This is a genomic window from Paraplanobispora takensis (genome assembly GCF_016863195.1).
Classification (GTDB): Bacteria; Actinomycetota; Actinomycetes; order Streptosporangiales; family Streptosporangiaceae; genus Planobispora; species Planobispora takensis.
Map to the genome: position 1 here is coordinate 1 of NZ_BOOK01000038.1, position 112,331 is coordinate 112,331.

A 112,331-nucleotide genomic window follows, 5' to 3' on the forward strand; every position below is an offset into this window, starting at 1 on the left:
CTCCCCCGTCTTTCCCGACAGTGTCCTTGCGCTCGCGTCCCGGACCCCGAAAGTCCCGGTTCCCGCAGGACCTACGGCCCCAATCGGACGTTCGCGCGGCCGGGGGTCACGCCGGGCCGGCGTCCGGCGGCTGGCTCCCGTTCCTGCTCTCGAACGCCTCCACCGCCGTCGGCAGCGTGGGGAAGAGCAGATCCTCCCCGATCCTGTCGGCGATCCCGAAGGCCCGCAGATCGTCCAGGAGGTCCTGCTTGACCCGGGCGAGGGCGAACACCAGGCCCCTGCCGACGAGTTCGGCCCGCAGTTCCTCCAGGGCGTTCAGCGCGGTGATGTCGACCTCGACGTTGGCCTCGACGTTGAGGACGAACCATTCGACCCCGCCCTGCTGGTCGACGGCGTCCAGGGCCCTGCGCTTGAAGTCGTCGGCGTTGGCGAAGAACAGCGGCGAGTCGTAGCGGTAGACGACCAGCCCGGGGATCGTCTCGGCCTGCGGATAGTCGTCGACGTCGTGCATCCCGGCCAGGCCCGGCACCCGGCCGAGGATCGCGTCGTGCGGGCGGGCCACCCGGCGCAGCAGGTCGGCGATCGACAGGCCGATCGCCACGAGGATGCCCATCAGGATGTCGAACACCAGCACCCCGGCCAGCGCCGCGAGCGCCAGCAGCAGCTCGCTGCGGCGGAAGGCCGCCAGCCGGCGGAAGCCCGGGACGTCGATGAGCCGCACGGCCGCGTAGATGACGATGGCCCCCAGCACGGCCGACGGGAAGCGGGCCAGCAGGGGGTACAGGAAGAGCAGCACGCCCACCACGCAGGCCAGGGCGGTCAGCGAGTAGAGCTGGGTGCGGGCGCCCGACGCGACGCCGAGCGCGGTACGGCTGCCGCTGCTGCTCACCGGGAATCCGTGGACGACCCCGGCCCCGAGGTTCGCCGCGCCCAGCGCCAGCAGCTCCTGGTTGCCGTCGACCCGATAACCGCCGCGCGCGGCGAACGCGCGCGCGGTCAGCATGTTGTCGGTGTAGCCCACCAGGAGCACGCCGACCGCGGGCAGCACCAGCTGGGACAGGTCGTCCAGCGCGGGCAGCCCGAACGGCGGGAGTCCTGCCGGGACCTGCCCCACCACCTTGATCCCGATCCGCTCCAGGTCGAACAAGACGACCGCGGCGGTGCCCAGCAGCACCACCAGCAGCGGTCCGGGCAGGCGGGTCAGCCAGCGCTGGGCGGCGAACAGGAAGACGAGGCTCACCGCGGCCAGGATGAGCGTGGGCAGGTGGGCCTGGCCCAGCCCGCCGATGAAGGACATCAGCTCGGCGAAGAAGCCTTCGCCCTCGACGGGCACGCCGCTGATCTTCTCCAGCTGGCCGATCATCATGATGGCGGCCACCCCGGCCATGTAGCCGACGAGGATCGGCTGCGACAGCAGATCGGCCACGAACCCCAGCCGGGCGGCCCAGCCCGCGACGGCCAGCGCGCCGACCACCACGGCCAGAGTGGCGGCCAGCGTCGCGTAGCGCGCGGGGTCTCCCCCGGCGAGCGGCGCCACGACCGTCGCCGTCATCAGCGCGGTGGTCGACTCCGGGCCCACCGACAGCTGACGCGACGACCCGAGCAGGGCGTAGACCGCCAGCGCGGGCAGCATCGCCCACAACCCGGCCACCGGCTGCAGCCCGGCCAGCCCCGCGTAGGCCATCACCTGCGGCACCAGATAGGCGGCCACGGTGACCCCGGCGAGCAGGTCGCCTCCCAGCCACGACCGCCGATATTCGCGCGCCTGTCCCAGCCCGGGAAGGAAACGGGTCCAATCCGTCACGATCACTCACGTTTCCAGGCCACACCGTGCGGCGCAAGTCACGACCGCCCGCGTTTCCGGGCCACAGCGTACGGCGTGGGCCGAGGTCTCCGCACCGGGCCGCGCGGGCCGTACCGCCCCATGCCGGACCGCACCGCTCCGGTTCACACGCGGGCGAGCTCCCTCTCCGGGGGCCACGGCCCCGTCCCCGGGTCGCCCGGCGTCCGGTGGACCACCGCCACGGGGCAGGGCGCGTGGTGGACCATCGCGTGGCCGACCGAGCCGAGCAGCACACTCCGGAGCTCGCCCAGCCCGCGCGAGCCGACCACGAGCAGCAGCGCGTCCCGCGCCGCGTCCGACAGCGCCAGGTGCGGCGGGCGCTCGGTGAACTCGATGTGGATCCGCAGCCGGGGACGCCCGTGCGACCACGGGGCCAGTTCCGCCCGCAGCCGCCCTCCCATCTCCAGGCGCTCCATCTCGTGGCCGGGGAAGAGGTCGTGACCGCCCTCGCCTATGGCCGTCACCACTTTGAGCGGGGTCCCGCGCAGGCACGCCTCACGGGCGGCGAAGTCCAGTGCCGCGTGCGACCCGGGCGAGCCGTCGAACCCGACGACGACGGCCCGTGCCGTCTGCGGGCCGGGACGTCCGCGCACCACGACGACGGGGCCGTGGGCGTGCGCCGCCACCCGGGAGCCGACGGAGCCGGGGTGCAGGCCGGCGATCCCTCCCCGGCCCCGGGTCCCCACCACGAGCAGTTCGGCCGTACGGGTCAGCTCCGTCAGGACCTCCACCGGAGGACCCTCCGGCAGGAGCGTCCGGACGCTCAACCCTGGATGGCGCCGTCCGGCCCACGCCGCACAGCGGCCGAGCATCCGCAGGGCCGGGCGGCGGGCCAGACCCGTCGGCACCACCTCGCCCGGCCACTGGCGGTACGGCCGCCGCCAGGCGTGGCAGACGGTGAGCGCAACGCCCCTGACGGCCGCCTCGGCCGCGGCCCACTCCAGGGCCGTGCCGCCGCGGGCGGATTCGTCGACGCCGACCACCACACCGAGATCGTCCTGTGAACCGGCCATCACGGTCTCCTCAACTGGCCACCGGGACGGACGACGACCGGCGGCCCGGTAGAAGGGCGGGGTTCAGTAGAAGGGCGGGGTGACGATGTCGTCCCTGTCGTAGGTAACCTCCGAGACGGCGTCGACGACGCCCTCCACCATGCGCACCGCCTGGACCAGGTGAACGCTCTGGGAGCGGCGGGCGACGTGGCCGCCGATCGTCACGATCCCCGCGTCGAGGCCGACGGACAGGCTCGCGGGATCCAGCCCGACCTCCTCCCGGACGACCTGGGCGACCTCGGCGAGCAGTTCCCCCGCCGCGCGGGCGAAGACCTTCAGCAGGTCCTGCTGGTGGACCGTGCCGGTCATCCGGCCCGTGACGGGGTCGATCACCGGCAGCTGCCTGATCTTCTTGTCGTGCATCAGCCGGGCGGCCTCGCGCACCGGCGTGCCCGGGGTCACGGTGATCGCCGGGTGGGTCATGAGCTGGGCGGCGGTCAAGCCCGCGGCCTTGCCGCGTTCCTCCCGCTCCCTGGAGCCCTCGAAGAGCGTGGTGCCGTGCCGTACCGGACCGGTCTCCTTGAGGAGCAGATCGTCCCCGGAGACGATGCCGACCGGGTGCCGGTCGGCGTCGATCACCGTGACGGCGCCGACGGCGAAGCGCCTCATCGCGGTGACGATCTCCGCGAAGGGGGCCTCCTTCCGAACCGCGATGGCCACGCGTCCCATCACGTCACGTACCTGCAGCGACATGACCCACCTCCCTGTCCGGTGTCGCCGTGGTCTCCGGGCACCTCCGGCCGGCCGGCGGCGGACGTCCCCGGCCGTACGGGCTCAGGCACCCCGCGCCTCCGGCCGGGGCGAGCGGACCACGGCCACGGCGCCGCGGGCGTGGTGCAGCAGGCCGCGGCTGACCGAGCCCAGCGTGAGGGCGCCGACGACGCCCCGGCCGTGGGAGCCCACGACCACCAGGTCCGCCTGCTCCGACGCCTCGGCCAGGGCCTGGACCGGATGTCCGACGCGCACGTCCTCGACCACCTCCACCTGCGGATACGTCCGCCGCCATGGGGCGAGCTTCTCGACCGCCGCCTGGGTGTGGACCCGGTTGACCTCGTCCATGTCGTAGGCGATGTCCGGGGCGTAGGCGTGCACCGGCGCCTGCCAGGCGTGCAGCGCCCGCAGCCTGGCGCCGCGCAGACGGGCCTGCTCGAAGGCGTAGACGATGGCGGGGTCGCACTCGGGCGAGTCGTCGACGCCGACCACGATCTCTCCGCGGGCGGATCGCGGGCCGGAGCGCACGACGACCACCGGCCCGCGGGCGTGCCCGGCCACGTGGACGCTCACCGACCCCAGGACCGCGCCGGTGAAGCCGCCCAGGCCCCGGCTGCCGATCACGATCTCGGTGGCGTGCTCGGCCTGGTCGCGCAGGATCACGCCGGGCGTCCCCTCGATCGTCCGGGTGAGGACCTCCAGCTCCGGCCGGTCCTTGCGGGCGACGGCCTCGGCCTCGGCCAGGACCTTCTCCGCGCTGCGGGCCAGTGCGTCGCCCTCGTCGCGGGTGGGGAATCTGGCGATGTCGTACGGCGAGCGGTCGAGGGCGAAGACGATGTGCAGCGGGGCGCTCATGCGGGCCGCGTCCTCGGCGGCCCATTCCACGGCGGCGGAACCCGCGGCCGAACCGTCGGTTCCCACGACGACGGGAACGGACATGATTGTCTCCTTCGCTCCGTGACGGATGTCGATCCCATACGAGCCCGCCGGGCGCCCGGCGCACAGGGCCGAAGGTCCCGAGTCCACGGGCCTGTCGGGCCGGCGGCGGGACGGGCGACGGGGCCGCCGTCGGCCGATCGCGCGGGGCCGATCCGGAAGCACGCTCGGTGACGCCGTACGGGAACGTGACGCGCCGCCCGGCAAGGAGCCGGTATTCTCCGCACTTCGAGTGAAATGTTCAGAGGTCTGTGGGCCGAACGCCGTATGTGGAAACCACTGATCACGTATGACTCCCCATGGAGACCAGCTCATGTCCACCCTCCGTCCGCCCGTCCGCTGGCCGCGCCGCTGGCCTCTGGCCCTGCTGGCACTCCCGGCCGGGGTCGCCACCTGGTCCGGGTGGGTCGGGCTCGGCGAGATGACCGGATTCGGGCCGGTCAAGCTCCTGCCCGGCATCGCCGACACCTTCGTGATCAACAGTGCGGTCACCCTCCCGATCGGGGTGGAGGCCTACGCCGCGTTCGCGCTGTCGGCCTGGCTGACCAGCGCCCCGGTCTCCGCCGGCACCCGGCGCTTCGCGCGCGCCTCGGCCCTGGCGGCGCTCGGGCTCGGCATGTTCGGCCAGGTGGCCTTCCACCTGCTGGAGGTGGCGGGCGCGAGCAAGGCGCCGGCGGCGGTCACGGTGCTGGTCTCGTGCCTGCCGGTGCTGGTGCTGGGGCTGGGCGCGGCCCTGGCGCACATGCTGCACCGGGACCGGCTCGCGGCTCAGGCCTCCCCGTCTCCTGCCCCCGCGGCGGCCACCACGCCCGCGGGCGGACCCGGCCCCGGCCCTGATCCCCACCCCGCCGGACCCGGTCCCGGGCGCGGCGCCCCCCGCCCCGAGGCGGCGCCTCCGGATGCCGTCCCCGCCCCCGGTGGCCCGGGTCCGGCCCTCGGCCCCGCGCCGGTCCCGGCGCCCCAGCCCGAGTCTCCCCCGGCGCTGGTCCCGGTGGGTCGCGCCGGTGGCCCGCAGCTCCGGGCGGAGGCCGCTGCGACATCGGTCGCGCTCGTGTCCCTGCCGAGCGACGCCGACCGGATCCGGACGGCGCTGACCGTCCTCGGAGCGGACGCGGCCCCGGCCCAGGTGATCGACTGGCTCCGGAACCACGGGGTCAGCGTGGCTCCGGCGAACGTCAAGAGCGTGAGCCGGCGTGAACGGGTCCGGCGAGCCCAGGCGGAGTCACTGGGACGGGTGGTGTCGCTCACCACCCGCAGGACCGAGCCATGACCTGCGCCCGGCGCTGAGAGGGCGTGTCCCGCGTCCCTATCCGGCGGCGTCGAGCCGGGCCAGGACCTGGGTGGTCAGCTGTCGCAGGGCCTCGACCTGTTCGGGGCCGAGAGCGTCGAAGAACAGGGCGCGGACGGTCTCGACGTGGCCGGGGGCGGCGGTGGTGATCGCCTCGCGGCCGGCCTCGGTGAGGACGACGAAGGCGCCCCGGCCGTCGTCGGCGCACTCCTGGCGCTCGACCAGGCCGCGGCGCTGCATCCGGCTCAGGTGGTGCGACAGGCGGCTCTGCTCCCACTCCAGCGCGCGCTGCAGCTCGTAGGGGCGAAGCCGCCCGTCGGGCACGTCGGTGAGGTGCACCAGCACGTCATAATCGGCGAGGGACAGCCCGCAGGCCGCCTGCAGCTGCCGGTTGAGTGCGGCGCCCAGCTGGGCCTGCATGCGCAGATAGGCCCGCCAGGCACGCTGCTGATCGTCGTCGAGCCATCGCGGGGCGTCCATGCCGTCCATCGTACCCGACATAGATGACACGTCATTGAATTGACGGAATAGATGACACGTCATATAGGTTGGGAGCGATGCATGACACATCATCTTCTTCCCGGATCTCCTCGGAGGGCTGACATGACCGCCACCACCGGCCTCCACCTGACCCCGCAGATCGACGTCCGCCGCGCGAACGAGCGCTTCACCACCGGGATCGGCTGGCTGGACTCCAAGCACTCCTTCTCCTTCGGCCACCACTACGACGCGGCCAACACCCACCACGGCCTGCTGCTGGTCAACAACGACGACGTCGTCCGGCCCGGCTTCGGCTTCGACACCCATCCGCACCGGGACATGGAGATCGTCACCTGGGTGCTGCAGGGCTCCCTGGTCCACCAGGACTCCGAGGGCCACAACGGCCTCATCTACCCGGGCCTGGCCCAGCGCATGAGCGCCGGCACCGGCATCCTGCACTCCGAGAAGAACGACTCCTGGCGCCTTTCGGGCGACGTCCACGACGAGCCGGTGCACTTCGTTCAGATGTGGGTGCTGCCCGACGAGGCCGGCATCACCCCGGGCTACGAGCAGCTGGAGATCGACGCCGATCTGCTGGGCGGCGGCCTGGTGCCGGTGGCCTCCGGCATGGCCAAGCACGACGGGGCCGCGGCCATCCGCATCAAGAACCGCTACGCCGCGCTGTACGCCGCCCGCCTGCAGCCCGGCCAGAGCGTCGAGCTGCCCGAGGCGCCGTTCCTGCACCTGTTCGTACCGCGCGGCGAGGTCACCCTGGAGGGCGCCGGCGCGCTGGGCACCGGGGACGCCGTACGGTTCACCGCCACCGGCGGCCAGAAGGTCACCGCGGCCGAACCGGCCGAGATCCTGGTGTGGGAGATGCACGCCACCGCCGCCTGAGCCCCGTCCGCGGCAGCCGGCGGCCCCGGCCCCCGCGAAAACCACCCGCACGACCACCGTCGAGGACACCTGCACCGTGAACCTGGAAACGAACCCGGAAACGGGCCTGGAAACGGGCCCGGAAACGCACAAGACCGCCGCGACCTCGGTGCCGGTGCACCCGCTGCTGGCCCGGCGGTGGAGCCCGCGCGGCTTCGACGCCGCCCACACCGTCGGCGACGGGCAGCTGCGCGCGCTGCTGGAGGCCGCGCGCTGGGCGCCGTCGGCCAACAACAGCCAGCCCTGGCGCTTCCTGGTCGCCCGCCGCGGCGAGGAGGCCCGCGCCCGGCTGCTGGACCTCCTCAACCCGGGCAACCGGACCTGGGCGGAGGCGGCCGGCGCGCTGGTGCTGGTGGCCGCCGAGACCGCCGACGAGACCGGCCGGGCGCGCCCGTGGGCGCTGTACGACACCGGCCAGGCCGTCGCGGCCCTGGCCGTGCAGGCCCAGGCCGAGGGCCTGTCCGTCCACCAGATGGGCGGCTTCGACGCGGCGGCGGCCCGGGAGGGCTTCGGCCTCGGCGACGGCCTCACCCCCGTCGTCGTGATCGCCGTCGGACGGCTGGACACCGCCGCCGAGCTGCCCGAGCCGCTGGCCGCCCGCGAACGCGCCCCGCGCACCCGCCATCCGCTCGACACCCTGCTGCTGCCCGCCGTACCCGGCCCGGAGCGGCGGGCCGCCTGAGACCGGCGCGACGCCCGGCCGTCCCACCCGTGACCGGCCCCGGGGCGGCCGACGAGGAGACCTCACAGCGCTATCCGGGCACGCGGGGGTGTCCCGCCATCGCCTGCCGGAGATGGGCCGCGATGTGACGGTCGGCGGACGCGGCGCACAGCCGCAGGTGCGCCCGCTCCGGGCCGGTGATGTCGCGCCAGTGACCGCCGGGGCCCCACATGAGGGCGGCGATCACCAGATGGGCGTGCAGGCACGGCCGCGGCGGCATGCCCGCCGACCGGGGCGCGGTCAGATGCCAGGTGATCCACCCCAGCAGGCCTGCGCACCGGGACCCGCCGGTGATCCGCTGCTCGAGATGGGCGGCGCCCGCGGTCACGGCGGCGGCGAACCGGTCGGCGATGTCGGCGGCGCGGTGGCTGCGCGCGTAGAGGGCGTTGACGTCGGCGGGCGCGGCCAGGGCGAGGTCGAATCCACGGTTACGGGTGTGATCGCAGCCCTCCACCAGGGTCTGCCCGGTGCCGGGGTGGCGGCCGGCCATGAACGCCGCGGCCTGCACGTGCCGGTCCACGGTCAGCGGGGTGCCGGGGGTGATGGCGAAGCACGTCAGGGCGGAGCCGAACCAGACCGGGTCGCGGGCCCCCGGCAGGTCGTAGAGGATCTCCCGGTGGCCCCCCACGGGGGCGGCGTCTATCGGCCGCGGCGGGCCGTCGACGGAACGGCGGCGGTCGCACATCGCGCCGCCGCGCAGCCGGTAACGCACTTGCACGGCCGAGGGGCCGAGGTCGGTGATCCAGGCCATGAGGTCCCGCTCCGGATGACAGGGGAAGGGGCACGCCCGGCGCCGGCCCGCAGATCATCGCGGAGCGGCACGCCTCCCGGACATTACAAGCAATCTTTCTCTCCATCAATGTTCTTGTCAGGAAACTGCCATCACCGGTGGCCCGCCCCCAGCCGGTCCAGAGCCCATCGGCCCGTACGCATGAGGACCTCGGACCCTGTGCCCGCCGGCCGGGCGGAGGTGCGATGGAGACCGGCCGGACATCGAGGAGGACACGATGGGCATGACAGTCAGGACACTCGCCGGGACCGGCCTGCTGGGCGCCGGCCTGGCCGCTCTGGCCTACCCGCTGCTGTTGCGCAGGTGGTGCCTGACCTGGGGGGCCACGGAGGAGGAGGCGGCCCGCGCGCTGCCCGGGGACGACCTGTTGCCCGACGCCGGCCTGGTCGCCACCCGCGCGGTCACCGTCGGCGCGCCGCCCTCGGCGATCTGGCCGTGGCTGGTGCAGATGGGCAGCGGCCGCGGCGGCGCCTACACCTACGACTGGATCGAGAACCTCTTCGGCCTGGACATGCACAGCGCCGAGGAGATCCTGCCGCAGTTCCAGGACCTCAAGGCCGGTGACACGCTCCCCCTGGGAGGGGCGGGCCCGACCATGCGCGCGGAGATCGTGGAGCCCGAGCGGACGCTGGCCTTCCGTTCCGGCGACGGCGACTGGGTGTGGACGTTCGTCCTGGTCCCGCAGGGTGACACGACCCGGCTCATCAGCCGCAACCGCATCTCCGCCCCGGGCCCCACCCCGTTCGACCGGCTGGTCAACCTCCTGGTCATGGAGCCGGGCAGTCTGGTCATGGAGCGCAAGATGCTGCTCGGCATCAAGTCCCGGGCCGAGCGCCGCTCCCACGCCGTCGAGCGCCCCCGGCCGATCCCCGCCGGGGAGCCCGCCGGGAACGACTGAGGCGATCGACCGCATCCGATCGAGAAGAGATCAGATCATGGACGCCTGTCCCGTACGCGTGCAGGCCCGCCTGGATGAGCCGCTGAACCGGGGGCTGTGGCTGGTCAAACGGCTGCCGGCCATCCCGCACTACCTCGTCATGGCACCGCTGTGGATCGCCTTCGCCGTCCTGACGGTGATCGCCTTCTTCGCCGCGCCGCCCCCACCGGCTCCCCTCCCCGTCCCGCCGGTCCCCACCGGATCGGGAGACAGGCCGTGATCACACCCCGGGCGCGTCGTCCCCGGCCGTGATCGGGACGCTCCAGCACAGCCGGGTCCCGCCCTCCCCGGCGGTCTCCAGCTCCAGGGAGCCGCCCAGTCCGGCCGCCCGCTCCTCGATGTTGCGCAGCCCGCTGCGCCTGCCCTCCTCGGGCAGGCCGACGCCGTTGTCGTGCACGACCAGCGACAGCCGCCCGCCGGCCACCTCCACCGCCACCTCGGCCTTGCTCGCCTTGGCGTGGCGCACGATGTTGGACAGCGCCTCGCGCAGCACCGCCAGCAGGTGCTCGGCGACCCGTCCGGGCACCTGGTTGTCCAGCGGGCCCTCCATCCGCAGTCCCGGCATGAAGCCCAGGTGACCCCGCGCGCTCTCGACCAGGTCCACGACCTGCGCGCGCAGGCTGGCGGCGCCGTCCTCACGGGTGTTCTGCAGGGCGAAGATGGTCGAGCGGATCTGCCGGATGGTCTCGTCCAGCTCGTCCACCGCGTGCTGCACCCGGGCCGAGGCCGTCGGGTCGTCCACCATCCGGACCGTGCTCATCAGCGTCATCGCCACCGCGAACAGCCGCTGGATCACCACGTCGTGCAGGTCCTTGGCGATGCGGTCGCGATCTTCCAGCAGGCCCAGCCGCTCGGCGTCGCGGCGCGCCTCGGCCAGCTCCAAAGCGATGGCGGCCTGCCCGGAGAAGGCCTGCAGCATCCGCAGATCGGCGAGGGTGAACGGGCTGCGGCCGGCCTCCTTGGCCAGGACCAGCACCCCGCGCACGGCGTGGGCGGCCCCCAGCGGGACCAGCAGCCCGGGACCGAACCCGCTGGCCCGCAGCGGGGACTCGGGGTGGGGGATGTCCTGCAGGTCGCTGTACATCAGCGGCTCGCCCCGGGAGAAGACCGCCCCCACCGCGGAGGCGCCGACCGGGAACACCGTCTCGCGGAACTCCCCGGCCTCGGCGCCTTCGGCGATCTCCACCCTCAGCGCCTGCCCGTCGTCGCCGGGCAGCAGCACCCGGGTCATGTCGGCGCCGGTCATCTGCCGCCCCCGCCGGGCGATGAGGGTGAGCACCTCCTGCGGTCCCGCGCCCGACAGCAGGCTGGTGGTCACCTCCGAGGAGGCCTGCAGCCACGTCTCGCGGCGCCTGGTCTCCTCGTACAGCCGGGCGTTCTCGATCGCCACGCCCGCGGCGGTGGCCAGCGCCACCACCACGGCCTCGTCCTCCTCGTCGAACTCCAGCCCGCCGCGCTTCTCCGTCAGATAGAGGTTGCCGAACACCTCCTCGCGCACCCGCACCGGCACCCCGAGGAACGACCCCATCGGGGGGTGCCCCGGCGGGAACCCGTAGGACTCGGGATGGTCGGAGATGCGCGCCAGCCGCAGCGTCTGCGGTTCCTTGATCAGCAGCCCCAGCAGGCCCAGCCCGTGCGGCCAGTGCTCGATCCCGGCGATCTCCTCCTCGCTCAGCCCCACGGGGATGAACTGGACCAGCGTGCTCTCCTCTCCCACCACGCCCAGCGCGCCGTAGGAGGCGTCCACCAGCGTGGTGGCGGTCGCCACGATCCGCCGCAGCACCGTCTCCAGGTCCAGGTCGCTGCCGACCGACACCACGGCCTCCAGCAGCGCGTGCACCCGGTCCCGGGTGGCCAGTACCGCCTCGAGCCGCACCTGGAGCTCCGCCAAGAGCTCATCCAACCGCATGTGCGGAACGACGGAACGTGTCTCCCTACTGGTCATAGCCGGATTTTTTCAGTAAAAGTCCTGAATGCCCAGTCCAGCGGGAACATTTCAGGATCTTCATTCGATGTTCACGGCCGCTCGTCGAGCATCTCCTCCAGCGGCCGCCGTACGGTGCCCGCCTCCTCCTCGGTGAGGCCCATCCTCATGATCATCTGCGGGTGCTCCCCCGAACACAGCCCGTGACGGACGAACTCGCGCAGGTGGTACAGCTCCAGGGCCTGGGTGTGGAAGGCGGCGCGCACCCCGTAGGCCGAGGCGAACAGCAGCGCCCGCTGGAGCCCCTGTCCGGCCCTCAGCCAGTCCTCGCGTTCGTCGCCGGCGGTGGTGAGCACCGCCACGAGCTCCGGCGGCCCGGCCTCCGGCCGGTCCTGCGCCCGCTCCCGGTCCCAGGCCCGCTCATAGCCCCAGGGCCGGCCCCGGGCGTAGTCGCGCCGGGCGAACAGGGAGCCGTCGCCGGGGAATAGCCCGGAGTCGCCGTCCTGCGCGGAGGAGCGCGGGTAGGCGTCGGCGGGCACGCCGTCGCGGCGCCGGCTCTCCGGCGAGCGGGACCAGCGCAGCACCTCCAGGGAGAACCCGCTGTCCTGCGACTGCACCTCCTGGGCCGCCCGGGTGACGGCCGCGAGGGCGCGCACCGCCGGCCCGGACCTGACCGGCGTCAGCCGCACCCCCTCCGCCGCCGCCTCCCGGCACACCGCCTCGACGAACCTGTCCGGCAGGGGCTCGCCGGTGAAGTCGCCGCGGTGCGTACGGCGCCGCTCGATCTGCGCGTGCAGCAGACGGGTGTGCTCGTCGGGCTGCACCGCGCCGCCCGGCCGTACCAGCGCCAGCAGCACCGGGCGGTCCGGGTCCGGCAGGAGCCGCACGACGGGTTCGTGGCCGAGTCCGCGCAGCGCCAGCCGCACGTTGAACAGCGCGGCGCCGCAGCTGATGAGCATCTCCCTGCCGGCCGGGTCCTCCACCGGGAGGCGGCGGCCGGTGTCGGCCCGCACGCTGATCTCCTCGCCGGACACGACGAAGGACCAGGGCTGGGTGTTGTGCACCGACGGGGCCCACACCGCGGCCTCCACCGCGGCGTGCACGGCCTTGCCGATCTCTTCACTGTCGCGCATGTCTCACCTCGTGGTGCTCAGCTGTGCCGCCATATCGGCCGCAGAGCAGGGGGGTCCTGCGGGGGAACGGAGTCGTCGCGCTCGTAGGTCAGCTCGCCGACCACGTCCACGACGCCGTCGACGGCCATGACCAGCCGCTCGGCGAAGGGGATCAGGCTCTTGAGCTCGATCCGGCCGGTGAGGGTCACCACGCCGTCGCGCACGTCGACCGAGATCTTGCGCGGGTCCTCCCACAGGGTCCGGACGATGATCTCCTCGATCACCTCCCGGCGGATCCGCTCGTCGGGCCGCAGGAAGATCGTCAGGAGGTCGGCGCGGCTGACGACGCCCACCAGGCGCCCCGCCCCGTCGACCACCGGGAGGCGTTTGATCCCGTGCTTGGCCAGCAGCCGGGCCGCGGAGGGAAGCGTCGCGCCGGGGGCGACCGTCACGGCGGGGGCGCTCATCAGCTCGCCGGCCGTGCCGGCTCCGGACTTCGCCCGCGCGAGCCGGTCACGGCGGTGCCCGGCGATCCCGGGACGCCGCCCGCCGGCCTCCTTGGCCTCCTCCTTGCGCAGGAGGTCGGCCTCGGTCACGACGCCGGCGACGTGACCGGAGCCGTCCAGGACGGGGGCGCCGCTGACCCCCCGTTCGGCGAAGACCTCCACGACGTCCTTGAACGCCGTCTCCTCCGTCACGGTCAGCACGTCCCGCGTCATGACGTCGGCGACCGTCGGCCGGGCTGTCTTCCTCATCGCGGGCTCCTTCCTGTTCCTGCGCCCTGCGTCCAGTCAAGCCACGCTCACACGGCGGGGACAGGGCTGTTGGGCCATCGCCGCGCGGGACTTAGGGCCCGGACGGCGGTCGTTTCCGCGGAGATTTTGGGTCTTTGGGCTCGTTCGGCGGGACTAAAGACCCTGAGATCGGGATATGGCCCCCCGAGAGGATGAACGCGCCGGACGCCCGGCGCGGATGGCGCACCGGCCGCTTCCGGGGAGATCCGGGCGCGGCCGTATGCCCGTGCTCCGGAGAACGACTTGCGCGTGAGAATGAGGAGTTACGTCTATGGCGGGTATGGATGGGCCGGTCAGCGACGCCCTGCTGCGGCTGGGCAGGCATCTGCGTGCCGGAACGGTCTCCGACGACCTGCGGACGCTCCACCAGATCGGCGGCAGGCGCAGTGACGCCTTCTATCGCGACCGGTGGAGCCACGACAAGGTGGTGCGCTCCACACACGGGGTGAACTGCACCGGGTCGTGCTCGTGGAAGGTCTACGTCAAGGACGGGATCATCACCTGGGAGGCGCAGCAGACCGACTATCCCAGCGTGGGGGGCGACCGTCCGGAGTACGAGCCGCGCGGCTGCCCGCGCGGCGCCGCGTTCTCCTGGTACACCTACTCCCCCACCCGGGTGCGCTTCCCCTACGCCCGCGGCGTGCTGGTGGAGATGTACCGGGAGGCCAAGGCGCGCCTGGGCGACCCGGTCGCGGCCTGGGCCGAGATCACCTCCGACCCGGACAGCCGCCACCGCTACCAGTCGGCCCGCGGCAAGGGCGGCCTGGTGCGCGTCTCCTGGGAGGAGGCCACCGAGATCATCGCGGCCGCGCACGTGCACACCATCAAGGCCTACGGTCCCGACAGGGTCGCCGGCTTCTCCCCGATCCCGGCCATGTCGATGGCCTCCCACGCGGTCGGCGCCCGTTTCGTGTCGCTGCTGGGCGGCACCATGCTCTCGTTCTACGACTGGTACGCCGACCTGCCGGTGGCCTCCCCGCAGGTGTTCGGCGACCAGACCGACGTGCCGGAGTCGGCCGACTGGTGGGACGCGGCCTACCTGATGCTGTGGGGGTCCAACGTGCCGGTGACGCGCACGCCGGACGCCCACTACATGACCGAGGCCCGTTACCGGGGGCAGAAGGTCGTCGTGGTCGCCCCCGACTACAGCGACGCCGCCAAGTTCGCCGACGAGTGGCTGGCGCCCCACCCGGGCACCGACGGCGCGATGGCCATGGCGATGGGCCACGTGATCCTGCGGGAGTTCTTCGTCGAGCGGCAGGTGCCGTACTTCACCGACTACGTCAAGCGCCACACCGACCTGCCGTTCCTGGTGACCCTGGACGAGCGCGACGGCGGCTATGTGCCGGCCAAGTTCCTCACCGCCGCCGACCTGGGCCGGGACAAGGAGGCCGAGGCGGCGTTCAAGACGGTGCTGCTCGACTCGGCGACCGGCGAGCCGGTGGTGCCCAACGGCTCACTCGGCTTCCGCTACGCCGCCGCGGGCGAGGGGCGCTGGAACCTGGACCTGGAGGGCGTCGACCCGCTGCTGACGCTGGAGGGCGGGCGGAGCGTGACGGTCCTGCTGCCCCGCTTCGACCAGGAGGGCGGTGCGGGCGACGGGGTGCTGCGGCGCGGCGTCCCGGTGCGCGAGATCGGGGGCCGGCTGGTCACGACGGTCTTCGACCTCATGCTCGCCCAGTACGGCGTCGCCCGGCCCTCGGGCGGGTCGAGCGCGAGCGACTCGGCGCAGGAGGCGCGGGAGTGGCCGGCCTCCTACGACGACGCGGGCGCGCCGTACACGCCGGCCTGGCAGGAGACGATCACCGGGGTGCCGGCGGCGCAGGTGGTGCGGATCGCCAGGGAGTTCGCCCGCAACGCCGAGGACTCCCGCGGCCGATCGATGATCATCATGGGGGCGGGGGCCAACCACTGGTTCCACTCCGACACGATCTACCGCGCGATGCTGGCGCTGACCACGCTGACCGGCTGCCAGGGCGTCAACGGCGGCGGCTGGGCCCACTACGTGGGCCAGGAGAAGTGCCGCCCGATCACCGGCTGGGCGCACATGGCCTTCGCCACAGACTGGTCGCGCCCGCCCCGGCAGATGATCGGCACCGCCTACTGGTACCTGCACACCGACCAGTGGCGCTACGACACCTACAGCGCCGAGGTGGTCTCCTCCCCGCTGGGCGGCGGGGCCTTCACCGGCAAGGCCACGGCGGACCTGCTGTCGCAGTCGGCGCGCCTGGGCTGGATGCCGTCGCATCCGACCTTCGACCGCAACCCGCTGGACCTGGCCGACGAGGCGGCCGGCTCGGGGCAGGAGGCGGGGCCGTACATCGCCGCCAAGGTCGCCTCCGGGGAGCTGGGCTTCGCCTGCGAGGATCCCGACGCGCCGGCCAACTGGCCGCGGGTGCTGACGGTGTGGCGGGCCAACCTGCTGGGGTCCTCGGCCAAGGGCAACGAGTACTTCCTGCGGCACCTGCTGGGCGCCGACTCCTCGGTGCGCGCCGCCGAGGCCTCGCTCGGGCAGCGTCCGGACGACGTCACCTGGCAGCCGCAGGCGCCGCGGGGCAAGCTCGACCTGCTGCTGTCGCTGGACTTCCGGATGACCTCCACGACGCTGTTCTCCGACATCGTGCTGCCGGCCGCCACCTGGTACGAGAAGCACGATCTGTCCTCCACCGACATGCATCCGTTCGTGCACGCCTTCAGCCCGGCGATCGACCCGCCCTGGCAGACGCGCACCGACTTCGCGGCCTTCCACGCCATCGCCAAGGCCTTCAGCGCGCTGGCCGCCACCCATCTGGGCGTGCGCAAGGACCTGGTCGCGGTGCCGCTGCTGCACGACACGCCCGACGAGCTGGCCACCCCGCACGGGCACGTGAGCGACTGGCGGGTCACCGGCGAGACACCCGTGCCCGGCCGGAACTTCCCGAAGATCACGGTGATCGAGCGGGACTACGGCGCCGTCGCGGCGAAGATGGCCGCGATCGGCCCGCTGCTGGACAAGCTCGGCACCACCACCAAGGGCATCACCTACCAGGTCGGCGAGGAGATAGAACGGCTCGCCAGGATGAACGGCACCGTGCGCGGCGGGGTGGCCGACGGGCGGCCGTCGCTGGCCCGCGACGTCGACATGTGCGAGACGATCCTGGCGCTGTCGGGCACCACCAACGGGCATCTGGCCGCGCAGGGCTTCGCCACGCTGGGCCGCCGCACCGGGACCTCCTTCGACGGCCTGGCCGACGAGCACAAGAAGATCACCTTCGCGGACACGCAGTCGCGGCCGGTGCCGGTGACCACCTCGCCGGAGTGGTCGGGCAGCGAGACCGGCGGGCGCCGGTACTCGGCGTTCACCCTCAACGTCGAGCACCGCAAACCCTGGCACACCCTCACCGGGCGCCAGCACTTCTTCCTGGACCACGACTGGATCCACGAGGCCGGGGAGACGCTGCCGGTCTACCGGCCGCCGCTGAACATGACCGTGCTGTTCGGCGAGCCGGGCGTCGGCGAGGGCGGCGAGCAGGGGATCACGGTCCGCTATCTGACCCCGCACTCCAAGTGGTCGATCCACTCGGAGTACCAGGACAACCTGCTGATGCTGACCCTGTCGCGCGGCGGCCCGAACATCTGGATGAGCCCACTCGACGCCGCCCGGGCCGGGATCGCCGACAACGACTGGGTGGAGGCCGTCAACCGCAACGGCGTCGTGGTCGCCCGGGCGATCGTCTCGCACCGCATGCCCGCCGGGACGGTGTACATGTACCACGCCCAGGAGCGGGTGGTGGACGTGCCCAAGAGCGAGACCTCCGGCAGGCGCGGCGGCATCCACAACTCCCTGACCCGTCTGCTGATCAAACCCACCCATCTGATCGGCGGCTACGCCCAGCTGTCGTTCGCCTTCAACTATCTAGGGCCGACCGGTAACCAGCGTGACGAGGTCACCGTCATCCGCCGCCGCAGCCAGGAGGTCGACTACTGATGCACGAGGAGATCCGGTACGGCGGGGCGGAGGTCCGGCGATGAAGGTGATGGCGCAGCTCGCCATGGTGATGAACCTCGACAAGTGCATCGGATGCCACACCTGCTCGGTGACGTGCAAGCAGGCGTGGACCAACCGGGCCGGCACCGAGTACGTGTGGTTCAACAACGTCGAGACCCGGCCCGGGCAGGGCTACCCGCGCACCTACCAGGACCAGGAGCGCTGGAAGGGCGGCTGGGAGCTCAACTCGCTCGGCCGGCTGAAGCTCAAGGCCGGCGGGCGGATCAAGAAGCTGTTCTCCATCTTCGCCAACCCGCTGATGCCCTCGATCCAGGACTACTACGAGCCCTGGACCTACGACTACGACCGGTTGTTCTCCGCGCCCATGCAGGACGACACCCCGGTCGCCCGGCCCCGGTCCCTCATCACCGGCGAGCCGACGAAGATCAGCTGGAGTGCCAACTGGGACGACAACCTGGCCGGCGGCCCGGAGCTGGCGCCCGCCGACCCGGTGCTGCGCAAGGTGTCCGACCAGGTCACGCTCTCCTTCGAGCAGGCGTTCATGTTCTATCTGCCGCGCATCTGCGAGCACTGCCTCAACCCCTCGTGCGTGGCCTCCTGCCCGTCCGGTGCGATGTACAAGCGGTCGGAGGACGGCATCGTCCTGGTCGACCAGGACCGCTGCCGCGGCTGGCGGATGTGCGTGACCGGCTGCCCGTACAAGAAGGTGTACTTCAACCACCGCACCGGCAAGGCCGAGAAGTGCACCTTCTGCTTCCCCCGGGTCGAGGTGGGCATCCCGACCGTCTGCTCGGAGACCTGCGTGGGCCGGCTGCGCTACATCGGGATCATCCTCTACGACCCCGACCGGGTGGTCGAGGCGGCCTCCGTGCCCGACGACAAGGCCCTGTACGAGGCGCAGAAGAGCGTGATGCTCGACCCGGAGGATCCCGCCGTGATCGCCGCGGCCCGCGCCGGCGGCATCCCGGAGGACTGGCTGGAGGCGGCGCGCCGCTCCCCCATCCACAAGCTGATCTTCGAGTACGGGGTCGCGCTGCCGCTGCACCCGGAGTACCGCACCATGCCGATGGTCTGGTACATCCCGCCGCTGTCGCCGGTCGTCGACGTGCTGTCCGGTACCGGCCACGACGGCGAGGACGCCGGCAACCTGTTCGGCGCGATCGACGCGCTGCGCATCCCGATCGGCTACCTGGCCGAGCTGTTCACCGCCGGGGACCCCGCGCCGGTGCGCGCCGTACTGCGCCGCCTGGCCGCGATGCGCTCCTACATGCGCCGCATCAACCTCGGCCAGGAGCGCGACGAGTCGATCGCGGCGGAGGTCGGCATGACCGGCGAGCAGGTCGAGGGGATGCACCGGCTGCTGGCCCTGGCCCCCTACGGGGAGCGCTACGTCATCCCCAAGGCCCACGCCGAGCAGGGCGCGCAGCTGGAGGAGCTGGCGACCGGCTGCAGCCTCGACTACGAGGGCGGGCCCGGCATGAACGGCCCGTTCGGCGAGGCCTCCGGGATGCCCGCGCCGGTCGCGGTGGAGAACTTCCACGCGCTGCGGGAACGGCAGTCCGGCGACGACATCGACGAGGCCCATCGGCTGCGCGGCCGGGTCAACCTCCTCAACTGGGACGGCAAGGGCACGCCTGACGGCCTGTTCCCGAACGGAAACGGTGAGAAGCGATCATGACGACCCCTGACGACGGCCAGGTGCGCACCGCGCATCTGGTGGCCTCGGTGCTGCTCGGCTATCCCGACGAGCGGATGTACGGCGAGCTGCCGATCCTGGCCGAGGCGGTGGCCGGGCTCCCGCGCGGGGAGGTGCGCGCCCGGCTGGAGTCCTTCCTCGGCCACTGCGCCGCCACCCCGCGCAGCGACCTGGCGGCCCACTATGTGGCGACCTTCGACCTCAAGAGGCGCTGCTGCCCGTACCTGACCTACTACGCCTACGGCGACACCCGCAAGCGGGGCGCCGCCCTGCTGCGGTTCAAGCACGCCTTCCGCGAGGCGGGCTTCGAACTGGCCGACGGTGAGCTGCCCGACCATCTGTCGGTGGTGTGCGAGCTGTCGGGCCGCGGCGCCGTACGGCAGGCCCGGCGGCTGATGACCGAGAACCGGGCGGGCCTGGAGCTGCTGCGCACCGCCCTGGAGGCCGAGTCCTCGCCGTACGCCGACGTCGTGGCCGCGGTGCTGGCCACACTCCCGGCGGCCGGCCCGCGCCAGCTGGAGGCCGCGCTGCGCCTGGCGGCCCAGGGGCCGCCCGCCGAGGAGGTCGGACTCGAACCCTACGCCGTGATGGAGGCGGGCCGGTGAACGCGCTGGACGTGGTGCTGTGGGTGGTGGCCCCGTACGTGGCCCTGACGGTGTTCGCGCTCGGGCACGTGTGGCGCTACCGCTATGACAAGTTCGGCTGGACCACCCGGTCCTCGCAGATGTACGAGTCGCGGCTGCTGCGCATCGGCAGCCCGCTGTTCCACTTCGGCATCCTGGTCGTGGTGCTCGGCCACGTCGGCGGGCTGGTGATCCCCAAGAGCTGGACCGAGGCGGCCGGCGTCAGCGAGGAGCTCTACCACCTGGTCGCGGTCGTGCTGGGCACGATCGCGGGCGTGGCGACGCTGGGCGGCCTGGCGATCCTGATCTACCGGCGCCGCACCGTCGGCCCGGTGTTCAGCGCCACGACCCGCAACGACAAGCTCATGTACGCCGTCCTGGCCCTCACCATCGTGCTCGGCCTGGCCGCGACGGTCATGGCGAACATCGTCGGCGGCGGCTACGACTACCGCACCACCATCTCGCCCTGGTTCCGGTCGATCTTCTACTTCCAGCCGGACCCCTCACTGATGGCCGGGGCCCCGGTCCTGTTCCAGCTGCACGCGCTCAGCGCGCTGCTGCTGTTCGCGATCTGGCCGTTCACCCGGCTGGTGCACATGCTCACGGCCCCGGTCGGCTATCTCACCCGGCCCTACATCGTCTACCGAAGCCGTGAGGAGCACCGCACCGGTGCCCGCGCCCCGCAGCGCGGCTGGTAGCCGTCCTCGCGGTGGCCCGCGGTACGGGCACGTCGTCGCCGCCCCGGCCTGTCGTCACGGGCCGGGGCGGCGGCGCCCGATCACGTGATACCGGTGATGAGCCGTTCGCGGTCGACGACGGCCGAGGCCGCCCGCCACCCGAGGAAGTCCAGGAGCAGCAGGACCGGCCCGAGTGAGAGCGCCGTCTGCCCTGCAGCCGCTCGCCGAACACCGCGTACGCGGCCAGGGCGGCGGGGACCAGCACCGGGATGGCCGGCATGTAGAGCAGGGTGTGCTGGTGCCGCAGCGCCGTCGCGGCCTCGGCCGGCAGGGCGAAGAGCTGGATCAGCGGCTGGATGAGGAAGATCAGGGCAGGATCGCCGTCGTCCCTGCGATGGTGGTGTTGCGCCGGTACTCGTGCAGTTCCTTGCGGGTGACGGCGCGCACCCGCCGTCTGCTGACGGTCACGGCGGGCCTGCCGGGTCCTCCTGCTCGACGAGCTCCAGGTAGACGTCTTCGAGCGAGTGGCGCATCCGGCTGATCGACAGCACGTCGGCGCCCGCCGCCACCGGCGCGCGGGTCACCGCGGGCGCGGCCGCCTCCGGTTCGGACACCTCCAGGACGTAGCCGGACGTGCCGTCCGGGTGCCAGCCGCCGACGGCGGGCAGAGCGGAGAAGGCCTGAGCGGGGTCGGCGAGCGGAGCGACGGTGCGGACGACGAGGGCGCGGCCGAACAGCCGCTCACGCAGTTCGCCGGGCCGGCCGATCATGCGCAACGTCGTGTTCAGGATCGCGACCCGGTCGCACAATCGCTCGGCCTCCGCGAGGCGGCGCGTGGTCAGGAAGACGGTGACGCCGCGTCGGCGCAGCCCGCCGATCAGCTCGTGGACCTCGCGTGCGGCCGGCGGGGTCGGGGATCCCGTACAGGTCGGCGAAGCACCGCAGGTTCTCCAGCGCGCTCAGGCGCAGATACAGGCCCGGCGACTCGGGCATGATCGCGATCCTGCGGCGGATCCGCGCGCCGTTGGCCGGGGCCAGCCGGAGCCCGGCGACCGTCGCCGAGCCCGAGGTGGGGGCCAGCAGCGTGCCGAGCGTCCGCACGGTCGTCGTCTTGCCGGCCCCGTTCGGACCGAGGAAGCCGAACACCTCGCCGCGTTCCGCCCGGAAGCAGAGGTCCTCGAACGCGATCCGGTCGCCGAACCGCTTCGACAGGTGCCTGACCGACAGCGCCGGAGCACCCCGATCCGCCGACTCGGCCTCGGATCCGGGCTGCACCGGCGCCACCTCATCCCCGGGAAGTCCCCGCGAGGTCGCGCGGGATCCCCTCGGGATCCCCTCGGGATCCCCGACAAGCGCATCAATGCTCCCACCGCGAGCCGCCGGGCGCTGTCACCTCCCGGCGAGACTTGCGCCGGACGAAGCATCGGCGACCGCCGCTGCCGGCACGGTGTGCCGGGCGGGGTCGCCTGCCGCTTCGGGGCTCGTCCGGCTAGGCCGAGCGGACCCGCGAGGAGGGCACCGCCTGGCGCCGGGTCGAGGAGCGGACCGCGGTCACCGTCAGCACCAGGGTCAGCACCGAAACCGCCGACAGCAGGGCCAGGCCCACGCCGTAGGAGCCGAAGCGGCCGTAGACGAAGCCCATCACCAGCGGCGGGACGAACCCGCCCAGCCCGCCGGCGGCGCCGACCAGGCCGGTGACCGAGCCGACCTTGTCGGCCGGGGCCACCTGGGCGACCAGGGCGAAGGTGGCGCCGCTGCCGGCGCCGAGCGCGGCGGCCATGGTCAGGAAGGCGAGCGTGCCCAGGAACATCAGCGGCGGGGTGAAGGCCTGCACCGCCGCGCACAGCGCGACCACGGCGAACACCGCGGTCAGGACGGGAAGCGGCCCGATCCGGTCCGACAGCCAGCCGCCCACCGGCCGCATCACGACCGCCAGGATCACGAAGCCGGCCATCCGGTTGGCCGCGTCGGCCTGCTCCAGCCCGTAGGCGGTCTGCAGGTAGACCGGCAGGTAGACCGAGAAGGCGACGTAGCCGCCGAAGGCCACCGCGTACAGGATGCACGCCTGCCAGGTGATGGACAGCTTGGCGGTGGCCGCCAGGCGCGCCATCAGCGGCTGGGTCGGGATGATACGGCCCGGCGCGTCCCGCAGGACCAGCCAGGAGACGACGGCGTAGACGGCCAGCACGATCGCGGTGATCACGAACGGCGTCGCCGAGCCGCCGGCCTTCACCAGCTTGACCGTGGTCAGGGCGCTGATGGCGGTGCCGCCCATGCCCGCGCCGAAGATGCCCACGGCCAGCCCGCGCCGCTCCGGGGGGAACCAGGCGTTGACGAAGGGCACGCCCACGGCGAACGCCGTCCCGCCGATGCCCAGGAAGAAGCCGCCCACCAGCAGCGCCGCCAGCGAGCTCTGGCCGGCCAGGCCGATGAACAGGACGGGGACGATCGTGATGGCCGAGATCAGCGGGAACATGACCCGCCCGCCGAAGCGGTCGGTGAGCGCGCCGACCGGGATGCGGCCGAGCGAGCCGACGATCACCGGGACCGCCACCAGCAGCGCCTGCTGGGAGGCCGACAGCTCCAGTAGTTCCTTGAACCGCGGGCCCAGCGGGCTGAGCAGCGCCCACGCCCAGAAGTTCACCGCGAATCCCAGCGTCGCCACGGCCAGCATCAGCACCGGGCTGCGGCCGGTCCCCGGTCCATCCGTTCTGACGGTACTCATATCACCAGTCCTCATGCAGATTTCGGGTGGGCGGCCGCGGCTTGTCCTGCTCCCGCGACGCGCCTACCTGAGGTTTCTTCCCTGATAGGCGGTTTTTCACTAGGCGGCTGTGTCAATTCACGCCGCTCGCAACAGCTCCGGGACGGGGCGGCGGGGAGCACGCGGCACCGCGGCGCCGTACCCGAGACGGATGATCATCTGCGGGTGGCCGCCGGGGTGCCGGGGGTCGGTGCGGTGGCGCATGTCGCGCAGGTCCAGCGGCTGGTTCAGGAACGAGGCGGACACGCCGTGCAGCGTGGCCGCCAGCAGGACCCGCTGCAGCGCCTGGCCGGCGCGCAGCCAGTCCGCGGGGCCGTCTCCGCGGGTGGTCAGCACGGCCAGCCGGGGGTGCGGCTCGAAGCGGGCGCGCTCCCCGCGCGCCCGCGCGAAGTCGCGGACGGGCGCCGGATCGCCGACGGGGCGCGGCCCCTGGACGTAGGAGGGGATCCCGTCGGAGCGCGAGTTCCCGGCCGTCCACCGGGCCAGCTCGAGGCGGTAGTCGCGGTCGACGGTCAGCGCCTCGTCGGCCGCGGCGACCTCCTCCAGGAGTGCGGCGGCGGCCGTGCCGCCGACCTCGACCAGCGAGGCTCCCTCGATCCGGGCCGCCGCGGCCAGCTCGGCCATGACCTCCACCGGGACGGGGTCACCGGAGAACGGCAGTCGGTTGGTGCGCCGGACCTTGACGGCCTCGTACAGCTCGTACTCGGCGGCGGAGGCGGGGACGGCGTCCGCGGGCCAGACGGCGGCCAGCAGCGTGGGAGGCAGGTCGGAGGGCAGATCGGGGGACAGCGCCGACGGTCCGCTCCCGGCGGCGGACATCGGCTGGACGACGGGCCGCATGCCGGCCACCCGCATGGCCAGCCGCAGGTTGAACAGCGCCGCTCCGCAGCTGATGGACATCGACCGGCCGCGCGGGTCGGCCACGTGCAACCTGCGGTCCAGATCGGCGTGCAGCTCGATGTACCGTCCCCGGCGGACCTCGAAACGCCACGGCTGGGTGTTGTGCACCGAGGGCGCGGCACCCGCCGCGGTGATCAGACGACGGACGCCGGCGTGGGTGGCGAGAGGGTTCAACATGGTCTTCCTCCTTTCCTTCGAGGGTCCTGCACCACCCGCCACCTGGGGCAGGGCCGAAGGTCCCGGCGACAGGGGACGTCAGGCACACCTGTCACAGGAGTGGAGGAAGCGGAGAAGGAGGAACGTCATGAAGGAACACCGCGGAGGAACGCCTCGGCGCCGGCCGGACGCCGGCCTCGTGGGAGGAGCCCGGCGGCCGGGCGGCGCTCACGCGTGGCCGGCCCAGATCCGCGGGAGCCTGTCCCGCCACGGCACGGCCTCCTCCAGTCGGGCGGCGACCCGCAGCAGCAGGTCCTCGCGTCCGTGACCGGCCACCAGCTGCACCCCGATGGGCAGGCCGCTCCCGCTCCATCCCAGCGGCAGGCTGATCGCCGGGTGACCCGAGACGTTGAACACCATCGTGAACGGCCCGTACTCGAAGATCCTCGCCAGCCGTTCCTCCAGCGTGGGGTGGTCGTCGGCGTCGTATCGGAAGGTGCCGTGCGTCACCGGCGGCCACGCCAGCGTCGGCGTCACGAGCAGGTCGCACCCGGTGAAGAACGCGCTCACCGAGCGGGTGACCCGGTTCTGGGCGTGGAAGCCGAGGATCAGGCCGAGCGCGCTCGTCTCCTTCGCGTCCTGCAGCAGGTGCCGCGTCGAGATCTCCAGCAGGTCCGGGTCGGGCTCCCGGGGCGCCAGCAGCACGGTCGAGGCGATCGCGACGCGCTGGGCCTGCATCGCCCGCAGCGTGTCCTGCCAGTCGACGGCGGGGGCGCCCTCCTCGACGAGGTGGCCCATCTTCTCCAGCACGGTACCGGCGGCGACCGTCGCGGCGGCCACCTCCGGATCCACCGGCACGCCCGACCACGCCGCGGTGGTCACGGCGACGCGCAGCGTGCCGGGGTCGGCGCCCACCTCCGAGGCGTACGGCCGCGCCGGCGGGGGCGCGGTGTACTTGTCGCCCACGGCCGGCCCGTGCACGGCGTCGAGCAGGTGGGCGGCGTCCCTGACCGTCCGGGTCAGCGCGAACTCGTAGGCCATCCCGAACATCGGCTCGCCCATGTCCGGCCCGCTGGTGACGCGGCCCCTGCTCGGCTTGAGGCCGACCAGGCCGCAGCAGGAGGCGGGGATGCGGATCGAGCCCGCGCCGTCGCTCGCGTGGGCCAGCGGTACGGCGCCCGCCGCCACCAGGGCGGCCGCACCGCCGCTGGACCCGCCCGCGCTGCGGTCGGGGTCCCAGGGGTTGCGGGTGACGCCGTACCGGTCGGACTCGGTGACGAAGTCCACCACCATCTCGGGCACGGTGGTCACACCCAGGGTGGCCAGCCCGGCGGCCCTGAATCGCTTCATCAGGTCGGTGTCGTGGTCGGCCGTCATCGCCCGCAGGGCCCTGCTGCCGACGCTGAACGGCACGCCCTCGGCGACCGGGCCATGATCCTTTATCAGGAACGGCACCCCGGTGAACGGGCCGTGGCCGGAGTGGGCGAGCGCGGTGCCGAACACCGGCATGGTCAGGCCGTTGAGCCTGGAGTCGGCCCACTCCAGCGCCCGCCTGGCCGCCGTCTCGACCTCGGCGACGCCGGCCTCTCCGCTGCGGATCAGCTCGCTCAGGCCGAGGCCGTCGTAGCTCGCGTACTCGTACGGTTCCATGGTGTGCTCCTCGCGTGTGTCGGAGCACCCAGCGTGGCCGCGCGCGACGGCGGGGACATCAGGGCTGGTACTGAGATCCGGCCCTGAGGCGGCACGCCGCACCCGGACGGTGCCTCAGGCGGCGGCGCTGGACGGGCCGGGCTCGGTGGCGGCCAGCTCGACGCGGTTGCGGCCCGCGCCCTTGGCGACGTACAGGGCCTCGTCGGCCGAGTGCAGCAGCTCCGCGAGGTTCTGCCCGGGGACCCGCTCGGCCACGCCCGCGCTGAAGGTCACCGACAGGGTGTGCCCTCCGGCGGGGATCCGCCCGGCCGTCACCCACAGGCGCAGCTCGTTCATCCGGGCCAGGGCCTGCTCTCCCGTGGCGCCGGGGAGGGCGATGACGAACTCCTCGCCGCCGTAGCGGGCCACGATGTCGCCCTGGCGCACCTTGCCGCCCAGCAGCTTGGCGAAGCGGATGAGCACCTGGTCGCCGGCGCCGTGCCCGTACCGGTCGTTGATCTGCTTGAAGTGGTCGATGTCCAGCAGCGCCACGCTCAGGGGCGTGTCCTGCGCGACCGCCAGGCTCATCTCCCGGTCCAGGGCCGTCATCAGGAAGCGGCGGTTGTGCAGGCCGGTCAGGGTGTCGCGCACCGCCTGCTCGGCCAGGTTCGCGCGCAGCGCCTCGATGGTGGCGACCTGCTCGCGCAACTGCTCGTTGGCCTCCTGCAGGCCGCGCTGCTGCTCGCTGAGCTGGGCGTTGGCCTCCTCCAGCTGGCGGCGCTGGGCGTTGAGCGCGGTCACGTCCCGTCCCACGAGCACCCAGCCCACCCACTCGTTCCGGCTGTCGTGCAGGGCGCCGAGGCGGGCGCTCAGGTCGACCACGCACCCCTCGGCGTCGACGACGGTGCGGTCGATCTCCAGCCCCTCCTCCGCCTGGCCGGGCAGGAACGACTCGCCGAGAAGCTCGGTGATGGACAGTCCGGACAGCCGGGCGGGCAGGCCGGGCACGATGCGCCGGAACATCCGGTCGGCCGCCGGGTTGAGGTCCAGGATGCGGCCAGAGCGGTCGACCGTGGTGACCATGTCGCTGATCACGTCGAAGACGTGGGTGCGCTCCACCGCCACCAGCTCGTGCACCGAGCTGCGCATCAGGGACCAGTAGATCACGGTCGTGCTGACGCAGAACCCGATCGGGGTGATGTCCACTCCGTCGGCCACCCCCAGCAGGGTGAGGACGTCGGTCAGGGCGGGCGGCAGTGCGCCCAGCAGGGTCGCGGCGTACACCCGCCGCAGCGGGCGCGGGCCCCGCGACCACGCGTGGGCCATGCGGACCGCGCCGGAGACGAGCAGCAGATAGCTGTAGACGGCGTGCACCCAGAACAGGGGGCCGAAGGCCGGGACCTGGATGCCGGCGGAGGCCTGCGCGGCGTGGAACAGGTGGTGCGTGTCGTCGGTCAGCACCGTGACCAGCAGGAGCACGGGTTCCACGGCCAGCAGCGCGGCCGTACGGCGCGACAGGCGCCAGGCGCGGTCGACCACGGCCAGCGACAGGCAGAAGAAGCCCGCCACGACGCAGCTGACCGCGGCGAACTTGGCCGCCGCCGCGAGCGGGGCCGTCACCGGGACTCCGGTCAGCACCAGCACTGCGTCCGTCGTGGACCACCCGCCGATGCCCGCCGCCAGGAAGGCCAGCGTGCTGACCGCCGGTGTCACATGCCGCCGCCGCCAGCCGAGCGCGGCCACCGTGAAGGCCACCACTGCGGACAGCACGAAGATCAACGCCAGAAGGGAATCCCCCGCCACGATCATCTCCTCTCACTGCCGCGGTGGACCGGTACGAGCGCATCATCGGCACGACCACAGCGTGACTTGAGGATTCCTGAGAGTCACATCGGGAACCGGCGTCCGAGCGCGGGATCGCCGGGCCCGCACCCCGGCGGGGACGGCCGGCGGAGCCCCGGGCGCCGGCCGGAGCCGGGTCCCGCCGGTGCGGAGTCGGGTGGAGCCAGGCCGCGGCGGAGCGGGATCAGACGCCGGTGCGGGGTCCGGGGGTGAGAGGCCTCACACCAGTTGGAGCCGGGCGTGGGCGGCCCGGGCCAGCTGGGGGGCGGCGTCGGCGGTCACCGTCAGGACGGCGGTATCCGGCGTGCGCTCGCGGACGTCCTCGGCGCGGATCGCCAGCACCGCCGGCGGGCTGCCCAGGTCGCCGTAACAGGCGGTGACCGCGGCGGTGATCGCCGCGCGGGCGTCGGCGATCACCGTCTTGACCGAGGCGTCCGGGCCGTCGACGGAGGCGGACAGGAATCCCAGCGTCGCGGCGAAGCGCAACTGCTCGGCGGGCGGCGGGGCCGCGCCGGTCCCGGCCGGCGGCACCGGCCGGTCGAGCCAGAACGTCCGCCCGTGCAGATATCCCGGGTAGGGCTCACCGGAATCCGGATCGAGGACGACGACCGCGTCGGCCAGCAGTTGCCCGAACGCGGCCAGATCGGTCTCCGGCGGCAGGTCGGTGGTGACCAGCACAGGGATGATCAATGGATGGATCATGGCGGCCTCCTCGTCAGAGCGCTGATGCTACCGACGGTCACCGACATTATCCGGGCCCGCCGCCCCCGCGTCCGCGTAGTTCCCATTCCTGCCCGTCATCGCGAGCCCCCGCCGGCCCCACCCGGTCACCCCGGCAGCGTCTCGCCTCCGATCGGAGCGAGGATCTCGCCGGTGTAGTACGACGACAGCCGCCCGGCGGCGAAGAAGACGTACGAGGGCGCGATCTCGTCCGGGTCGGCGGCGCGTTTCATCGGCGCCTGCTCGCCGAACTTCTCGACCTTCTCCTCGGGGAAGGTCGAGGGGATCAGCGGCGTCCAGACCGGGCCCGGCGCCACGGCGTTGACCCTGATGCCCCGCTTGAGGAGGTTCTGCGCCATCGAGTAGGTGAAGGCGTTGATCGCGCCCTTGGTCGCGGCGTAGTCGATGAGCGTCTTGTTGCCGCGCAGCCCGTTGACGGACGAGGTGTTGATGATCACGCCGCCCTCGCGCATGTGCTGCAGCGCGGCCTTGGTGACCCGGTAGTAGCTGTGGATGTTGACCGCGAACGTGTGCTCCCACTGCTCGTCGCTCAGTTCCTCCAGCGACTCCACGGGGGCCTGGTAGGCCACGTTGTTCACCAGGATGTCCAGGCCGCCGAGCTCGGATACCGCCTGCTCGACGACCGAGCCGCAGTGGTCGCGGTCGGCCAGGTCGCCCGGGAGCAGCGCGCAGCGCCGTCCGGCCGCCTCCACCAGCTTCCTGGTGTGGTTGGCGTCCTCGTGCTCGTTGAGATAGGCGATCGCGATGTCGGCGCCCTCCTTGGCGAAGGCGATCGCGACGGCGCGGCCGATGCCCGAGTCGCCCCCGGTGATCAGGGCGCGCTTGCCGGCCAGCAGCTCCCTGCCGACGTAGTCGCGCATCTCGTCACGGGGCTCGGGCTCCATGTCCCCGCTGTGCCCGGGGTAGGGCTGGCTCTGCGGCGGCGGTGTGGTGTTCGGTTCCTCTGGCATGACCATCGCGTGCCCGTCGTCGTGCCCGCCTAACGCCCGTGGACGGCCAGGGTTTCCCCGGCGCCGGCGGGCTGCCCCGCGGCCGGACTTCTGCCAGGATGCCTGTCTGCCGCCCCTCGGACGGCACCGCGCGATCTCGATCTCCGACGCGTACGGGAGCGCTGTGATGAACGGTCATCGGATCCTCGTCGTCGACGACGATGCCTCGATCCTGCGCTCCCTGCGGCGCGGCCTGCTGCTGGAGGGCTTCGGGGTGGAGACGGCCGGCTCCGGTGAGCGGGCGCTGGAGCTGGCCGGCGGCGCCGCGCCGGACGCGATCGTCCTCGACGTCTCGATGCCGGGGCTGTCGGGGATCGAGGTGTGCACGCGGCTGCGGGCGGGCGGGGCGGAGGTGCCGGTCCTGATGTTGTCGGCCATGGACGAGGTCGCGGACCGGGTGGCCGGGCTGGCCGCGGGCGCCGACGACTACGTCGTCAAGCCGTTCGACCTGCACGAGCTGGTCCTGCGGCTGCGCGCGCTGCTGCGCCGGGCCGGGCGCCCGGCCGGCGGGGCGGTCAGGGCGGGGCCGCTGACGGTCGATCCGGCCACCCGCCGCGTCACGTTGAACGGCCGGGAGATCGAGCTGACCCGCAGGGAGTTCGACCTGCTGGAGGTGCTGGCGCGCAACGCCGGCATCGTGCTGTCCCGGCCGGTGCTGCTGGAGCGGGTCTGGGGTTACGACTTCGAGGTGACCGGCAACGCCGTCGACACCTTCGTCGGCTATCTGCGGCGCAAGCTGGAGGCGGGCGGTGAGCCCCGCATGGTGCACACGGTGCGGGGAGTGGGATTCGTCCTGCGATGAGGCCCTCGATGAGACTTCCGATGAGGCTGTCCACCCGGTTCGCGATCTGCCTGGCCGCGCTCGTCACGGCGCTGATGCTGCCGACCGGGGCGATCGTGCTGGGCGTGGTCTCCCACGACCTGCGCGCCGAGCGGGACCGGCAGCTGGTGCTGCGCTCGCGCGCGCTGGAGCCGATGGCGGCCTCCTACTCCTGGCGGGTCCGGCTGACGCCCGCCCTGCCGCCGGACTTCATGGAACAGCGGCTGACCGGGGCGGCCCTGGAGTCCGGCGGCCCCGGCGGGGTGCACCTGGAGGTGCCCGGCGCCGCCCCGCTCGTCGTCGGAGACGTGCCGGCCGTGATGCCCGCGGCCGGCCAGGACGGGCCCGCCACCTTCACCCGGGACGGCAGGCGGTGGCGGTTCGTGGCCACCGGCCTGGGACGGCGGGGGAACCTGGCCCGCCTGCGGGTGTTCGAATCCGAGGAGCATCTCGACCGGCAGATCGATCTGCTCGGCGAGCGGCTGGTGCTGATCACCCTGGCCGCGGCGGGGGCGGGCGCCGCGGCCGGGCTGCTCCTCGGCCGGTTCGCGGTGCGGCCGCTGACCGCGCTGCGCGCGCAGGCGCGCAGGATCGACCTCCCCTCCCCCGGTGCGGCCCGGCTGGCGACCGCCTCGGGAGTCACCGAGATCGACGAGCTCGCCGGCCGCATCAACGACCTGCTGGACCGGCGGGACGCCGCGGTGCGGCGCACCGGCGAGGCGCTGGAGACCGCCCGTTCCTTCACCGCCTCCGTGGCGCACGAGCTGCGGACCCCGCTGACCGGCATGGGGATCGACCTCACCCTGCTCGCCCGCCCGGACCTGGATCCGGCCGAGCGCGCCGAGATCGTCACGGACCTGGGCGCCGGGCACGCCCGGACGCAGCGGCTGATCACCATGCTGCGCCGGTTGGCCGACGGCGAGCTCGCCGACCCCGCGGCCTTCGCCGAGGCCGACCTGACCGAGATCGTCGCCGTCGCGGTCGAGGAGGCGCGGCGCCGTCACCCGCGCGCCGAGATCACCTTCACTCCGGCGGACGGCCTGCGGGTGCGGGTGCGGGGATGGGCCGAAGGGCTGAGGATGATCGCCGACAATCTCCTCGACAACGCCGCGGTCCACGGCGCCGGCGACGACGGCCGCGCCACCGTGGAGGTGACGCTGTCCGCCGATGAGGAGAGCGCCGTGCTCGCCGTCCGGGACGCCGGGGCGGGCATCCCCGAGGCCGAGCGCGAGCCGGTGTTCACCCGCTTCCACCGCCGGCCCGGCAGCCCCGGCTCCGGTCTCGGGCTCACCCTCGTACGCCAGCAGGCGCTGCTGCACGGCGGCGCGGTCGCGGTGACCGACCCGGGGCGGGGTCCCGGGACGCGCGTGGAGGTACGGCTGCCGGCGGCCGGCCGTACCGCCGGAGCCTGAGGCGGGAGAAGAGCGGGCTGCCAGAGATCTGCCAGGAAAGCGCGGCACGATTCCCGCCGTGCCCGCTCACCCGCCCGATCCGCCGGAGGGAACATGCCAAAGACCGTCATCGACCGCTGCCTGCGAACCGGCCTCGCCGTGGCCCTCGCCGCCCTGGCGGCGACGGCCGGAGCGGTCCCCGCGCGGGGGCTCCCCCGTACGGCGCCGCCGTCCCCCGCCTCCGGCGCGCCGCCGTCTCCCGCCTCCGCCTCCCCGGCCCGCGGCGAGCCGGGGCCGCCCGACGCCGTGAAGGCCTCGGCGTACCCCGTCAAGCTGCGGAGCGCCCCGCGCAGGCTCTCGGTGGGATACACCTACCGGGGACGGGAGCACACCCTTGAGGACTTCCTGTCACGCACGAAGACCAACGGCTTCGTCGTCCTGGACGGGCAGAGGATCGTCTACGAACGCTACGCCGGGGCGGACCGGGACACGCTCTTCCAGTCCTGGTCGGTGGCGAAGTCCTTCACCTCGGCCGCGGTCGGCATCGCCCTGCACGAGGGCCGCATCCGCTCGATCGACGACCCGGTGACCCGTTACCTGCCCCGGCTGCGCGGCTCGGGCTACGACGGCGTGTCCGTCCGCGACCTGCTGCGGATGTCGTCGGGGATCGCCTGGGACGAGCGCTCCGACGTGCCGCGGCTGCAGGCGGCCGTCAACCGGGGCGTGCCGGTCATGACGGCGGCGGCGCGGCAGGTGCGGGGCTGGGAGCCCGGCAGCAGGTTCGAGTACACCAGCGTGAACTCCACCGTGCTGGCCGGGGTCGTCTCCGCGGCCACGGGCATGCCGTACCACCGGTACGTGGAGAGGAAGATCTGGAAGCCCGCCGGCATGGCGTCCACGGCGTACATCGGCGCCGACTCCGGCGGCGACGGCCTGGGGTACTGCTGCTACTACGCCACGGACCGTGATCTCGCCCGTTTCGGTCTGCTCTATCTCCGTGGTGGGAAGGCCCACGGCCGGCAGGTGGTGCCGCGCTCCTGGGTCAGTCGGTCGACCAGGCCCTCGGCCGCCTTCAACCCCCGCTACGGCCTGCACTGGTGGCTCGGCGACGGCCGCGAGGGCGACTTCATGGCCGCGGGACTGGGCGGGCAGTACATCTACGTCTCTCCCCGGCACGGAGTGGTCATCGTCAAATCGGTCCGTTCCATTTCGGTCCCCGCCAGGCAGGAGACGCTGGTCGCGTTCCGCGCCGTGGCCGAGGAGGTCGCCGGGACCCGCTGAGCCGGGTGGCGCGACGGCGGCCGCGGGGGGAAGGCGGGCGGGAGGTGGTCGTGGGGATCGCCGGACGGTACTACCGCCAGGTGAACACTGTGTTACGGCGCGCGTTCACCCCTACCGCCGATCCCGCGCGCGCGGGAAGCTGGCCTCATCCCACACCTCTCGGGGAGGAACATCGACCATGCTCAGGCGTACGCCGCTGTTCGGCAGCAAGACCCGTGTCACCTTCACCCTGCCCGTCGACCGGCCGGGCGGCACCGTCAGCGTCGTCGGCGACTTCAACGGCTGGCAGCCCGGCCTGCACGAGCTGCGCCACCGCCGCAACGGGGTCCGCACCGTCTCCGTCATCCTGCCCCCGGGCGTCCACCGCTTCCGCTATCTGGCCACCGGCGGAGTGTGGTTCGACGACGAGACCGCCGACGGCGTCGACCAGCACAGCAGCATCATGCACCTGTAGCACCGCCCGCCCCCGGCGGGGCGGGTCTGGTCGCGACGACGACGGTGGCCTCCATCTCGGCGGATCCGATCACCTCGGGCAGGAGCCCGGCACCGGTGACGATCCCGACGGCCGCCGGAGCCTGGCGCTCGCTCGTCTCGAACAGCAGCCGGCCGCCCGGCGCCAGCCACGACGGCGCCGCGGCGGCCACCCTGCGCAGGACGTCGAGCCCGTCCGCGCCGCCGTCGAGCGCCACCCTGGCCTCGTGCAGGCGCGCCTCGGCGGGCAGCAGGTCGATCTCCCCGGTGGGCACGTAGGGCACGTTGGCCAGCAGGAAGCCGACGCGGCCCCGCAGCGCGCCGGGCAGCGGGTCGTAGAGATCGCCGTGATAGACCCGGCCGCCCACGGCGGCGACGTTGCGGCGGGCGCAGCGCACCGCGGCGGCGTCGATGTCGGCCGCGTGCAGCTCGGCCTCCCCCAGGGCGGTGGCCAGCGCGGCGCCCAGCGCGCCCGAGCCGCAGCACAGGTCGACGATGACGGGCCGGGACGGGCCGGTGGACCGGCGGGCGAGTTCGGCGGCCCGCCGGATGAGGAACTCGGTGCGGCGGCGGGGCACGAACACCCCGGGCTCCACGCGCACCCGCAGGCCGCAGAACCGGGCCCAGCCGACGACGTGTTCGAGCGGCAGGCCGGCGACCCGCCGTTCCACCATCGCGGCGAGGTCGGACGACGTGCGCGCCGTGGAGATGAGCAGCCGCGCCTCGTCCTCGGCGAAGACGCACCCGGCGTCCCTGAGCCTGGCGACGACCGCGGAGTGCGACGGTGAAGGACGGTGAACCGACATGGGGAACCCTTCGGAAGGGCCGAGGGCGCTCCCCACGCCACCCGCGCCGGGCCTACCGGCGGCTGTGAGGTGAGGGCACCCGAGCTGATCCAGCGGTGATGGGGCTCACCTCCTCGCGGTCGTTCGCTTCCGGGACGGCCACCCTACTACAGGCGGTGATCCTCGACCGGCTCAGGCCGACCTGTCGCGGCGCTCCTGCCCGAGACCGGGCCGTTCGCGGGGCACCAGGGTGGGGTTGACGTTGTCGAGCACGGTGTCGCGGTCGACCACGACCCGGGCCACGTCGTCGCGGCTGGGCACCTCGTACATCACGTTGAGCAGGACCTCCTCGAGGATCGCGCGGGTCGCGCGGGCGCCGGTGCGGCGCAGCAGCGCCTGCTCGGCGATCGCGCCGACGGCGTCCTCGGTGATCTCCAGCTCGACCCCGTCGAGCTCCAGGAGCCTGCGGTACTGCTTGATCAGCGCGTTGCGCGGCTCGGTGAGGATCCGCATCAGCGTCGCGCGGTCCAGCGGCCGCAGGGTCGAGACCACCGGCAGGCGGCCGACCAGCTCGGGGATCAGGCCGAACTTCAGCAGGTCCTGGGGCATGACGTCGGCGAAGGCGTCCTGGTCCGCCTCGTCGTGCCCGGCGTGGATCTCGGCGCCGAACCCGGCGCCCCGCCGGCCGGTCCGCTCCTCGATGATCTTCTCCAGCCCGGCGAAGGCGCCGCCGCAGATGAACAGCACGTTGCCGGTGTCGATCTGGATGAACTCCTGCTGCGGGTGCTTGCGCCCGCCCTGCGGCGGCACGCTCGCGACCGTGCCCTCCAGCATCTTCAGCAGCGCCTGCTGCACGCCCTCGCCGGAGACGTCGCGGGTGATCGACGGGTTCTCGCTCTTGCGGGCGATCTTGTCGATCTCGTCGATGTAGATGATGCCGGTCTCGGCCTTCTTGACGTCGTAGTCGGCGGCCTGGATCAGCTTCAGGAGGATGTTCTCGACGTCCTCGCCCACGTAGCCCGCCTCGGTCAGGGCGGTGGCGTCGGCGATGGCGAAGGGGACGTCGAGCATCCGGGCGAGCGTCTGGACGATGTGGGTCTTGCCGGAGCCGGTCGGGCCGACCAGCAGGATGTTGGACTTGCCCAGCTCGATCGGCTCCGCCCCGGCGGCCTGCCGTACGGCCCCGCCGGCGCCCGGCCGGATGCGCTTGTAGTGGTTGTAGACCGCCACCGACAGCGCCTTCTTGGCCCGCTCCTGCCCCACGACGTACTGCCCGAGGAATTCGTGGATCTCCCGCGGCTTGGGCAGGTTCCAGGACGTGGTCTCGGTGCTCTCGCCGAGCTCCTCCTCGATGAGCTCGTTGCACAGCTCGACGCACTCGTCGCAGATGCAGATGCGGCCCGGACCCGCGATGAGCTTCTTGACCTGCTTCTGGCTCTTTCCGCAGAAGGTGCATTGCAGCAGGTCACTGCGGTCGCCGGTGCGTGTCACTCGAGTACATCTCCTCGAAGTCGGGATGGCCGGCCCCGGTGGGATCGGGCCGGCCCTCGGGGTCAGAGGGGTACGGGAGGTGACGCCGGGCGCCGGGCGCCCGGGTCGGGAACACGCCCCGTCTCCTTTGAGGGTACGGCGAGCGGGAGGTGAGGGAAACGCCGCGGCGCCACCGGAGGGCGGTCCGGCCCGGGAGACGGGGTCCGTCACCTAATCCTGGCCTTGCATGAACTAAGGTTGCCCTGCCCTAATTTAGGTGACCCTTTCTTAACGCTCTGGAGTGACGGTGTTCGCCAGTTATCTCATCGGCCTGCGCGAAGGACTGGAGGCCACACTGGTGGTCTCCGTCCTCGTCGCGTTCCTGGTCAAGAGTGATCGCAGGGATCGGCTTCCGCTGGTGTGGGCGGGGGTGTCCGCCGCGGTGGTCCTGTCGATCGGGTTCGGCGCGCTGCTCACCTTCACCGCCGCCCGCCTGGAGTACCGCCAGCAGGAGCTCTTCGAAGCGGTCACCTCGCTGCTCGCCACGGCCTTCGTGACCTGGATGATCTTCTGGATGCGCCGGGCCGCCCGGTCGCTCTCCGGCGAGCTGCGCGCCAAGCTCAGCGACGCGCTGCGGCTCGGCCCGCTCGCCGTGGTCGTCATGGCGTTCCTGTCCGTGGCCCGCGAGGGGCTGGAGACCGCGCTGCTGTTCTTCGCCTCCGCCCAGGGCGCCTCCTCCAACACCAGCCCGCTGATCGGCATCACCCTCGGCGTCCTGACCTCGATCGTGATCGGCTGGGGCCTCTACCGCAGCGCTCTGAGGATCAACCTGACCACGTTCTTCACCTGGACCGGCCTGCTGCTGATCCTGGTCGCCGCCGGCATCTTCAAGTACGGCGTGCACGACCTTCAGGAGGCCGGCGTCCTTCCGGGCCTGTCGACCCAGGCCTTCGACATCAGCGCCGTCCTGCCCGCCGACTCCTGGTGGGGCGCCCTGCTGGCGGGGATGTTCAACATCACACCGCAGCCGACCGTGCTGGAGACCGTCGCCTGGTTCGCCTACGCGGTGCCCACTCTGATCCTCTTCCTGCGTCCGGCCTCGCCCCGGCGATCCGCCTCCTCCACTCCCACCACCGCCTGAAAAACAGGAGAACCATGCGCACCCCCATCGCCCTCACCGCCGCCGGACTTGCCCTGGTCGCGTTGTCCGCCTGCTCAGGCGAGTCCCGGCCGGGCACCACGAACGCCGGCGCGAGCCCCGCCGAGGACGGCAAGATCGCCGTCACGGCCGGCGACACCGAGTGCAAGGTCGCGGTCAGCGAGGTCAACGCCGGCACCTCGACCTTCGCGGTCACCAACAACGGCTCCAAGGTCACCGAGTTCTACGTCTACGCGCCGGGCGACCGGGTCATGGGCGAGGTGGAGAACATCGTCCCGGGTCTGACCCGCGAGCTCATCGTCGAGCTGCCGGCCGGCGGCTACGAGGCCGCCTGCAAGCCCGGCATGATCGGCAAGGGCATCCGCACCCCGCTGAAGGCCACCGGCGAGCACAAGCCCCTGAGCGAGGACGCCGAGCTGGCCGCCGCGACCGCCGGCTACAAGCGCTACATCAAGTCGCAGAGCGACACCCTGCTCGTCAAGACCCAGGAGTTCGTCGACGCCGTCAAGGCCGGTGACATCGACAAGGCCAAGGCCCTCTACCCGGTCTCGCGCACCTACTGGGAGCGGATCGAGCCGGTCGCCGAGATCTTCGGCGACCTCGACCCGGCCATCGACGCCCGGGAGGCCGACCTGGAGGAGGGCCAGGAGTGGACCGGCTTCCACCGGATCGAGAAGGATCTGTGGATCACCAAGGACGTCTCCGAGGACGGCCCGATCGCCGACAAGCTCATGACCGACGTCAAGACGATCGTCGACAAGGCCAACGCGGCGGAGCTGTCCCCCGTCCAGCTCGCCAACGGCGCCAAGGAGCTGCTCGACGAGGTGGCCACCGGGAAGATCACCGGTGAGGAGGACATCTGGTCGCACACCGACCTGTGGGACTTCGACGCCAACCTGCAGGGCTCCCGGGCCGCCGTCCAGTCGCTGCGCCCGGTCCTGGAGGAGCGCGCGCCCGAGCTGGTCAAGACGCTCGACGAGAAGTTCGCCGCCGCCGAGGCCGCCCTGGGCGAGCACCGCAAGGGCGACGGCTGGCGGCTGCACAACGAGCTGTCGGAGGCGGAGCTGAAGAAGCTGTCCGACACGATCAACGCGCTGGCCGAGCCGATCAGCCAGGTCGCCGCCGTCGTCACCAAGTGACCCTCGGGCCGGTCCGCCGCTCCGCGGACCGGCCTTCCCGGGAGTCCTTGCGGGAAATGGTGGAGAGCCGCGGCGGTCAGCCGGTCGCGATGGTACGGCGGCCGGCTTTCTCGGAGACTCCTTCCCGGGAGACCGGGAAGGCCCCGGCGGTCAGCCGGTGGCGGAGGCGGCGGTCTCCGGCGGGACGTCTTCGGAGGCGGCGGCCGGCGGCGAGGCCTCCCCGGTGGATCGGCGCCAGGCCCGCTGGAGGCGGGTGACCTCCTGGAAGGCGTTCTTGAAGGCGGCGTAGGCGTCCTCGCCGAGGGCGCGCCGGTGGCGCCGCTCGATGGCCGCCAGGATGGCGTGGGCCTTGGCGATCTCGTCGATCCCGTGCTCGGTGGGGACGATCAGCTTGGCCCGGCGGTCGCGCGGATCGGGCTCGCGGCGGACGTATCCCAGCTCGACCAGCTCGTCGACGATGTTGCCGATGATCTGCTTGTGCTGGCCGGAGCGCCGGGACAGCTCGGTGGCCCGTACGCCCTCGGGGGCCAGATAGGCCAGCACCGTCCCGTGCCGCGGCCGGACGTGGGGGTGCCCCTGCCGGGCGAGGGTCTCGAACAGCTCCTGCTGCACGGAGAACATGAGCTGGCCGACCAGCATCCCCAGGTCGGGGGGCGCCTGCTCGCGCGCGCCGTTCTCCATGGCCGTCTCCGCAGCAACCGATCGATGATTTCGACTGTCGATGACGAACCCTACTCCTTGACCGCGGCTTGACCATCGCGCCGCGCACGGGGTGAGCCCTTCCGCACACGGAGAGCACACGACGCGCCGCAGGGATCACACCTATTCACCCGAGATGGTGACACACTGATTACTCAGAGTGGCGATCGAGGAGGCCGGATGCAGAAGGACGACCACGTCACGGCGGACCCCGCCCCCGATGGGCGTCCGCATCCGGAGGGGCCCACCGCCGCGACCTGGACCGCCAGGACACGCGACTGGCGGCCGTACATGACCGTCTGCGCGGCGCTGGTCGCCGCCGCCGCGGTGGCCGGCGTGTTCACCGTGGACTCCGGCGAGAGCGTCTCCCGCGGATCGGTGGGCGACACCCCCACCGGGATCGAGCTCCAGCGGCCCTACGGCGCGCACGCGCTCGCGCTCGCCATGGACCCCCCGCGGGTCCGGGCGGGCTCCGGCCGCCGGGCCGGCGGGGATTCCCCCTCACGCCGTCGCGCCGACAAGGCCCTCCCGCGGCAGGGACGCGACGCGGCCGGCCGTGACCGCCCCGACGAGCCCCAGGGCATCCTGTGGCGGGGGCCGTCGGCTCCGGCGCCCGTTCCCCGCACGCAGGCGGGCCGGGACCGGTCCCGGGATCATCAGGCGCGCCGGCAGGCCCGGGCCAAGCGGGCGGCCGCACGGCGGGCGGCGCGCGAGAAGGCCGCGGCCACGCCCCAGGCGCTGCCCTCCACCGGGACGGGCACCGGCGCGGCGGGACCGCAGCGGCCCTCCGCCTCCGCGGCCCCGCCGGTCGCGACGAACGTCTGCGGCGCCATCCCCATGACCGGATGGACCTACCCCTACTGCGACGCGATCCCCGGCACCGGCGGGTACGACCGCCTGCTGGACGGCATCTTCACGTTCATCACACCGTCGGCGACCCCTTCGGCGACCCCGTCGAGGGCGCCGTCGGAGGCTCCGGTGAAGGGGACCGCGAAGACGACGGAGAAGGCGCCGGAGAAGGCGCCGGAGAAGAAAGCGGGCAAGAAGGACTGAGCTCCGCCCGGCTCCGGATCACAGGTCGGGGACGGCCCGATAGGTCACCTCCGCCAGCAGCCTCTGCCCGGCGGCGCTGGGGTGGAAGTAGTCCCAGCGGCTCAGGTGGGACAGCATGAACGGATAGCCGAAGACGGCGCCGCCGTCGTGGCGGCAGGTGGCCTGCTCCTCGCAGACCCGGGCCATCACGGCGTTGAACTCGGCCACCCTCTGGTGCACGCGCTCTCGCCGGTCGACGTCGGCCTGGTCGGTGGAGCGCGGCCTGGCCAGCATCGACTGGCAGATCCCGAGGGCCGCCCAGGCCGTGCGGGCCGACGAGCTGTCCTTGCCGACCTCCCACAGCCGCCTGATGTCGGGGATACCGGCGACGAAGATCGACGAGGTGGGCAGACCGGTGGTGAGCGTCCGCATGGCCGTGCGGAAGGCGGCCTCGAATGCGGCCACCGTGGTCATGGACGCCTCCGAGGAGGTGCAGGCGTCGTTGGCGCCCATCAGGATCGTGACGTAGCCGGCCCCCTGGGAGACGGCCCGCTCGGCCTGCCCGGGCAGGTCGGCGACCTTGGCGCCGGATCTGGCGTCGTTGTGGGCGACCAGGGAGGGCTCGGTGGCCAGCAGGCGCAGATAGTGGCTGTCGACGGTCTGGCTGGACCCGGTCGACCACGACCTGGACGGGCAGTCGACGTAGAAGCCGCAGGCGTTGAACCCCCGGGTGATGGAGTCCCCCAGCGAGGCCATCGCCCCGATCGACGCCGCCGAGGAGGTCGCGGCGGAGGCGGACGCCGTGGAGACGGGCACGGTCGCCGCCGATGCGGGCGCGGCCGGGACCCAGGCGAGGGCGGCGCCCGCGATGAGCGCCGCGAGGAGGGTGAGGGGACGGCGCGGGACATTCATGAGGCCTCCTGGGGTCCTCCCCCGATCGGCTCGTTGCTCAGAATGTCGGCCCGCGCGACAAGATTTACAAGTCGGCCTCACATATTAATGACTCGCCAGTAAGAATCGTCCCGCCGGGCTCACGGACCGTTCAGGCGCATGCTCAGGCACACCCGCGAGCCTCCGCCGTCCTGGTGGATGTCGACCTGGTCGCACAGCTCCCCCATCAGCCACAGCCCGAACCCCCGGGAGGCACCCGTGGCCGGGCGGGAGCGGAGCGCGTCCTGGGGACTCAGCTTGCCGACGTTGTCGGCCACCTCGACGGTGAGGAAGGAACCGTCCCGCCGCATCGACAACGTCCCGTACCCCCCGCCGTGCTCGAGCACGTTGATCGCGGCCTCGTTGGCGGCGATGAGCAGGTTGTCCAGACGCTCACCGCTGAGTCCCGCCATGGCCGCATGGGAGTAGACGTGCCCGCGCAGGGCCCCGAGGTCGGTGGTGATAGGCCAGTGCCGATCGCTGATGCCGGTCATGACGAACCCCCCTGCTGATCTTCTCCTCCGGCCGGTACCGGGGGGCGCACCGGATCACCTGGCAGAAGCGTGCCGTTCCCGATGAACCGCACGACGCGGGCTACCCTGCCCGCTCGGCACGGAATTATCACCATCGGCGCGGATCTTCCCGCGTACCGGCGTCGGCCGGCTCCTCCGCTGCGGGGGCGGTTCATCGCGACCGGAGCAGGTCGGTGGCGTCGGCGACGCTGGGCACCACGGCGAAGAAATGCGACAGGCCCGTCGTACGGAAGATCCTGGTCAGACGGGGCTGCAGGTCGGTCAGGGCGACGACGCCGCCGCGCTCGTCGGCGAGCTTGCGCAGCGCGAGGAAGACCCTGATCCCGGTCGAGTCGCAGAAGGTCAGGTGCGCCAGGTCCACGATGAGGTCGCGGCTGGCCGGTGGCAGCGCCTCGATGATGTCCTGCCGCAGCTGTTCGGCGTTGGTGTAGTCCAGCTCACCGGCCAGGCCCAGGACCGCCACCCGTTCCAGGGAGGCGTCCGGGCGGACGACGAGCTCAACGGCGACGGTCACCGGACACCTCCGTCTTCGGACACGGTCATCCCGTGCCGCGGCACGACCGACCGGCGGCTTGGGGACCGCCGGTACCACGAGGTCGTTGCTCACTGCCTCCAGAGTGTCACGTTCCGCCCCGTAACGGCACCCGTTAGCGCCATCACCCGCCGGACGGGCCGGGGTCGGCGGCGACCCGGACGGCCAGCCCGCCCAGCACCGTGCCCATCAGATAACGCTGCACGCGCGCCCACAACGGCCGGCCGCCGAGGACGGCGGCCACCGACCCGGCGGTCAGCACGATCACCGCGTTGACCGACAGGGCGACGGTGATCTGGGTCAGGCCCAGCAGAAGGCTCTGCAGCGCGAGGTCCCCCTTGGCCGGGTCGACGAACTGGGGCAGCAGCGACACGTACAGGACCGCGATCTTCGGGTTGAGCAGGTTGGTGACCAGCCCCATGGAGAAAAGCCTGCGCGGCCGGTCGACCGGCAGCCTCCCGGGCGCCAGGACGGGCGGCGCGCCCGGCCGTACCGCCTGCCAGGCGAGCCAGAGCAGGTAGGCCGCGCCGGCGAGCTTGAGCGCGGTGTAGGCGGCCGGCACCGCGGCGAAGAGCACCGTGATCCCGGCGGCCGCGGCCAGGAGGTAGACGGCGAACCCCGCCGCGACGCCGCCCAGGGAGATCAGGCCCGCCCTGCGTCCCTGTGTCACCGACCTCGACACCAGATAGATCATGTTGGGTCCCGGAGTGAGGACCATCCCCAGGGCCACCGCCGCCATGCCGAGGAACGCGCTGACAGAGATCATGCGTGCATCCTCGCCCTTTTCCCCGGCCGGGAGAACAGCCAATTCCCTTCAATGGCCTTGAAAGGCGACGGCCTCAGAAGGGCGGCCGGTCGGCGCCCCCCGCGGGGGCCCGGCCGTCGAGCTGCGCCCGCAGCCGCTCGGCGAGCAGCTTCTTCTCGCGCACGATGCGCTCGTGGACGAGGCCGACGGCGGCCACGTCGGCCATCGCCCGCGCCGACTCCAGCGTCTCGGCGGCCAGGGGGCCGGGGACCCGGCGAAACAGGCTCACCGCCCCGATGACATCGGCGCGCAGCCGCATCGGCACGGTGTGCACCGCGGCGAATCCCGCCTCGCGGGCGGCGGGGGCGAAAGCCGGCCACCAGACCGCGGCGCGCTCCAGGTCGGAGCAGGACACCGGCCGCCCGCTGCGCAGGCAGTCCATACCCGGCCCCTCCCGGTCCCGCAGCTGCCGCCGCCCCAGCACCCTGGCCGGCTCACCGGAGGCGCCCACCGCGGCCGGGGCCCCACCGAGACCGGCCAGCAGCAGCCCGCAGGAGACCACGCCGGGCAGCCCCGCGCAGCGCCGCGCCAAGATGTCCAGGAAGGCGCCGAGATCGAAGCCCTCCACGAGCGTGTCCGCCAGTTCCACGAAGATGCGCCGCGCGCCCTGTCCGCGGATGTCCACCCCATCCCCCTCATCCGGCTTCCTCGCGCGGTGCCGCCCTTCATCGGATTCGGTTGCGCAAGCCGGTAGACGTCGGATCCTTCTCCCGCGATTCCAGTGATACCCTGCTGATTTGGCCGCGCTTTCCATGTCCGTTCAACACTGGATCAACATTGCGCACCCCCGCTTCTCCCGCAGCGGGCGCCCCGGACGCACCGCGGCCCCCGTACCGCCCGCTGATCGTGCTGATCGAAGACGAGACCGACCTCGCGGCCATGTCGAGCGCCTGCCTGCAACACGAGGGGTTCCGCGTCCTGCACGCGGCCGACGGGCGCGTCGGGCTGGCCCAGGCCGGCCGGGGCGACGTCGATCTGGTCGTGCTGGACCTGGGCCTGCCCGACGGCAACGGGCTGGAGGTGCTGCGCTCCCTGCGCCGGACCAGTCACGTCCCGGTGATCATCGTGACGGGGCGCGGCGGGGAGACCGACCGGGTGATCGGGCTGGAGCTGGGCGCCGACGACTACGTGGTCAAGCCGTTCTTCCAGCGGGAGCTGGCCTCCCGGATCCGGGCGGTGCTGCGGCGGGTACGGCCGGCCGAGCCCGACCCGGTGATCAGGATCGGCGAGCTGTCGGTCGACACCGACGCCCGGCAGGCCCACGCCGACGGCGTGTCGCTCGATCTCGCCCCACGGGAGTACGCGCTGCTGGAGTTCCTGGCCTCCGCCCCGGGCCGCACCTTCTCGCCCGAGCAGCTGCTGGACCAGGTGTGGCAGGCGGGGCCCGGCTGGCAGGTCCCCTCGACCGTGGCCGAGCACGTCTACCGGCTGCGCCGCAAGCTCTCCGCGCGCGGGGTCACCACGCCGCGGATCACCACCGTGCGCGGCTACGGCTACCGGCTGGACGGATGAGGCCGGTCGGCGCCGGCGAGCCCGGCGGGGACCCCGACTACGCGCGGCTGTTCGACGCGGCCCCCACGCCCTGCGTGATCCTGGACTCCGACCTGGTCGTCGTCGCGGTCAACCGGGCCTATCTGGCGGAGTCCTTCACCGAGCGGGAGCAGATCCTCGGCAGATCCCTGCTCGACCTGTTCCCCGAGGACCCGGACGACCCCTCCGCCGACGGCAGGGCCAACCTGGCCCGCTCCCTGCGGACCGTGCTGGAGACCGGCCGCCCCGACACCATGGCGCTGCAACGCCACGACATCAGGACCGCCCCGGACGGGCCCTACGAGGAACGCTACTGGAGCGCGGTCAACACCCCGGTGCTGGACGAGGCCGGGCGGGTCCGCCACATCATCCACCGCGCGGAGAACGTCACCGAGTTCGTGCACCTGCGCCGGTCCGGGCAGCGCGAGCGGGCCGACGCCGATCGGCTCGAACGGGCCGACCGCATGGAGAACGACCTGATCGCCCGCGGCCGGGAGCTGCAGGACCTCAACCAGCGGCTGCGCGGGGCCAACCTGCGCCTGGCCGCGGCGGGCCGCAGGCTGATGGAGCAGCAGCAGGACAAGGACCGCTTCATCGCCACCCTCTCCCACGAGCTGCGCAACCCGCTGGCCGCGATCCAGGCGGCCGGCGAGCTGCTCTCCCTGGACCACCCCCACGGCCATCCCGCCCTGGAGGTGCTGTGGCGGCAGGTCGAGGCCCTGACCCGGATAGCCGACGACCTGCTCGACTCCAGCCAGGCGCTGAGCGGCGGGCTGCGCCTGGTCCCGGAGGACCTGGACCTGCGGAGCGTGGTCACCGCCGCCGTCCGCGACATGCGCCTGGAGTACGCGCAGGCCGATCGGCGGGTGCGGACCTCCCTGCCGCGGCGACCGGTACCGGTCCGCGGGGACCGCGTCCGGCTGGCCCAGCTTCTGGGCAACCTGCTCGGCAACGCGGTGAAGTACACCCGCCCCGGCGGGGCGGTGGACGTCGAGCTCGTCTGCACGCAGGAGGAGGCGATCCTGACCGTCTCGGACGACGGCGTCGGGTTCGACCCCGCCACCGCCGACTCGCTGTTCGAGATGTTCACCCGGCCCATCGCCGCCGACCCCGAAGACGTCCCCACGGGCACCGTCGGCCTCGGCCTCGGCCTGCCGATCGTGCGCAGCATCGCCGTACTGCACGGCGGGGCCGTCTCCGCGCACAGCGACGGCCCCGGCACCGGGGCGCGCTTCTCCATCAGCCTCCCCCTGGCGCCGGTCCGCCACCGGCCCGTGGTGCGCCGGGCCGGCCACACGGTACGGCGCAGGAACCCGCTGCGCGTCCTGGTGGTCGAGGACAACGCCGATCTGGCCTTCGCCTACCGGGAGCTGCTGGAACGGCGCGGCGACACCGTGGTGATCGCCGGCACCGGCCGCGAGGCGGTGGCCGCCGCCCACGAGCACCGCTTCGACCTGGTGCTGTGCGACCTGAGCCTGCCCGACGTCAGCGGCCACGAGGTCGCCCGCCGGCTGCTCCTGCTGCCGTCGGAGTGCCTGCCGCCCCTGATAGTGGCCGTGTCGGGCTTCGGCCGGGAGAGCGACCACTCCGCCGCGCTGCGGGCCGGTTTCGACGTCCACCTCACCAAACCGGTGACCATCGCCGACCTGGAGGACCTGTTGCACAGCTGGAGGGACCGGCTGCCGCGCTAGGGGTGCGCCGGATCTTCGCCGCGGGCTCTCCGGGAGGCGCGTCCCCGCACGCCCGGAGCGTCCGGCCGCCGCCACGAGCGCCCGGGCTCCGGCCGCGGGGTCACGACACGAACCGCAGCTCCCGCCTCTGCGCCGAGGCGGCGGCGAAGTCCAGCATCCGCATGCCCTCCGCCTCCAGCTCGGCCCGCTGCGCGGCCGTCACCGGCGCGAACAGCTCCACCTCCAGCACCGCCTCGCGCCGTTGCGCGTTCACCCGCCACAGGCCCCGGACGAACCCGTCCACCAGCACCGTCGCCTTGATGATCCCGTTGACCGTGAAGACCCGCCCGCGGTACTCGTCGTCCATGATCCGGGTACGGGTGCGCTCGGCGAAGGACAGCAGCGTGTTGTCGAACTCCGCCAGATAGCGCACCGGGGCCGGGACGTCGGGGTCCGGCAGCACCGCGTCCGGCAGGTCGAGCACCTGCGCGCCGTCCTCGGTGACGAACGCGCGCAGGTCCATCTCCCGCGCCACCTCCCCCAGCCGGGTCACGCCCGCCCACTGCTGGACGTCCATCACCGTCGCCGGGCCGTAGGCCGCCAGGTACCGCCGGATCATCTCCTGCGGGCGGGCCGGGGCCTCCAGCGGCCGGCCCAGCCACGCCTCCAGGCTCGTGTGCGCCGGCTGGCCGCCCACCCCCCAGATGCCCCGCGGCGGCACCTGGACCAGCGGGACCGTCTGCCTGACGCCCCTGACCAGGTCGGCGGGGTCGCGCTCGGGCCACCGCTCGGCCAGCAGCCTCCCCAGCTCCCGGAAGGTGAGCGGGCGCTCCTCCACCAGGGCCCGCCCGGCGGCGGCGACCTCGGCCAGGTCCAGTCCCGCCAGCCCCCTGCCGAACGACCCCCGCAGGGACCGGTCCATCGTCGGCTGCAGCAGCGAGCGCAGCGCCAGGCCGTCCTCGGCGGTGACCAGGTGGATGGTGGAGCGCATCAGCGACAGCCGTACCGCCCGGCGGTCCTGCAGCAGCCCGGACAGGTCCTCGTGGGAGAACCCGTCCAGGCGGCTCCACAGGCCGATGTAGGGCGGGTTCGGCGCCTGGGCCTGCATGCCGTACAGGTGCCGGACCGCCTCCAGAGCGGGTACGGCGCCGCGGGTGAGCAGCAGCTGGCGGTCGAGGGTGGCCCTGTTGAGGGCGCGACGGCTCAGAACCTCGGGCATGGGTCTCTCAGGTGATCGGGTGGTCGTACGGGACGGTCGTGCGCGTCATGCGATCGGGTGACCGTGCGGGACGGCCGCGCGCGTCGTGTGATCGCGTGGTCGTACGGGACGGTCGTGCGTGTGCCTGCGGCGGCTCAGACCCGCTCCAGCGACCGGTGCGGCGGGGGCGGCAGCTCCACCCGGATCGCGTCGCCCGGTCGCACCGGCCCTCCGGTCACCACCACGCCCATGATCCCGGCCTTGCGCACCAACCGGCCGGAGTCGTCACGCCCCACCACCTGCTTGAGCAGGCCCGGCCGGAACCGGTCGATCTGGGCGCACGGGTTGCGCAGCCCCGTCACCTCGACCACGGCCGCCTCCCCCAGCCGCAGCAGCGTGCCGGTCGGAAGAGCCAGCAGGTCGAGCCCCCGCGTCGTCACGTTCTCGCCCAGCTCTCCGGCCGCCACCTCGAACCCGGCGGCCCGCAGCTCCTCGTGGAGCTCGGAGTGGATCAGGTGGACCTGGCGCAGGTTGGGCTGGGTCGGGTCCTGCGCCACCCGCGATCGGTGCTTCACCGTCGCGCCGGAGTGCGCGTCCCCCTCCACGCCCAGGCCCGCCACCAGCCGGATGTCCGGCTCGCCGTACTTGCCGAAGGTGTGCGAACCACTGCGGCTGACCGCCGCCACCGTCGCTTCCGCCATGGACGACCGCTTTCTCTCGGTGCCGGGACGATGATCCTATCTAGGTGGTTTCGGGTCCTGTCCAGCGCCTTTACGTTGTAGATTCGCAGTAGGCGGTAAGATCGGCGAGGTGAGCCTGCCCGCCGTCCCCCACACCCCCGGCCCCGCCGTCGAGCCCGCACGCGACCCCTACCGGGTCTATCTCGACTCCCTCACCAGCGCCGAGTCCCGGCGGACCATGCGGGGCTGCCTGGACCGCCTGGCCGCGCTCATCACCGGGGACGACGACGCCGGCGGCGCGGGCCAGCCCTGGCACCTGCTGCGCTACGAGCACACCGTGCGCATGCGCGCCCTGATGACCGAGCGCGGCTGGTCGCCCGCCTACGTCAACAAGCACCTGGTCGCGCTGCGCCGGGTGCTGCGCGAGGCCTGGCGGCTGGGCCAGATGACCGCCGAGGACTACCAGCGCGCCGCCGACCTGCCCACCGTCGAGCACACCCGCCTGCCCACCGGCCAGCACGTCCCGCCGGAGGTCGTGGGCGCGGCCCTGGCCGCCTGCGACGACGACTCCCCCGCCGGGGCCCGCGACGCCGCGCTGCTGGCCGTTCTCTACTCCACCGGCTGCCGCCGCGCCGAGATCGCCGGGCTGACGCTGGCCGACTACGACCCCGGCGCGCGCTCGCTGCGGGTGCGCGGCAAGCGTGACAAGGAGCGGATGGTCTATCTGACCCCCCAGGCCGTCGGCCGGCTTGAGCGGTGGCTGGCGGTGCGCGGACGCCCGGCCGGGGCGCTGTTCTGCCCCATCGGCAGGCACGGCTCCCTGCGCGTGCGCGACGGCCGCCCGGCGGCCATGACGGGCCAGGCCGTCGCCGACATCCTGGCCCGGCGGATGGCCCAGGCCGGGGCCATGCCGCGCACCCCCCACGACTTCCGGCGCACCTTCATCGGCGAGCTGCTCGACGCGGGCGTGGACCTGGCCACCGCCCAGGCCCTGGTGGGCCACTCCTCCCCGGCGACCACGGCCCGCTACGACCGCCGCCCCGAACGGCGGCGCCGGGAGGCGGTCGACAGGATCACCCTGCCGGCCTCCCGGCCGCTGTGAACCGCTGCGAGTCACCGCGAACCGCTGCGAGCCACTGCGAACCAGTACGAACCGCCGTGAGCCGGTGCGAACCGCTGTGGCCGCCCGGCGACCGCCCCGCCCCGCGGCGGACCCGGCCCCGGGCGGCGGCGGTCAGGCCGGGGCCGTCCCCGTCTCCGTCTCCGTCTCCGTCTCCGGATAGTGGCAGGCCACCCAGCGGTCCCCGCCGAGGGAGCGCATCTCGGGTTCCTCCTGCGCGCACCGGGGGGCGGCCTTCGGGCAGCGGGTACGGAAGCGGCACCCGCTGGGCGGGGTGACCGGTGACGGCGGCTCGCCGCTGATCAGCTGATCGGCCGGGGGCAGGCCGAGGCCGCTGCGCGGGATGGAGGCCAGCAGCGCCCGCGTGTAGGGGTGGGCGGGCCGCTCGACCAGCTCGGAGCCGGGGGCCAGCTCGCAGGTCTTGCCCAGGTACATCACCAGGATGCGGTCGCTGACGTTCTTCACCACGGCCAGGTCGTGGGCGATGAAGACCAGCGTGAGCCGGTAGCGCTCCTTGAGGTCCTCCAGCAGGCCGAGGATCTGCGCCTGCACCGAGACGTCCAGCGCCGACACCGGCTCGTCGCAGATCACCACCTCGGGTTCGAGCACGAGCGCCCTGGCGATCGAGATGCGCTGGCACTGCCCGCCGGAGAACTCGTGCGGCCGGCGGGTGGCCGCGGTGGCCGGATCGAGCCCGACGGCCTCCAGGATCTCGTCCACCCGGTCGCCGCCGACGCCCCATACCCGCGGACCCTCCGCGACGATGTCGCGGACCCTCCGGCGGGGGTTCAGCGACGAGATCGGGTCCTGGAAGATCATCTGCAGCCGCCGCCGGGTACGGCGCAGCGCCTCGCCCTTCAGCCGGGTCAGCTCGACGCCGTCCAGCCGGACCGAGCCCGACAGCGGCGGCGGCAGCTGCATCAGCGCCCGCGCGGTGGTCGACTTGCCGCAGCCCGACTCGCCGACGATGCCCAGGGTCTCACCGGGCAGCAGGTCGAAGCTGACCCCGGACACCGCGTGCACGCTGCGGCCGCGGTCGGCGGGGAACTCCACGACGAGGTCCTCGGCCCTGAGCACCGCCTGGCCGGGGGGACGGAGATGGGCGCTTCCGCTACCTGCCACGGTTGTCGGCTCCTTCGGGTCCGGCGAGTTCGGTTCGCTTGAGGTCCGGACCGGTTCTTCCGGCCCCGTTGTGACCGGGACCGCCGGGCTCGGATCCGTTGCGGTCCCGGCCGGCGGGCCCGGGGTCGCCGAGAGCGGCCGGCACGGGGTCGACGGGTACGGGATCGGCGAGCGCCGCCTCGGTGCCCCGCGGATACCAGCAGGCGTACAGGTGCTCGCGGGTCTCCTGGAACAGCGGGGGCGCCTCGGTGACACAGCGCTCGCGGGCGTAGGGACAGCGGGGATGGAAGGCGCACCCCGAGGGCAGGGCGGCCAGGTCGGGCGGGCGGCCGGTGATGACCCGCAGCCGGTGGTGGGCCGGGTCGGTCAGCCGGGGCACCGACTGCAGCAGGGCCTCGGTGTACGGCATGCGGGTCCGCTCGAACAGGTCGGCGGCCGGTCCGCGCTCGACCACCTTGCCGGCGTACATCACGATCACCTCGTCCGCCCACTCGGCGACCACGGCCAGGTCGTGGCTGACCAGCACGGTGGCCATGTTCCGCTCCTGGCGCTGGCGGTGGATCAGCCGCAGCACCTGGTCCTGCACGGTGACGTCCAGGGCCGTGGTCGGCTCGTCGGCGAACAGCACGTCGGGGCCGCACGACAGCGCCATCGCGATCGTCACGCGCTGACGCATGCCGCCGGACAGCTGGTGCGGATAGCGGCGCAGGACCCGCCCGGGCTCGGGGATGCCGACCGAGGCCAGCAGCACGGCGGCGTGCGCCAGCGCCCGCTTCCTGCTCAGCCCCAGGTGCACCCGGAGCGGCTCGGCCACCTGGGTGCCGATGGTGCGGACCGGGTTGAGCGCGGTCATCGGGTCCTGGAAGACCGCGGCCAGCCGCGTGCCCAGGACCTGCCGCATCTCCTGCGGGCTGAACACTGTCAGGTCGTCGCCGTCGAGATAGACCTTGCCGCCGCGGACCACCCCCGATCCGGGCAGCAGGTCGAGGATGGAGCGGATGAGCATGGACTTGCCCGAGCCCGACTCTCCGACGACGGCCAGCGTCCTGCCCCGCTCCAGGCTGAAGGAGACGCCGTCGACGGCCTTGACGACGCCGCGCGCGGTGACGAAGTGCGTGCGCAGGTCCGCCACCTGCAGCAGCTGCCCGCCCGCGGTGTGGGGGGCCGTCGGCAGCGGCTGCGCGGCGGCCCGCCGTACGTGCTCCAGACCGCTCTGGCGCACGTCGGTCAGCGCCCTGAGCCTGTCGCCCACCACGTTGAACGACAGCACGGTCAGGAACATCACCAGCGAGGGCGCGAGCACCAGGTGGGGGGCGTTCTCCATGATGGTGCGGCCCTCGTTGATGAGACCGCCCCAGGTGGGGGTGGGCGCCTGCACCGACAGCCCGAGGAAGGCCAGGCTGCCCTCGGCCACGATCACCACGGCCATCCCGAGGAAGGCGTAGGAGGCGGCGGGCACCGACACGTTCGGCACGATCTCGCGCCACAGGATCCTGCGGTCGCGCACGCCCAGGGCGCGGGCCGCCAGCACGAACTCCCGTCCCGCGAACGCCATCGTCGTCCCGCGGACCAGCCTGGTCCAGGCGGGCACGCCCAGCACGCCCAGCACGATGAGCACGTTGCGCAGGTTCGCCCCGGCGAAGGCGACCACGGCCAGCGCGAAGACCAGCGCGGGGAAGGCCAGCGCGATGTCGTTGACCGCCATGATCACCGCGTCCGTCGCCTTGCCCCGGTAGCCGGCCAGCAGGCCGAGGGGCGCGCCGATCAGCAGGCCGAGCAGGACCGCGCCGATGCCCACGCCGAGTGAGACGCGCGCGCCGTACACGACGCGGCTGAACACGTCGCGGCCCAGGCTGTCGGTTCCGAAGGGGTGGGCGAGGCTCGGTCCGGCCTGCGGCGGCCCGACCAGGGTCTCGTCGTAGCCCGGCAGCGGGAGCAGGTCGGCCAGGACCGCGGCGGCCAGGACCAGCCCGATCCACCCCGACGCGATCCAGAAGCCCTTACCCAGGCGCCTACGCATACCGGATCCTGGGATCGACCGCGGCGTAGACCAGGTCCACCGCGAAGTTGACCAGCACGTAGCCGACCGAGATCAGCACGACGCCTCCCTGCACCGTCAGATAGTCGCGGGAGAAGATGGAGTCCACGATGAGGCGGCCCACGCCGGGCAGGCCGAAGAGCGTCTCGATGATCACCGTGCCGCCGATGAGGGCGCCGAGGTTGAGACCGATGGCGGTGATCAGCGAGATCGCCGAGGGCCGCAGCGCGTGCCGCCACAGGATGCGCCGCGGCGACAGGCCGCGGGCGCGGGCCAGGGTGATGTAGTCCTCCTGCAGGGTGGCGATCATGTCGGCGCGCAGCAGCCGCGCGTAGACGGCCAGTTGCCCGCAGCCCAGCGTGACGGCGGGCAGCAGCACCGAGGTGAGGTTCCAGCCGAGGTCCAGCGAGATCGGGGTCCATCCCGTGGCGGGCAGGACCTGCCAGTTCACGGCGAAGATGAGGATCAGCAGGACGCCGAGCACGAACACCGGGGTCGACAGCAGCGCGAAGCACAGCGCTGTCAGCGCCTGGTCGGCGGTGCCGCCCGCCCTGCGGGCCGCCGCCACGCCGATCGGCACGGCGAGCCCGATCGCGACGATCTCGGCCGCGATCAGCAGCTCGATCGTGACCGGCAGCCGTTCGACCAGGGCCTCGGTCACCGGGACGCTGGTGATGTAGGAGGTGCCGAGGTCGCCGGTGACCAGGGCGCCCAGCCAGGCCGCGTAGCGGACGAACAAAGGGTCGTCCAGGCCCAGCTCCTGGCGGAGCTGCGCGCGCGCCTCCTCCGTCGCCGACACTCCCAGGATCTGGGTGGTCGGGTCGCCCGGCAACAGACTGAGCAGGGCGAACGACAGGAAGGTGACGACGAGCAGTACCACCAGGAGCCGGACCAGCCGGTGGAGGATCACTGCTGGTCGACCCAGATCTGCGAGAACGGGTGGTACGGGATGGGCGAGCCGGTCAGCGGCAGGCCCTTCTCACCGTCGGGCAGGAGCTGCTCGCCGATCCCCCGGACCTTGGTCTTGGCCACGATGGCGCCAACGTTGAGGTGGTCGATGAACACGAACGGCACGAGCTCGCGCAGCCGCTGCTGCACGACCGCGTAGGCCTCCTTGCGGGCCTCCGTCTGCGGGTTGCTCCTGCCGCTGTCGAAGGCGTTGCTGAGCTGGGCGTCCTTCAGCCGGGTGAAGTTGAGCGCGACCGAGCCGATGGGCTGGGCGTAGTTCTGGTGCATCCAGATGTACTCGCCGTCGGGGTCGGGCGAGGAGAACTGCGTCCACACCGTGGCGCTGTAGTTGCCGGTGACCGCGCGGTTGATCAGGTCGGCCTGGTCGGCCTGCTTGATCGTCACGTCGACCCCGGCCTTGCGCCACATGGCCTGGGCGAGCTCGACGCCCTGCATGGTGTTGGGGTCGGGGGTGGACAGCAGCTCGAAGGAGACCGGGCCCTTCTCCGCCTCGACCTCCTTGATCAGGGCGGTGGCCTTGGCCAGGTCGTAGGCCGGATAGGTGCCGCCGGGCGCGTACCACGGCGAGTCCTTCGACCAGGGGCCGTCGGCCTCCTCCGTCAGCCCCGAGCGCAGGGTGGAGATGACCGTCTTGCGGTCGGTGGCGTGGGCCAGCGCCCTGCGGACCCGCAGGTCGTCCAGGGGCGCGACGGCGGTGTTGAGCAGGAACATGTACTCGGGTACGGCCATGCCCTCGGCCCTGTGCACGCTGTAGGCGTCGCTCAGCCCGCCGAACTTGGTCACGTCCTCGTCGCGGCTGGTGCCCATCGCGTCCAGCCCGCCGGCCTCCAGGGTCTGCGCGCGCGTCTGGCTGTCGGGCAGGATCCTGAACTCGATCTCGTCGAGATAGGGCAGGCCCTTGCGCCAGTAGGCCGGATTCCTGGTCACGATCATGCGGCTGTCGGGCACGTACTCCTTGAGCGTGAACGGGCCGGTGCCGATGGGCTTGCGGCTGGCGGCCTTGGGGTCGGCCAGCGAGGCGGGCGCGAGCACCATGCCGATCTGCGCGGCCAGGTAGTAGGGGAAGGCCACCCACGGCTGCTTGAGCTTGACCTTCACCGTCATCGGGTCGACGAGCTCGAAGGAGTCGACCGGCACGAAGATCGAACTGGTGAGCGGGGAGGCCTTCTGCGCCTCCAGGTTGGCCTTGACCGCCTCGCCGTTCAGCGGGGTGCCGTCGGAGAAGGCGATCCCGCTCCGCACCTTGATCGTCCACTCGTCGTTCTTGGAGTTGGGCGTCAGGGACTGGGCGAGGTACGGCTTCCAGGCCCCGCTCGCATCGACGCTCACCAGCGGCTCGACGATCGTCCCGACCATGCTGTAGCTCTGCGAGGCGAACTGGTCGGTGACCGGGTTGAGACCGGCGGCGTCGGCGCTGAGCCCGTAGACCAGGCGTCCGCCCTTGACCGGCGAGGAGGAACCGGAGGAGCCGGAAGGGGATCCGGCCTGAGTGGCCGTCGGCCGCTCTCCGCTGCAGGCGACCAGCGCCGATGAGAGCAGGGAAAGTGACGTCAGGGACAGCAGAAAGATTTTCCAGCGCTTCATTGGCATCTTCTCCCGTGGCCCCCGAGAGCAATTTCACCGATAGTACTATCGGTGAGATTTCTCACAAGGGTTCCCGGTGGATTGTTGTCACCGGATGTGAGAAACCCTCGCCTCATCGGAGCGGGAGAGCGCGGCGGCCGGGCCGGCGAGCCTGCCACTAGAGTCGGGCGCACAGGATTGGAGTGGCCGTGACGAGCACACCGCTCACCAGGAGTGAGGCCAAGGACCGGACCAGGCGCCGGTTGCTCCGCTCCGCCCTGGCCATCCTCGACGAGGAGGGGGAGGCCGGCCTCACCACCGTCAAGGTGGCGAAGGCGGCCGGGATCGCCCAGTCGAGCTTCTACGTGCACTTCAAGGACATGCAGGACCTGCTCAAGGCCCTCGCCGTCGAGAGCGGGCACCGGCTGCGCGCCTCCATGCGCGAGGCCCGGCTCCGGGCGGGCGAGACGCCCAGCGACGAGGAGCCCTACCGCGACACCTTCCGCATCCCGCTGGAGGCCATCTGCCGCCACCCGGAGCTGCTGCGCATCCAGCTGCGCGCCCGGCACGACCCGTCGTCGCCGCTGCAGGGGTTCGCGGCCGAGACCGCCGCCGTCTACCGCGCCCACCTGGCCGCCGATCTGGCCGCCCTCGGCTGGGCCGCCGACGACGAGCGCGGCCGGCGCCGCCTGGAGATGGTCGCCGACGGGCTCAACTCGCTGACCAACGCCATGGCGCTGGGGCACATCGAGGGGCGCTACCCCGACGTGGAGGAGACCGTCGACGTCCTGGTGGCCTTCTCCAAGGGGTGCATGCACGTGCTGAAGACCTCCGGCTGACGGCCCGCCGCGAAATTCCCTCCGGCGGGTTGTCGATTCCGGCGTGGGTCGCACGTCATAGAGGCACGCGCGCCGCCCCGGCGCGCGAGGAGCACAGGGAAGGAACACGCACATGAAGTACGTGCTGCTGGCCGTCGGTGACGAGAAGGTCTGGGAGCAGGCCGGCCCGGCCGAGCGGGAGGCCGTCTTCGCCGGCTGGGAGCGTTTCGACCGGCTGCTGAAGTCCAGGAACGCCGACCGGGGCGGCGAGGAGCTGGCCTCCTCCGCCACCGCCACCACCGTCAGGAAGGACGGCGACCAGGTGATCATCACTGACGGCCCCTACGCGGAGGCGACCGAACAGATCGGCGGGTTCGTCATCGTGGAGGCCAGGGACCTGGACGAGGCGATCGAGTTCGCCAAGGCCTGCCCGTCGGGGACCGTGGAGATCCGCCCCGTGGTCGAGTACCAGGGCTGATCCTCCACGTGCGGGCGGATGCGGAGATCTCCATGGCGCAGGACGCGGTGCCGGAGGGTACGGCGGGCGTGATCACGACCGGCTCGGATGGCCTGAACGGCGCGGCGGGCGGCCCGGAGGGTACGGCGGGCGCGACGGCGGCCGAGCGGGCCTACCGGGAGCACTGGGCACGGCTGCTGGCCCTGCTCACCGCCGAGCTGCGCGACCTGGATCTCGCCGAGGAGTCCCTGCAGGACGCCTTCGCCGCGGCGGTCGCCGCCTGGCCCCCGGAACCGGCCAGCCCGCCCGCCTGGCTGCTCACCGCGGCGCGCAGGCGGGCCATGGACCGGCTCAGGCACGGCGCCGTCATGGCCAGGAAGCTGCCACTGCTGATCGTGGACGAGCCGGAGCCGTCCCCCGCCATTCCCGACGAGCGGCTCCGGCTGATCTTCGTCTGCTGCCACCCGGCGCTGTCCATGGACGCCCGGGTGGCCCTGACCCTGCGCTGCGCGGGAGGTCTGACCACCCGGGAGATCGCCCGGATGTTCCTGGTCCCGGAGGCCACCATGGCCGCCAGGATCACCCGGGCCAAGAAGAAGATCGCCCAGGCCGGGATCCCGTACCGGGTGCCGTCGGGGGCGGAGCTGGCCGGGCGCCGCGACGGGGTGCTGGCGGTGATCTACCTGATCTTCACCGAGGGGTACGCCGCCACCGGAGGGGACCGGCTCATCCGCGAGGAGCTCGCCGCCGAGGCGATCGCCCTGGGCCGGATGATCCGGGAACTGCTGCCCGCGGAGGCGGAGGTGGACGGGCTGCTGGCGCTCATGCTGCTGCACCACGCCCGGTGCGAGGCCCGGCTCGGCCCCGCCGGCGAACTGATCCGCCTGTCCGAACAGGATCGCTCGCGCTGGCGCCGGGAGGAGATCGCCGAGGCGGTCGCCCTGCTGCGGGAGACGGCCCCGCACGGCCCGCCCGGCCCCTACCTGCTGCAGGCGGCGATCGCCGTCGAGCACGCGGCCGCCGCCCGCGCCGAGGACACCGACTGGCCCGCCATCGCCCGGCTGTACGGCGGGCTGGAGCAGATCACCGGATCGGCGGTGGTCCGGCTCAACCGGGCGGTGGCGGTCGCCGAGGCCGAGGGACCCGAGGCGGGCCTGGAACTGCTGGAAGGGCTGGACGGGGCGCTGGGCCGCCACCACCTCCTGCACGCCACCCGGGCCGAACTGCTGCGCCGGCTGGGCCGTGACCGGCAGGCGCTGGAGGCCTACGGCCGGGCCCTGGAGGCCGTCGGCACCGACCCGGAACGCGCCTTCCTGCTGTCGCGCCGGGCGGACCTCTCGGCGTCCGCCACCGGCCCGGGAACAGGGGCCGGCAGTCCCCACTGAACACACCTGTCACCCGGAAGTGGAATAACCACCCCCCGAAGTCCGTTAGAGTCATCGTGCCGATGTGGTTTGTGTCCCCCGGGCCGCAAATTACCGCCTTCACGGAATACCGTTCGGCTGGAGCCGTGTTGTGCCTCTCGCCGAGGAGGCGACCGCCACATCGGCCTATACTTCCCGCCCCGCGAGGCCCCGCGCCTCGCGGGGCGCTCTCGTCTCCGCCCTCCTCCTCCTCTCCGCCGTTCCGCGGACGCTTTTGACCGGATTGTTCTGATCGCCCGGGAAATAGAGGATGAATTTGGAGGAGCCCTACAAACCCCGGGGCCTCTCTTGTGCGGATGGGCACACCCGCCGGTCCTCGGGGCACCGCCTAATGTGGTGACCCCGCCCCGTGAGGAGAGCCCGTGCTCTATCGCCTGACCAAGATCGTCAGCGCTCCCTTCCTGCACCTTCTGTGGCCGACCAGGGCCATCGGAGCAGAGCACGTCCCCGACTCGGGCCCGGCCATCCTGGCCTCCAACCACCTGTCGGTCCTCGACTCCACGTTCCTGCCGCTGGTGCTGCACCGCCAGGTGCGCTTCGTCGCCAAGGCCGAGTACTTCACCGGCAACCCCGTCACCGCGGCGTGGATGCGGGCCACCGGCCAGATCCCCATCGACCGGCAGAGCCCCACCGCCGCACAGGACATGCTCGACGCCGCCGCCCGGGTGCTCAGGGAGGGCGGGCTGTTCGGCATCTACCCCGAGGGCACCCGCTCCCCCGACGGCCGCCTCTACCGGGGCAAGGTCGGGGTCGCCTGGCTGGCCCTGGCCACCGGGGCCCCGGTGATCCCGGTCGCCATGTCCGGCACCGACAAGGTCCTGCCGATCGGCGCCTCGACCCCCCGGCTCGGCCGGGTGGGGGTGCGCATCGGCGAGCCGCTGAGGTTCACCGGCTCGGAGACCAGCGCCCGCGACCGGCGCCGGGTGACCGACGAGATCATGACGGCGATCCAGAAGCTCTCCGGGCAGGAGTACGTCGGGAGCTACGCCCCGGCCCGCAACCAGACCGGCTGACCCCGCGGGCGCACCGGCCCGCCCCCGCCCGCCTGTTCCCGGAGCCCGCCCCGGCCGCTCCCGCGGGCCGTACGCTCGGATCGGCCTCCGCCGGACGGGTGCCTGCCGGGCGTATGACGCTCTTCCTGACATATGTCCGATTGATCGCTAGGGTGAGTCCGCTGAGCGCCCGCCACGGCGGGCGCCGGGTCCAGGGGGCCGGGCCGGACGAACGGGGGTGGCCGAGTGCCGAGCGGCAGGACGATCGCGATCGCGTCGGTGAGCGTCGCGCTGGTGGCGGGGGCCGCCGGCGGGGGCGCGTGGTGGTACCTGCACACCCGCGGCACCCCCCAGGAGACCGCGCAGCGCTTCACGCAGGCCTGGCAGCGCGGCGACCTGGCGGCCATGCGCGCCGAGCTGACCGCGCCCGCCCCCGCCCTCGACCGCGCCTACCAGGACATGCTCAAGGGCTGGGCGGTGGAGAGCACCGCCGTACGGCTCGACTCGGTGCGCGAGACCGGTGACGACACCGCCCGGGCCGCCTACACCGCCACGCTGAAGCTGAAGAACGTCGGCGAGTGGAGCTACTCCGGGACCGTGGACCTGGCGGTCGCCGACCGGCACTGGCGGGTCAAGTGGTCCCCCGCGGCCGTGCACCCCGAGTTCTCCCAGGGGTCCTCCTTCGCGCTGAAGACCAATTGGCCGGAGCGCGCGGCGATCACCGCCGCCGGAGGCGAGCGCATCGACGGCTCCGACGCCGGCGGCTCGATCCAGCAGCTCGTGGGCATCCTGGACAAGGCCGGGGACAAGGACGTCAAGAAGCTCGGCTCCTCCTACAAGAAAGGCGACGCCATCGGCCGCGGCGGCCTGCAGGAGACCTTCCAGCAACGCCTGGCGGGCACGCCGAGCACCGAGATCCAGCTCATCGGCTCCGACAAGAAGGCCGAGACCGTCGGCACGATCGAGGGCGAGGCGGGCGAGCCGCTGCAGACCACCCTGGACATGCGGGTCCACCGGGCCGCGGTCAGCGCGGTACGCGACCTGAAGCAGACCGCCTCGATGGTGGTGATCAGGCCCTCCACCGGCGAGATCCTGTCGGTGGTCAACAACACGGGCGGCTTCAACCGCGCCCTGGACGGCGCCTATCCGCCCGGGTCCACCTTCAAGGCGATCACCGCCACCGGGCTGCTGCAGGCCGGGCTGAAGCCCGGCTCCCGGGTCACCTGCCCCAAGGACGTCATCGTCGGCGGCCTGGCGATCCGCAACTCCCACCACGCCGGCTACGGGTCGGTCACCTTCTCCGACTCCTTCGCCCACTCCTGCAACACCACCTTCGCCCCGCTGGCCAAGGAGCACCTGAGCGCCGACGAGCTGGTGCGGACGGCGGAGCTGTTCGGTTTCAACAAGCAGCTCAGCATCGGCATCCCGGTGGGCAAGGGGAGCTTCCCCCGCGCCGAGAACGACGCCGAGCTGGCCGCCGAGTCCTTCGGCCAGGGGCGGATCACCGCCAGCCCGCTGCTGATGGCCTCGGCCGCCGCCGCGTTCGCCGACGGCACCTGGCGGCCGCCGACCCTGGTCTCCTCCATCAAGCAGCGCAACGAGCCGCAGGAGCTGCCCGAGGGGGTCACGGACGCGATGCGGCAGATGATGTCCGCGGTGGTCACCAAGGGCACCGCCAAGGACGCGGGCCTGCCCTCGGGCACCCGCGGCAAGACCGGCACCGCCGAGTTCGGCCCGGCCGACGACCTGAAGACCCACGCCTGGTTCATGGGCTACCGGGACGACCTGGCCTTCGCGGTGATCGTCGAGGAGGGCGAGGGCGGCGGCGCGGTCGCCGCCCCGGTGGCGGCGGACTTCCTGCGCGCCCTGGGGTGATCACCCCGGCTGCGGCCCTCCACCCGTCGCACCGCCGCGGAGTGTCCCCGGGTCACGGGCTTCCACCGGAACGCCGCCGTCGATCCATCCGGGTCACGGCCCTCCACCGGAACACCGCCGTCGATCCGCCCGGCCCACGGTCCTCCGCCCGCCGGGTCGCCGTGGAGTGCCCCGTGGGCACCTCACCGGCCGGGGAGGATCTCCTCCACCGCGTCGGCCGCCGCGGGAGCCCCGCCCGCGGCCGTCATCTCCTGCCGCATCCGGGCCAGCCGCCCGCGGATGTCCTCGTCGGCGGCCACGCTCTCCACGGCGCCCCAGAGCTGCTCCGCGGTGACCTCCTCCGGCGGCAGCACCGTGCCGAGACCCAGTTCGGCGATGCGGTCGGCGTTGGCCCGCTGCTCGGCCATCTGCGGCACCGCCACCATCGGCACCCCGAAGTGCAGGCTCTCCATCGTGCCGCCCATCCCGGCGTGCGTGACGAACGCCCGCGCGTGCCGCAGCACGGCCAGCTGCGGCGCCTGCCGGTGCACCTCCACGTTGGGCGGCACCGGCCCCAGCACCGCCTGGTCCATCCCACCCACGGCCAGCACGACCTGCCAGGGCCGGTCCGCCGCCGCGCGCAGCACGGTGCGGTAGAAGCCGGGCCGGTCGTTGTAGGCGGTGCCGAGCGAGACCAGCGCCACCGGGAGATCGCCGGAGGGCTTCCACCCGCCCTGATAGGAGCGCTCGGAGAGGGCCGGGCCGACGAAGGCGTACCGGTCGGTGAAGGTCTCACCGGCGTACTGGAAGGCGCGCGGCAGCATCACCAGCCTGAGCGCGGCCGCATCACCCCGCATGAACGCCTCCAGGCCGCCGAATCCCTGTTCCCGCAGGAAGCGGCCCAGCCGGACGGCCATGAGCAGGAAGCGCGGACTCAGCGGGTTGACCGTCGTGTACTTCGTGCTCATCGACCAGTGCTCGTTGCTGACCAGGTTGGGCCAGGTCTCCACCGCGGGCACCCCCCACCGCCCGGCCAGGATCCGGCCCCACCAGCACATCGGGCCGTCGTGGACGACCAGGTCGGGGCGCTCGGCCCCCTCCAGTTGCGCGAGCATCGCCTTCGTCTCCTCGAGCAGCAGGCCCATCGCCCGGACGAGCTCCCTGCCGTGCATCTGCGGCACCTTCATGTCGTCGCGCCCCTCCCAGGTGGAGGTGACCGGGACGACTTCGGCGCCGGTCTCGGCGACGCGTTCGGCGAACGCCGCCGTGGTGGCGTAGGTGACCCTGTGGCCGCGTCGCACGAGCTCGGCGGCGACCCCCAGCGTGGGGTTGACATGTCCGGCGCCGACGGGGGCGAAGAACGCGATGGTTGCCATACCTACGCATTATAATACGCACGTATGAAAAAAGGAGGAGTATGCCGAAAATCGTTGATCACGACGAACGGCGCCGGCACATCGCCGAGGCCGCGGTGCGCATCGCGGGCCGCCACGGGCTGGACCGCGCGACACTGCGCGACATCGCCGTCGAGGCGGGCATCTCACTCGGAGCCGTGCAGCACTATTTCCGCAGCAAGGAAGAGCTGCTCCGGCACGTGGTCGGCCACCTGGGCGAGCAGGTCACCGCGCGGATCATGACCAGGGTCGGCGATCTCGGCGACGTCTCCGTGCTCTCCTTCCTGGAGGCCATGGCGGTCGAGATCCTGCCGCTGGACGCCCGCCGCCGGGCCGAGCGCCGGGTCGCCCAGGCGTTCGGCATCCGCGCCCCGGACGTCCCGGAACTGACCGAGCCCCTGCGACAGGGTTACGACTGGGTGCGCGACAACGTCGCCGAGCTGATCCGCCAGGCCCAGGGCGCCGGTGAGCTGCGGCCGGAGCTGGACGCCGAGTTCGAGTCGATCGTGCTGCTCGCCGTGATCGACGGGCTGTCCTCCGACATCCTGATCGGCGTGCGCGACCCCGGCCAGGCCGTGGAGACCGTGCGCTACCACCTGAACCGGCTGGCGGTCCGGTGAGCCCGCCACCGGGCGGCGTCACGGCGTCACAGGGATAACGTCACGGGATCACAGGGGCAGCGCCGCGGCGTCGTGGCGCAGGACCATGACGAGCAGGGTCGCGATGAGGGTCGCGATGAGCAGCCAGCTGATCATGATGATGACCGTCGAGCGGCGTGGGCGCCGGCGGCTCCGCCTGCGTTCCCCGCCCTCGGCGTCGGTACGCCGTCTGCGGCGGCCGTTCTCCCGTCGGTGGACGCGTTCGTTGAACGATTCCAGCCGCGCGGCCAGCCGCGGGTCCTCGTCGATGAGATGGCGCTCGATCTGCAGCAGCATTCGTTCCTCGTCTTGCGACCAGGCCATGCCGCACCTCCCCGGGACGCAAGGCGTGTGCCGACGTTCTGCCCAATCGTGAAGATCGTTATCCGTTTCGAGGGCTCCGATTTACCGCTTCTTTAGACGGCGGCCACGTCGCCCGGCGGGCGGGATTCTCCTCACCGTCACCGACGGGTGATTGGTGTTCACAAAGGGTATTAAGGGCCTCGATGTGTCGATCCGTCACATCACTATCCCAGCCACAACGGGGGAAACCGTGGCAGAGAAAAAGAAGCCCGCCAAGTCCTCAGGAAAACAGAAGAAGGCCGCGATCAAGGCGAACCGCCAGGCCAAGCAGGCCAAGCAGGCCGGCAGGCGTCCCGACACCGCCGAGTGACAACCGCGGTGACACCGCGGCGGCTCCGGCCGGCCCTGCGGGCGCACGACCCGCCCGGGAACGCCGTCGCCGCGCGCAACGTCCCCGCCCGCCGCTGAAGTGACCCATGATCGGGCGGCCGGGGGCATCTTCCGGCCGCCCGATCACGGAGTGACACGATGTCCGCCTACCTGCGCTTCCCGACGATCTTCGGTGACGTCGTCGTCTTCGCCGCCGAGGACGACCTGTGGATGGTGCCCGCCTCCGGCGGGCGGGCCTTCCGGCTCACCGCGGGCGTGGCCGAGGCGGGTTACCCCCGCTTCTCCCCGCGCGGCGACCAACTGGCCTTCGCCGGTCGCGAGGAGGGACCGGAGGAGGTCTACGTGATGCCCGCCGACGGGGGTTCGGCCCGGCGCGTCACCTACCACGGAGTCCGCTCCACGGTCACCGGCTGGGACCCCGACGGGGCGATCGTCTACGCCAGCGACGAGGGCCAGCCCTTCGAGGGCCAGCGGTGGCTGCACCGGGTCCTGCCGCACGGCGCGCCCGAGCGCCTGCCGTACGGCCCGGCCAACACCATCTCCTACGGCCCGCAGATCGTGATCGGCCGCAACACCGCCGACCCGGCCCGCTGGAAGCGCTACCGCGGCGGCACCGTCGGCGACCTGTGGATCGGCACCGGGCAGGACTTCCGGCGGCTGATCACGCTGCCGGGCAACCTCGCCTCCCCCTGCTGGGCGGGAGACCGCGTCTACTTCATCTCCGACCACGAGGAGATCGGCAACGTCTACTCCTGCACGGCCGACGGCGGGGACCTGCGCCGCCACACCGACCACCGCGACTACTACGCCCGCAACCTGTCCGGCGACGGCCGCAGGCTGGTCTACCACGCCGGAGGCGAGCTCCATCTCATCGAGGACGGGCGATCTCTCCACGTCCCGGTGAGCCTGCGCAGCTCGCGCACCCAGCGCAACCGCCGCTTCGTCCCGGCCGCGAGCTTCCTCGACAGCGCCATCCTCAGCCCCGACGGCAGCGGGCTGGCGATCACCACCCGCGGCAAGGCCTTCTCCTTCGCCGCCTGGGAGGGCCCGGTCCGTCAGCACGGCTCCTCCTCGGGTGTCCGCTATCGGCTGCTGACCTGGCTCAACGACGGAGAGCGGCTGATCACCGCCGCCAGCGACGAGGGCGACCGCGAGGTCCTGACCGTGATCGCCGCCGACGGCGCCGCCCCGCCGGTGCGGCTCGACCACCTCGACACCGGACGGGTCACCTCCCTGGAGGTCTCCCCCAAGGCCGACCTGGTCGCGATCACCAACCACCGCAACCAGCTGCTCCTGGTCGACCTGGCCGCCGACCCGGTCACGGCCGCCGTGGCCGACTCCAGCCGGTTCGGCGCGATCGAGGACCTCGCCTGGTCCCCCGACGGCCGCTGGCTCGCCTACGCCCTCCCCTGCACCGCGCAGACCACGGCGATCAGGCTGTACAGGGTGGAGGACGGGGAGACCTTCCCGGCCACCCGCCCCGTCCTCCACGACCACTCCCCCGCCTTCGACCCCGGCGGCAGATACCTCTACTTCATCGGTCAGCGCGTCTTCAACCCCGTCTACGACGAGCTCCAGTTCGACCTGGGCTTCCCGCTCGGCTCGCGTCCCTACGCCATCGCGCTGCGAAAGGACGTCGGCTCGCCGTTCGTGCCGGAGCCCCGGCCGCTGGACGGTGACGACGACGACGATGACGATGACGTCGAGTTCGTCATCGACACCGACGGCATCGAGGACCGGATCGTCGTCTTCCCCCTCCCCGAGTGCCGCTACGACACCGTCGCCGGGATCAAGGGAAAGGCCCTCTACCTCACCTTCCCCGTCGAGGGGGCGCTGGGCGACGAGTACGCCGAGTCCTCCGACGGCACCCTGCACGTCTACGACTTCGCCAAGCAGAAGCACGAGGTCCTCACCGGGGACGTCTCGGAGTTCCGGATCGGCCGCGACGGCACGACCATGCTCTACCGGTCGGACAACCGGCTGCGGGTGGTCAAGGCCGGCGAGGTGCCCGACGAGGAGGGGGCCGACCGGGCCGGCGGATGGATCGACCTGTCGCGGGTGAAGGTGTCGGTCTGCCCGGAGGCCGAGTGGCGGCAGATGTTCCGCGAGGCCTGGCGGCTGCAGCGGGAGAACTTCTGGACCGAGGACATGGCCGGGGTCGACTGGGGCGGCGTCTACGAGCGCTATCTGCCGCTGGTGGACAAGGTGACCACCCGCGGCGAGTTCTCCGACCTGCTGTGGGAGCTGCTGGGCGAGCTGGGCACCTCCCACGCCTACGAGAGCGGCGGCGCCTACCGCGCCCGCCCGCACTACCGGCAGGGCAAGCTGGGCGCCGACCTCGTCTTCGAGGACGGCGTGTACCGCATCACCCGCATCGTCGACGGCGACCGCTGGGACCCCGAGTCGACCTCCCCGCTCAACCGCCTGGGGCTGGACGTACGGCCGGGCGACACGATCCTGGCCGTCAACAGCCTCCCGGTCGGCCTGTCGACGGGCCCGGACCAGCTCCTGGTCAACCAGGCCGACCAGGAGGTCCAGCTCACCGTCGGCCGCGGCGAGGAGAAGCGGACCCTCGTGGTCGGGGCGATCTCCGACGAGCGGCCGGGCCGCTACCGCGACTGGGTGCGGGCCAACCGCGCCCGCTGCCACGAGCGCAGCGAGGGGCGCATCGGCTATCTGCACATCCCCGACATGGGGCCCGAGGGCTACGCCGAGTTCCACCGCGGCTTCCTGGCCGAGTACGACCGCCAGGGGCTCATCGTGGACGTGCGCTTCAACGGCGGCGGCCACGTCTCCTCGCTGCTGCTGGAGAAGCTGGCCCGGCGCCGCCTGGGCTACAACTTCCCCCGCTGGGGCGTGCCGGAGCCCTACCCCGACGAGTCGCCGCGCGGCCCGATGGTCGCCGTCACCAACGAGTGGGCCGGTTCCGACGGCGACATCTTCAGCCACACCTTCAAGCTGCTGGGCCTGGGCCCGTTGATCGGCAAGCGCACCTGGGGCGGCGTGATCGGGATCTGGCCCCGGCACCGGCTGGCCGACGGGACCGTCACCACCCAGCCGGAGTTCTCCTTCGCCTTCGACGACGTGGGCTGGAAGGTGGAGAACTACGGCACCGACCCCGACATCGAGGTGGACATCACCCCGCAGGACTACGCCGGGGGCGTCGACACCCAGCTGGAGAAGGCGATCGACGTCGCCCTCCAGCGCCTGGTCACGCACCCGCCGCACACACCCGACCTGACCGCCCGGCCGCGGCTGTCGGTGCCGCCCAAGCCTGCCGCGCACGAGGACGGACCGGCCGCGGACCCGGCCGGACAGCGGGACCCGCGCACGCAGGGCCCCGGATAGGGGCGGGCGCGGCCGGATAGGGGTTGGGAGGCCGCGGGGGACGTCCCACTGTGGAATCCGACCGATCTTCCTCCCACCCTCCGGAGAGGCCATGAGGCACGCCGTCGTGATCGGGGCCGGTATGTCCGGCCTGCTGGCCGCCGCCGCGCTCGGCCGGGTCGCCGAACGGGTCACCGTACTGGACAGGGACGAGCTGCCCGAGGGCGACGTCCACCGCCGCGGCACCGCGCAGAGCAGGCACGCCCACGGACTGCTGGCCCGGGGCCTGCAGGCCATGGAGGAGCTGCTGCCCGGCCTGACCGGCGAGCTCACCGCCCGCGGGGCGTTCGGCGGCGACCTGCAGGCCGACTGCCGGTGGATCAACGAGGGCCGCCGCCTGGCCCCCGCGCCGGGCGGCATGCCCGGCCTCCTGGTGAGCCGCCCGCTCCTGGAGGGGCAGGTCCGGCGGCGGGTGGCGCGGCTGCCCGGGACCGAGGTGGCCGGCGGGCGCCAGGTCGGCGGCCTGGCCGCCTCCGGCGGCCGGGTCACCGGCGTCCGGCTCACCTCCGGCGAGACGATCACCGCCGACCTGGTCGTCGACGCCTCGGGGCGGGGCTCGCGCACCCCGGCCTGGCTGGCCGAGATGGGTTTTCCCGTGCCCGAGCAGGAACGGGTCGAGATCGACCTGACCTACAGCACCCGGCTGTTCCGCAGGCTCCCCGGCCACCTGGACGGCGACCCGGTGGTCATCATGGCCGCGACCAGGGCGGTCCCGCGCGCCGGGGTGGCGCTGGCCATGGAGGACGACCGCTGGATCGTGACCATCGGGGGGTACGGCGAGGCGGCGCCGCTCGACTACGAGGGTTTCGTCGCCTACGCCGGGTCCCTGCCCGCGCCCGACATCCACGAGCTGGTCTCCTCGGCCGAGCCGCTCGACGAGGGGCGCAACCACCGCACCCCGGCCAGCGTGCGGCGGCGCTATGAGCGGCTGGCGCGCTTCCCCCACGGCCTGGCGGTGGTGGGCGACGCGGTGTGCGCCTTCAACCCGATCTACGGCCAGGGCATGAGCGTGGCCGCGGTGGAGGCGCTGCGCCTGGGCGAGTGGGCGGGGCGGGACAGGCCGGCGCGCGAGCTGTTCCGGTCGATCTCCCGGGTCGTCGACGCCCCCTGGGACATCGTGGTCAGCGGCGATCTCCGGCTGCCGGGGGTGCGCGGCCGGCGGACGCCCAGGATCAGGCTGGTCAACGCCTATCTGGAGCGCTTCCACCGCGCAGCCGAGCACGACGCCGAGCTCGGCCGCCGCTTCCTGCGCGTGGCCAACCTCATCGATCCGCCCTCGGCCCTGGTGCGCCCCGCCTGCCTATTGCGCGTGCTGCGGGGCGTCCTGGCACCGGCGGCGCCGCGACGCGGGCCGGTCAGCCTGCGTACCCCGCAAGCCGGGCGGCCAGCGCCCTGACCTCCTCGCGCAGTCCGTCCGGCGTGATCACGGTGAACGGCCAGCCCAGCCCGGCCAGCATCTGGGCCATCCCGTCCAGCCGCTCGGCCCTGGTCGTGAGCAGCACCCCGTCGGGCCGCTCCTCCAGTGTGGCGGCCTCGGGCGGGATCCGGCGGCGCGCCTCCGCCGGGGTGGTCTCCAGCAGCACCCGCACCTCGTGCCGGTACGGCACCGCCGACAGCGCCCCCGTCACGTGCGCGACCGCGTCGAAGTCCCCGGGGACCTCGAAGCCCCTGCCGGTGGGGGCGGCGCCCGCCACCCGGTCGACCCGGAAGGTCCGGATCTCCCCGCTGCGGTGGTCGAGCCCGGCGACGTACCACCGGCCGGAGTGGAAGACGAGGCCGTAGGGGTCCAGGTCCCGTTCGGACTCCTCCCCCTTCCAGGACCGGTAGGCCAGCCGTACGGTGCGGCCGTGCCGGGCCGCCTCGGCCAGCGCCAGCAGCGGGCCCGCCCTGGGCGTGCTCGCGGGCGCCGGGGAGCGGGTGTGCTCCAGCGTCGCCGAGACCGCCTCGACCCGGTCGCGCAGCGCCCGGGGCAGCACCCGCTGGATCTTGGCCAGCGCGCTCTCGCTGGCCGTCTCCCCCACCGCCATCCCGGTGCGCCGCCCGGCCAGCAGTCCCAGCACCACGGCCGTGGCCTCGTCGTCGGTGAACATCAGCGGCGGGAGCTTGTAACCCGGCATCAGCCGGTAGCCGCCGTAGCGGCCCCGCTCGGCCTCGACCGGCACCCCGAGCTCCGAGAGCCTGCTCGCGTAGCGCCGCACCGTGCGCTCGTCCACCCCCAGCCTGGCGGCGAGCTCCGGCCCGGTCAGACCGGGGCCGGCCTGCAGCAACTCCAGCAACGCGAGCACGCGGGTGACCGTCATGAAATTTCTCCGTAAATCAGGACCGGTTCTGCCCGGATTCGATCCTACGGTGGAACCAGGTCAGGGAAGACACCAGGCCGCAGACACAGAGGAGAGAACATGAGCGAGCACATCGGCGGCGGTCGCGGCAGGGGCGTCTACGTCCTGGTCCCCGGCTACTGGCTCGGCGGCTGGGCCTGGGAGAAGGTCACCGCGGCCCTGCGGGCCGGCGGGCACGAGGTGCACCCCGTGACCCTCACCGGGCTCGGCGACCGGGTGCACCTGTCCACCCCCGAGACCGACCTGGAGACCCACATCCAGGACATCGTCAACACGATCGTCTACGCCGACCTGCACGACGTCGTCCTCGTCGGCCACAGCGGCGGCGGCACGCCCGTCACCGGCGCCGCCGACCGGATCCCCGAGCGGATCGCCCGCGTGGTCTATCTCGACAGCGGACCGCTCGCCGACGGCATGGCGCACATCGACATGTCCGATCCCGAGGGCAGGGAGTTCGTCGCCCGGCGGGTCGCCGAGCAGGGCGGCGGCACGGTCTATCCCCCCATCTCCTGGGAGGAGCACGAGGCGGCCGGCGCCAGCCTGGAGGGGCTGGGCGAGGCCGAGCGCGAGTGGTTCGCCTCCCGCGCCACGCCGCAGCCGTACCGGAGCATGACGCAGCCGCTCAGGCTCACCGGCGGTGCGGACAAGCTGCCCAAGACGCTCGTCTCCTGCTCCTTCCCGCTGGAGCAGGTCCACGCGATGATCGCCTCCGGCCACCCGTTCTTCGCGGCGCTGGGCGGCCCGGAGTGGAGCTTCGAGGCGCTGCCCACCGGCCACTGGCCGATGTTCTCCGTGCCCGAGCGTACGGCCGCCGTCCTCGCCGCCCTGGCGGAGTGAGGAGGGGGAAGCCTCGGCGGGGTCCCGCGGGAGCCGGTGCCGTCAGGAGAGCCGGTGCCTTCCGGGCCTTCCGGCTCCCGATCACTTCGGAGCCTGCGGGGCGGCGCCGTCCGGCGCCGTCCCGCGGCCTCCGGGGCGGGGCTCCTCGGAGCGCCCTGCGTCTTCGATCGCGCCGAAGGCCCCGAAGGCGCCGGACTCCAGCATGGAGACCAGCAGGCCCATCGCCCGATCGGCCCGTCCGGGCTCCATCAGCCGGTGCACCTCCAGCCCGGTGACCGCCGCCGCGACCAGCGTCGCCGCCTCCTGCGGCCCCGCCCACCCCGCCTCGCCCAGCACCGGCACCAGGGCCTCGCGCCATCCCAGCGCGGCCCGCTCCAGGAAGCCCGGGAAACGCTCCGGGTCGCGCGAGGCCAGCACCACGATCTCCAGCCAGAGCCGCATCATGCCGTCGGCGGACTCCCCGCCCGCCGCCGCCCAGTAGCGCCGCAGCAGCTCGGCCGGGGCCAGCTCCCGGGCCAGGGCGGCCAGCTCGGCCTGGAAGCGCGTCTCGACCCGCTCCACGATCGCCGCCAGCAGCCGGTCCTTGGAACCGAAGTGGTAGGTGAGCACATAGGTGCTCACACCCAGCGCCGCGGCCAGCTCCCCCAGGGTGAGCGCCTCGATCCCGGTGCGCGCCGCGAGCGCGAGGGACGCCTCCAGGACTTCCTCGCGCCGCCCGGCCTTGGGCGGCCTTCCACGTCTGCCCGTCACATCCGTAATTTATCATGAAGATCATGATGGAAAATATCTGGGCCGCCGCCCCCCGCCTCCGTCCCCCGCTCGACGGTCCCGCCGAGGCCGACGTCGCCGTCGTCGGCGCCGGATACACCGGCCTGTGGGCCGCCTACCACCTCAAGCGGCTCGCCCCCTCACTGGAGGTCGTCGTCCTGGAGGCCGAGCACGCCGGGTACGGCGCCTCCGGCCGCAACGGCGGCTGGTGCTCGGCCGAACTGCCGGTCGAGGCCGCCGTCCTGGCCCGCAGGCACGGCCGGGCCGCCGCCGAGGAGATGCGCCGGGCCGCGGGCGCCGCCCTCGACGGGATCGAGGCCGTGCTCCGGGCCGAGGGGATCGACTGCGACTGGCACCGGGGCGGCACCCTCTATCTGGCCCGCAACCGCCCCCAGTTGCGCCGCCTGCTGGCGGCGGCGCGCTCGCGCCCCGACGGCTGGAGCCTGCTCACCGCCGGACAGGCCCGTGCCCGGCTGCGCGCCGAGGGGGTGCTGGGCGCCGCCCACACCCCGCACTGCGCCCGTCTCCACCCCGGCAAGCTGGTACGCGGCCTGGCGGAGGCCGTCGAGCGCCTCGGGGTGACCGTTCACGAGGGCACCCGCGTCGTGGAGGCCCGGCCGGGCCTGGTCCGCACGGTGAGCCGGGGCGGCGCCCGGACCGGACAGACCCCCGCCGCGTTCCGGCGAGCGGGCGGACCGGCCGGGGGGACGGACCCGCGGATCGCGGATGCGCGGACCGGGAGCGTGCGCGCCCGGTACGTGCTCGTGTGCACCGAGGGTTACACCCCCGGGAGCCGGGTGCTCACCCTGACCTCGTGCGTCGCGGCCACCGAGCCGCTGCCCGCGCCGGTCTGGGCCGAGCTGGGGTGGCGGGGCCGCGAGACCGTGGCGGACCTGAGCCGCCTGTTCCCCTACATGCAGCGCACCGCCGACGACCGGATCGTGATCGGCGGCTGCGGGGCGGGGTACGGCGAGGCCCCCTACGACCACGCCGCGCTCCGCGACCGACTGGTCGGCATGTTCCCCGTCCTGCGAGAGGCCGCGATCACCCACCGCTGGTCGGGCGTGCTCGGGCTGCACCGCCGGGGCGAGCCGTCGGTGCACCTCGATCCGGCGACCGGGCTGGGCTACGCCGGAGGGTACGGCGGCGACGGGGTCACCCTGGCCTATCTGGCCGGCGGCTCGCTGGCCGCGCTGGTCACCGGCGCCGACGTCCCCGAGGCCCGGCTCGCCTGGACCCGCGCCCGGGCGGGGCGCTGGGAGCCCGAACCCCTGCGCGCGCTCGGCGTGCGCGCCGTACTGGCCTGCGCGGCGGGGGCCGACCGCCACGAGGAGCGCACCGGGCGGCCGGCCCCGCTGCGGGGGGCCATCTGCTCCCTCTTCCTCTGACGGGACTCAGGCTCTGGCGGGACTCAGGGCGCGGGTTCCCGGGCGGGGCCGGGGATCCAGTCGTCGATCGCGGCGGAGGTCCGTGCCGCGATCAACCTCTGACCGGCGGCGTTGGGGTGGAAGTAGTCCCACCGGCTGAGGTGGTCCAGCGTGAACGGATAGTCGAACAGGGCGTTGCCGTCGAACCGGCACGCCGGGCCGTAGGCGGCGCACACCCGGGCCAGGACGGCGTTGTAGGCGGCGACCCGGGCGCGCACGCGGTCTCTGCGCTCCCGGTCGGCCGCGGCGCTGGAGACCGGCCTGGCCAGCATGGTCGGGCAGATCCTGGCGACCGCCCAGAACCCGCGCGCCACGGGGCTGTCCTTGCCCACCTGCCACAGCCGCCTGAGGTCGGGGATGCTCGCCAGGAACACCCGCCCGTCCGGCCTGGCCCGCCGGAACGCCTGCAACGCCTCGGCCAGCCGCCGCCGGTAGACCTCGACCGGCGTCATCGCCCGCTCCTGGGACACGCAGGCGTCCTGGGCGCCGATCAGGATCGTCACGTAGTCGGCCCGGCGCGTCACCGCCCGCGCCATCTGCCCGGCGAGGTCGGCGCTGGTCGCCCCGGGGGCGGCGAGGTTGAGGTTGTGGCCGCTCAGCGCCTGGATCCCTGAGCTCAGGCGCAGGTAGTGGCTCATCACGCCCGCGTGGTCCCCGCTCGCCCAGGAGCGCGAGGTGCACGAGACGTACCAGCCGCAGGAGTTGAACCCCGAGGTGATCGAGTCTCCCAGCGCGGCCATGACCACGGGGCGCCACGGGGCGGCGGCCGTCGCCGGGGGAGCCGGGGCCACCAGGGTGACCGTGAGGGCCACCGCCCCTGTGAATGTGGTCACAGTCCTGCGGATCATGGCGCCTCCGGTTCGTGATCAGTTGTGATTCGGATGTATCACCGCAGTACAGGGACACGCCGGGGGTTGACCGACTCCCTTGGTTTTCTTGACAGCCTCCTGCGGACATGCTTACCGGGGGCCCCTCGTCGAACACGTTCAGTTTCCGCATAAAGTGGGACGGGTGAGAGCCACTCTCGGATTGACCCGTCCTCTCGTCGTGAGAACCACGGCCGTCGGCGACCCCGGTGACCTGATCTCACGACTGCCCGGTGTCGCTCCCTATGCCTGGATAAGGCACGGCGAGGGATTGGTGGCCTGGGGCGAGGCCGCGCGGGTGAGGGTCCCGCCCGGCCCCGGCCGCTTCGCCTGGGCCCGCGACTGGCTGGCGGCCACGCTCGGTGAGGCCCACGTCGACGACGAGGTCCGGGCCCCCGGCTCCGGCCCGGTCGCCTTCGGCTCGTTCACCTTCGACCCCCGCTCCGCCGGCTCCGTGCTGGTCGTACCCCGGGCGATCCTCGCCCGCCGCGACGGCCGGGCCTGGTTCACCACCATCGGCGAGGAGCGCCTCGACACGGTCAGCCCGCTGGGCGACCCCGGCAGGATCCGGTACGGCGACGGCAGCCTGACCGCGCCGGAGTGGCAGCACGCCGTGGCGCGGGCCGTACGGCAGATCCAGTCCGGACGCCTGGAGAAGGTCGTCCTGGCCCGCGACCTGACCGCCGTCTCCGAGAACCCGATCGACGTCCGGGTGCTGCTGTCCCGCCTGGCCCGGCGCTTTCCCGAGTGCTACACCTTCTCCTGCGCCGGCCTGGTCGGCGCCACCCCCGAGCTGCTGGTCCGCCGTACGGGCGAGACCATCGAGTCCCTGGTCCTGGCCGGCACGACCGCCCGCGGCACCGGCCCGGCCGACGACGTGGCCCGCGGCGCGGCCCTGTTCGCCTCGGAGAAGGACCGCCAGGAGCACGCCTGCGCGGTGGAGTCGGTCCGCGAGGCGCTCGACCCGCTCTGCTCGGAGCTGAAGGTGCCCGAGGAGCCGGAGCTGCTGGTGCTGTCCAACGTCCAGCACCTGGCCAGCCCGGTGACCGGCCGCCTGGCGGCGGGGGCCTCGGTGCTGGACGTGGTGGAGGCCATGCACCCCACGGCCGCCGTGGGCGGCACGCCCACCCGGACCGCGCTGGAGGTCATCCGCGAGCTGGAGGGCATGAACAGGGCAGGCTACTCCGGGCCGGTCGGCTGGATCGACGCCCGGGGCGACGGCGAGTGGGGCATCGCCCTGCGCTGCGCGCAGATCACCGGCTCCAGGGCCCGGCTGTTCGCCGGCTGCGGCATCATGGGCGGCTCCGACCCGGCCGCGGAGCTGGCCGAGGCCCAGGCCAAGCTCCGCGTCATGCAGTACGCCCTGGAGGGCTGAGACCCCGTCCGGGCCGGCGCGCGGGCGCCGGTGCGGACGGCCCGGGTCACAATGCCGCGTAGACGGCCTCGATGAGCGCCATCTTCCGCGGGTCGTCGGCGATCAGCGGCCCCATGCGGTTCATGACGTAGCCGATGCTCACCTGCGCCTCGGGATCGGCCAGACCGCAGGAGCCCCCGTAGCCGTCGTGGCCGAAGGCGCGGGGGTTGGGGCCGTACGATCCGCGCGGACCGCTCAGCCAGTAGCCCAGCGCGATCTCCGTCTCGCCGCCGAACCCGGCGCCGAGCACCAGGTCGACGCACGGTCCCTGCCCCTGTCTGGCGCGCTCGACGGCCTCCGGCGACAGCAGCCGGCGCCCGTCCCACGACCCGCCGCACGCCATGACGCCGTACAGCGCGGCCACCGCCCGCGCCGTGCCGTGCCCGTTGGCGGCCGGCACCTCGGCACGGCGCCAGGCCGGCTCGTTGGCCTCCTCCGCGCCGAAGACGGGATTGGCCAGGGCCGCGATCGCGGCCGGGTGCATCTGGGCGAAGATCTCCGCCTGCTCACTGCCCGGAGGCGGGGCGGCGTGGGCAAGCTGGGCGACGCGCCCGTCCTCCGACTCCGGCAGCCCCACGGCGAAGTCGAGCCCGAGCGGCCCGGTGACCTCCTCGCGCAGGAAGCGCCCGACCGTGCGCCCGCTCACCCGCCGGATGACCTCGCCGACCAGGTACCCGTAGGTCAGCGCGTGGTATCCCGAGCGGGTGCCGGGCTCCCACAGCGGCTCGGCGGCCGCCAGCCGCGAGGTCATCAGCTCCCAGTCGAGCAGGTCGGCCGGGGAGGTCGGCTCGCGCAGCCCGGACAGCCCGGCCCGGTGCGAGAGCAGGTCGCGCACCGGCACGTCCTGCTTGCCCCCGGCGGCGAACTCGGGCCAGTAGGAGGCGACGGGGGCGTCCGGGTCCAGCTCTCCCCGGTCGGCCAGCATGTGGGCGCACAGGGCGACGACGCCCTTGGTGGTGGACCAGACGTTGACCAGCGTGTCGCGTTCCCACGGGCGGGTGAGCCCCGGGTCCGCGTGACCGCCCCACAGGTCGGCGACGGTCCTGCCGCCGGCCGTCACCGTGACCGCGGCGCCGAGCTCGCCGCGGGCGGAGAAGTTCTCCTCGAACGCCTTGCGCACGCCGTCGAAGCGGTCGTCGCAGCTGCCGTGGATCGTCGTCATCGAGCTGCCCTCCTTGCCGTCCGCCTCAACGTACCGACTAGTCGGTTTGCGGAGAAGAGGGTAACGCCGGAAACAGGACGACGGGACGGCCGGGAACCCGGGCTCATGGCGGCCGGCAGCCCGGCCAGGCGCTCAAGTGACCTGGTCAGGCGCTCGGGCGGTCCGCTCAGCCGCCCGGATGACGTGGTGCGGCCGGGATCACCCGCACGGGAGCTCCGCGGTGATCACGGTGGGCCCGCCCGGCGGGCTGTCCACCCGCAGGCCGCCGTCCAGCGCGGCGACCCGGCGGGCCAGGCCGGACAGGCCGCCGCCCGCGGGGTCGGCGCCGCCCTCGCCGTCGTCCTCCACCCGCACCACCACGCTCCGCCGCCCGGCGGTTCCGGGAGGCCCCCCTGCGGTCCCGGCCGTTCCGCCGCCCGGCACGCCGTCTCCCGCGCGCTTCCCTGTGACCTTCTCTGTGACCTTCCCCGTGACCTCGACGGTGACCGCGCGGGCGCCCGCGTGCTTGGCCGCGTTGGTGACGGCCTCGCTGACCACGAAGTACACGGCCGCCTCCACCGGCCCCGGCGGGCGCTCGCGCAGGCCGTATCTGATCGTCACCGGCATCCCCGCGCGTTCGGCGACGCCGGCCAGCGCGTCGTGCAGGCCGAGGGTGTCCAGGCCGCTGGGGTAGACCCGCCAGGCGACCTCCCGCAGCTCGCCCAGCGCCTCCTGCGCCGCGGTGTGGGCCTGGCCGAGCAGCTCGTCGAGCAGTTCGGGTGAACGGCCCCGGCGGGCGCGGCCGATCAGCATCGCCAGCGCGACCAGGCGCTGCTGCACCCCGTCGTGCAGGTCGCGCTCGATGCGCCTGCGCTCCTGGTCGACGGCGGCCACGACGCCCGCGCGGGTCTCGGCCAGCTCGGCGATGCGGCGGTGCAGCTGCTCGGTGCGGCTCGGGCCCAGCGTCGCCACGGCGATCCTGCGTTCGAGTACGGCCAGGCCGACGATGCCCATGATCTCCAGGAAGAGCAGGACCAGACCGGCGACCGCGATGTAGACCACGATCAGCGGCTCCGGCTCCATGCCGTCGAAGGCCTCCCCCCGGCCCCACGTCCACGCGATCGTCGTCCCCGTGCCGATCCCGGTGACCAGCAGCAGCAGGACCCCCGCCGCCAGCAGAGCGGCGGGCAGCCGCGCGGCGAGGTAACGCAGCGCCCGGCGGCCGTCGTAGCCGGAGATCCCGGTCCCGCCCAGCAGTTCCAGCCGCGCGACCTCCAGGGCCGCCAGCCGTACGGCTCCCGCCAGCACGGGCGGCCGGGCGGCGGGCAGGAGCAGCGACGGGCCCGCCACGAGGAGGAAGACCAGCTCGGCCAGGGCCGAGGGCACTCCGAGCGCGAGCCCGGCCAGCGTCCTGGCCGCCGTCGCCGCCCACGCCGTCATCGGGCGTGGTGCCTGCCCTTGCGCCGGTCCACCAGCCGGACCCAGATGAAGATCACGACGGCGAGCAGGACGATGCCCAGCACGGCCTTGGAGACGATCCCCATGTACTGCTCGATCAGGTGGTATTTCTCGCCGAGGGCGTACCCGGCCATGATGAAGGCCGTGTTCCAGATGAGGCTGCCCATCAGGGTGAGGAGGGTGAAGATCGACAGCGGCATGCGCTCGACCCCGGCGGGGATCGAGATCAGGCTGCGGAAGATGGGGATCATCCGCCCGAAGAAGACCGTCTTCTTACCGTGCCTGGCGAACCACGCCTCGGTCTTCTCGATGTCGGCGACGTTGATCAACGGCAGCTTGGAGGCGATGAGGATCACCCGCTCCCGGCCGAGCAGCGCGCCGACCCCGTAGAGCACCAGCGCGCCGATCACCGAGCCGAGCGTGGTCCAGAGCACCGCGTCGAACAGGCCCATGTTCCCCTTGCTGGCGGTGAACCCGGCCAGCGGCAGGATCACCTCACTGGGCAGCGGAGGGAACAGGTTCTCCAAGGCGATCGCGATCCCGGCCCCGGGCGCTCCCAGGGTCTCCATAATGCTGATCGCCCACCCGGCGACCCCGTCGACAGTCGATGAACTCATGAGACAAGGCTAGAGACCCGGGGGTATGCCGTGCATGAGGCGTACCGCCGGACCTTCCTGGCGATCACCCCAGCGTGGGGATGCGGAAAACCCCAGGAGCCCGGTACGGGAGCGTGACGGCCGGGCGGCCCACCGGGGAGGCCTGCGGTTTTCCGGTGTTTCCGCACGTCAGAGCGGAAAATCGACGCTCCGGCGACAGGTCGCGGAACCTCCCGGCGGGCAGGTGGGAGCCATCGCCGCAGGGCCCCCGCACCCATCGCCTCCGGCGGCGGGTGTGATGTATCTCATAGTTTCGCGATGCGCCTGTTTGATCGCGCACTGTCGAAGAAATCGCCGCGGGCCCCTCCCGTTAGCGTTCTTGAAGAGGTCCGCCGGCGCTCCCCGAGAGGGAGGGGACCGAAACGGACCGGCGACCGGCCACCCGACGGGACGGCTCGACGACGCAGGGGAATGACATATGACCGACTACGGGCATGAGCTCCGGTTCGGTGCCTTCATCACGCCCATCACCGCCCGGGCCGCAGAGGTGCTCTCGCTGGCCTCGCTCGCCGAGCGCGAAGGGCTCGACCTGGTGAGCTTCCAGGACCATCCGTACCAGGCGAACTTCCTCGACACCTGGACGCTGCTGTCGGTGGTGGCGGCCAGGACCTCCAGGATCCGCGTGGCGCCGAACGTGGCGAACCTGCCCCTGCGGCCCCCCGTCGTGCTGGCCCGCAGCGTCGCCACCCTCGACGTCCTCACCGGCGGCCGGGTCGAGCTCGGCCTCGGCCCGGGCGGGTTCCTCGAAGCGATCGCCTCGATCGGCGGGCCGTCCCTGACGCCGGGCGAGGGCGTCGACGCGCTGTCGGAGGCGATCGACATCATCCGCGCGATCTGGAACACCGAGGGCGGCCCGCTGCGCCCGCTGGACGGGCACTATCGGATCAAGGCCGCCCGGCCGGGTCCCGCGCCGGCGCACCCGGTGGAGATCTGGCTCGGCGCCTACAAGCGGCGCATGCTGACGCTGACCGGCGCCAAGGCCGACGGCTGGCTGCCCAGCTCGGGTTACGCACCCCCCGGCGAGCTGGGCGGCATGAACGCCGTGATCGACCGGGCGGCCGAGGACGCCGGGCGCGATCCGGCGCAGATCCGGCGGCTCTACAACGTCGAGGGCCGCTTCGGCCCCGGCGGAGGCTTCCTCGGCGGCTCGCCGCGCGACTGGGCCGAGCAGCTCGCCGGGCTCACCCTGGAGCACGGGATGAGCACCTACACCCTGATGAGCGACTCCGCGGCCGACCTGCAGCGCTTCGCGGCGGAGGTCGCGCCCGCCGTACGGGAACTCGTCGGCGCCGCACGCGCCCGTTCCGCCGGCGCGACGGCGAGGGCTTCCTGAGCGGGGAGCGCCCGCAGAACCCGAGCGCCCGCCCCGCCGGGGCGGCCCCCGCGATCCCGGCCGCCGCTGATTCCCCTCTCCGGGGGACGGCGTCTATCGTCGTCTCCCGGATCGAGGACGGCCGGACGGCGAGAGGAAGTGCGCGGTGCCCGACCCCAGCCCGCCCGGCACGGGCGACCCCGCGGAGATCGGCGGCTACCGGCTGGCCGGGATACTGGGCGAGGGCGGACAGGGCGTCGTCCATCTGGGGCTCTCCGCCTCGGGCGCCAAGGTGGCGATCAAGCTGCTGCACACCCGGATGGCGGACGACCCCGGCCTCCGGCGGCGATTCCTGCGCGAGGCGGAGCTGACCCGCGCGGTCGCGGCCTTCTGCACCGCCCAGGTCGTCGCCACCGGCGTCGTCGGCAATCGCCCCTATCTGATCAGCGAGTACGTGCCGGGGCCGTCCCTGCGGGAGCTGGTCGCGGCCGACGGGCCGCGGACCGGGGGCGGCCTGGACCGGCTGGCGATCACGACCCTGACGGCTCTGGCCGCCGTCCACCGGGCCGGAGTCGTCCACCGGGACTTCAAGCCCAGCAACGTGGTCATGGGGCCGGAGGGGCCGGTGGTCGTCGACTTCGGCATCGCCCGCCTGCTGGAGCACACCACCACGCGATCCGAGCTGATGGGCTCCCCGTCCTACATCTCGCCGGAGCAGTTCGACGGGCAGGAGGCCGGCACCGCCTCGGACGTCTTCGCCTGGGCCGCCACCGTGGTCTACGCCGCCACCGGCCGTCCGGCCTTCTCCGGCGCCACGCCCGCCGCGGTGATGGGCGCCGTCCTGAACCGAGAGCCCGACCTGACCGGAGTACCCGACCGGCTGCGCCCGCTGCTGGCCGCCTGCCTGGCCAAGGACCCCGCCGCCCGCCCCACCGTCACCGCCGCGCTGCACGCCCTCACCGGCGAGGCCCCCGCCGACCCGGCCCTCACCGGCGAGGCCCCCGCCGGCCTGGACCTCACCGGCGAGGCCCCCGCCGGCCTGGACCTCACCGACGGCACCCTGCGCGTCCCCCGCCCAGCCGACCCCAGGCCTGACGCCCGGCCCGCCGATGCCCCGGCCGAGGGCTCCCGGCCTGACGATGCCCGGCCCGGGGGATCCCGGCCTGACGATGCCCGGCCCGGGGGATCCCGGGCCGGGAGTCCCCGCGGCCCCCTTGCGGCCGCCGCCGGACAGGGCGGCGCACCACGCGGGGCCGGTCCCGCCCGGCGGCGGCTTCTGGTGGCCGGTACGGCCGCCGCCGCGCTCCTGCTCGTCCCCGCGATCCTGTGGCTGCGGCAACCGGAGGTCCCCCGGGACCCCGGTCCCCTGTCCCCGTCCGCCTCCTCCCGCGATTCCTCCCCTGACGGCTCCCCGGGCCGGACCGCGGCCGGCACGCCGCCCGTCCACGGCGAGCCGGTCTGGACGGTGGCCACCGCCCGCCTGAACGGGCGCACCGTCGTCGTCTCCGGTGACGGCCGCACCGTGCGGCTGTGGGACCCTGCCACCGGCGAACCGGTCGGCCGGCCCCTCACCGGCCACACCGACGGCGTCTCGTCGGTCACGACCGCGCGGCTGCGCGGCCGTACGGTCGTCGTCTCCGGCAGTGACGACCGCACGGTCCGGGTGTGGGACCCGGCCACGGGCGAGCCCGTGGGCGTCCCGCTCACCGGCCACACGGGATGGGTCGAATCCGTGGCCGCCGCCGAGTCGGCGGACGGTGCGATCGTCGTCTCCGGCGGCTACAACGGCATGGTGCGGTCATGGGATCTTGCCACCGGCGAGCCCGCCGGCCCGCCCGTCGTCCATCCCGGCGGCGTCGAGGCGGTGGCGGTGGCGCGGATCGGGGGCCGTACGGTCGTCGTCGCGGGCAGCCGCGATCACACGGTGCGGCTGTGGGACCCGGCCACCGGCAAGGCCGTCGGCGCTCCGCTGACCGGGCACACGCACGAGGTCCACACGGTGGCGGTCGCCGAGCTGGACGGCCGCACCGTCGTCGTCTCCGGCAGCCACGACCACACGGTGCGGATATGGGACCCGGCCACCGGCGAACCGATCGGCCGGCCCCTCACCGGCCACACCCGCGAGGTCATGACGGTGACGACCGCCGAGCTGGACGGCCGCACCGTCGTCGTCTCCGGCGGCAACGACGGCACCGTGCGACTGTGGGACCCTGCCACCGGCGAACCGATCGGCCGGCCCCTCACCGGTCACACCGGCGGAGTCCTGTCGGCGACGGCGACGGCGACGGAGCTGGACGGGAAAGCGGTCCTCGTCACCGGCGGCCAGGACCGCACCGTGCGGATATGGGACCTCACCACCGGCGCAGAACACCGGTGACACGGAACACCGGCGACCCAGGACACCGGTGAGGCGGCCGCCGTTCAGCCCACGATCTCGTCGTCGGCGTGCGCGGCGAACTGGGCCGAGCGGACCTCGGCGATCCGCTCGTAGCGGCCGATCCGGTCCTCCCAGCCGGCGTCGACCCCGAACGCCACCTTGGCGAACTCCACTCCCCTGATCGCCTCGGACAGGCCGGGATCGCCGGGCGCGTACACCCGCCCGGCGACGGCGACGGTGTTCGGCGGCACGAAGAACTCCTCCGGCAGCGTGGTGCGCGCGTGCACCAGGGCGCCGACCGCGACGACCGCCCCCGCTCCGAGCGCCGCCTCCTGCAGCACGGTCGCCCCGGTGGCCAGATAGGCGCACCGTGCCACCTCGCAGCCCAGCAGGGTCGCCCGCGGGCCGACGAAGACGTGGTCGCCCAGCCTCACCTCACCGCGCAGCACGGCGTTCTCGCAGACGATCGCGCACTCGCCGACCTCGATCGCGCCCTCCTCGGCGTCGAGGACGGCCCCGTACATCACCCGTGCCCGGGGACCGATCCGCACTCGCCCCACGAGCGTCGCGGTCGGCGCGACGTAGGCGGAGGGATCGATGATCGGCTCATGGCCGCGATGACGGATCAGCATGATTCCCATCATCGCCCCATACGGCCCCTCCTCCCGCCGGGCCGGCCACGAGGTCCGAAACCCGCCACCCGCCGCGGCGGGGCGCTCAGCGGTCGCCGCCGCGCAGGTAGACCGTCTCGCCCGGTTCGATGACCGCCCGGCCGGACGTCAGGGTGGCGATCACGTCGGGGAAGGACTCCAGCCCCGACTCGCGCACCACCACGTCGAGGGCGACCTGCGCGCCGTACACGACCTTCCTGACCTCGTACGACGAGGCGCGCAGGCTGTTCTCCAGGCGTCCGGCGAGCACGTGGTCCACGGTCACCGCCATGGCCCTGGCGGGCACCATCGTCACCGGGGTCACCAGGTCCAGCGTCTTGGCGACCGCGCCGCCGTAGGCGCGGACCAGCCCGCCCGCGCCCAGCTTCACCCCTCCGAAGTAGCGCGTGACCACCGCCGCCGCGTCGCCGATCCCCCGGCGCAGCAGCGTCTCCAGCATCGGCGCGCCGGCCGTGCCGCCGGGCTCGCCGTCGTCGTCGGCCCGCTGGACCCGCCGGTCCCCGCCGATCACGTAGGCCGAGCAGTTGTGCGTGGCGTCGGGGTGCAGCTCCTTGCGGGCGGCGACGACCGCGCGGGCGGCCTGCTCGGAGGGCGCGGGGGCCAGCAGGCAGATGAACCGCGATCCCTTGATCTCGATCTCGTGCTCGATCGGTTCTTCCAGTGTCAGGTACGGCTCGGCCACCACCGCAGGCTACCGGCGGGAGCGGTCAGGCCTCGGGCAGGGTCAGCATGATGAGCGGCGTGGAGGTGGGCTGCCGCGACCCGCCCGCAGGCTCGACCGTGACGCCCATCGTGGCGGTCCCGCCGATGCCCTCGACGACGACGGGCGGCGGATCGCCTCCCGAGGCGTCGGGCCGCAGCAGCCCGGCCGAGGTGGTGCCCGACGGGCCGATCCGCCACAGCTGGTAGGTGCTGGACTCCGGCAGCGGGGACAGCCCCGAGGAGACGAACACCAGCCTGTCCCGGGAACGGGAGATCACCGCCCTGGCCCTGCCCCCGGTGTCCGTCCTGCCGGTGACCGCCCGCGCGTCCGGCGCCGCCAGCACGGCGGCGATCTGCCGGTTGTCCTGCCTGCTCATGTCCAGCAGGTCCTGGGCCCGGATCGCCATGACCCCGAGCACCACCGCGGCGGCCACGCTCACGGCCGTCAGCCCCGCCGTCAGCTTCGGCCACCACGCCGGCCCGGACCGCCGTGACCGTCCCGTCCGCCGCGCCCTCGGCGACGGCGGCGCCTCGGGGACCTCGGGGATCTCCGGGACGGGGAGCGCCACGACCGGGGGCAGCTGGCGGACATGCCCGATCTGCGCCAGGACCCGTTCCCGCATCCCGGGCGGGGGCGCCAGGGCCACGGCGTGGCCGAGGCGGGCGGCCGTCTCGGTGAACCCGCGCACCTCCTGCGCGCACTCGGCGCAGCGTTCCAGGTGTTCCTCGAAGCGGAGCCGTTCGGCGTCGTCGACGGCGTCGAGGGCGTACGCCCCGGCCAGAGTGTGCGGGTCACGCCCGCTCAGCGCGCCGTTCATCGTTCAACTCCCAGGCAGTCGCGCATGCGGATCAGCCCGTCGCGCATCCGGGTCTTCACGGTCGCCAGCGGCACCTTCAGCAGCTCGGCGACCTCACGGTAGGAGTATCCGCCGTAGTAGGCGAACGTCACCGACTCGCGTTGCAGCTCCGTCAGCCCGTCCAGGCACCGGCGCAGCCGCTCGCGCTCCAGCCGGGTCTGCACCGACTCGGCGACCTCGTCATAGGGCCGGTGCACCTCCAGCCGGGCGGCGCGCGTCTCCCGATCGGTGCCGGCCTGGGCGGAGCGCACCCGGTCGACGGCGCGGCGGTGGGCGATCGTCATCACCCACGACATCGCCGACCCGCGCGAGGACTCGAAGCGCGCCGCGCCGCGCCACACCTCCACCAGCACCTCCTGGGCGACCTCCTCCGACTGGGCCGGATCGCGCAGCACGCGCAGGACGACGCCGTACACCGGCCCCGCGACCTGCTCGTACACTCGCTCGAAGGCCGTGCGATCACCCCGTGCCACCCGTTCCAGCAGTTCCTCCAGCCCCGGCCTCCCGCGATCCTCCCGTGGCCGCGGCTCGTGTTCCGCCCTCATGCAGCCCCTCCTCGCCGTCGGCCGGACGCGTACGGGGCTGATTCGGAGCAGAGCGACCTGCGGATTGCCCGGTCGGGCGGGCATTTCGATCTCGATTCGGCACGGGCTTCGTGATTGGCTCTCCGCTGTGGGGAATCGGTCCCGTACCGGGGGAGGACCGGTCCGTCCCCATGTCTTTACAAAGTAGATTCGTATTGGGAGTCCTGATGACGGAGCAGCTCGAGGCGATGCCCACCGACTGGCAGCGGGCCCTGGCCATCGTGGCCCACCCCGACGACCTGGAGTACGGCGCGGCGGCGGCGATCGCCGGCTGGGTCGACGAGCGGCGGGAGGTCTCCTACCTGCTGGTCACGCGGGGCGAGGCCGGGATCGACACCATGGACCCGGACAAGGCCGGCCCCCTGCGGGAGAAGGAGCAGCGGGCCAGTGCCGCGGTGGTCGGGGTGACGTCGGTGGAGTTCCTCAGCCATCCGGACGGGGCCGTGGAGTACGGCCCGGCGCTGCGCAAGGACCTGGCCGCGGCGATCAGGCGCCACCGGCCGGAGCTGGTGCTGACCCTCAACCACCACGACACCTGGGGGGACAACGCGTGGAACACCCCCGACCACCGGGCGGTCGGCCGGGCGGTCCTGGACGCCGCCGCGGACGCGGGCAACCGCTGGATCTTCCCCGAACTGGCCGCCGGCGGGCTCGCCCCGTGGAACGGCGTGCGGTGGGTGGCCGTGGCCGGATCCCCCCGCCCGACCCACGCCGTGGCCGTGAGCGGCGGCGTGGAGCGCGCGATCCGCTCCCTGCTGGAGCACCGCACCTACATCGAGGCGCTCACCGGCGAGGACCCGGAGAGCTACTGCCGCACCTTCATCGAGCGGATGACCTCCCATGACGCCGCCCGCTTCGGCGACCGCCCCTGCATCGGCTTCGAGCTGTTCCCCCGCTGACGATCCGGCGCCGGGCCGAGGCCGCCTCGACGACATCGAGGTCCGTGGTCGCGCGGACAGGCCGGCCAAGATCCGAAAGCTCCTCCGCCACGCTCTAAAGCGTCCGCTTCGGCCCGCCGGGCGGTTCGTCGCGGCTCAGCTCGTGGGCGAGCTGCTCCAGCTCCGCTCCCCCGGCCATCAGGGAGGTCAGCTCCTGGCGGGTGATGTCGGCCTTGCCGTACTCGCCCATGCTGGCGCCCCGGTTGAGCAGCAGGAAGCGGTCGCCGATGGGATAGGCGTGGTGCGGGTTGTGGGTGATGAAGACGACGCCGAGGCCGCGGTCGCGGGCCTGGGCGATGTAGCGCAGCACCACCCCGGCCTGTTTGACGCCCAGCGCGGAGGTGGGCTCGTCCAGGATCAGCACGCGGGCGCCGAAGTGCACCGCGCGGGCGATGGCCACCGACTGGCGCTCGCCGCCGGACAGCGTGCCCACGGGCTGGTCGACGTCGCGGATGTCGATGCCCATGGAGTGCAGCTCCCGGCGGACCGTGCGCTTGGCCCGGGCCACGTCGAAGCGGCGCAGCGGGCCCCGGCCGAGCGAGGGCTCCGAGCCGAGGAAGAAGTTCCGCCACACCGACATCAGCGGGATCATCGCCAGGTCCTGGTAGACGGTGGCGATGCCGCGGTCGAGGGCGTCGCGGGGGCTGGTGAAGGCGGCCGGGGCGCCGTCCACCAGATAGACGCCCGAGTCCGGCGGGTGCACGCCCGACAGGATCTTGATGAGCGTGGACTTGCCCGCGCCGTTGTCGCCGAGCACGCAGGTGACCTCCCCGGCGCGCACCTGCATGGAGACCTCCCGCAGCGCGATCACCCCGCCGAAGGTCTTGCCGCACTCACGGGTCTCCAGCAGCGGTACGGCGAAGCCGGCCCCACCCCGCGTCCCGTGGGTCCCGCCGGCCTCCGCCGGCACGGAGGACTCGGCGTCGGCGCCCTTCGGCGCGGGGGTCTCCGCGCCGGCCTCCCGCGGCGCGGGCGCGTCTCCCGTCGCGCTCAATGCCGCACCTCCTCCGCGTAGCGGCGCACCAGCCGGTTGGCGAGGGTGGCCAGCAGCAGCATCGCGCCCAGGAAGAACTTGAACCAGTCGGCGTCCCAGCCGAGGAAGACGATGCCCTTGTCGGCCATGCCGAAGATCAGCGCCCCGATGGACGCCCCGACCGCGGAGCCGTACCCGCCGGTGAGCAGGCAGCCGCCGATGACCGCCGCGATGATGTAGACGAACTCCTGGCCCAGTCCGGCGTTGGCCTGCACCGAGGTGAAGCGCAGGGCCAGGATCGAGCCGACCAGCCAGGCCGCCACGGCGGTGGTCATGAACAGCGCGATCTTCGTGCGGTCGGCGGGCACCCCGACCGCACGGGCGGCCCGCTCGTCGCCGCCCACCGCGAAGATCCAGTTCCCCGGCCTCGTGCGCATGAGCACCCAGGTGGCCAGGGCGGTGATGCCCAGCCACCACAGGATGGCCACGCGGAAGTCGGTCCCGCCGAGGGAGAAGGTCCCGGCCAGCAGAGCCCTCGCCTGGTCGTAGCCCTCGGCCCGGCGCAGCCCGCTCACCTGGACGGTGCCGGTGAGCGCCTTGGTGACGCCCAGGTTGACGCCCTGGAGCATCAGGAAGGTGCCGAGGGTGACGATGAAGCTCGGCAGCTTGGTGCGGACCACGATCATCCCGTTGAGGAAGCCCACCAGCAGCGCCACGACGAGGGCGACGAGCATCGCCGTCCACACCGACAGGCCGTACCGGGTGGAGAGGATGACCATGATCAGTCCGGTGCTGCCGGTGAGCACCCCGGCCGACAGGTCGAACTCGCCGCCGATCATCAGCAGGGCGATGGCCACCGCCATGATGCCGAGCGTGGAGGCCGGGTCCAGCCAGTTGGCCACCCCGTCGATCGAGCGGAACGTCTCCGACTGGCCGGCGAAGAAGGCGAACACCACGATCGCGCCGACCACCGCGCCCAGCTCGGGGCGGATCAGCAGCCGCCGGGCCAGGCCGGTCCCGGCGAGCCGCTCGTCGGCCACCGTCATGCCCGGCCCTCCCGGCCGCGGGCCCGCCCGCCGGGCGGGCCGTACGCGCCACGGTTCCCAGGCGGGCCGTACGCGCCACGGTTCCCATCTGGGCCGTACGCGCCACGCCCGCCGGGCGGGCCGGCCGCGCCGCCGGTCACCGGGTGCCGCTCTCGGCGAGCTTGGCGACCTGCTCGGCGTTGTCCTTGGTGACGAAGCCGGGGCCGGTGTTCACCGGAAGGCCGCCGCCGACGGTGTTGAGGTTCTTCGCGTAGAGGGTGAGGAAGGTGATCGGCAGCCAGCCCTGCAGGTACTGCTGCTGGTCCACGGCGAACAGGATCTCGCCGTCCTCGATGGCGGTGACCACGTCGCCCGACAGGTCGAAGGTGCCCAGCTTCGCCTTGGAGCCCGAGTCGGCTATGGCGTCGCGGGCCGCGACGGCGACGGCCGGGTTCAGGGTGAGCACGCCGTCGAGCGAGGTGTCCGACTGCAGCCTGGCGGTGATCTTCGAGGTGGCGTCGGCGAGGTTGGTGCCCTCCACCTGCAGCCGCTCGACGGTGCCGCCCAGCCCCTCGGTCGCGCCGTTGCAGCGCTGGTCCAGGCCGACGTTGCCGGCCTCGTGGATCACGCAGAGCAGCTTCTTGACGCCCGCGGCCTTGAGCTGCTCGCCGGCGCCCCGCCCGGCCACGTCCTCGGACTGGCCGACGTGCGTGATGGCGCCGAACTCCTTGGACTTGTCGCCGCCCGAGTTGATGGTGATCACCGGGATCTTCGCCGCCACGGCCTTGCCGATGGACTCCTTCAGCGCGTCCGGGTTGGCCATGGAGACCACGATGCCCTCGACCTTCTGGCTCACCGCCTGGTCGATGAGCTGTGACTGGCGGGCGGGGTCTCCGTCGCCCTGATAGCTCACCGTGACGCCGTACTGCTTGCCGGCGGCCTCGGCGCCGTTCTTGACCACGTCCCAGAAGGCGTCTCCGGAGGCCGCGTGGGTGATGACGGCGAAGGTGCCGCCACCGGGCGGCGGTTCGGCCGCCGCGCTCGTGGGAGAACCGGCGGTCTGGGCGCCGCCGTCCTGCCCTCCCGATGAGCAGCCGCCCAGGGCGAAGAACCCCAGCACGGCCGCCACGACCAGCCCTGTCGTCCGCTTCATCGGCAAGCCTCCCGCGCGTCGTTTCGCTGGAACCCCCGTGCATGGTTTGTAACCGCGGCATTACCTTCGTGTCAACAGTTTGTCGTGACATTAGGACCTATGCCGAGACCGATGCCTTTCCCATGACATGACATTCATCCTTATGTCATGACATATGAACGTAATATTGCTCAGTCATTCACCTCTCGTTAACGTGACATCAAGATGATCGAGCGCCGATCAGCCCGACCCCCACCTGGAGGCGCCATGCGTCCCCTGTCACGACTCTCCCTGGCCGCACTGGCCGTGTGCCTGGTCACCGCCTTACCCGCGGCCCATGCCGCCGGGGCCGACAGCGTGCCCACCGCCCACCCCGAGGTCGAGACCCCCGCCCTCTTCGACGACGAGGCGGGAGGCAACGCCAACGGCGACGACCCGGCGATCTGGGTCCATCCCACCAGACCGGGCAAGAGCGTGGTGGCCGCCACCGCCAAGGAGGGCGGCCTGTACGCCTACGACCTCAAGGGCGCGCGGCTGCAGCACATCCCGGCGCCCGCCGCCCCGGGCGACGACGACGAGCCCGGCCGCTTCAACAACGCCGACGTCCTGTACGGCTTCGCCGGCCGGGACCTGATCGCCGTCTCCGACCGGGGCCGCGACCACATCCGCCTCTACGCCGTCGACCCGGCCGCGGCCGCCGCCGGGCGCGCCCCGCTGGCCGACGTCACCGACCCGGCCGTGCCGTTCGTCTTCAACACCACGCAGGAGCAGGTCAACGAGGCCGAGACCGCCTACGGCCTGGCCGCCTGGAAGGACTCCACCGGCGCCTACGTCCTGGTCAGCCGGCGGCACGAGACGACTGTCGCGCTGCTGAGGCTCAAGACCACCGCCGGCGGGAGGATCGGTTACGACAAGGTCCGCCAGATCAGCCTGCCCTCCTCCTTCACCCTGCCCGACGGGAACACCTGGAGCCCGTGCCTGGAGCCCGGCGAGCTGCCGCAGGTCGAGGGCATGGTCGTCGACGCCGAGCGGGACGTGCTCTACGCCGCCCAGGAGACGGTGGGCATCTGGAGGATGCGCGCCGACCTGACCGGCGAGCCGGTGCTGATGGACAAGGTGCGCGGGTACGGCGTGCCGGGCACCTACGACCCCGGGACCGAGGAGTGCGCCTTCGGCGTGGACCCCGGCTTCGGCGGCAGGCACCTGACGGCCGACGCCGAAGGGCTGACCGTCTACCACCGCGCCGGCGGCAAGGGGTACCTGCTGGCCTCCAGCCAGGGTGACAGCACCTTCGCCGTCTACCGGCGCGAGGGCTCCAACGCCTATCTCGGGCAGTTCCGCGTCGGCGCCGACGACGGGATCGACGCCGCCGAGCACAGCGACGGCGCCATGGTGATGAACGTGCCGCTCGGCGAGAAGTTCGACGAGGGCCTCCTGGTGGTCCACGACGGCGCCAACCTGCCCGCCGACGGCGACCGGGAGAACACCAACTTCAAGTTCGTCGAGTGGGACGAGGTCGCCGGCCTGCACGACCTGGCCGTCGACACCCGCGGCTGGAACCCCCGCCGCTGACCGCGCTCCGGCGGGATCCCGGTGACGGGCCCCGCCCGCCGTCCGGCGGGGCCCCCACGGCCGCCCCGCCGGACGGGACACCGGGCTCCGTGCGGACCGGCTCCCGCAGCGGGGCCGGGCTCATGCCGTACGGCCCGCGTCCGGGAAGGCGATCTCCCTGATGACCGAACCGTCCAGGTCGAAGCCGCCCACGTGGGCGATGTAGCCGCCGGGCTTGAGGATCGCCCCGCCGAAGGGAAGGTAGGCGCCCCCGGCCTGGCGGACCAGCAGCGCCCCGGCGGCCACGTCCCAGGGGCTGACGCCGGAGCCGTAGGCCACGTCGGCCCAGCCCCCGGCGACGTGGGCCAGCTTGAGCGCGGTGCTGCCCGGACGCCGGACCGAGGCGAACGACTCCACCATCCGCCCGAAGCGGAGCAGCGCCTCCCGGCCGTCGGCCGCCAGGTCGTGGGGGCCGGGATAGCTGCTCAGCAGCACCGCCTCGCGGTCGCGGGCCGCCCCCGCGCTGCGCAGCCGTACGTCGTCGCACCAGGCCCCGCCCAGGTCGGCGTGGAACATCTCCTCCCGCAGCGGGTCGTAGATCACTCCCGCGACCACCTCGTCGCCCTCCGCCGCGGCGATCGACACGCAGAAGAACGGTATCCCCGCGGCGAAGTTCGCCGTGCCGTCGATCGGGTCGACGTACCACCGGATCCCGCTCCCGTCGGACTCCCCCGCGGCTCCGGCCGCGGTGCCCCCCTCCTCGCCCACCACCGTGCTGCCCGGGCAGCGCTCGGCGAGGACCTCGCGGATGGTCTCCTCGGCGGCGCGGTCGTGCTCGGTCACCGGATCGTGGAAGTCCTTCTTGGTCTCCACCGAGGGCCGTGACCTGAAGGCCTTGCGGAGCCGGTCGCCCACCGCGCGGGCGGCCTGCCCCGCGATCTCCGACAGCTCACGCGAGGTGGTCGGGTCCATGTCTGTCCTCCAGTGACGTCCGCGGCCTGGTCGGGGGGCTGTCCGGCCCTCACTTCCCGCTCCGCCGCCTCCCATGCGGGATTCGCCCTGCCGGCCCGGCCGGACGGGCGCGGGGGACACGGGGCGGTCTCGGGATCGGCGCACCTCCAGAGAAGCAGGTAAGGCCCTGCCAGGACACGGTTACCTCACAGTTGACCAGTACGCTGACCTCATTTGTCAGGACATTATGATGTCCACTAAACTGATCACGCAGCGCAGCCTCAGGAGGGGCCGATGACCGCCAATCTCGCCATCGATCTGGACCGGTCCAGCCCGGTGCCGCTGTACTTCCAGGTGGCCGAGCAGATCTCCGAGGCGATCCGGCGCGGCGACCTGCCCCCGGGATCCCGGCTGGACAACGAGATCCTCCTGGCCGACCGCCTGGGCCTGTCCCGGCCCACCATCCGCCAGGCGATCCAGTACCTCGTGGACAAGGGCCTGCTGGTGCGCAAGCGCGGCGTCGGCACGCAGGTCGTGCACGGCCAGGTCAAGCGCTCGGTGGAGCTCACCAGCCTCTACGACGACCTGCGCCGCGCCGGGCAGGAGCCCGCGACCCGGGTGCTCTCGCTGGAGTCCCTGCCGGCCGAGGAGGAGATCGCCGCGGTCCTCGGCGTGCCGCCCGGCACCGAGGTGCTGCGGATGGAACGCCTGCGCTACGCCGGGGGCGAGCCGCTGGCGCTGCTGCACAACTGGCTGCCCTCGGGCCTGGCGCCGCTGGCCGCCGAGAGCCTGCAGGAACGCGGCCTGTACGAGCTGCTGCGCTCGGCCGGGGTCCGCATGCGGGTGGCGAACCAGCGGATAGGCGCCCGGGCGGCCGGCGCGACCGAGGCCCGGCTGCTGGACGAACGGCGTGGCGCGCCGCTGCTCACCATGGTCCGCACCACCTACGACGACCAGGGCCGGGCCGTCGAGCACGGCTCCCACGTCTACCGGGCCTCCCACTACTCCCTGGAGGTCACCCTCATCGAGCGCTGACCCGGTCCGCAGCCCCGTCCGGCCGGAGCTTGCGCAACGGCCCGCCGTTTGCCCTCAGGAACCGCGCGCCCGAGCCGACCAGAGGGGCAGGCATAGAAGAACGGGATTGCGATGTCGAACGAGTCGAACGAACTGTGGCGGCGCTCCTCGGTGTTCACCGGCGAGACGCCCTCCGTCCTTGTGGTGGACGACGAGCCGACCGTGCTGGAGACGCTCACCCACCAGCTGGGCACGGACTACCGCGTCATCACCGCGCCCGACGGCCTGACCGCCCTGGAGATGCTCGAAAACGGGGGGCCCGTCGCCGTCGTCATCAGCGACATGCGGATGCCCGACATGGACGGCATCGAGCTGCTGGGGCACGTGCGGCTGAAGTATCCCGACATCACCCGGGTCCTGCACACCGCCCAGGGCGACCTCACCTCCGCCATCTCGGCGATCAACACCGGTCAGGTCTTCCGCTTCCTGTGCAAGCCCTGCCCCACCCGGGAGCTGCGCGCCACCGTCCGCGACGCGCTGGAGCAGCACCGCCTGGTCAGCGCCGAGCGGGAGATCCTGGACAAGACCCTCCGCGGAAGCCTGCAGGCGCTGTTCGGCTGTCTGGAGCTGGCCAGCCCCCAGGCCTTCGCCCGCGCGGGACGCATCCGCGACCTGGTCGGCTCCCTGTGCGGCGAGCTCGGCCTGGGCAACGCCTGGGAGATCGAGGTCGCGGCCATGGCCTCCCAGCTCGGCGCGGTGACCCTGCCGCCCAGCGTGCTGGAGAAGCTGGACCGGGGCATGCCGCTGCCCGAGGACGAGCAGAAGATGATCGACGCCATGCCCGGCACCGCGATCCGGCTGCTCGGCGAGGTGCCCATGCTCGAGAACGTCATCGAGATCATCCGCGGGCTCCGGCCCGCCGGCGGCGTCCACTGGCACGCCCCGGAGGAGGCGGACCCGGTGGTCGCCGCGGCCGTCGCCGTACTGCGCGCGGCGACCGACTTCGAGGCCTTCACCAGCCGCGGCGTGGCCGCGGAGCACGCCATCGCCGCGATGGCCGACCAGGGCGACCACGACGGCCCGGTGCTGGCCGCGCTGCGCCGGATCCGGGGGATCGAGGCCGAGCACGAGACGGTGCACGCCCTGCGCATCGGCGAGCTCGAGGTCGGCATGCGCATCGCCGAGGACATCGTCGCCGTCAACGGCCTGGTGCTCATCGGCCGCGGGATCCTGGTCACCGAGATGCTCCTGGAGCGGCTGACCAACTACAAGCACATCGTGGAGCTGATCGAGCCGGTCTGGGCCGTCGTGCCGGACGCGGGCACGAGGACGAACGCGCCGGACGCGGGCACGAGGACGAACGCGCCGGACGCGGGCGCAAGAGCGACCGCGCCGGAGGCGGACACGGGCACGGGGAGGAGCCCGGGGAAGGGGCAGGGTTCCGGGAGGGGCACGGCCCCGGGGGCGACCCCGGTGGCGGCATGACCCCGCCCCGCCGACCGGCGCCCTCGACACATCCGGCACTCCCGGCACCCGGGGCGGCCATGGCGTACGCCGCCCCCTCCCCCGGCGGTGGTCGCGATGACCGCCCCTGACACCGCCGGCACCGCGCTGAGCATCCGGACGCGCATCGCGGACCTGGTGGAGGACGGCAGCGCGCACGAGATCGAGTTCATCGGCAGGCTCGTCGTCTCCTTCCTGGAGCGCGCGCCGGTCATGCTGGCCGACCTCGACGCGGCCATCGCCGCCGCGGATCACGCCGCGACGGCCCAGCGGGCCCACGCCCTGAAGGGCGCGGCGGCCAACCTGGGGGTGAGCTCCGTCGCGGCGCTGTGCGCCGAGATCGAGCAGCTGGCCGGTACGGCCCGGCCCGGCGCACATCCCGCCCTGCTGAGGTCCGCCCTCAGCGAGGCGGAGGCCTGCTTCACCGGCGTCCTGGACGACCTGCGCTCCGGCCTGCCGATCGTCCCCCGGCCCGCCTGACGGCGGCGAGGACACCGGTCATCCGGCGCCTTCCGCGGGCCCCAGCCCGGCGGAGAAGGTCCGTACGGCCTCCAGCAACTCGCCCGCCGACGGCACGCCGTCGGGGTCCATGAGCCACTGGGCGGCCGTACCCGACAGCAGGGCCTGGAAGTACGCGCCGACCGTCTCCGCCCGGCGCGGGCCGAGCGCCTCCACCTCGACGCCGAACAGCTCGGCCAGGCCCAGGCGGGCCTGGCGGTTGGCGGCGGCGAAGCTGCTGCGCAGCTCCGGTGTGCGCTCGATGTGGGCCAGGACCTCGAACTGGACCGCCCACAGCGGCCGGGTCTGAGCGAACGTCTTGAGGATGCTCGCCCAGGTCGCCTCGAACCGCTCGGCCGGGCCGGCCTCGGCGGGCGCCGCGCCGGCCATCGCCGCGGCGATCCGGTCGCCCCACTCCTCGATCGCGCCGCGCAGCGCCTCGTTCAGCAGGTCGTCCTTGGAGCCGAAGTGATAGCCGATGGCGGCCAGGCTGACCCCGGACGCCTGCGCGATGTCACGCGCGGTCGTGCGCGTGTAGCCCTTCTCCAGCAGACAACGCCTGGCGCCGTCCAGCAGGTCTTCTCGGTTGCCCATGCCGCCGACTCTACCCGGATTCTTGGACAGACGTCTAACACAAGTGTTTTGAACAATCGTCTTGCACGATTGTCTGAGACCCTTGTACCGTCAGTGCTGTCCGAGGCGATCGCCCAGGACGGACACCGCCGGCAGGGAGCCGCAGTCATGAAGAACGCGAACGTGTTGATCTCCGGCGCCGGCGTCGCGGGCGTCACCCTCGCCTACTGGCTCCGGCGGCACGGCTTCACCCCGACCGTCGTGGAGCGCGCCCCCGCCGTCCGCGCGGGCGGTTACAAGGTCGACGTCCGCGGCGCGGCGCTCACGGTCGCCGAGCGCATGGGCCTGCTGGAGGAGATCCGCGCGATGCGCACCGACGTGCGGAGCGGCGTCGTGGTCGACGCGACCGGCAGGCGGGTGGCGAGCATGGACGGCGACACCTTCGGCGGCCGGACGCACGGCGACGCCGAGATCCTCCGCGGCGACCTGCACCGCCTGCTGTACGAGCGGACCCGTGAGTCGGTCACCTACCTCTTCGGCGACTCCATCACCGCCCTGCGCCAGACGCCCGACGGGGTCGAGGTCGACCTGGCGAGCGGGCACAGCCGTACCTTCGACCTGGTGGTGGGGGCCGACGGCCTGCACTCGGTCACCCGCGCGCTGGCGTTCGGGCCGCAGGAGCGGTTCGTCCACGACCTGGGATACCGCATCTCGATCTGCGGCGTGCCCAACCACCTCGGGCTGGACCGCGAGGAGGTCACCTACATCGGCCCCGGCAGGACGATGCTCGCCTACAGCACGGCGGGCGACGACGGCGCCAAGGCGATGTTCCTGTTCGACGCCGCCGGAGTGGACGGCGAGCCGCGCGACCCCGAGGGACAGCGGCGCGCCCTGGCCTCCGCCTACGCCGGTGAGGGCTGGGAGGTCCCGCGCTTCCTGGAGTCCATGCACGCCGCCGCGGACTTCTACTACGACTCGATCAGCCAGGTCCACATGGACCGGTGGTCGTCGGACCGGGTGGCGCTGCTCGGCGACGCCGCGTACTGCGCCTCACCCGCCTCCGGCCAGGGCACCAGCCTGGCCCTGGTCGGCGCGTACGTGCTGGCGGGCGAGCTGGCCGCGGCCGGCGGGGACCACCGGGACGGGTTCGCCGCCTACGAGCGGGAGATGCGCCCGTTCGCGGCGGCGAACCAGAAGCTCGGCCCGGCCAACGTCAAGCGGATGGTGGTGCGCACCCGCCGGCAGGTCCGCATGTCGATGCTGATGCTCGGCCTGCTGGACAGGCTGCCGGGCAAGGAGCGGATGATGGCGAAGGTCATCGCGCCGATCCACAGGGCCGCCAACGCGATCACGCTCAAGACCTACGCGTCCCGGCCGGCGGATCGCCCGGCCGCCCTGTGAGCGGTTGCGGGGGCGGCCCCGGAGGGTCAGCGGCTTACGAGGCCCCACCGCTCCATACGCCCCGGTCAGGCGCGGGACTTGGCGGCGCTCTTGTGCTTCACCTTCTCCACGACCTCCTTCTCGGTGAGCTTCAGCAGGTCCTCCAGCGTCACCACCGGCACCGTACGGGCCCCTTCCTGGGCGTAGGCCGTGGTGAGGGCCGCGCCGCCGGTCGCACCGCCGAGAGCCAGGATCACTCCGGCGACCAGGGGCAGGCCCAGCAGGTTGGTCACGACGCGGAGGATGAGGCTGACGGTGGCGATGTGAGTCATGGCGGAGATCCCTTGCGAAGCTGCGGAGCACCTCGTGGTCGGAAGTCGGTGCCGGATCCCGGTGCGGTGGGCGATGTGATCCGGCTCACTTCCTCCAGTGGGCCGCTCGGCCGTAGCCACTGAAGTGCACAAAAGGTGCAGAAGAGTTGCCGCCGCCAGGAAAGCCTCATATCCCGGCAAAGTCCGCCGACAATCGCTTTTCATTCCGTCGCGCCGGTCGGCCGCGCGGGCCCGCGATCAACTCCGCCCCGTGGTGGTCCACAGGCCGGAGCCGGGCGCCCGGAGGCCCCGATGGACCGGGGTCAGCGCTCGTCCGGGGCGAGGCCGTGCCGGAAGGCGTAGGTGACGGCCTGGGCCCGGTCGCGCAGGCCCGCCTTGGCGAACAGGTTGTTGATGTGGGTCTTGACCGTCGCCTCGGAGATGAACAGCTCCCCGGCGATCTCGCCGTTGGACCGTCCGGCCGCGATCAGCCGCAGCACCTCGGCCTCCCGCGGGGTCAGGCCGTCCGGCAGCCGGGAGGCCCTGCGCGTCCCGACCGCGGCCTCGGCGAGCCTGCGCTGCACCTCCGGGTCGAACTGGGCCCGGCCCTCCGCCACGGCCGACAGGGCGAAGGCGAGCCCCTCGGCGTCGGTGTCCTTGGTCAGGTAGCCGCGCGCCCCCGCCCGGATCGCGGCGAACACCGACTCGTCGTCGGAGTAGGTCGTCAGCACGAGGACCTGCACCTCCGGGCAGGCCGAGCGGATCCTGCGGGTGGCCTCCACCCCGTCCATCCGGGGCATGCGCAGGTCCATCAGCACGAGGTCCGGCCGCAGCCTCCCGGCCGTCTCGACCGCCCGCTCACCGTCGGCCGCCGTCCCCACCACCTCGATCCCCGGCAGCAGACCGAGCAGGAGCACCAGCCCTTCACGCACCACGGTCTGGTCGTCGGCGACCACCACCCGCACCCCACGCCCCCGCGCACCCGCCGTGCCCGCGCCCGGGCCGGTCACCCCGTCCCGCCTTCCACGCTGTCGTGCCCGCCCTGGGCGGGGACCCGCAGCAGCACGCCGAACCCCTCTCCGCAGGGGCCCGCCGTCAGGGAGCCGCCGATCAGCTCGGCCCGCTCCCGCATGCCCACCAGCCCGTAACCGGACCCGGCCGGGAGCCGAGCCCCCGGCGACCCCGGTGATCCCGGTGATCCCGGCCGCCCCGGCGCCCCTCCGGTGTCGCGCACCTCCAGCTCGCACCAGCGGCCGGAGCGGCGCAGCGTCACCGAGGCCGAGGCCCCGGGCGCGTGCCTGCGCACGTTCGTCAGCGCCTCCTGGGCCGTACGGGCCACCGCGAGCCTGGCCTCGGCCCCCATCGGCCCGAGGTCCGGCGCGACCGACACGGTGCAGTCGTCGCCGGTCACCGACCGGAACTCGACCGCGAGCCGTTCCAGCCGTTCGGCCAGCGGCAGTTCCTGCCCGCGCAGCGCGTCCAGGGCCCGGCGGGTCTCCTCCAGGCCCGTCCGCGCCAGCCGTACGGCGCGCTCGACCCGGTCCAGCGCCGCCGCCGGGTCCTGCCCGCGTCCCAGCAGCAACCGCGCGCCCTCCAGGTGCACGATCTGCGCCGACTGGGAGTGCGCCAGCACGTCGTGCACCTCGCGGGCCAGCCGGGTGCGCTCGGCGAGCACGGCCTCGCGCGCCCGCGCCTCGGCCACCTCCGCCGTCCGATCCCGGGTCAGTGCCAACTGCCGGATGAGGAAGGCCATCGCCGCCGAGTAGGCCAGGCCCAGGATGTTGCCGACCAGAGGCCCGCTCTCCATCCGGAACAGCAGGGACACCGCCGCGAAGCCCGCGGTGCCGGCGACCGCCAGCGCCGCCGCCGGCCGCAGCGCCGCCCGGAACGGCAGGAGCCAGACGGAGGCGTACAGCAGGGCCGCGCCGGTGTGGGGGACGGCGGCGTGCAGGATGAGCCCGCCCGACACGGCGAGGCCGAACAGCACGGCGTTGCGGCGCTCCCCATCCCGCACCAGCGCCCACAGGCAGCAGCCGGAGGCCGCCGCACCGGTCACCAGCACCGCCGCGGCCGCGGCCCATCCCCACCGCTGCGCCGCCTGCGCCGTCGCCCAGCCCGCCCCGGCTAGCAGCTGAGCCGCCATCAGGACGACGAAGGCCCGCAGGACGACGGGACGACACAACCAGGACACGGCCGTCACGCTATCCCGGCCGCCTCTCCCCGTCATGGACCCGTGGGTGGAGATCGTCCTCCCCCGGCCGGACATCGGCGGGTCCGTCCACGGGCCCGTGAACCGGGCGCGTCCCCCGCGGCACCGTCGGAGCATGTCAGTCATCACCGTCACCCGTCTGGGCAAGTCCTTCGGTCGCGTGCGCGCCGTCGACGACCTGTCGTTCAGCGTCGAGCCGGGCGCCGTCACGGCCTTCCTCGGCCCCAACGGCGCGGGGAAGACCACCACCCTGCGCATGATCCTCGGCCTGGTCACCCCCACCTCGGGATCGGCCACCGTCGGCGGCCGGCCGTACCGGGACCTCACCGACCCCCTCACCGCGGTCGGCGCGGTGCTGGAGGCCGCGGCCTTCCATCCCGGCCTGACCGCCCGAACCCACCTGGAGATCCTGCGCACGGCCGCCGGGCTCGCCCCGGAGCGCGTCGATCACGTCCTGGACCAGGTCGACCTCACCGGCGCGGCCGATCGCAGAGTGGGCGGGTTCTCCCTGGGCATGCGCCAGCGCCTCGCCCTGGCCACCGCGCTGCTGGGCGACCCGGCCGTGCTCATCCTCGACGAACCCGCCAACGGCCTCGACCCGGCGGGCGTGCACTGGCTCCGCGGTTTCCTGCGGGCCTACGCCCTGCAGGGCCGCACCGTCCTGGTCTCCACCCACGCGCTCGCGGAGATCCGGCAGATCGCCGACCACGTGATCATCATTTCGGGCGGGCGGATGGTCTTCACCGGCCCGCTGGCCGCCGGCTCCGACCTGGAGGAGCTGTATCTGGAGGTGACCCGGTGAAGGATCTCATCCGCGCCGAACTGGTCAGGGCCCGCGCGAGCCGTACCGTACGGATCCTCGTCGTCCTGGCCCCGGTGACCTGCGTGCTCTGGGCCGTGCTCCCGGTCGCCCTGATGGGGGCGGACGGTCCGCTGTCCGTCGACGACCGGGTCCGCAACGTCTACGCCATGGCCCAGCAGGCCTACGTCTTCACCCTTCTCCTGGGGATCCTCGGCACGGCCGGGGAGTTCCGCCACCAGACGATCACCTGGCGGTTCCTCGTCACCCCGGACCGCGGCCGGGTGGTCAACGCCAAGCTGGCCGCCTACGGGATCGTCGGGCTGGTCGTCGCGGCCGTCTCGGCGCCGGCCACCCTCGCGGCCGGGGCGCTGCTGCTGCACCTGGGCGGGCATCCGGTCACGGCACCGGGCGTGCCGGCGGTCCTGCTCGGCGCGGTTCTCGCCGTCACCGGGTACGGCCTGCTCGGCGTCGGACTCGGCGCGCTCATCCGCAACCAGACGGCGGCGGTCGCCGTGGCCCTGATCTGGTTCATGTACGCCGACTATCTGCTCACCATGCTCCTGCCGGGCCTGGGCCGCCGGCTGCCGACCGGAGCGGCCCGCGCCCTGGCCGGGATGAGCATGGAGAACGCCGAGCTGCTGCCCGCCTGGGCGGGCGGGCCGCTGTTCGCCGCCTACGTGCTGGCCGCCGTCCTCGCCGCCCGCCTGATCACCCTCCGCCGAGACGTCACCTGACTCTTCTTCGCCGATACGGCCCGGGTCTTCTCCGGTACGGCCCGGGCTCCCCCGTCGGAGGGAGTCCGGGCCCCTCCGCGGAGCGATGTGCCGGGCCCCTGGCGGGACGAGCCTGAAAGTCATGACACCCCTCCCGGCAGACGAAGCTCTGCCCCACCTGCCGCGCCGGCTCAGACCGACGCCGGAACCTCACGGCGGCCCGCTGAGGAGACCCGCCCGCGTCCTGCTCCCCTGTGCCCTGCTCGTTCCCGCCCTGGCCGCCTGTACGGCGGGCACCGGGTCAGCCGCGGCCCCCACCCCCACGCCGACCGGGCAGAACCGGCAGCAGCTGATCACCGCCCTGAAAGACGTCGCAGCCTGCTTCCGGCAGAACGGCGTCCCCGGCGCCGGCGACCCGGAGGTGGAGGCGGACGGCTCCGTCGGCATCCCCGGCGTTCCGGACCCGATCCCGGCCGCGGCGCAGACCGCGTGCGCGCCGCTGGAGCGGCGGGCCGCCGCCGTCGGCAAGGGCGGCGGGGAAGAGCGCTACACCGCGGCCCAGATCGCCCAGCTCAGGAAACTCGCCCGCTGCTTCCGCGAGCACGGCGTACACGACTGGCCCGACCCCGACGCCGAGGGGCGCTTCCGCGTCAACCAGCGCCTGGCCGACCTCGGCAAGCGGGCCTGGCTGCCGGCCCGGGCCGCCTGCAAACAGTACTTCGTCGGCAGGGGCATCCCGGTCGTCGAGCCCGGCGACGGGAACAAGGGGGACTGATGACACCGGGACCCTACAGCGTGACCCAGCGCGGGCCGTTCAGGAAACCGGCCCTGCTCGCGTGCGCCCTGCTCGTTCCCGCCCTGGCCGCCTGCACGGCGGGCACCGGGTCAGCCGCGGCCCCCACCCCCACGCCGACCGGGCAGAACCGGCAGCAGCTGATCACCGCCCTGAAAGACGTCGCCGCCTGCTTCCGGCAGAACGGCGTCCCCGGGGTCGGCGACCCGGTGACGGAGGAGGACGGCGCCGTCCACCTGCCCGGAGTGCCGCGCCCGGTCCCGGAGAGGGCGCGGAACGCGTGCGTCTCACAGATACGGCGAGCCGACTCCCTGAGGGACGCCGGGGAACCGCGCTACACCGCGGCCCAGATCGAACAGCTCAAGAAGCTCGCCCGCTGCATACGCGAGCACGGCACGCCCGACTGGCCCGACCCCGACGCGCAGGGACGGTTCCCCCTCGACCGGCGCCTGGCCGGCCTCGACAAGCAGGCCATGCGGCCGGCCCTGGAGGCCTGCGAGCAGTACTTCGTCGGCGGGGGCATCCAGGTCGTCGGGCCCGGCGACCAGGGCGGGGGGAACAGGTGAGGCGGGGCGTCACCGCACTCGCGGGCGTGGTCGTGCTGGCCGGGGCGGGCGGGGCCTGGGCCGTGCTCCGCCGTCCCGCGCCGCCGGTCACCGTCGCCGCCCCGTCCACCGCGACCGCCCAGGTGGTCCGGGCCGACGTCGCCGAGCGCACCCAGGTCAACGGCATCCTGTCCCACGCCGGTTCCCACCAGGTGCACGGCGCGGGCGGCACCCTCACCCGCCTGCCGGCCGTCGGCGCCGTCATCACCCGCGGCCGCGCCGTCTACGAGGCCGACGGCAGGAAGGTCCCGCTGCTGTACGGCGCGCGCCCGGCCTGGCGCACGCTCACCATCGGGACGACGGGCGCGGACGTCCTCCAGCTGGAGCGCAACCTCAAGGCCCTGGGCTACACCGGCTTCACGGTGGACCGGACCTACTCCCCGGCCACCTACTACGCCGTGCGCCGCTGGCAGGACGACACGCGTCTGCCGGTGACCGGCACGGTCCCGCTGGGGCAGGTCGTGTTCCTGCCGCGCGCGCTCCGGGTGACCGCGCACGACGCCACCCCGGGAAGCCCGGCGCGGGGACCGGTGCTGCACGGCACCGGCACGGCCCTGGTCGTGTCGGTCCAGCTCGACCCGGCCCAGGTCGCCCGTGCCAGAGTCGGAAACCGGGTCCTGGTGACGCTGCCCGACGGTTCGGAGCGCAGGGGAAAGGTCACCGCCGTCAGCCCGGTGGCGACCGTGCCCCAGAGCACGGAGGAGGGGCAGCCGCAGGCGACCGTGCCGGTCACGATCCGGATGTCCGGCCGCCCGGTGCGGGCCCTGGACCGGTCCCTGGTCCAGGTCGCCCTGACCACGCGGGAGCACCGGGACGTACTGGCCGTACCGGTCGTCGCGCTGCTGGCCCGCCCCGGCGGGGCCTACGAGGTCGTCTCGGACGGGCGGCGCGTCCCGGTGGAGGCCGGGCTGTTCGACGAGACCACGGGCCTGGTGGAGGTCACCGGCCTGAGCGAGGGCCAGTCCGTGGAGGTGCCCGGTGACGCTGCTTGAGCTGCGCGATGTGTGGAAGGTCTATCCCGGTGAACCGCCCGTCGAGCCGGTCAGGGGGGTCGGGCTGCGGATCGAGGCAGGTGAGATGACCGCCGTCCTCGGCCCCTCCGGGTCGGGCAAGTCCACCCTGCTGCACCTGATGGCCGCGCTCGACCGGCCCACCTCCGGCTCGGTGAACCTGGCCGGATACGCCGTGCAGGAGCTGGGCGACCACAGGCTCGCCGGGCTGCGCGCCTGCTTCGTGGGGGTGGTGTTCCAGCGGTTCTTCCTGCTGGAGGGCCTCACCGCGGTGGAGAACGTCGCGACCGGGCTGCTCTACCGGGGCGTGCGGGCCGGGGCGCGGCGAGCGCGGGCCGCCGAGGCCCTCGAACGGGTCGGCCTCGGGCACCGGACGCGGCACCGGGCGGCGAAGCTCTCCGGCGGCGAGCGGCAGCGGGTGGCCATCGCCCGCGCCCTCGTCGGCGGCCCCGCGATCGTCTTCGCCGACGAGCCGACCGGGAACCTGGACTCGGCCACCGGCGCGGAGATCGTCGCACTGCTGCGGGAGCTCAACGGACAGGGCACCACGCTGGTCGTCGTCACGCACGACCCCTCCGTGGCCGCCGCCTGCCCGCGCAGGATCGAGCTGCGTGACGGGCAGGTCGTCCGGACGACCAGGGTGCGGGAGGCGACCCGATGACCGGTGACGCGAGGGCAGGCGGCCCTACGGCGGACGGCCCGGCGGCGGTGCCCGCCTCGCGTGTGCGGGCGGGGGACCTGCTGGTCACCGGCACGCTGGGGCTGCGGACGCGGCGGCTGCGCGCGGTCCTGTCGGCCCTGGGCATCGCCATCGGCATCGCCGCGATCGTCGCGGTGCTCGGCGTCACCCGGTCCGGCCAGGCCGCGCTGCTCGCCGAGATCGACCGCCTGGGCACCAACCTGTTCACCGTCGCCGCCGGCTCCGGCTTCGGTGGCGGGGAACGGCCGCTCCCGGTGAGCGCGACCCCGATGTTGCGGCGCGTGGACGGCGTGATCGCCGTCGCGCCGACCACCCAGCTGAACGCCAGGTACGTCTACCGCAACGACCTGGTGCCGGTCGGGCAGAGCGGCGGGCTGGCCGTGCGGGCCTGCGACGCGACGCTGCTGGCCACGCTCGACGGCCGGGTGGCGCAGGGCGCGTTCCTGGACGCGGTCTCCGCCGCCCACCCCGTCACCGTCCTCGGCCACGAGGCCGCGCGGACGCTGGGGATCACCCGGCTGGACCCCGGCACCCGCGTCCGGCTCGGCGGCCACTGGTTCACCGTGGCCGGGATCCTCGACCCGTTCCCGTTCGCCCCCGAGGTGGACCGGTCGGCGCTGGTCGGGTTCGGCGTGGCGGAGGCGCTTCTCGGCTACGACGGATATCCGAGCCGGCTGTACGTGCGGGTCCGGCAGGACCGGGTGGAGGCGGCGGGCGCGCTGTTCAACGCCACGGCCGACCCGGTCAACCCCGACAGCGTGGAGGTGAGCCGCCCCTCCGACGCGCTCACCGCCCGGATCGCGGTCGCCGAATCGGGGGCCGTGCTCTTCGTCGGGCTCGGCGCGATCGCGCTGCTCGTCGGCGGGATCGGGGTCGGGAACATCATGGTGATCTCGGTGCTCGAACGGCGCGGCGAGATCGGCCTGCGGCGTGCGCTCGGGGCCACGCGCGGGCACGTCGCCGGGCAGTTCCTGGCCGAGTCGCTCACCCTCGGTACGGCCGGCGGCGCGGCGGGGGTGCTGATCGGCGTCGCCGTCACCGTGGCGCTGGCCCGCGACCGGGGCTGGAGCGTGCTGCTGCCCGCCGAGGCGCTGTGGGGCGGCCTGGCGGTGGCGGTCGTCGTCGGCGCGCTCGCGGGCCTCTACCCCGCGCTGCGGGCCGCCCGGCTGGCCCCCGCCGACGCGCTGCGGACCGTCTGACCGGTGTGGATCCGAGCTGAGATCCAGGAGCCGACCGGACGGGAACCCGCGGAACCGTCCCGGCGCCTCGCACCCCGGCGCCGGCCGGGATGCGGGGCCGGTCCCCCGGCGCTACGGTCCGTTCGTTTCACTCAGGGCCTCGTCCAGCGGGACGAGGCCCTGCTGCAGCCCGAAAATGGCCGCCTGGACCCGGTCGGCGAGGCCGAGCTTGGCCAGGATGCTCGACACGTGCGTCTTGACCGTCTCCCGGCTGAGCGACAGGGTCCGGGCGATCTCGCCGTTGGACCTGCCGCGGGCCAGCTCCACCAGGACCTCGCGCTCGCGCGGGGTGAGCGACGCCAGCGGGTCGCGCCGTCCCCCGCCCCTGACCCGCTCGGCGAGCAGCGCGGCGACGCCGGGCTCCAGGAGGCCCTGCCCGGCGGCGGCCCGCCGTACCGCCTCCACCACGCGGTCCACGTCCGTGGTCTTCGACAGGTACGACAGGGCGCCGAGCCGTACGGCCTCCACCACCCGCTCGTCCTCCATGAACGACGTCAGCGCGATCACCGCCACCGGCTCGCGGAGCCCGGGGAGGCGGCGCAGCACCTCCAGGCCGTCCATGCCCGGCATGACCATGTCCAGCAGCATCACGTCCGGACGGAGCGCGGGGAGCGCGGCCAGCGCCCGTGCGCCGTCCGCGAACTCCCCGGCCACCTCGATCCCGTCCTCCTGGTCGAGCACGAACCGCAGGCCCTGCCGTACGACCTCGTGGTCGTCCACGATGAGCACCCGGATCATGGAACCACCACCGTGACCGTCGTGCCCCGGCCGGGGGCGCTGCGCAGCTCGAACGCGCCGCCGAGCTCGCACACGCGCTCGCGCATCAGGCGCAGGCCCATGCCGTGGCGGCCGTTCACGGTCTCCGGGTCGAAACCGGCGCCGTCGTCGCTGATCTCCACGCGCACGGCCGGACCGGAGCGGGCGAGCCGTACCCGCAGGAGGCCGGGGTCGCCGTGCTTGACCGCGTTGCCGAGCGCCTCCTGGATCAGGCGGAGGACGGCGTGCTCGGTGGCCGGGGCAAGCGTCACCTCCTCGAGCACGGTCTCCACCCGGATGCCGAGCCGGGTCTCGTAAGCGCGGCACAACTCCTCGACGGCGGGGACGAGCCCGGCGTCCTCCAGCGCCACCGGGCGCAGCTCCAGCAGCAGCGCCTGCATCTCGCGCATCGCCCGGGCCGAGGTGCGCTCCATGGCCTCGGCCTCCCGCCTGAGATGCTCGGGCGCGGCCCGGCGCATCCCCGCGGCGAGCAGACTGAGCGAGAACAGGTCCTGCGAGATGGAGTCGTGCAGCTCGCGGGCGATCCGGGCGCGCTCCGCCTGCCGGGCCTCCCCCTGCGCCGCCGCGCGCTGCGCGGCCAGCGCCTCCTCCAGGCGCCCGGTCATCGCGTTGAACGACTCCTCCAGCCGGCCGACCTCGTCGCGGCGCGTCACCGGGACGCGGTGCCGGAAGTCGCCCCCGGCCACCGTCCCGGCGACGACCGCCAGCCGCCGCATCCTGCCGATCAGGCGTCGGGTGCCGAGCAGCCCGAACAGCAGCCCGACCGGCACGCCGAGCACGAGGACCGCCGCTCCCGGCAGGATCAGCCCGGGCAGGAGGTCGGCCCTGACCGGTGTGCCGGAGCCCGGTGGCGCCTGGACCATGACGTAGCCCACGGTCTTGAGCTTCTCGGAGAGGCCGTCCGCGGGCTTCTCGCCCCAGGTCTTGAGCTCCCCGGAGGACCCGTCCCCGGCCCCCTTCCCTCCTGGCGGGCGCAGCAGCACCGGGCTCACGGCCCACAGCGCCTCCCCCGCCGGGGTCGTGCCCCGGCCGGTGGCCGCCGCCGGGATCCTCATCCGCTGCCCGGACGCGTACACGCTCCGGGCCGAGCTGGTCACGACCACGCCCTCGTCGTCGAGCAGCACCTCGACCGGCTCGCCGAAGACGTCCTCCTGCGCCGACCTGATCTGCACGCCCTCGGTGTAGCCCGCCGGGGTGCCGCGGAGGGACAGCTCGGCCCCGGCGTTCTCGGAGGCGATCGTGAGCAGCGTCATGGCGTCCGGCCCCGAGAGCTCGCCGACGACCTTGCTCACGATCAGGCTGAGGATCTTCGCGTCCCGCCCGGCCTGGCTCTGCAACCGCCGTTCGAGCTCCGTGCCGCCGATCACCGACGGGAGGTAGACGCCGAGGAGGACCGCCTCTACGACGATGACGACCGCGGCGGTGACGAGGACGTACGACGCCGCCATCCGGCCTCTGAGCCCCATTCCCGCAGCGTACTTTTCCGGCGCGGATCATTCCTCCCCCATCGGGGGGAGCCGGGAACGCGGTGGGAGCCGGAGGAGCCGGGAACGCGGCGGGGCCGGGCCCGCGGGTTCACAGGGCGGCGCGGATCGCCGTGCTCGCCGCCTCGCGCATCGTCGCGTGCAGGACCGCGTTGGCCTCGCGGTCGGTGCGCGCCTCCACGATGCGCACCCCCTCGCCGCGCATGGCCTTGGTGAGCTGGTCCGGCGCGTCGACGAAGGCGTACGGCGTGCCGGTGGCGGCGGCCAGGTAGGCCAGGTCCACCCCGTGCGAGGTGCCGAAGACCCGCTCGAACGGGTCGCGGAGCGCGGCCTGGGGCAGCAGCGAGAAGATCCCGCCCCCGTCGTTGTTGACCACGACCAGGCACAGGTCGGGCCGGGGCTCGCGGGGGCCGAGGATCAGCCCGTTGTGGTCGTGCAGGAACGTCAGGTCGCCCATCAGCGCGAACGCCGGGCCGGTGTGGGCCAGCGCCGCGCCCATCGCCGTGGAGACCACCCCGTCGATGCCGGCCACGCCCCGGTTGGCCAGGATCCGCACCCCGCGCCGGGGACGCATCGTCTGGTCCAGGTCGCGGATCGGCATGGAGGAGCCGGACACCAGCAGCGACCCGTTGGGCAGCGCGTCGACCAGATCGCGGGCCAGGCGCGGCTCGCTGAGCCCCGAGCCGTCCAGCACCCCGTCGATCGCGTCCCTGGCCGCGGTTTCGGCCCGGCGCCAGGCGTGCAGCCAGGTGTCGTCGCCGGCCGCGATCGGGATCTCCACGGCCTGCGCCACCTGGGTGGCCGAGCGGGTCGGGTCGGGCCAGCGGGTCAGGTCGGGGGCGACCACGATGTGCTCGTCGGCGTGCTTGAGCCAGTTGAGCAGCGGCCGGGACAGGCCGGGGCGCCCGAGGGTGACGACCACCTCCGGCCGGTGCGCGTCGGCGAACTCCGGGGTGCCCAGCATGAAGTGGTAGGCCGACATCGCGTGGTCGCCGTAGCGGGCCCCGCCGTTGGGCTCCGACAGCACGGGCCAGCCGGCCATGCCCGCCGCCGCGACGTACCGGCGCACGTTGGGGGCGCCGTCGCCGACCACCAGCACGCCCCGCCGGGTGGGGGGCAGGTGCAGCGCGACCGTCGGGGGCGCCACCCGGGCGCGGACCCACGGCCCGCCGGCGCCGCCGTCCAGCGGCTCGCACCAGGAGGGATCCCCGTCGGGGATCAGCGGCTCGCGGAAGGCCAGGTTCAGGTGGACCGGGCCGGGGTCGTCCGGGCCCATGGAGCGGTGGTAGGCGCGGCAGGCCAGGGAGCGCCAGTAGGCGACCTGCCCGGGCCGCTCCTCGGGGACGCCGACCTCGCCGAACCAGCGCACCGCGGTGCCGTACAGCTTGAGCTGGTCCGTCGTCTGGCTGGACCCGGTGTCGCGCAGCTCCGGCGGCCGGTCGGCGGTGAACACCAGCAGCGGCACCCCCGACTCGTGGGCCTCCATGACGGCCGGGTGGAAGTTGGCCGAGGCGGTGCCCGAGGTGCAGATCAGCGCGACCGGGCGCTCACCGCGCCGGGCCAGGCCCACGGCCAGGAAGGACGCCGAGCGCTCGTCGATGCGCACGTGCAGCCGGATCCGGCTGTCGGCGTGCGCGGCCAGGGCCAGCGGGGCCGAACGGGAGCCGGGGGCGAGCACCACGTCCGTGAGGCCGCAGCGCACCAGCTCATCGACCAGGACGGTCGCGAGCGCGGTCGCGGGATTCACCGGACTGCCTCCTCAAGACGGCGCACCCAGGCGGGTGACTCCATCTCATAGCGTGCCAAAGCGGTCTCATCGACGGTGGGACGCCACACCGCGAGCATCCCGTCGACCGGGACCAGCGGGTCGGCCACCACGTCCCCCTCCAGCAGGGACAGGGTGCCCAGGCCGCAGGCGTAGGGCAGCTCGGGCAGGGCGGCGGCCAGCGCCACCCCCGCGGCCAGGCCGACGGAGGTCTCCACGGCGCTGGAGACCACCGCGGGCAGCCCGCAGGCCTCCACCACGCGCAGCGCGGCGGCGACCCCGCCGAGCGGCTGGACCTTGACCACCGCGATGTCGGCGGCCTCGGCGGCCCTGACCCGGAGCGGGTCCTCGGCGCGGCGGATCGACTCGTCGGCCGCGATCGGCACCCCGACCTTCCGCCGGACGCGGGCCAGCTCCTCCAGCGTCGCGCAGGGCTGCTCGACGTACTCCAGCGTGAAGCGGTCGAGCTCGGCGATGGCGCTCACCGCCGTGTCGACGTCCCACGCCCCGTTGGCGTCCACCCGCACCCGGCCGGACGGGCCGAGCGCGTCTCTCACCGCCTCTACCCTGGCCAGGTCCTCGGCGAACCTCTGGCCCCGCTCCGCGACCTTGACCTTGACCGTGTCGCAGCCGGACCGCCGCGCCATCTCGTGGGCCTGCTCAGGGCCGACGGCGGGCACGATGGCGTTGACCGGGATCCGGTCGCGCAACGGCGCCGGCCAGCCGGTGAAGGCGGCCTCCTCGGCGCAGGCCCGCCAGCGGGCGCACTCGGCGGGGCCGTACTCGGGGAAGGGAGAGAACTCGCCCCACCCCGCGGGTCCCTCGATCAGCACGCCCTCGCGGACGGTCTGAGCGCGGAAGCGCGTGCGCATGGGGATGCGGAAGACCCGGAGCGAGCCGCCGTCCCACCCGGCCGTTCCCTCTCCCGGGCGACCGACTGTCACGATCGTTTCGCCCCTTCCGTCACTCCGGGGCCCTCCCGGCCGATGTCCGCCCTGTCGGGACTAACCTTACGACTGTGATGATTGGTCCCGCGCACACGGAGTCACCTTCCGGGGGGCCGCGGGAGCTGAACGCCGTCACACTGCCACCGGGACCCGGGCTGTTCCACGCGGTCGCCGCGGCGCTGGACGGCGACGGCCCCGCCGTCCTGCCGCTCTCGCCCGGCCTGCCGCCGGCCGCGCTGGCCGCCGCGCTCGCCACCCTGCGCCCCACCCATCTCGACGGGGTGCCCCGGCCCGACGGCGTCGGCGTTGCCGCCGGGGTGGCGGCGGTCATCGCCACCAGCGGCAGCACCGGCGTCCCCAAGGGCGTCGAACTGCCGGCCGCGGCCCTGCGCGCCTCCGCGTCGGCGTCCCTGGAACGGCTGGGGGCCGGGCCCGGCGAGCGCTGGCTGTGCTGCCTGCCGCCCTCCCACGTCTCGGGGCTGCAGGTGCTGGTGCGGTCCCTGCTGGGCGGGACCGACCCGATCATCCACGACGCCTTCTCCCCGGAGGCGGTCCTGGACTCCGGGGCCGGCCACGTCTCGCTGGTCCCCACCCAGCTGCGCCGCCTGCTGGAGGTCACCGGCGACCTGTCGCTCTTCCGCACGATCCTGCTCGGCGGGGCGGCGGCCCCGGCGGACCTGCTCGCCCGGGCCCGGGCCGCCGGCGCCCGGATCGTCACCACGTACGGCATGAGCGAGACGTGCGGCGGGTGCGTCTACGACGGCCGTCCCCTGCGCGGGGTGGACTTGAAGATCGGCGACGACGGCCGGATCCGCGTCGCCGGCCCCGTGCTGTTCTCGGGCTACCGGCTGCGCCCCGACCTCACCGCGGCGGCCACGGAGGGCGGGTGGTTCGTCACCTCCGACCTCGGCACGCTGGACGGCGGCGGGCTCGGCGTGCTGGGCCGGGCCGACGACGTCATCAACACCGGCGGCGAGAAGGTCGTCGCCGCCGCGGTGGCCGCGGTGGTCTCCGCCTATCCCTCGATCGCCGACGCCGTCGTGGTGGGCCGTCCCGACCCCGAGTGGGGCGAGCGGGTGGTCGCCGTCGTCGTCTCCCCCGACCCGCCGGCCCTGGCCGAGCTGCGGGCCTTCGTCAAGGAGCGGCTGCCCGCCTACGCGGCCCCGGCCGAGCTCGATGTCGTGACCGAAATACCACTTTTGCCCAACGGGAAGCCGGATCTCGTGTTCCTCCGTTATGGTCATAAGCGGGAACCGTGAGCGCGCTTGCGCACGTCATAGAGGTAACCCAACCAGGAAGGACGGCCCGATGAACCCAACCCGCAAGCTGTGGGTCTCCGCCGGAGTCGTGGCCGTGGTCCTCATCGGCGGCGTGTCCGTATCCGCGGCCGCCTCCGCCGGCGGGCTGGAGCGAGCCGGCAAGCCCACCCCCGCGACCGAGCCCAATCTTCCCGCCTCCGAGGAGACTCCCCCGCCGGCCCCGAGCACCGCTCCCGGGAAGACCTCGCCCCCCGAGGACTACGTGGTCTCCAGGGAGGTCAACCCCGACCCCGAATCGGTCACGCGTTACTGGACCGAGCACCGGATGGAAGGGGCGGAGCCGATGCCGATGCCGCAGGTGGAGGGTCCGGTGGACGTCACCGAGTAGGCGCACGGAACCCACCGCGTCGGGGTGGATCGGTCCCGGACCGATCCACCCATCATATTTTCCCCGTCAAGTCGGGAACAGAAAGGTCCCAAACGGGGTTATTGGTACTGGTGCGCCGAGCGGCCCCCGGCCGCCCCACCCGACATCCACAACACGACGACTCCGTAATGGAGGAGGTGTCCTCATGCCCCAAACCGCCGCCGCGACCTCATCCCCGTCCGAGGCCCCGACGACCCTCGCCCAGCTCCTGGACCGAGGGCGAGTTCAGGGTCACCTTTCTCTCGCGGAGCTGCGCCATGCGTTCGCCGAGGCAGGAGTCAGCCCGGCCGAGGGAAGGTCGATCCTGCGCGAGCTCACCGAGGCGGGGGTGAGCCTGGCCGCCGACAACGAGCCCGCGCTCGCCGCCGCGGTGAAGAAGACCGGTACCAGGAAGGCGGCCAAGCCGGCCGCCCGCAAGACCACCGTCCGCAAGAGCGCCGTGCCGGCCGCCGAGACCTCCGCCGAGATCTCCGGGACCCCCGAGGCCCCCGCGCCCGCGACCCGCCGGAAGGCGGCCGCTGCGAAGGCGAGCGCGAAGGCCACCGCGAAGACCGCCCCCAAGGACCTCGACCCCGAGCTGGAGCTGGACGGCGAGGAGTGGGACGAGGTCGACGAGGCCGATCTGGAGGCCGAGGCCTCCAAGGACCTGGACGACCAGTCCTCGGCCATGGGCGACTCGGTCCACACCTACCTGAAGTCCATCGGCCGCCGCACCCTGCTCACCGCCGCCCAGGAGGTCGAGCTGGCCAAGCGGATCGAGGCCGGTCTGTACGCCGAGGCCAAGCTCGAGGCCGAGCCCGACATGCCCGCCTCCATGCGCGACGACCTGGAATGGGTCGCCGAGGACGGCCGCCGCGCCAAGGACCACATGCTGGAGGCCAACCTCCGGCTCGTGGTCTCCGTCGCCAAGAAGTACACCGACCGCGGCATGGCCCTGCTCGACGTGGTCCAGGAGGGCAACCTCGGCCTGATCCGCGCGGTGGAGAAGTTCGACTACACCAAGGGCTACAAGTTCTCCACCTACGCCATGTGGTGGATCCGCCAGGCCATCCAGCGCGGCTTCGCCGACTCCGCCCGGACCATCCGGCTGCCGGTCCACGTGCTGGAGATGCTGTCCAAGCTGTCGCGCATCGAGCGTGACATGCACCAGCGTCTCGGCCGCGAGCCCACGCCCGAGGAACTGGCGGTGGAGCTGGACAAGACCCCCGACCAGATCGAGGAGCTGCTGCGCACCAGCCGCCAGCCGATCAGCCTCAACGCCACCATCGGCGAGGACGGCGAGACCACCATCGGCGACCTCATCGAGGACGTCGACTCCCCCGAGGCCTCGGAGGTGGTGGACCGCCAGCTGCTGGCCGAGCAGCTGCGCGGCGTGCTGGGCAACCTCTCCCCGCGGGAGGCCCGGATCATGGCCCTGCGCTTCGGCCTCGTCGACGGCAAGCCGCACACCCTCGACGAGATCGGCAAGCACCTCGGCCTGACCCGCGAGCGCATCCGCCAGCTGGAGAAGGAGTCCCTGTCCAAGCTGCGCCACCCGAGCAACACCCGCCCGCTGCTCGACTGGGCCAGCTGACCCGGCACTCGGCGCACACCCCCGGACCGGCCGTACGCGGCCGGTCCGGACAGCGAGATCCCCGGTACGCGGACCGTACCGGGGATCTTCTCGTTGTCCGGGAGACCGGGCTCGCTCGACCCCGTCCGGCGCGCGGCGCCGGGTCCACGGGGCCGGGCGCGCGCGTCAGTGCGCGGTGCCGACGGGCAGCACGTCGCGCGGGACGCCGGTGAGGCGGTGCTGCTCGCGCAGGGTGCGCAGGCGGTCGACCTCGCCCTTCCACATGGCCCCGTCCGGGGTGGCCCTGGCCTTGCGGCGGCTGATCCGGTCGTCGTAGGACCGGACGCCGAAGGCCGCGCGCTGGGCCGCCTCGGCGGCCCGCAGCGCCTTGGTCAGCACCTGGTCGAGGACCAGGCCCGCGGCCCGCAGCTCCTGGACGGAGGTCGAGGTGGCCTGTACCCGGCGCAGCTCCGCCTCCGCCACCCGGGCCTTCTCCAGGAGCTCGGGGAAGGTCTTCCCGACCTCCTGGTCGGCGTGGTAGCGAACCTCCGCCTCCCGGCTCACCCGCGGTCGGAAAAACGCCATCGCCTGTCCTCTCTCACCCCATCGCCGGGCGGCTCCCGGCGGACGACACCCCGCAGCCTACGCCGTCCGCCTCGCGCCCACCCA

General features: G+C 73.3%; 104 protein-coding genes. 48 read left to right on the top strand and 56 right to left on the bottom strand.

What is annotated here, in order from left to right:
* Positions 1 to 106 precede the first annotated feature (106 nt).
* The 4 genes from Pta02_RS26140 to Pta02_RS26155 all read right to left on the bottom strand — a co-directional run bounded on the left by Pta02_RS26140 (position 107) and on the right by Pta02_RS26155 (position 4,545).
* On the bottom strand, positions 107 to 1,810 hold the full coding sequence (locus Pta02_RS26140) for a SulP family inorganic anion transporter (RefSeq protein WP_203877581.1): 1,704 nt from the start codon (positions 1,808 to 1,810) through the stop codon (positions 107 to 109).
* A gap of 137 nt (positions 1,811 to 1,947) precedes the next feature.
* Positions 1,948 to 2,856: a universal stress protein gene (locus Pta02_RS26145; RefSeq protein ID WP_203877582.1), complete on the bottom strand. Its 909-nt coding sequence runs from the start codon at positions 2,854 to 2,856 to the stop codon at positions 1,948 to 1,950.
* A gap of 63 nt (positions 2,857 to 2,919) precedes the next feature.
* Complete coding sequence (locus Pta02_RS26150; RefSeq protein ID WP_239131231.1) at positions 2,920 to 3,588, bottom strand: CBS domain-containing protein; 669 nt, start codon at positions 3,586 to 3,588, stop codon at positions 2,920 to 2,922.
* An 81-nt stretch (positions 3,589 to 3,669) separates the two neighbouring features.
* Positions 3,670 to 4,545 carry a universal stress protein gene (locus Pta02_RS26155; protein WP_203877583.1) on the bottom strand — a complete coding sequence of 292 codons (876 nt, stop codon included), beginning with the start codon at positions 4,543 to 4,545 and terminating at the stop codon, positions 3,670 to 3,672.
* A 310-nt stretch (positions 4,546 to 4,855) separates the two neighbouring features.
* On the opposite strand from Pta02_RS26155, the gene Pta02_RS26160 reads away from it, so the two are divergent.
* The gene (locus Pta02_RS26160) at positions 4,856 to 5,812 is read left to right on the top strand and encodes a hypothetical protein (protein WP_203877584.1); all 957 of its coding nucleotides are present in this window, start codon (positions 4,856 to 4,858) and stop codon (positions 5,810 to 5,812) included.
* A 36-nt stretch (positions 5,813 to 5,848) separates the two neighbouring features.
* Here Pta02_RS26160 and Pta02_RS26165 read toward each other — a convergent pair whose 3' ends face one another.
* Entirely contained in the window at positions 5,849 to 6,310 is a 462-nt protein-coding gene (locus Pta02_RS26165) for a MarR family winged helix-turn-helix transcriptional regulator (protein WP_239131232.1), read from the bottom strand.
* Between the two features lie 123 nt (positions 6,311 to 6,433).
* Here Pta02_RS26165 and Pta02_RS26170 point away from each other — a divergent pair, with 123 nt between their 5' ends.
* Together Pta02_RS26170 and Pta02_RS26175 are read left to right on the top strand one after the other, a co-directional pair.
* Positions 6,434 to 7,207 carry a pirin family protein gene (locus Pta02_RS26170; protein WP_203877585.1) on the top strand — a complete coding sequence of 258 codons (774 nt, stop codon included), beginning with the start codon at positions 6,434 to 6,436 and terminating at the stop codon, positions 7,205 to 7,207.
* Between the two features lie 76 nt (positions 7,208 to 7,283).
* Positions 7,284 to 7,928, top strand: coding sequence for a nitroreductase family protein (locus tag Pta02_RS26175; protein ID WP_203877586.1), 645 nt, complete (start codon positions 7,284 to 7,286; stop codon positions 7,926 to 7,928).
* A gap of 70 nt (positions 7,929 to 7,998) precedes the next feature.
* On the opposite strand, the gene Pta02_RS26180 is transcribed toward Pta02_RS26175, so the two are convergent.
* A complete protein-coding gene (locus tag Pta02_RS26180) occupies positions 7,999 to 8,718 on the bottom strand; it encodes a relaxase domain-containing protein (protein ID WP_203877587.1) in 720 nt (239 codons plus the stop codon).
* Between the two features lie 262 nt (positions 8,719 to 8,980).
* On the opposite strand from Pta02_RS26180, the gene Pta02_RS26185 reads away from it, so the two are divergent.
* Together Pta02_RS26185 and Pta02_RS26190 are read left to right on the top strand one after the other, a co-directional pair.
* On the top strand, positions 8,981 to 9,655 hold the full coding sequence (locus tag Pta02_RS26185) for an SRPBCC family protein (RefSeq protein ID WP_203877588.1): 675 nt from the start codon (positions 8,981 to 8,983) through the stop codon (positions 9,653 to 9,655).
* 37 nt (positions 9,656 to 9,692) lie between these two features.
* On the top strand, positions 9,693 to 9,914 hold the full coding sequence (locus Pta02_RS26190; RefSeq protein ID WP_203877589.1) for a hypothetical protein: 222 nt from the start codon (positions 9,693 to 9,695) through the stop codon (positions 9,912 to 9,914).
* On the opposite strand, the gene Pta02_RS26195 is transcribed toward Pta02_RS26190, so the two are convergent.
* The 3 genes from Pta02_RS26195 to Pta02_RS26205 form a co-directional block, all read right to left on the bottom strand.
* Complete coding sequence (locus Pta02_RS26195) at positions 9,915 to 11,639, bottom strand: sensor histidine kinase (RefSeq protein WP_203877590.1); 1,725 nt, start codon at positions 11,637 to 11,639, stop codon at positions 9,915 to 9,917.
* A 71-nt stretch (positions 11,640 to 11,710) separates the two neighbouring features.
* Positions 11,711 to 12,751, bottom strand: coding sequence for an Acg family FMN-binding oxidoreductase (locus Pta02_RS26200; protein WP_203877591.1), 1,041 nt, complete (start codon positions 12,749 to 12,751; stop codon positions 11,711 to 11,713).
* Between the two features lie 17 nt (positions 12,752 to 12,768).
* A complete protein-coding gene (locus Pta02_RS26205) occupies positions 12,769 to 13,485 on the bottom strand; it encodes a CBS domain-containing protein (RefSeq protein ID WP_203877592.1) in 717 nt (238 codons plus the stop codon).
* 310 nt (positions 13,486 to 13,795) lie between these two features.
* Here Pta02_RS26205 and Pta02_RS26210 point away from each other — a divergent pair, with 310 nt between their 5' ends.
* Genes Pta02_RS26210 through narI form a run of 4 tightly spaced genes read left to right on the top strand, consistent with a single transcriptional unit; the run spans position 13,796 to position 20,529 of the window.
* On the top strand, positions 13,796 to 17,491 hold the full coding sequence (locus tag Pta02_RS26210) for a nitrate reductase subunit alpha (protein ID WP_203877593.1): 3,696 nt from the start codon (positions 13,796 to 13,798) through the stop codon (positions 17,489 to 17,491).
* Between the two features lie 40 nt (positions 17,492 to 17,531).
* Complete coding sequence (gene narH / locus Pta02_RS26215) at positions 17,532 to 19,190, top strand: nitrate reductase subunit beta (protein ID WP_203877594.1); 1,659 nt, start codon at positions 17,532 to 17,534, stop codon at positions 19,188 to 19,190.
* The gene (gene narJ, locus Pta02_RS26220; RefSeq protein ID WP_203877595.1) at positions 19,187 to 19,813 is read left to right on the top strand and encodes a nitrate reductase molybdenum cofactor assembly chaperone; all 627 of its coding nucleotides are present in this window, start codon (positions 19,187 to 19,189) and stop codon (positions 19,811 to 19,813) included. The genes narH and narJ overlap by 4 nt, the downstream gene beginning before the upstream one ends.
* The gene (narI, locus tag Pta02_RS26225) at positions 19,810 to 20,529 is read left to right on the top strand and encodes a respiratory nitrate reductase subunit gamma (RefSeq protein WP_203877596.1); all 720 of its coding nucleotides are present in this window, start codon (positions 19,810 to 19,812) and stop codon (positions 20,527 to 20,529) included. The genes narJ and narI overlap by 4 nt, the downstream gene beginning before the upstream one ends.
* A 443-nt stretch (positions 20,530 to 20,972) precedes the next feature.
* Here narI and Pta02_RS26230 read toward each other — a convergent pair whose 3' ends face one another.
* From Pta02_RS26230 to Pta02_RS26265, 8 genes are all read right to left on the bottom strand, one after another.
* Positions 20,973 to 21,278 carry a hypothetical protein gene (locus Pta02_RS26230; RefSeq protein ID WP_203877597.1) on the bottom strand — a complete coding sequence of 102 codons (306 nt, stop codon included), beginning with the start codon at positions 21,276 to 21,278 and terminating at the stop codon, positions 20,973 to 20,975.
* Positions 21,250 to 21,792 carry an ATP-binding cassette domain-containing protein gene (locus Pta02_RS26235; RefSeq protein WP_203877598.1) on the bottom strand — a complete coding sequence of 181 codons (543 nt, stop codon included), beginning with the start codon at positions 21,790 to 21,792 and terminating at the stop codon, positions 21,250 to 21,252. The genes Pta02_RS26230 and Pta02_RS26235 overlap by 29 nt, the downstream gene beginning before the upstream one ends.
* 205 nt (positions 21,793 to 21,997) lie before the next feature.
* Entirely contained in the window at positions 21,998 to 23,233 is a 1,236-nt protein-coding gene (locus Pta02_RS26240; RefSeq protein WP_275423614.1) for a nitrate/nitrite transporter, read from the bottom strand.
* Between the two features lie 117 nt (positions 23,234 to 23,350).
* Positions 23,351 to 24,349: an Acg family FMN-binding oxidoreductase gene (locus Pta02_RS26245; protein ID WP_203877599.1), complete on the bottom strand. Its 999-nt coding sequence runs from the start codon at positions 24,347 to 24,349 to the stop codon at positions 23,351 to 23,353.
* Positions 24,350 to 24,556: 207 nt separating this feature from the next.
* On the bottom strand, positions 24,557 to 25,978 hold the full coding sequence (locus Pta02_RS26250; RefSeq protein ID WP_203877600.1) for an amidase: 1,422 nt from the start codon (positions 25,976 to 25,978) through the stop codon (positions 24,557 to 24,559).
* Between the two features lie 114 nt (positions 25,979 to 26,092).
* Complete coding sequence (locus Pta02_RS26255) at positions 26,093 to 27,760, bottom strand: histidine kinase N-terminal 7TM domain-containing diguanylate cyclase (RefSeq protein WP_203877601.1); 1,668 nt, start codon at positions 27,758 to 27,760, stop codon at positions 26,093 to 26,095.
* Between the two features lie 258 nt (positions 27,761 to 28,018).
* Positions 28,019 to 28,501, bottom strand: coding sequence for a hypothetical protein (locus Pta02_RS26260; RefSeq protein WP_203877602.1), 483 nt, complete (start codon positions 28,499 to 28,501; stop codon positions 28,019 to 28,021).
* Positions 28,502 to 28,626: 125 nt separating this feature from the next.
* A complete protein-coding gene (locus Pta02_RS26265) occupies positions 28,627 to 29,490 on the bottom strand; it encodes an SDR family oxidoreductase (protein WP_203877603.1) in 864 nt (287 codons plus the stop codon).
* 166 nt (positions 29,491 to 29,656) lie between these two features.
* On the opposite strand from Pta02_RS26265, the gene Pta02_RS26270 reads away from it, so the two are divergent.
* The 4 genes from Pta02_RS26270 (at position 29,657) to Pta02_RS26285 (ending at position 33,475) form a co-directional block, all read left to right on the top strand.
* The gene (locus Pta02_RS26270) at positions 29,657 to 30,331 is read left to right on the top strand and encodes a response regulator transcription factor (RefSeq protein WP_203877604.1); all 675 of its coding nucleotides are present in this window, start codon (positions 29,657 to 29,659) and stop codon (positions 30,329 to 30,331) included.
* 8 nt (positions 30,332 to 30,339) lie between these two features.
* Positions 30,340 to 31,761 (top strand): sensor histidine kinase, encoded by a 1,422-nt coding sequence (locus Pta02_RS26275; RefSeq protein WP_239131233.1) that lies wholly within the window; start codon positions 30,340 to 30,342, stop codon positions 31,759 to 31,761.
* A 93-nt stretch (positions 31,762 to 31,854) separates the two neighbouring features.
* On the top strand, positions 31,855 to 33,021 hold the full coding sequence (locus tag Pta02_RS26280; RefSeq protein ID WP_203877605.1) for a serine hydrolase domain-containing protein: 1,167 nt from the start codon (positions 31,855 to 31,857) through the stop codon (positions 33,019 to 33,021).
* Between the two features lie 178 nt (positions 33,022 to 33,199).
* The gene (locus Pta02_RS26285; RefSeq protein WP_203877606.1) at positions 33,200 to 33,475 is read left to right on the top strand and encodes an isoamylase early set domain-containing protein; all 276 of its coding nucleotides are present in this window, start codon (positions 33,200 to 33,202) and stop codon (positions 33,473 to 33,475) included.
* On the opposite strand, the gene Pta02_RS26290 is transcribed toward Pta02_RS26285, so the two are convergent.
* Positions 33,462 to 34,298, bottom strand: coding sequence for a putative protein N(5)-glutamine methyltransferase (locus Pta02_RS26290; RefSeq protein WP_203877607.1), 837 nt, complete (start codon positions 34,296 to 34,298; stop codon positions 33,462 to 33,464). The two genes, Pta02_RS26285 and Pta02_RS26290, sit on opposite strands and share 14 nt — an antisense overlap.
* A gap of 171 nt (positions 34,299 to 34,469) precedes the next feature.
* The gene (gene clpX, locus Pta02_RS26295) at positions 34,470 to 35,768 is read right to left on the bottom strand and encodes an ATP-dependent Clp protease ATP-binding subunit ClpX (protein WP_203877608.1); all 1,299 of its coding nucleotides are present in this window, start codon (positions 35,766 to 35,768) and stop codon (positions 34,470 to 34,472) included.
* 286 nt (positions 35,769 to 36,054) lie between these two features.
* On the opposite strand from clpX, the gene efeU reads away from it, so the two are divergent.
* Together efeU and efeO are read left to right on the top strand one after the other, a co-directional pair.
* Entirely contained in the window at positions 36,055 to 36,888 is an 834-nt protein-coding gene (efeU, locus tag Pta02_RS26300; protein WP_239131234.1) for an iron uptake transporter permease EfeU, read from the top strand.
* Positions 36,889 to 36,902: 14 nt separating this feature from the next.
* The gene (gene efeO / locus Pta02_RS26305) at positions 36,903 to 38,045 is read left to right on the top strand and encodes an iron uptake system protein EfeO (RefSeq protein ID WP_203877610.1); all 1,143 of its coding nucleotides are present in this window, start codon (positions 36,903 to 36,905) and stop codon (positions 38,043 to 38,045) included.
* 150 nt (positions 38,046 to 38,195) lie between these two features.
* Here the strand turns inward: efeO and Pta02_RS26310 are convergent, their stop codons facing one another.
* Positions 38,196 to 38,726 (bottom strand): MarR family winged helix-turn-helix transcriptional regulator, encoded by a 531-nt coding sequence (locus Pta02_RS26310; protein WP_203877611.1) that lies wholly within the window; start codon positions 38,724 to 38,726, stop codon positions 38,196 to 38,198.
* 198 nt (positions 38,727 to 38,924) lie between these two features.
* Here Pta02_RS26310 and Pta02_RS26315 point away from each other — a divergent pair, with 198 nt between their 5' ends.
* Positions 38,925 to 39,797 (top strand): hypothetical protein, encoded by an 873-nt coding sequence (locus tag Pta02_RS26315; protein WP_203877612.1) that lies wholly within the window; start codon positions 38,925 to 38,927, stop codon positions 39,795 to 39,797.
* 18 nt (positions 39,798 to 39,815) lie between these two features.
* Here the strand turns inward: Pta02_RS26315 and Pta02_RS26320 are convergent, their stop codons facing one another.
* From Pta02_RS26320 to Pta02_RS26340, 5 genes are all read right to left on the bottom strand, one after another.
* The gene (locus tag Pta02_RS26320) at positions 39,816 to 40,688 is read right to left on the bottom strand and encodes a GDSL-type esterase/lipase family protein (protein WP_203877613.1); all 873 of its coding nucleotides are present in this window, start codon (positions 40,686 to 40,688) and stop codon (positions 39,816 to 39,818) included.
* A gap of 119 nt (positions 40,689 to 40,807) precedes the next feature.
* Complete coding sequence (locus Pta02_RS26325) at positions 40,808 to 41,200, bottom strand: ATP-binding protein (protein ID WP_203877614.1); 393 nt, start codon at positions 41,198 to 41,200, stop codon at positions 40,808 to 40,810.
* 190 nt (positions 41,201 to 41,390) lie between these two features.
* Entirely contained in the window at positions 41,391 to 41,753 is a 363-nt protein-coding gene (locus tag Pta02_RS26330; RefSeq protein ID WP_203877615.1) for an STAS domain-containing protein, read from the bottom strand.
* Between the two features lie 142 nt (positions 41,754 to 41,895).
* Complete coding sequence (locus Pta02_RS26335) at positions 41,896 to 42,537, bottom strand: LysE family translocator (protein WP_203877616.1); 642 nt, start codon at positions 42,535 to 42,537, stop codon at positions 41,896 to 41,898.
* Between the two features lie 73 nt (positions 42,538 to 42,610).
* Positions 42,611 to 43,201, bottom strand: coding sequence for a GAF domain-containing protein (locus Pta02_RS26340; RefSeq protein WP_203877617.1), 591 nt, complete (start codon positions 43,199 to 43,201; stop codon positions 42,611 to 42,613).
* Positions 43,202 to 43,422: 221 nt separating this feature from the next.
* On the opposite strand from Pta02_RS26340, the gene Pta02_RS26345 reads away from it, so the two are divergent.
* Both Pta02_RS26345 and Pta02_RS26350 read left to right on the top strand, forming a co-directional pair.
* Positions 43,423 to 44,088 (top strand): response regulator transcription factor, encoded by a 666-nt coding sequence (locus tag Pta02_RS26345; RefSeq protein ID WP_203877618.1) that lies wholly within the window; start codon positions 43,423 to 43,425, stop codon positions 44,086 to 44,088.
* Positions 44,085 to 45,797, top strand: coding sequence for an ATP-binding protein (locus Pta02_RS26350; protein WP_203877619.1), 1,713 nt, complete (start codon positions 44,085 to 44,087; stop codon positions 45,795 to 45,797). Before Pta02_RS26345 ends, Pta02_RS26350 begins: the two co-directional genes overlap by 4 nt.
* A 100-nt stretch (positions 45,798 to 45,897) precedes the next feature.
* Here the strand turns inward: Pta02_RS26350 and Pta02_RS26355 are convergent, their stop codons facing one another.
* Both Pta02_RS26355 and Pta02_RS26360 read right to left on the bottom strand, forming a co-directional pair.
* Positions 45,898 to 46,995, bottom strand: a complete 1,098-nt coding sequence (locus Pta02_RS26355; protein WP_203877620.1) for a winged helix DNA-binding domain-containing protein — start codon at positions 46,993 to 46,995, stop codon at positions 45,898 to 45,900.
* 134 nt (positions 46,996 to 47,129) lie between these two features.
* Positions 47,130 to 47,675 (bottom strand): MOSC domain-containing protein, encoded by a 546-nt coding sequence (locus Pta02_RS26360; protein WP_203877621.1) that lies wholly within the window; start codon positions 47,673 to 47,675, stop codon positions 47,130 to 47,132.
* A gap of 109 nt (positions 47,676 to 47,784) precedes the next feature.
* Here Pta02_RS26360 and Pta02_RS26365 point away from each other — a divergent pair, with 109 nt between their 5' ends.
* Positions 47,785 to 48,756 carry a tyrosine-type recombinase/integrase gene (locus tag Pta02_RS26365; RefSeq protein WP_203877622.1) on the top strand — a complete coding sequence of 324 codons (972 nt, stop codon included), beginning with the start codon at positions 47,785 to 47,787 and terminating at the stop codon, positions 48,754 to 48,756.
* A 132-nt stretch (positions 48,757 to 48,888) separates the two neighbouring features.
* Here the strand turns inward: Pta02_RS26365 and Pta02_RS26370 are convergent, their stop codons facing one another.
* Genes Pta02_RS26370 through Pta02_RS26385 form a run of 4 tightly spaced genes read right to left on the bottom strand, consistent with a single transcriptional unit; the run spans position 48,889 to position 54,487 of the window.
* Positions 48,889 to 49,896: an ABC transporter ATP-binding protein gene (locus Pta02_RS26370; RefSeq protein ID WP_203877623.1), complete on the bottom strand. Its 1,008-nt coding sequence runs from the start codon at positions 49,894 to 49,896 to the stop codon at positions 48,889 to 48,891.
* Positions 49,886 to 51,916 carry a dipeptide/oligopeptide/nickel ABC transporter permease/ATP-binding protein gene (locus Pta02_RS41415; protein WP_239131235.1) on the bottom strand — a complete coding sequence of 677 codons (2,031 nt, stop codon included), beginning with the start codon at positions 51,914 to 51,916 and terminating at the stop codon, positions 49,886 to 49,888. The genes Pta02_RS26370 and Pta02_RS41415 overlap by 11 nt, the downstream gene beginning before the upstream one ends.
* Positions 51,909 to 52,844 carry an ABC transporter permease gene (locus Pta02_RS26380; protein ID WP_203877624.1) on the bottom strand — a complete coding sequence of 312 codons (936 nt, stop codon included), beginning with the start codon at positions 52,842 to 52,844 and terminating at the stop codon, positions 51,909 to 51,911. The genes Pta02_RS41415 and Pta02_RS26380 overlap by 8 nt, the downstream gene beginning before the upstream one ends.
* Positions 52,841 to 54,487 (bottom strand): ABC transporter substrate-binding protein, encoded by a 1,647-nt coding sequence (locus tag Pta02_RS26385; RefSeq protein ID WP_203877625.1) that lies wholly within the window; start codon positions 54,485 to 54,487, stop codon positions 52,841 to 52,843. Before Pta02_RS26385 ends, Pta02_RS26380 begins: the two co-directional genes overlap by 4 nt.
* 188 nt (positions 54,488 to 54,675) lie before the next feature.
* On the opposite strand from Pta02_RS26385, the gene Pta02_RS26390 reads away from it, so the two are divergent.
* From Pta02_RS26390 to Pta02_RS26410, 5 genes are all read left to right on the top strand, one after another.
* The gene (locus Pta02_RS26390) at positions 54,676 to 55,305 is read left to right on the top strand and encodes a TetR family transcriptional regulator (RefSeq protein WP_203877626.1); all 630 of its coding nucleotides are present in this window, start codon (positions 54,676 to 54,678) and stop codon (positions 55,303 to 55,305) included.
* Positions 55,306 to 55,417: 112 nt separating this feature from the next.
* Positions 55,418 to 55,762 (top strand): YciI family protein, encoded by a 345-nt coding sequence (locus Pta02_RS26395; RefSeq protein ID WP_203877627.1) that lies wholly within the window; start codon positions 55,418 to 55,420, stop codon positions 55,760 to 55,762.
* 32 nt (positions 55,763 to 55,794) lie between these two features.
* Entirely contained in the window at positions 55,795 to 57,126 is a 1,332-nt protein-coding gene (locus Pta02_RS26400; protein WP_203877628.1) for an RNA polymerase sigma factor, read from the top strand.
* A gap of 401 nt (positions 57,127 to 57,527) precedes the next feature.
* Complete coding sequence (locus Pta02_RS26405; protein WP_203877629.1) at positions 57,528 to 58,178, top strand: lysophospholipid acyltransferase family protein; 651 nt, start codon at positions 57,528 to 57,530, stop codon at positions 58,176 to 58,178.
* Positions 58,179 to 58,403: 225 nt separating this feature from the next.
* Positions 58,404 to 60,032, top strand: coding sequence for a penicillin-binding transpeptidase domain-containing protein (locus tag Pta02_RS26410; protein WP_203877630.1), 1,629 nt, complete (start codon positions 58,404 to 58,406; stop codon positions 60,030 to 60,032).
* Between the two features lie 182 nt (positions 60,033 to 60,214).
* Here the strand turns inward: Pta02_RS26410 and Pta02_RS26415 are convergent, their stop codons facing one another.
* Positions 60,215 to 61,387, bottom strand: coding sequence for a macrolide family glycosyltransferase (locus tag Pta02_RS26415; protein WP_203877631.1), 1,173 nt, complete (start codon positions 61,385 to 61,387; stop codon positions 60,215 to 60,217).
* A 41-nt stretch (positions 61,388 to 61,428) separates the two neighbouring features.
* Here Pta02_RS26415 and Pta02_RS26420 point away from each other — a divergent pair, with 41 nt between their 5' ends.
* Positions 61,429 to 62,025: a TetR/AcrR family transcriptional regulator gene (locus Pta02_RS26420; protein WP_203877632.1), complete on the top strand. Its 597-nt coding sequence runs from the start codon at positions 61,429 to 61,431 to the stop codon at positions 62,023 to 62,025.
* 48 nt (positions 62,026 to 62,073) lie between these two features.
* On the opposite strand, the gene Pta02_RS26425 is transcribed toward Pta02_RS26420, so the two are convergent.
* A complete protein-coding gene (locus tag Pta02_RS26425) occupies positions 62,074 to 62,367 on the bottom strand; it encodes a DUF3040 domain-containing protein (RefSeq protein WP_203877633.1) in 294 nt (97 codons plus the stop codon).
* Between the two features lie 507 nt (positions 62,368 to 62,874).
* On the opposite strand from Pta02_RS26425, the gene Pta02_RS26430 reads away from it, so the two are divergent.
* Together Pta02_RS26430 and Pta02_RS26435 are read left to right on the top strand one after the other, a co-directional pair.
* Positions 62,875 to 66,084, top strand: coding sequence for a S41 family peptidase (locus tag Pta02_RS26430; RefSeq protein ID WP_203877634.1), 3,210 nt, complete (start codon positions 62,875 to 62,877; stop codon positions 66,082 to 66,084).
* Between the two features lie 91 nt (positions 66,085 to 66,175).
* Positions 66,176 to 67,519: an FAD-dependent oxidoreductase gene (locus Pta02_RS26435; RefSeq protein WP_203877635.1), complete on the top strand. Its 1,344-nt coding sequence runs from the start codon at positions 66,176 to 66,178 to the stop codon at positions 67,517 to 67,519.
* Here Pta02_RS26435 and Pta02_RS26440 read toward each other — a convergent pair.
* Complete coding sequence (locus Pta02_RS26440) at positions 67,479 to 68,423, bottom strand: helix-turn-helix transcriptional regulator (RefSeq protein WP_203877636.1); 945 nt, start codon at positions 68,421 to 68,423, stop codon at positions 67,479 to 67,481. The genes Pta02_RS26435 and Pta02_RS26440 overlap by 41 nt on opposite strands.
* Positions 68,424 to 68,522: 99 nt before the next feature.
* Here Pta02_RS26440 and Pta02_RS26445 point away from each other — a divergent pair, with 99 nt between their 5' ends.
* Positions 68,523 to 69,299: an alpha/beta fold hydrolase gene (locus tag Pta02_RS26445; RefSeq protein WP_203877637.1), complete on the top strand. Its 777-nt coding sequence runs from the start codon at positions 68,523 to 68,525 to the stop codon at positions 69,297 to 69,299.
* 81 nt (positions 69,300 to 69,380) lie between these two features.
* On the opposite strand, the gene Pta02_RS26450 is transcribed toward Pta02_RS26445, so the two are convergent.
* Complete coding sequence (locus Pta02_RS26450) at positions 69,381 to 70,049, bottom strand: TetR/AcrR family transcriptional regulator (RefSeq protein ID WP_203877638.1); 669 nt, start codon at positions 70,047 to 70,049, stop codon at positions 69,381 to 69,383.
* A 23-nt stretch (positions 70,050 to 70,072) separates the two neighbouring features.
* Between Pta02_RS26450 and Pta02_RS26455 the strand changes: the two genes are divergently transcribed.
* Positions 70,073 to 71,455 (top strand): NAD(P)/FAD-dependent oxidoreductase, encoded by a 1,383-nt coding sequence (locus Pta02_RS26455; RefSeq protein ID WP_203877639.1) that lies wholly within the window; start codon positions 70,073 to 70,075, stop codon positions 71,453 to 71,455.
* Between the two features lie 23 nt (positions 71,456 to 71,478).
* Here Pta02_RS26455 and Pta02_RS26460 read toward each other — a convergent pair whose 3' ends face one another.
* The gene (locus Pta02_RS26460; protein ID WP_239131236.1) at positions 71,479 to 72,327 is read right to left on the bottom strand and encodes an SGNH/GDSL hydrolase family protein; all 849 of its coding nucleotides are present in this window, start codon (positions 72,325 to 72,327) and stop codon (positions 71,479 to 71,481) included.
* A 214-nt stretch (positions 72,328 to 72,541) separates the two neighbouring features.
* On the opposite strand from Pta02_RS26460, the gene Pta02_RS26465 reads away from it, so the two are divergent.
* A complete protein-coding gene (locus tag Pta02_RS26465; protein ID WP_239131237.1) occupies positions 72,542 to 73,735 on the top strand; it encodes an isochorismate synthase in 1,194 nt (397 codons plus the stop codon).
* A 46-nt stretch (positions 73,736 to 73,781) separates the two neighbouring features.
* Here Pta02_RS26465 and Pta02_RS26470 read toward each other — a convergent pair whose 3' ends face one another.
* The 3 genes from Pta02_RS26470 to Pta02_RS26480 all read right to left on the bottom strand — a co-directional run bounded on the left by Pta02_RS26470 (position 73,782) and on the right by Pta02_RS26480 (position 76,990).
* Positions 73,782 to 74,936: a serine hydrolase domain-containing protein gene (locus tag Pta02_RS26470; RefSeq protein WP_203877642.1), complete on the bottom strand. Its 1,155-nt coding sequence runs from the start codon at positions 74,934 to 74,936 to the stop codon at positions 73,782 to 73,784.
* Positions 74,937 to 75,134: 198 nt separating this feature from the next.
* Positions 75,135 to 76,355, bottom strand: a complete 1,221-nt coding sequence (locus tag Pta02_RS26475; RefSeq protein ID WP_203877643.1) for a sensor histidine kinase — start codon at positions 76,353 to 76,355, stop codon at positions 75,135 to 75,137.
* Positions 76,352 to 76,990 carry a DedA family protein gene (locus Pta02_RS26480; RefSeq protein ID WP_203877644.1) on the bottom strand — a complete coding sequence of 213 codons (639 nt, stop codon included), beginning with the start codon at positions 76,988 to 76,990 and terminating at the stop codon, positions 76,352 to 76,354. The genes Pta02_RS26475 and Pta02_RS26480 overlap by 4 nt, the downstream gene beginning before the upstream one ends.
* A 457-nt stretch (positions 76,991 to 77,447) precedes the next feature.
* On the opposite strand from Pta02_RS26480, the gene Pta02_RS26485 reads away from it, so the two are divergent.
* Positions 77,448 to 78,362 (top strand): LLM class flavin-dependent oxidoreductase, encoded by a 915-nt coding sequence (locus tag Pta02_RS26485; protein WP_203877645.1) that lies wholly within the window; start codon positions 77,448 to 77,450, stop codon positions 78,360 to 78,362.
* A gap of 145 nt (positions 78,363 to 78,507) precedes the next feature.
* Positions 78,508 to 80,718 (top strand): WD40 repeat domain-containing serine/threonine protein kinase, encoded by a 2,211-nt coding sequence (locus Pta02_RS42020; RefSeq protein WP_203877646.1) that lies wholly within the window; start codon positions 78,508 to 78,510, stop codon positions 80,716 to 80,718.
* Between the two features lie 44 nt (positions 80,719 to 80,762).
* Here Pta02_RS42020 and Pta02_RS26495 read toward each other — a convergent pair whose 3' ends face one another.
* The 4 genes from Pta02_RS26495 to sigK all read right to left on the bottom strand — a co-directional run bounded on the left by Pta02_RS26495 (position 80,763) and on the right by sigK (position 83,493).
* A complete protein-coding gene (locus tag Pta02_RS26495; RefSeq protein WP_239131238.1) occupies positions 80,763 to 81,350 on the bottom strand; it encodes a gamma carbonic anhydrase family protein in 588 nt (195 codons plus the stop codon).
* 85 nt (positions 81,351 to 81,435) lie between these two features.
* Positions 81,436 to 82,071, bottom strand: a complete 636-nt coding sequence (locus Pta02_RS26500; RefSeq protein ID WP_203877648.1) for a YigZ family protein — start codon at positions 82,069 to 82,071, stop codon at positions 81,436 to 81,438.
* A gap of 25 nt (positions 82,072 to 82,096) precedes the next feature.
* Positions 82,097 to 82,909 (bottom strand): anti-sigma factor, encoded by an 813-nt coding sequence (locus Pta02_RS26505; RefSeq protein ID WP_203877649.1) that lies wholly within the window; start codon positions 82,907 to 82,909, stop codon positions 82,097 to 82,099.
* A complete protein-coding gene (gene sigK, locus Pta02_RS26510) occupies positions 82,906 to 83,493 on the bottom strand; it encodes an ECF RNA polymerase sigma factor SigK (RefSeq protein ID WP_203877650.1) in 588 nt (195 codons plus the stop codon). The genes Pta02_RS26505 and sigK overlap by 4 nt, the downstream gene beginning before the upstream one ends.
* A gap of 206 nt (positions 83,494 to 83,699) precedes the next feature.
* Here sigK and Pta02_RS26515 point away from each other — a divergent pair, with 206 nt between their 5' ends.
* Positions 83,700 to 84,431: a PIG-L deacetylase family protein gene (locus Pta02_RS26515; RefSeq protein ID WP_203877651.1), complete on the top strand. Its 732-nt coding sequence runs from the start codon at positions 83,700 to 83,702 to the stop codon at positions 84,429 to 84,431.
* 94 nt (positions 84,432 to 84,525) lie between these two features.
* Here the strand turns inward: Pta02_RS26515 and Pta02_RS26520 are convergent, their stop codons facing one another.
* The 3 genes from Pta02_RS26520 to Pta02_RS26530 form a co-directional block, all read right to left on the bottom strand.
* A complete protein-coding gene (locus Pta02_RS26520) occupies positions 84,526 to 85,380 on the bottom strand; it encodes an ATP-binding cassette domain-containing protein (RefSeq protein WP_203877730.1) in 855 nt (284 codons plus the stop codon).
* 80 nt (positions 85,381 to 85,460) lie between these two features.
* Positions 85,461 to 86,489: an ABC transporter permease gene (locus tag Pta02_RS26525; RefSeq protein ID WP_203877652.1), complete on the bottom strand. Its 1,029-nt coding sequence runs from the start codon at positions 86,487 to 86,489 to the stop codon at positions 85,461 to 85,463.
* 136 nt (positions 86,490 to 86,625) lie between these two features.
* The gene (locus Pta02_RS26530) at positions 86,626 to 87,621 is read right to left on the bottom strand and encodes a sugar ABC transporter substrate-binding protein (RefSeq protein WP_203877653.1); all 996 of its coding nucleotides are present in this window, start codon (positions 87,619 to 87,621) and stop codon (positions 86,626 to 86,628) included.
* Between the two features lie 246 nt (positions 87,622 to 87,867).
* Between Pta02_RS26530 and Pta02_RS26535 the strand changes: the two genes are divergently transcribed.
* Complete coding sequence (locus tag Pta02_RS26535; RefSeq protein WP_203877654.1) at positions 87,868 to 89,172, top strand: phytase; 1,305 nt, start codon at positions 87,868 to 87,870, stop codon at positions 89,170 to 89,172.
* 120 nt (positions 89,173 to 89,292) lie between these two features.
* Here the strand turns inward: Pta02_RS26535 and Pta02_RS26540 are convergent, their stop codons facing one another.
* Complete coding sequence (locus Pta02_RS26540) at positions 89,293 to 90,123, bottom strand: inositol monophosphatase family protein (protein WP_203877655.1); 831 nt, start codon at positions 90,121 to 90,123, stop codon at positions 89,293 to 89,295.
* Positions 90,124 to 90,396: 273 nt separating this feature from the next.
* Between Pta02_RS26540 and Pta02_RS26545 the strand changes: the two genes are divergently transcribed.
* The 3 genes from Pta02_RS26545 (at position 90,397) to Pta02_RS26555 (ending at position 93,099) form a co-directional block, all read left to right on the top strand.
* Positions 90,397 to 91,137: a GntR family transcriptional regulator gene (locus Pta02_RS26545; RefSeq protein ID WP_203877656.1), complete on the top strand. Its 741-nt coding sequence runs from the start codon at positions 90,397 to 90,399 to the stop codon at positions 91,135 to 91,137.
* A gap of 111 nt (positions 91,138 to 91,248) precedes the next feature.
* The gene (locus Pta02_RS26550) at positions 91,249 to 92,601 is read left to right on the top strand and encodes a response regulator (protein WP_203877657.1); all 1,353 of its coding nucleotides are present in this window, start codon (positions 91,249 to 91,251) and stop codon (positions 92,599 to 92,601) included.
* 96 nt (positions 92,602 to 92,697) lie between these two features.
* Complete coding sequence (locus tag Pta02_RS26555) at positions 92,698 to 93,099, top strand: Hpt domain-containing protein (protein ID WP_203877658.1); 402 nt, start codon at positions 92,698 to 92,700, stop codon at positions 93,097 to 93,099.
* Between the two features lie 18 nt (positions 93,100 to 93,117).
* On the opposite strand, the gene Pta02_RS26560 is transcribed toward Pta02_RS26555, so the two are convergent.
* Positions 93,118 to 93,711 carry a TetR/AcrR family transcriptional regulator gene (locus Pta02_RS26560; protein WP_203877659.1) on the bottom strand — a complete coding sequence of 198 codons (594 nt, stop codon included), beginning with the start codon at positions 93,709 to 93,711 and terminating at the stop codon, positions 93,118 to 93,120.
* A 147-nt stretch (positions 93,712 to 93,858) separates the two neighbouring features.
* Here Pta02_RS26560 and Pta02_RS26565 point away from each other — a divergent pair, with 147 nt between their 5' ends.
* Positions 93,859 to 95,091, top strand: coding sequence for an FAD-dependent monooxygenase (locus Pta02_RS26565; protein WP_203877660.1), 1,233 nt, complete (start codon positions 93,859 to 93,861; stop codon positions 95,089 to 95,091).
* 65 nt (positions 95,092 to 95,156) lie between these two features.
* Here Pta02_RS26565 and Pta02_RS26570 read toward each other — a convergent pair whose 3' ends face one another.
* From Pta02_RS26570 to Pta02_RS26580, 3 genes are all read right to left on the bottom strand, one after another.
* Positions 95,157 to 95,402 carry a hypothetical protein gene (locus tag Pta02_RS26570; RefSeq protein ID WP_203877661.1) on the bottom strand — a complete coding sequence of 82 codons (246 nt, stop codon included), beginning with the start codon at positions 95,400 to 95,402 and terminating at the stop codon, positions 95,157 to 95,159.
* Positions 95,403 to 95,704: 302 nt separating this feature from the next.
* Positions 95,705 to 96,391: a response regulator gene (locus tag Pta02_RS26575; RefSeq protein ID WP_239131239.1), complete on the bottom strand. Its 687-nt coding sequence runs from the start codon at positions 96,389 to 96,391 to the stop codon at positions 95,705 to 95,707.
* Positions 96,388 to 97,572 (bottom strand): sensor histidine kinase, encoded by a 1,185-nt coding sequence (locus Pta02_RS26580; RefSeq protein ID WP_203877662.1) that lies wholly within the window; start codon positions 97,570 to 97,572, stop codon positions 96,388 to 96,390. The genes Pta02_RS26575 and Pta02_RS26580 overlap by 4 nt, the downstream gene beginning before the upstream one ends.
* Positions 97,573 to 97,705: 133 nt before the next feature.
* Here Pta02_RS26580 and Pta02_RS26585 point away from each other — a divergent pair, with 133 nt between their 5' ends.
* The 7 genes from Pta02_RS26585 (at position 97,706) to Pta02_RS26615 (ending at position 103,412) form a co-directional block, all read left to right on the top strand.
* Positions 97,706 to 98,392: an ABC transporter ATP-binding protein gene (locus Pta02_RS26585; RefSeq protein WP_203877663.1), complete on the top strand. Its 687-nt coding sequence runs from the start codon at positions 97,706 to 97,708 to the stop codon at positions 98,390 to 98,392.
* Positions 98,389 to 99,126, top strand: coding sequence for a hypothetical protein (locus Pta02_RS26590; RefSeq protein WP_203877664.1), 738 nt, complete (start codon positions 98,389 to 98,391; stop codon positions 99,124 to 99,126). The genes Pta02_RS26585 and Pta02_RS26590 overlap by 4 nt, the downstream gene beginning before the upstream one ends.
* Before the next feature lie 121 nt (positions 99,127 to 99,247).
* Positions 99,248 to 99,880 carry a hypothetical protein gene (locus Pta02_RS26595; RefSeq protein WP_203877665.1) on the top strand — a complete coding sequence of 211 codons (633 nt, stop codon included), beginning with the start codon at positions 99,248 to 99,250 and terminating at the stop codon, positions 99,878 to 99,880.
* Positions 99,880 to 100,464: a hypothetical protein gene (locus Pta02_RS26600; protein ID WP_203877666.1), complete on the top strand. Its 585-nt coding sequence runs from the start codon at positions 99,880 to 99,882 to the stop codon at positions 100,462 to 100,464. The genes Pta02_RS26595 and Pta02_RS26600 overlap by 1 nt, the downstream gene beginning before the upstream one ends.
* Positions 100,461 to 101,495, top strand: a complete 1,035-nt coding sequence (locus tag Pta02_RS26605; protein WP_203877667.1) for a peptidoglycan-binding domain-containing protein — start codon at positions 100,461 to 100,463, stop codon at positions 101,493 to 101,495. The genes Pta02_RS26600 and Pta02_RS26605 overlap by 4 nt, the downstream gene beginning before the upstream one ends.
* Positions 101,482 to 102,174 (top strand): ABC transporter ATP-binding protein, encoded by a 693-nt coding sequence (locus Pta02_RS26610; RefSeq protein ID WP_203877668.1) that lies wholly within the window; start codon positions 101,482 to 101,484, stop codon positions 102,172 to 102,174. The genes Pta02_RS26605 and Pta02_RS26610 overlap by 14 nt, the downstream gene beginning before the upstream one ends.
* Complete coding sequence (locus Pta02_RS26615; protein WP_203877669.1) at positions 102,171 to 103,412, top strand: ABC transporter permease; 1,242 nt, start codon at positions 102,171 to 102,173, stop codon at positions 103,410 to 103,412. Before Pta02_RS26610 ends, Pta02_RS26615 begins: the two co-directional genes overlap by 4 nt.
* A gap of 111 nt (positions 103,413 to 103,523) precedes the next feature.
* Here Pta02_RS26615 and Pta02_RS26620 read toward each other — a convergent pair whose 3' ends face one another.
* The 4 genes from Pta02_RS26620 to Pta02_RS26635 form a co-directional block, all read right to left on the bottom strand.
* Entirely contained in the window at positions 103,524 to 104,189 is a 666-nt protein-coding gene (locus Pta02_RS26620; protein WP_203877670.1) for a response regulator, read from the bottom strand.
* Positions 104,186 to 105,694 (bottom strand): HAMP domain-containing sensor histidine kinase, encoded by a 1,509-nt coding sequence (locus Pta02_RS26625; RefSeq protein WP_203877671.1) that lies wholly within the window; start codon positions 105,692 to 105,694, stop codon positions 104,186 to 104,188. Before Pta02_RS26625 ends, Pta02_RS26620 begins: the two co-directional genes overlap by 4 nt.
* Before the next feature lie 109 nt (positions 105,695 to 105,803).
* Positions 105,804 to 107,459, bottom strand: coding sequence for a 2-succinyl-5-enolpyruvyl-6-hydroxy-3-cyclohexene-1-carboxylic-acid synthase (gene menD, locus Pta02_RS26630; protein ID WP_203877672.1), 1,656 nt, complete (start codon positions 107,457 to 107,459; stop codon positions 105,804 to 105,806).
* Complete coding sequence (locus Pta02_RS26635) at positions 107,456 to 108,421, bottom strand: o-succinylbenzoate synthase (RefSeq protein ID WP_275423615.1); 966 nt, start codon at positions 108,419 to 108,421, stop codon at positions 107,456 to 107,458. Before Pta02_RS26635 ends, menD begins: the two co-directional genes overlap by 4 nt.
* Before the next feature lie 77 nt (positions 108,422 to 108,498).
* Here Pta02_RS26635 and Pta02_RS26640 point away from each other — a divergent pair, with 77 nt between their 5' ends.
* From Pta02_RS26640 to Pta02_RS41430, 3 genes are all read left to right on the top strand, one after another.
* Positions 108,499 to 109,683, top strand: coding sequence for an AMP-binding protein (locus Pta02_RS26640; RefSeq protein ID WP_203877733.1), 1,185 nt, complete (start codon positions 108,499 to 108,501; stop codon positions 109,681 to 109,683).
* 49 nt (positions 109,684 to 109,732) lie between these two features.
* Positions 109,733 to 110,071, top strand: coding sequence for a hypothetical protein (locus Pta02_RS26645; protein ID WP_203877673.1), 339 nt, complete (start codon positions 109,733 to 109,735; stop codon positions 110,069 to 110,071).
* Positions 110,072 to 110,255: 184 nt separating this feature from the next.
* Positions 110,256 to 111,683: an RNA polymerase sigma factor gene (locus Pta02_RS41430; protein ID WP_239131240.1), complete on the top strand. Its 1,428-nt coding sequence runs from the start codon at positions 110,256 to 110,258 to the stop codon at positions 111,681 to 111,683.
* A 165-nt stretch (positions 111,684 to 111,848) separates the two neighbouring features.
* Here Pta02_RS41430 and Pta02_RS26655 read toward each other — a convergent pair whose 3' ends face one another.
* Positions 111,849 to 112,247: a hypothetical protein gene (locus Pta02_RS26655; protein ID WP_203877674.1), complete on the bottom strand. Its 399-nt coding sequence runs from the start codon at positions 112,245 to 112,247 to the stop codon at positions 111,849 to 111,851.
* Between the last annotated feature and the right edge of the window lie 84 nt (positions 112,248 to 112,331).

Coding starts and splice junctions, on each gene's coding strand:
- Pta02_RS26310 (WP_203877611.1), bottom strand. CDS start 38,726: ATGGAGAACGGCGCGCGCGAGCAGGCGCCCCCCGACCTGGGGATGCTG.
- Pta02_RS26355 (WP_203877620.1), bottom strand. CDS start 46,995: ATGCCCGAGGTTCTGAGCCGTCGCGCCCTCAACAGGGCCACCCTCGAC.
- Pta02_RS26290 (WP_203877607.1), bottom strand. CDS start 34,298: ATGTCGGTTCACCGTCCTTCACCGTCGCACTCCGCGGTCGTCGCCAGG.
- Pta02_RS26495 (WP_239131238.1), bottom strand. CDS start 81,350: ATGCTGATCCGTCATCGCGGCCATGAGCCGATCATCGATCCCTCCGCC.
- efeO (WP_203877610.1), top strand. CDS start 36,903: ATGCGCACCCCCATCGCCCTCACCGCCGCCGGACTTGCCCTGGTCGCG.
- Pta02_RS26415 (WP_203877631.1), bottom strand. CDS start 61,387: ATGGCAACCATCGCGTTCTTCGCCCCCGTCGGCGCCGGACATGTCAAC.
- Pta02_RS26350 (WP_203877619.1), top strand. CDS start 44,085: ATGAGGCCGGTCGGCGCCGGCGAGCCCGGCGGGGACCCCGACTACGCG.
- Pta02_RS26420 (WP_203877632.1), top strand. CDS start 61,429: ATGCCGAAAATCGTTGATCACGACGAACGGCGCCGGCACATCGCCGAG.
- Pta02_RS26275 (WP_239131233.1), top strand. CDS start 30,340: ATGAGACTTCCGATGAGGCTGTCCACCCGGTTCGCGATCTGCCTGGCC.
- Pta02_RS26545 (WP_203877656.1), top strand. CDS start 90,397: ATGACCGCCAATCTCGCCATCGATCTGGACCGGTCCAGCCCGGTGCCG.
- Pta02_RS26640 (WP_203877733.1), top strand. CDS start 108,499: ATGATTGGTCCCGCGCACACGGAGTCACCTTCCGGGGGGCCGCGGGAG.
- Pta02_RS26385 (WP_203877625.1), bottom strand. CDS start 54,487: ATGAAGCGCTGGAAAATCTTTCTGCTGTCCCTGACGTCACTTTCCCTG.
- Pta02_RS26280 (WP_203877605.1), top strand. CDS start 31,855: ATGCCAAAGACCGTCATCGACCGCTGCCTGCGAACCGGCCTCGCCGTG.
- Pta02_RS26470 (WP_203877642.1), bottom strand. CDS start 74,936: ATGACGACGATCCACGGCAGCTGCGACGACCGCTTCGACGGCGTGCGC.
- Pta02_RS26620 (WP_203877670.1), bottom strand. CDS start 104,189: ATGATCCGGGTGCTCATCGTGGACGACCACGAGGTCGTACGGCAGGGC.
- Pta02_RS26360 (WP_203877621.1), bottom strand. CDS start 47,675: ATGGCGGAAGCGACGGTGGCGGCGGTCAGCCGCAGTGGTTCGCACACC.
- Pta02_RS26150 (WP_239131231.1), bottom strand. CDS start 3,588: ATGTCGCTGCAGGTACGTGACGTGATGGGACGCGTGGCCATCGCGGTT.
- Pta02_RS26480 (WP_203877644.1), bottom strand. CDS start 76,990: ATGAGTTCATCGACTGTCGACGGGGTCGCCGGGTGGGCGATCAGCATT.
- Pta02_RS26425 (WP_203877633.1), bottom strand. CDS start 62,367: ATGGCCTGGTCGCAAGACGAGGAACGAATGCTGCTGCAGATCGAGCGC.
- Pta02_RS26585 (WP_203877663.1), top strand. CDS start 97,706: ATGTCAGTCATCACCGTCACCCGTCTGGGCAAGTCCTTCGGTCGCGTG.
- Pta02_RS26210 (WP_203877593.1), top strand. CDS start 13,796: ATGGCGGGTATGGATGGGCCGGTCAGCGACGCCCTGCTGCGGCTGGGC.
- Pta02_RS26315 (WP_203877612.1), top strand. CDS start 38,925: ATGCAGAAGGACGACCACGTCACGGCGGACCCCGCCCCCGATGGGCGT.
- Pta02_RS26285 (WP_203877606.1), top strand. CDS start 33,200: ATGCTCAGGCGTACGCCGCTGTTCGGCAGCAAGACCCGTGTCACCTTC.
- Pta02_RS26540 (WP_203877655.1), bottom strand. CDS start 90,123: ATGGACCCGACCACCTCGCGTGAGCTGTCGGAGATCGCGGGGCAGGCC.
- Pta02_RS26335 (WP_203877616.1), bottom strand. CDS start 42,537: ATGATCTCTGTCAGCGCGTTCCTCGGCATGGCGGCGGTGGCCCTGGGG.
- Pta02_RS26625 (WP_203877671.1), bottom strand. CDS start 105,694: ATGGGGCTCAGAGGCCGGATGGCGGCGTCGTACGTCCTCGTCACCGCC.
- Pta02_RS26200 (WP_203877591.1), bottom strand. CDS start 12,751: ATGCGCGACAGTGAAGAGATCGGCAAGGCCGTGCACGCCGCGGTGGAG.
- Pta02_RS26170 (WP_203877585.1), top strand. CDS start 6,434: ATGACCGCCACCACCGGCCTCCACCTGACCCCGCAGATCGACGTCCGC.
- Pta02_RS26400 (WP_203877628.1), top strand. CDS start 55,795: ATGGCGCAGGACGCGGTGCCGGAGGGTACGGCGGGCGTGATCACGACC.
- Pta02_RS26485 (WP_203877645.1), top strand. CDS start 77,448: ATGACCGACTACGGGCATGAGCTCCGGTTCGGTGCCTTCATCACGCCC.
- Pta02_RS26645 (WP_203877673.1), top strand. CDS start 109,733: ATGAACCCAACCCGCAAGCTGTGGGTCTCCGCCGGAGTCGTGGCCGTG.
- Pta02_RS26535 (WP_203877654.1), top strand. CDS start 87,868: ATGCGTCCCCTGTCACGACTCTCCCTGGCCGCACTGGCCGTGTGCCTG.
- Pta02_RS26325 (WP_203877614.1), bottom strand. CDS start 41,200: ATGACCGGCATCAGCGATCGGCACTGGCCTATCACCACCGACCTCGGG.
- Pta02_RS26445 (WP_203877637.1), top strand. CDS start 68,523: ATGAGCGAGCACATCGGCGGCGGTCGCGGCAGGGGCGTCTACGTCCTG.
- Pta02_RS26155 (WP_203877583.1), bottom strand. CDS start 4,545: ATGTCCGTTCCCGTCGTCGTGGGAACCGACGGTTCGGCCGCGGGTTCC.
- Pta02_RS26185 (WP_203877588.1), top strand. CDS start 8,981: ATGACAGTCAGGACACTCGCCGGGACCGGCCTGCTGGGCGCCGGCCTG.
- Pta02_RS26190 (WP_203877589.1), top strand. CDS start 9,693: ATGGACGCCTGTCCCGTACGCGTGCAGGCCCGCCTGGATGAGCCGCTG.
- Pta02_RS26475 (WP_203877643.1), bottom strand. CDS start 76,355: ATGACGGCGTGGGCGGCGACGGCGGCCAGGACGCTGGCCGGGCTCGCG.
- narJ (WP_203877595.1), top strand. CDS start 19,187: ATGACGACCCCTGACGACGGCCAGGTGCGCACCGCGCATCTGGTGGCC.
- Pta02_RS26270 (WP_203877604.1), top strand. CDS start 29,657: ATGAACGGTCATCGGATCCTCGTCGTCGACGACGATGCCTCGATCCTG.
- Pta02_RS26525 (WP_203877652.1), bottom strand. CDS start 86,489: ATGACGGTGGCCGACGAGCGGCTCGCCGGGACCGGCCTGGCCCGGCGG.
- Pta02_RS26570 (WP_203877661.1), bottom strand. CDS start 95,402: ATGACTCACATCGCCACCGTCAGCCTCATCCTCCGCGTCGTGACCAAC.
- Pta02_RS26560 (WP_203877659.1), bottom strand. CDS start 93,711: ATGGGCAACCGAGAAGACCTGCTGGACGGCGCCAGGCGTTGTCTGCTG.
- Pta02_RS26180 (WP_203877587.1), bottom strand. CDS start 8,718: ATGGCCTGGATCACCGACCTCGGCCCCTCGGCCGTGCAAGTGCGTTAC.
- Pta02_RS26555 (WP_203877658.1), top strand. CDS start 92,698: ATGACCGCCCCTGACACCGCCGGCACCGCGCTGAGCATCCGGACGCGC.
- Pta02_RS26265 (WP_203877603.1), bottom strand. CDS start 29,490: ATGCCAGAGGAACCGAACACCACACCGCCGCCGCAGAGCCAGCCCTAC.
- Pta02_RS26435 (WP_203877635.1), top strand. CDS start 66,176: ATGAGGCACGCCGTCGTGATCGGGGCCGGTATGTCCGGCCTGCTGGCC.
- Pta02_RS26240 (WP_275423614.1), bottom strand. CDS start 23,233: ATGAGTACCGTCAGAACGGATGGACCGGGGACCGGCCGCAGCCCGGTG.
- Pta02_RS26430 (WP_203877634.1), top strand. CDS start 62,875: ATGTCCGCCTACCTGCGCTTCCCGACGATCTTCGGTGACGTCGTCGTC.
- sigK (WP_203877650.1), bottom strand. CDS start 83,493: ATGAGGGCGGAACACGAGCCGCGGCCACGGGAGGATCGCGGGAGGCCG.
- Pta02_RS26260 (WP_203877602.1), bottom strand. CDS start 28,501: ATGATCCATCCATTGATCATCCCTGTGCTGGTCACCACCGACCTGCCG.
- Pta02_RS26145 (WP_203877582.1), bottom strand. CDS start 2,856: ATGGCCGGTTCACAGGACGATCTCGGTGTGGTGGTCGGCGTCGACGAA.
- Pta02_RS26250 (WP_203877600.1), bottom strand. CDS start 25,978: ATGGAACCGTACGAGTACGCGAGCTACGACGGCCTCGGCCTGAGCGAG.
- Pta02_RS26440 (WP_203877636.1), bottom strand. CDS start 68,423: ATGACGGTCACCCGCGTGCTCGCGTTGCTGGAGTTGCTGCAGGCCGGC.
- Pta02_RS26455 (WP_203877639.1), top strand. CDS start 70,073: ATGATGGAAAATATCTGGGCCGCCGCCCCCCGCCTCCGTCCCCCGCTC.
- Pta02_RS26505 (WP_203877649.1), bottom strand. CDS start 82,909: ATGAACGGCGCGCTGAGCGGGCGTGACCCGCACACTCTGGCCGGGGCG.
- Pta02_RS26550 (WP_203877657.1), top strand. CDS start 91,249: ATGTCGAACGAGTCGAACGAACTGTGGCGGCGCTCCTCGGTGTTCACC.
- Pta02_RS26615 (WP_203877669.1), top strand. CDS start 102,171: ATGACCGGTGACGCGAGGGCAGGCGGCCCTACGGCGGACGGCCCGGCG.
- Pta02_RS41430 (WP_239131240.1), top strand. CDS start 110,256: ATGCCCCAAACCGCCGCCGCGACCTCATCCCCGTCCGAGGCCCCGACG.
- Pta02_RS26595 (WP_203877665.1), top strand. CDS start 99,248: ATGACACCCCTCCCGGCAGACGAAGCTCTGCCCCACCTGCCGCGCCGG.
- narH (WP_203877594.1), top strand. CDS start 17,532: ATGAAGGTGATGGCGCAGCTCGCCATGGTGATGAACCTCGACAAGTGC.
- Pta02_RS26205 (WP_203877592.1), bottom strand. CDS start 13,485: ATGAGGAAGACAGCCCGGCCGACGGTCGCCGACGTCATGACGCGGGAC.
- Pta02_RS26320 (WP_203877613.1), bottom strand. CDS start 40,688: ATGAATGTCCCGCGCCGTCCCCTCACCCTCCTCGCGGCGCTCATCGCG.
- Pta02_RS26160 (WP_203877584.1), top strand. CDS start 4,856: ATGTCCACCCTCCGTCCGCCCGTCCGCTGGCCGCGCCGCTGGCCTCTG.
- Pta02_RS26530 (WP_203877653.1), bottom strand. CDS start 87,621: ATGAAGCGGACGACAGGGCTGGTCGTGGCGGCCGTGCTGGGGTTCTTC.
- Pta02_RS26165 (WP_239131232.1), bottom strand. CDS start 6,310: ATGGACGCCCCGCGATGGCTCGACGACGATCAGCAGCGTGCCTGGCGG.
- Pta02_RS26565 (WP_203877660.1), top strand. CDS start 93,859: ATGAAGAACGCGAACGTGTTGATCTCCGGCGCCGGCGTCGCGGGCGTC.
- Pta02_RS26395 (WP_203877627.1), top strand. CDS start 55,418: ATGAAGTACGTGCTGCTGGCCGTCGGTGACGAGAAGGTCTGGGAGCAG.
- Pta02_RS26655 (WP_203877674.1), bottom strand. CDS start 112,247: ATGGCGTTTTTCCGACCGCGGGTGAGCCGGGAGGCGGAGGTTCGCTAC.
- Pta02_RS26245 (WP_203877599.1), bottom strand. CDS start 24,349: ATGTTGAACCCTCTCGCCACCCACGCCGGCGTCCGTCGTCTGATCACC.
- Pta02_RS41415 (WP_239131235.1), bottom strand. CDS start 51,916: ATGCGTAGGCGCCTGGGTAAGGGCTTCTGGATCGCGTCGGGGTGGATC.
- Pta02_RS26515 (WP_203877651.1), top strand. CDS start 83,700: ATGACGGAGCAGCTCGAGGCGATGCCCACCGACTGGCAGCGGGCCCTG.
- Pta02_RS26600 (WP_203877666.1), top strand. CDS start 99,880: ATGACACCGGGACCCTACAGCGTGACCCAGCGCGGGCCGTTCAGGAAA.
- Pta02_RS26230 (WP_203877597.1), bottom strand. CDS start 21,278: ATGATCGGCCGGCCCGGCGAACTGCGTGAGCGGCTGTTCGGCCGCGCC.
- Pta02_RS26195 (WP_203877590.1), bottom strand. CDS start 11,639: ATGACCAGTAGGGAGACACGTTCCGTCGTTCCGCACATGCGGTTGGAT.